Source organism: Phaeobacter inhibens DSM 16374 (assembly GCF_000473105.1).
Lineage (GTDB): Bacteria > Pseudomonadota > Alphaproteobacteria > Rhodobacterales > Rhodobacteraceae > Phaeobacter > Phaeobacter inhibens.
Map to the genome: position 1 here is coordinate 115,343 of NZ_AXBB01000005.1, position 111,345 is coordinate 226,687.

The following is a 111,345-nucleotide window of genomic DNA, read 5'->3' on the forward strand; positions in this document are numbered from 1 at the left end:
GACACGCGTCGCAGCGCTGTTGGCAGGTGACGTTGATTTCATCGCGCCCGTTCCGCCGACGGATCTGAAGCGGGTTGAGGAACACGATGGTACCACGCTGATCACCGAGCCCGGCACCCGTATCATCACGTTCCAACTGAACCAGAACCGCGTTGAAGCGTTCAAAGATGCCCGCGTTCGTAAAGCGATCGACTATGCGGTGAACAATGCCGGCATCGTGGACCGCATCATGCGTGGCTTCGGCACCGTTGGTGCACAGGCCAGCCCGGCCGGTTACCTTGGATATGATGAGAGCCTGACGCCGCGCTTTGACGTCGAGAAAGCCAAAGCACTGATGGCTGAGGCCGGTTATGCGGATGGGTTTTCCGTCACCATGATGGCGCCGAACAACCGCTATGTGAACGATGATAAAATCGCTCAGGCCGTGGCTTCGATGCTGGCGAAAATCAACATCAAGGTTGATCTGCAGACCATGCCCAAGGCGCAATATTGGCCGACATTCGACGAGCGCGCAGCGGATATGATGATGATCGGCTGGCATGCGGATACTGAAGATTCCGCTAACTTCCACCAGTTCCTGACCCATTGCCCGGATGAAACCACCGGCAACGGTCAGTACAACTCCGGCAACTACTGTAACCCGGAAGCGGATGCGCTGATGGCGGAAGCCAATGCGACAACAGACCAGACCAAACGCGGTGAATTGCTGCGCAAGCTGGAAGGCATCCTTTATGCAGACGCTGCCTTCATTCCGCTGCACTGGCAGAACCTGGCCTGGGGTGCGCGCGACGGTGTCCACGCTGAAAAAATCGTGAATGCTCTGAACTTCCCCTACTTCGGCGATCTGAAAGTCGACTGATAGGTTTCAGGCCGGGGCAGCAGGTCTGCCCCGGCTATTTCGAAATATTCCCCAGATTTTCACCACTTCTTTATGGGCATGTCCCTGCCGCCCGCCGGGCGTCAATAGCGTTGTGCCCATCAACAAGTGACTGATACAAGGTAACTTAAACATGCTCGCCTACCTCGTGAAACGCGTGTTCCAGGCCATCGCGGTGATGTTTGCCATCTCGCTGATCGGCTTTGCCATTCAGGACAACCTCGGTGACCCCCTGCGGGAGCTGGTCGGTCAGTCCGTGTCGGAAGAGGTCCGTCAGCAGCTGCGCGACGAACTGGGCCTGAACGACAGCTTTGTGACCCAATATGTCCGCTTTCTCGGCAACGCCCTACAGGGGGATCTTGGCACCAGCTACTTCTTCAAGGAACCCGCGCTGGATGTGATCCTGAAAAAGCTTCCGGCAACGCTTGAGCTGGTTATGGGGGCAACCCTGATCATTGTTGGCCTGTCCGTTCCCCTCGGCGTCTACACCGCGATCAAACCCAATACGATCCTTAGCCGCCTGATCATGGGCATCTCGATTGTCGGGATCTCCGTTCCGGTGTTCCTGACTGCGATCCTGATGATCTTCGTTTTCTCGGTAGAACTTGGCTGGTTCCCCTCCTATGGGCGTGGCGACGTTGTCCATGTCTTCGGGTACTGGGACACAAATTTTGCCACCGCTGATGGCTGGGTGCATATCCTGCTGCCCTCCGTCGCCCTGGCCTCGATCATGCTGCCGCTGTTTGTGCGCCTGATCCGGGCTGAGATGATGGAAGTTCTGCAAAGCGAATACGTGAAATATGCCCGCGCCAAGGGCATTCGCCCCTATCGCATTTATTTCATCCATGCGCTCAAAAACACGTTGCTGCCGGTGATTACTGTTGGCGGCGTTCAGATCGGAACGATGGTGGCCTATACCATCCTGACCGAGACCGTTTTCCAGTGGCCTGGCATGGGGTTCATGTTCCTGGAGGCCGTCAACCGCGTCGATACCCCGCTGATCGTGGCCTACCTCATCATCGTGGGGTTCATCTTTGTGGTCACCAATACCATCGTTGACCTGATCTACGGGCTCGTCAATCCAACTGTTAATATTGCGAGGATGGGCGCATGAGCAGCCTTAGCACAAACCAGAGCACACCATCGCGGTTCAGTCGCCTTTGGAATTCCAACATGGGTTACAGCTTTCGGCGCAACCCTGTGGCGATGGTCTCCTTTGCGGTCTTCTTGGTTATCACCATCGCTTCAATTCTGGCACCGGTTCTGGCTCCGTTTGACCCCTATGATCCTGCGCAAATTGATATCATGAACAGTGAATACCCACCGGTCTGGATCGATGGTTCGGATTCTCAGTTTGTGTTCGGCACCGATGATCAGGGACGCGATCTATGGTCCACGATCCTCTATGGGACGCGGTTGTCGCTGCTGATTGGTCTTTGCGCGGTGGCTTTGCAGGCCTTCCTTGGGATCTCTATCGGGTTGGTGGCCGGCTATGTCGGTGGACGGCTCGACAGCCTGCTGATGCGCTTTGCCGATATCCAGCTGTCGTTCTCAACATTGATGGTGGCCATCATCTTCCTTGCGGTGACGCAGGCAATGTTCGGCAGCGAGACGTTCAATCAATATGCAATCTACTTCCTTATCGCGGTGATTGGCGTCGCCGAATGGCCGCAATATGCCCGAACCGTACGCGCCACTGTTCTGGCCGAGAAAAAGAAGGAATATATCGACAGCGCCCGCGTGCTCGGCTTTGGCCCGATGCGGATCATGGTCCGTCACATTCTGCCCAATTCACTGTCACCGATTTTTGTGATCTCCACTGTACAGGTGGCCAATGCAATCATTTCCGAGGCGTCACTCAGCTTCCTGGGTCTTGGGATGCCCCCCAGCCAGCCCTCGCTCGGATCGCTGATCTCCTCGGGCTTCGACTACATCTTCTCGGGCAGTTGGTGGATTACCGCCATCCCCGGCGTGGTTCTGGTGGTCCTCGTTCTTGTCATCAACCTCTTGGGTGACTGGATGCGTGACGTGCTGAATCCGAAACTTTACAAAGGATAAGAGCGATGTCGTTGCTTTCCGTTCGCGACCTGACGGTCAAATTTGCGATGCGTGATCACACCGTCACCGCATTGAACCAGATTTCCTTCGACCTTGGCAAAGGTGAGCGCCTGGGCATCGTCGGTGAATCCGGCGCCGGTAAATCCATCACTGGGTTTTCGTTGATGAACCTGCTCAGCCGGCCGGGGTTCATCGACAGCGGTCAGATCCTGTTTGGCGACAAGGATATCGTTAAGCTGTCGGACGCCGAAATGCGCAAGATCCGCGGCAATCGCATGGCGATGATCTTTCAGGATCCGATGGTCACGCTGAACCCGGTTTTAACAATCGGCCAGCAGATGGTTGAGACTCTCAAAGCGCACCGTTCGCTGAGCAAAGCTGAGGCAGAGCAGATCGCGATCCTGAAGCTGCGCGAGGTTTATATCCCCTCACCCGAGGAACGTTTAAACCAGTATCCACATGAATTGTCTGGCGGTATGCGACAGCGGATCATCATTGCGATGGCGCTGCTGCTTGATCCCGAACTCATCATCGCGGATGAACCGACGACGGCGCTGGATGTGACCATTCAGGCGGATATCATGGAGTTGCTGCTGGAGCTGTGTCAGTCCAACAAGGTCGGTCTGATCCTGATCACCCATGACCTTGGCGTCGTCAGCCAGATGACTGAGCGAACCCTGGTGATGTATGCGGGGCGCCTGATCGAAGCCGGTCCAACCCGTGAGATTATCAACGACCCGCAGCACCCCTATACCCAGGGACTGATCAATGCGCTGCCGCAACAAACTCTGCCGGGCCAGCGACTGAAACAGATCCCCGGCAATATGCCCGGTCTGGCATCCATCCCACCGGGCTGCCCGTTCAGCCCGCGTTGCGAATATGCGGTCGACCATTGCCGCAAGGTCTTGCCGGAAACAGTCAGCTACCGTCAGGTCGAGGTCGCCTGTCACGAAGTCTCCCGCCTGCAGAATGCCAGCCTTGAGGAGGCAAGCGTATGACCACCCAGACACAAGACAGCAAACCATTGCTTGAGCTGAAGAACCTTGAGAAACGCTTTGAGCTGGACAAAGGGTTCCTGGAAACCATCAAGCTGCGCGGCGGCCGCATCACCCGGGAAAAACGCGCCGTTCATGCGGTGAACAATGTCTCGCTCAGTGCCGATCGGGGAGAGGCGTTGTGTATCGTCGGTGAATCGGGCTGCGGCAAATCTACAGTCGCCCGTCTGGTTGCGGGGTTGCTGGCGCCGAGTGGCGGCGAAATCCACTATGACGGTGAACGGATCGATGATCGCTCGCGCGGGGAGATGATGCCTCTGCGCAAGAAGATGCAGATGATCTTTCAGAACCCTTATGCTTCTCTCAACCCGCGTATGACCATTCAGCAGGCACTGGAAGAGCCAGTTCGCCACCATAATCCTTCTCTGTCGCGCGGGGAAGTTCGTGACAAGGTTTCAGAGGTGATGCGGTCCGTTGGTGTGGATCCCAGCTGGTCCAGCCGCTATCCGCATGAGTTCTCCGGCGGCCAACGCCAGCGGATTGCGATCGCCCGGGCGCTGACGGTGGATCCTGAGTTTATCATCGCGGATGAACCCATCTCGGCGTTGGACGTCTCGATTCAGGCACAGGTTCTGAACCTGATGCTGGAAGCCAAAGATCAGCGCGGGTTGACCTATTTCTTCATCACCCACGATCTGAGTGTTGTGGAGCATTTCGGCACCCGCGTTGCGGTCCTGTATCTCGGCACATTGTGCGAACTGGCCGATACCCAGACCCTGTTTGAAAACCCGAAACACCCTTACACAAAGGCTCTGCTGTCGGCAGTCCCGCAGCTGAAAGACCAGGGACAAAACCATATTCGGCTGCAAGGTGAGATCCCGACGCCGATCAACCTGCCTCAAGGTTGCCCCTTCCAAACGCGCTGTGCATTTGCGAATGCTAGATGTCGCGAGTCGCGGCCACGGCCACTGCGCCAGGCAGACGGCAGCACCGTTGCCTGCCACGCAGTCGAAGAAAATAGGCTGAACAGCTAAACACCGGAACCCCCGGCCCACTGGATGACCCCAGAACGGACCTAGGCAAGTTGGATATTATCTGGCTCAGAGATTTTGAAGCGCTGACAACGCATAAGAATTTTTCGCGCGCGGCGGAAGAACGCAATGTCAGCCAACCTGCATTCTCCAGGCGCATTCGTGCGCTGGAGGATGAGGTCGGCGTGAAGTTGATCAACAGGCAAACTTTTCCGCTGTCTTTGACGCCGGCCGGGGATGTGTTCCTGTCGCAGGCAAAAATCATCCTGCGCACATACTCCGAAACACTGGAACGCTGCCAGACTATTGATGCTGCAGGTGAAAACGTCATTCGCTTTGCGTCGTCACAGTCGCTTTACATGACACATTTCCGGGACCACATCGAACCTCTGATGGAGGCCGGCGGGCTGGATGTTGATCTCAATTCAACCAGCTGGGCGGCCGATCAATTTGTGACTGCGCTGCAGCAGCGGTATTGCGACGTCATCCTGACCTATTGGCATCCGGCAATGGACTTTCTCTCACCGTTGGAAGTCAGCAAGTGCGACTACCTTACGCTGTCAGAGGACGAATTCATCCCGGTCTCAAAAACCGATGCCGACGGCAGCCCGCTGTTTGATCTGCGCCGTGATCCCAAGCGGCAGATACCCCTTCTATCATATGGGAGTGCATCTGCACTGAGATCGGTTCTTGACCACACTCTGCGGCAGCAGATTTCGCCGCCAAATCTGCTGGTGGTGAACCAGAATTCTCTGGCCAACTCGGTCAAGGCAATGATTCTGGAAGGTTTCGGGCTGGGATGGCTACCGCGCAAACTCTGCGAAGCCGAACTCACTGAGGGCCGTCTGGCGGTTGCCGGTGGAGAAGCGTTTGTGACTCCCCTATCGGTCCGCCTTTATCGCGAGACTGAGAATAGCAAACCCACTCTGAACAGCCTGTGGCGGCGGATGGGGGACAGCGCGACGTCGATCAGCTGACGTCCATGTCGTTACTCTCTCGTTACCTCTGGTCGCCATGATGCGACCTGTCGCTCATCAGCTCGCTGATGAGCGCGAACAAGCTTAATCCAGTTGAAATTGAAAACAGGCGGAATGCAGCCAACTACCGCTTTGCGGGTGTTTAAGTTTTGACTTCGCTCAAAAGGCGCATAAAAGGTGTTCTGAGTGCGCTGACCAGGGGTGGCAGCGTGCCATTGTATAGCGGCGCTATTGTCCTTGGCGCCCTATGACATCTGAAGGGGTAACCATGGATATCAGTCAACTCAAGACCTTTGTCACCGTGGCAAGGGAAGGAAGTATCACGCGCGCGTCAGAACTACTGTTTCGCAGTCAACCTGCCGTCAGCGCCCACATCAAAACGATGGAAGACACGCTTGGCCTGACACTGTTCCAGCGCACACCGCGTGGAATGAGCGTCACCACCGATGGTCAGCGACTCTTGGTTGAAGCGCGGCAACTGTTGGACAATCACCAGAAGTTTTTGGAGGAAGCCTCTCGCTTGCGTGGCCGCTTGGCCGGTCAGCTGCGGGTGGGTGCCGGACGCAACCTGGGGTCAACCGAGGTGAGCCGTCTGCTCGCAGATCTGTCGAAGAACTTCCCGGATCTGGAAGTCGCTTTGCAACATGGCACATCCTCCAGTGTGCTGGACGATATTCGCAACGGGCGGCTGGATGCCGGCTTTTTCATCGATCCAGATGAGGCGCATACCGATCTGGAAACGCTGGAAATTTCGCATTTCAGCGTTTATCTCGCCGCTGCCCCGGATCTGGTGTCGGAACGTTCTGATCTCGATTGGGCTCGGCTTGAAACCCTGCCCTGGATCTATCCGACCTATAGTTCATGCTGCGGGCGCATCGCGGAGCGCCTATTTAAGGAAAACGGCATCCAGCCCGCCCGCATCATCAATGTTGACGACGAAACGATTACTCGGACCCTGATCGCAAGCGGTGCCGGCATCGGGCTGGTTCATGTCAGTTCTGCGGGGAGCGAGCCGGTGAGCGGCGATATCGCCCTGCTTCTTGAAGTTCGCAAATCCACACGTGTCCTGTTCGCGCATCTCGCGTCCCGTGCAAAAGACCCCATCATCAGCGCCGTACGTGATCTTCTGGATACCGAACAGATGGCTATACCGGCTTAACATCACGCCGCAATCACACACGCTGACTGCCAGCCAAGCGGTGCTATTCACCCCTGCCAGCACATCAATACAGCTCTTATTTCTCCGCCCGGGAGTTTTATAATAAACATATTGCCGATTTCATCTATGTGGGTAAAGCTCTGATAATTACTGAGAATTGATTCCTGATTTTCAGGCTACGATCTTTCCTATAATTTCAATATGGAGCGCCCAGATGGACCGCAGACTATACAGCCTGTGTGGCGAGGACGGAAAACGTCACTATTCACCACACGTATGGAAAATAATTATGGCCCTGAACCATAAAGGGCTAGAATACGACCTTATCCCTGTCTCTTTCGCAGATATCCCAAGTGTAGAAGATGGAAGCTATAGCAGCGTTCCTGTGCTACGTGATGGCAATACGGTTTTGGGAGAGAGTTTCGACATTGCCCGCTATCTCGATGAAACCTATGCTGACGCTCCGGCTCTGTTCGATGGCAAAGGGGCGGTAGCGCTGACCCGTTTCGTGGAAAGCTACTGTAAGACCGTCCTCCACCCCAGCCTCGCGACCATTGCTGTCATGGATATGCACAATCTGATGTCCCCGGCTGACCAGGTCTATTTCCGATCCGCCCGTGAACGCCGGTTTGGCATGCCACTTGAGGTTATGGCCGAAGGTGGCGAGGCCGAACGCGCGTTGCTGCCGGAAAAACTTTCGCCGATACGCGATCTGCTGGCCACCCAGGACTGGCTGTCCGGGGCGATGCCTGCCTATGCGGATTATACCCTTTTCGGTACCCTCCAGTGGTGTAACGTATGCGCGCCCAACACACTGTTTAAAAAAGACGATCTCGTTTCAAACTGGTTTGAGCGCTGCCTTGATCTTTATGATGGCGTTGGTCGGAACCCAGCCCAGTCAGACCGACACTGACAGTGGCCCTCATGGGTAGTCCCCTCTGATTATTCCGGTAAGTCGCCGTCGCGGACCTTAAAAAGCGTGACGCCGACTGTAAGATGTATCCAACTGACCAAAGCCTGTTTCGCTCCAGAGAGTGAGGCAGGCTATCTTTTGGACCTCAAACTGACGACCTTATCGTGTGAGCGACATTCCGCCCATCTATCTAGCAACACGCTGGATGCCACACGTGACTTGTAGCGCTAATTTCCGCTTTTCCACGCCATTCGTGAAATTATCACCCATTCCTCATTATACCTGAGGAACAGCATCAGTTTTTTTGAATTGTTCCGCGAAGCCTTTACCGCTTCGATGGGGTCAAGAAATTAGATTCGTTTAAAACTGTGACGTAGGGCTGGCGCAAACCTAAACAAGAACCCACCACAACAATCATGAAAATTTGTCCTTACCTTAATATCCAAATGAAATTTGGGTAAATTGATAAGGCATCGCAAATGCTCTCATATCAATACCATTTAGCGGAAAAGACAAGTGATGGATCTTCAAATCGAAAATAACGCCGACCCCGAGTATATTCCGCACCCCGAAACATTCGGCTGGGTGAAACAGGTTCATACGCTAGGCCCGGCTGGTACAAATTGTGAGCGTGCAGCCCTATCCTGGGCAATGCGACGTTGTCAGGGCGCTTCGGTAAAACTGCACCGGACGATGGAACAGGCCGCAGACAGTGTCGCTTGCCAGGATGGAGCGGTTTTGGTTGGCGTGGTGGCTTACCCGCATCTGCACTCAATCATCTACGCGCATATCCAGAAGATGAAACTGCTGGATGTGTTCATCATGAATACAGACAATATGGTCCTCGCCTCCCGCACCGGAGCGGAGCCCAAGATCTGCGCGACCCATCCTGCACCTGAAAAGCTGCTGCCGATCACGGTTGAGCGGCGCTTTGTCTCCAGCAACGTCATAGCCGCACGCGACTGTGCCGAGGGTCACGCCGACGGCTGTATCACCACGCTCTGCGCGGCCGAGAAATTCGGGCTGCCAATTCTGCGCAAATTCGGTCCCGTTCCGATGGGATTTACCATCCATGGTCCGCTGGAAAAGCGCGCCTGCCAGGACTGCACCCAGCACGCCTGAGCCTGCCCCGACAATCTACACCAACAGGAGAGACACCATGTCCAACAAAGCCTTCGAAACCCCGGTCGAAATCCGTTATCGCGATACCGATTCCATGGGCCATGTCAGCAGCCCCGTCTATTACGACTACATGCAGTCTGCCTATCTGGAATACATGCATGACCTTCTTGAGCTGCCAAAGTCCGAGAAGCTGCCCCATATCATGGTCAAAACCTCCTGCGATTACATTTCTCAGGCGTTGTATGGCGACAACCTCGTCGTTTGCAGCCGGGTGATCAGCTTCGGCGGTAAGAGCTTCGAGATGGAGCATGTGATGCATATCGACGATGACGATCGCCGCGTCGTAGCCAATGCCAAATCGGTGCATGTGATGTTCGACTACGACAAACAGGCCACCTATCCGGTGCCGGATGCCTTCAAAGAAAGCGTTGCAGCTTTTCAGGAAACCGCCTGATCCCTGTTTGCGAGGACGAAGACATGCAATTGAACTGGACAGCTGAGCAGCAGCAGACCCGCACCGCCTTTGCGGCGATTGGGAAAATGGCCGACCCGGATGAGCTGCACCTGGGGCGTCGGGCTTTTGATCAGCGCACTTGGGATTGTCTGACCGCCGCTGGTTTGTGGCGGATGATCGTGCCGCGCGAATTCGGCGGTGATGGCCGGGATTGGTGGGGCTTTACTGCCGCGTTGGAAGGTCTTGCGGCCACCTTGCGTACCCCCGGAATGTTGCTGTCGGTGATCGCGCAGGCTGGTATGGTTCGCGCATTGGACCTGTATGGCAGTGACAGTCAGAAACGCGAATATCTGGGCCGGATCCTCAATGGTGAGCTGAGTGCAACTGCAATCGCGGATCCCGACACCGGCACCGATGTGCGCGCAACATCGTCGCTGTTGACCCCTGGTCCCAATGAGACCTTCCGTTTGAGCGGCGCGAAATACAACATCGCCCATGCCCCGGTCGCCAGCTTCATTCTTGTTGTCTGTAAGCTGAGTGACCACGGGCGCGAAGGCATTTCACTCGTATTGCTTGATGCCGATAGCCCCGGTCTTACGATTGGCGCGCAGGATCGCAAGCTGGGTAATCTGGACCTACCGACTGGCCAAATGCGATTTGATGATGTGCCGCTCCACTACGGCCATCTTCTGGGCGAACCGGGGGCAGGCCTTCGGAACCTCGTGAACATCGTCTCCATGGGGCGTCTGTACTATGGTCTGGCGGCGGCTTGGCTGATTGAACCTATGCTTACTGAGGCATTTGATTTCTCCAAGAAACGGACAACGTTTGATGTCCCGATCATTGAGCATCAGTATATTCAGAAAAAGCTGACCGATATTCGCATCGGTTCCGAAAGCGCAAAGTGGGTATCCTACGGCGCTCTGCACCAGTTGCTTAGCGGTGCGCCGGAAGCCGCGATGACCTGTTCGATTTCCAAACTCGTCGGAGCCGAAACCATCGTCGAGGGTGCTATGGACCTGATGAAGCTTTACGGCAGCAAGGGCTACCACGAGGGGCAGATTACCACCTTTCTTCGGGATGCTCTGGCGTTCTGCAGCGTGGGCGGCACCGAGGAAATGCACCGCCGCAATATTTTCGGCCAGATGGCCCGGTTGCACGCTAAGGCCAAGAAAGCCACCGATCCCGCAACGGAAAAAACGCTGGAACCCGCCTAGAGCGGAGCAAACTTCAATAGACGAAGACTGGAGAGAGACGATGACCTCATCCCCCTGTGCCAAAGCTGCCGGAGCGATCGTGGCTACAGCTGCGGCGCTTACGCTGATGGCACTCCCCGCCCTTGCGATCGATAAACCCTCCGGGGAACCCGCTACACGCGCCGTGAGCAGCATTGACTGGGCGGCCGCCACATCCGCATTTCACGAGGCAAGTGCGGACGACCGGACCCTTACGGCTGCGTTTCTTGCAACCGAGCCTGACGGTTTTGATGATATGGCTATGGCTGTCATGATCCTCGGGACCAATACTGCGGCCGGTCTCCCAGCGTTTCGAGGGCAGCGAGATGCCTACACCGCCTACTACCAGTTGGAGGGCGCCCAAGTGAGTGTCATGGGGAGCCGAACGCATCTTGTAGACGTGCCCGGACTGACCTTCAAACATGAAGCCCGATCCTATGAGTCCATCGGCGACGGGGCTGATCATATGCTTAGCCGCTTTGGCGGGAGCTACACGTTGCGGATCACCTGTGATGCGCCAACCGAGGATACGCGCTGTATTAAGCCAGACTATCTTGCCGAACTGGCACACTCCCTCACGGTAGTGAAAGGAGCGGATCAATGACGCCACGCGCAACAAGCCTCTTTTGCGGCGCTCTCGCCCTCTCGGCACTGATTATCGCCGCTCCAGCAAATGCAGATGACCGCTTCAAGGCGCCCGGTGACCTGATCAAAGATACCGGTATTGGTCTCTCGATCGGGACGGTTCTCTATCCCGATATGCGTTTCCCTCTGGAAAGTGGACCAGCCTATGCGAACTCCCACGTTTATGCGCCCGGCGGGTTCAAGGGGAATGGCGGAAGCCAGTGTGACACCGTCAATTACAGCTATCCGTGGCGCGACAATTTCTGCGAGCTGCGCCGTTCAGACCTGCCGGTCTGTGCATCCGGCGGCCATCAAGGACAAGATATTCGCCCCGCAACCTGCCAGAGCGACACCCATTGGGCGGTTGCCGTAGAGGACGGCGTGATTGCACATGTAGGACGCTTTGCCCTGACCTTGCAGACGCCCTCTGGCACGCTTTATCGCTATGTTCACATGAATATGGACGATCTCGCCGTTGCCCCGCTGGACAAGGTGTCCAAAGGCGATCGCCTTGGCAAAGTGTCGAATTCCTGGATCTCGGAACTGCCGGTTCATTTGCATTTCGACGTCAAGGAAACGGTCCAGATCGGCGACGAAACGCGTTCAGTCTTTGTGCCCCCTTACAGCAGTCTGGTGACCTCCTATCGCCAGCTGACAGACTGATCTGCCTGGCGGAGGAGGGGCCCCTGACCTCCTCCGCCTTTTTTCGACAGGGGCGCATCCTCGCCGCATCAAGGAACTGCATAATGTCCGACACACTTTGGGTTTTTGCTTATGGGTCATTAATCTGGGATCCCGGGTTTGAACCAGCCGAGCAGCTGCCCGCTCAACTCAGCGGCTATCAGCGCCGGTTCTGCCTGAATTCTCTGCGCTATCGCGGCACATTTGCGCAGCCTGGCCTGGTGCTTGCATTAGACGCCGCAGAAGACGCGATCTGCAACGGCGTCGCCTTGGCGGTGCCATCCGGTCAGGAGCCAGAGGTCCTGAAAGACCTGCGCGCGCGCGAGCTGTTCAATCCCGCATACCGTGAGATCAAGACGCCGCTTGCCCTCGCGGATGGCCGCATGGTCGAGGGGCTGACCTATGTCGTCAATCGAGATCACGAGCAGTATGACAACCACAGCCTGCCCCGGCAGGCGGAGATCATCGCCCATGCAGCGGGTGAACGCGGCCCCAATTGTGACTATCTGTGGAATACGGCCGATCATCTGCGCGATCTTGGGATCGCGGATGACAACCTTGATTGGCTTTCAGCAGAGGTACGTGCGCTGCAGGCAGCACAGAATGAAGCCAATCGCCACTAAGCTGCAACGCCAGAAGGACTCAGGCGCAGCTGCCCCTCCGAGAGAAACCGGATATCATGACCCAAGGCCTCTGCCACCTTCGGGTCATGAGTAAACACGATCAGGGCCAACTCTTCCTGTGCCATAAGACGCCTGAACAGTTTGAGAATGGTATCGCGAGTATCGCTGTCCAGCGATGCCGTCGGTTCATCCGCAATGATGCAGCGCGGCCGCGACACCAAGGCACGCGCAATGGTCAGACGCTGCGCCTCGCCTCCGGACAGGTCTGCTGCGCGCCTTGACAAAAAGGCGCCCGAATGCGGCAGGTCAACTCTCTGCATCAGCCCTGCAATATCGACATCGTGGCCCGCGCGACCTATGCGGCGACACAGCCGCATCGCATCGCTCAGCACATCACGCACACTCATATGTCGCGCCATTGCCCGATGGGGATGCTGCGAGACCAAAGCCAGCTCCTGTGGGTGGCATATCCGAGGCTGGGCTTCATCGCGGGCCCGCCACAAAATACGGCCCGTCTGCAAGCGCTCGTATCCGCAGAGTAAGCGGGCCAGCGTAGACTTACCGCCGCCACTCGGGCCAAAGATCGCCAGACACCGACCTGGCCTGACGGCGGCTGAAATGTCACGCAACACCAGCGTTCCGGTCTGTTGGTGCGACAGCCTCTGGATCACCAGCCCTGACGGGCTCGTCGGCAGCGGTTCGGGCCCTGGAACCAACGGGACTATGCCCCGTTGCGCCGTAGCACGCGTGCGGTGGACCACGGCGCGCCCGCCCGGCTGCATCAGCATCTCAACCGCAGGACCGCGATCCACCAGATGTTTGTCATGCAGGATCACCATGCGATCTGCCATCTGCGCTGCCAGATCAAAATCATGGGTGATCAGCAATTGGCTGCGCTGCGCCTGCCCCGCGCTGAGTGCAGCAACCGCCAGTGCGCGATTGCCGTGATCCAGCGCAGCGGTCGGTTCGTCAAGGATCAGAACCTGCGGATCACGCGCCAAAGCCAACGCCGTCAAAACCCGCTGGATTTCGCCACCGCTAAGGGTCGCAGGATATCTATGCAGGGTGCGCTCTGGAATATTGAACCGCTTGCACAATGCCAAAGCCAGTGAGGTCCGGCGGCGGCTGTGCGGGAGCAGCTCTGCCACATGTTGAAAAACGGTCTGATGCGGGTTTAACGCGTCCGACAGGGCCTGCACGATCAGGCTCAGGTCCGTTCGCCGCAGTTTGCGCTGCTCTGCAAGCGGAGCACGCAGCATATCGACGCCCAGCACCTCCGCGCGCCCTGACCATCTGAAGCCATCCCCGTTCTGATCAGCTGTCTTCACATGACGGCCAGGCAACACTCCGAGCAATAGCCGCGCCAGCGAAGTCTTACCGCTACCGGACGCTCCCAGCAGTGCCAGTGTCTGCCCTTTGGGTACCTCAAACGAGACATCCCGAAAGATCGTGCGGGGCCCATGCCAGAGACAGAGATGATCGACCCGGATCAAAACACAGGCCCTAAAACCGCACCAGAGCGCAAGCGCCGGTCACCTAATTTCAGTGTCGTATGCAACAACAGCGACAAAAGCGCCGCCGGCGGCAACAGGAGCCACATCCACGCGCCGGTATAGAGCTGATCCATCGCCGATTGCATCATGCTTCCCCAGGTTAACAAACGTGGATCAGTCAGGCCCAGAAACCCCAGACCCGCAGACTTCAGCGCGGCCTGTCTGATATTTTGAACCATCAGTGCGCCCAAAAGCGGGCGCAGCGCTGCAAAAAGGTGCCAGCGCCAGCAATAGAACCACCCTGCCCCCATCACGCGGGCATATTGGACATTTTCGCGCAGAGCCTCTCGCCGCAACACCGCCGCCGCCACCCGCACGTCATCGCTCCAACCTGTCAGCACCAACAATAGGAACAACGCCGTGAAACCGGGACTTACCAAGGCCGCGACAAGCAGGAGAAGCAGCATGGTCGGAACAACTTGCAACACATCCACGCACCGCAACATAAGCGCAGATAAAAATGGGCCGCCAAACACCACAAGGCTTGCGGCCCCCACAGCAAGGCTCACCGTCACCACCGCAGTTGCCATGGCCAACGTCAGTGTGGTCGGCGTGGCAAGTATCAGCCCGATCAGCACATCCTGCCCAATCTCATTTGTACCCAGCCAATGCCCCAGCCCCGGCGGCGCCAGCACCGCTCTGCTGCTGTGATATTCGAGCCATCCACCCGCCCCAGCCAGCCAGATGGCCAGGCACAGCAGGATGACTGCGGCGAAAAGCAGATTCCGTCGGGATGCCAGCTGCATCTAGCCACGCCTCGCAAGATGCCCGGACAGGCCATCAACCAACCAGTTCATGAGCAGGACAACGCCTGCCATAAATACGACCGCTCCCTGCAACAGATCATAGTCCCGATCAAGGATGGCGCTGTAGATCAGATAACCAGTGCCCGGGTAGGAAAAAACGATTTCCACAAAGAACACGGCACTGACCAGCCCGGTCAACGTATCGCTTAGCCGTGACAGGCAAGCGGGTATCAGGCTGCGCCCGATATAGGCCCATCGAAGGCGCCAGGGTGAGATTCCGCGTGCCCGTGCATTCACTATGAAATCACGTTGGGCCAGATTGAGCGTTTCAGCGCGCGCTAGAAAGTAGAACCGCGCCAACTCATGCAGCGCCAACGCCAGCATTGGCAGGATCGCGTGACGCAGAACGCCCACTGCCCGTCCCAGCTGGTCCATCGCGGGAAAAAGTGGCTCTGCCCCACCAGTAGGCAGAACGGGCCACAGAATGCCAAACACAAGAAGCAGCAATACTGCCCCGGTGAATGGTGGTAGGCTTGCCAGCATGGTAACGACAGGCGTGACCCAACGATCCACAGATCCGCCCGGCAGCTGCCCGGCCTCAATCCCCGCCAGAGCGCCACCAATGAGGAAGACCGGCATAGCGCCTAGGATCAACAACCCAGTCCAGGGCAAGGCAGTCAGTAACAGCTGCAGAACTGGCGCCGCGTGGGGGATTGAGTAGCCCAGATCGCCAGCGAGCAGCCTAGACAGGTAAGCCCAGACCTGAGAGGCGATCCCACCGCCCAGCCCCATCGTCTCCTGCAATTGCTGCACCTCGCCGGTCCCAAGGCCCCGTGCGAGATCCGTTGACAGCATGACCTGCAGCGTATCGCCCGGCATCATGCGCGAGAGCATAGCGCAGAGCACAATAACAAAGCAGAAGATCAGTAGCCGCAGAACGAACCCGCCGATAAGGCCCGCAAACCTCCCAACAGCTGGTGATCCTGCGCCTGTAATCTCCGTCGGCACCGGGTGATCCAGCAACGAGGGGGAGGCATTGTCCACCGGTTCACTCCAGGAATATGGATTTGTGAAGCGCTGACGGAATGCCAATGGCCACCCCGCCCGGCATGAATGGCGCCGACAGTTTGTCATTGAATACGGTTGCCATCAGCGGGTTGACCAACATGTAGGACGGAAGGTTCTCTGCATAAAGCTGCTGAAATCTGGCCAGTATCTCCTGGCGTTCGGCCTGACTCTGAGCAACGGCCTGCGCCTTGATCAGGCCTGCCATCTTAGGGTCCGCAGGGAAACGGTCGCTGTTCCAGCCGCGCCCGAAGACCCTGCGCCGGATATTGCCCGGATCGCCCAACGTGCTGGATGAGAACAACGTCAGATCATAGTCGCCGTCAGCCACCAGACTGCGCAGCGCGGCGACCTCCATGACCCGAAGATCAACCGCAAATCCAAACGCTTCCAACTGTTCAGCGATCACTCTGGCGGGCTTCACCTCACGACCATCCGTGAGGAGCCGCAGGCGGATTTCCTCCCCCTGCGTTTGCCAGCGGCCAGCGCGGTTCTGGGTCCACCCTGCAGCCAGTAGCAGGTCGCGCGCCTGAGCCGGGTCGTAGGCGTAACCCTCCGTTGCCTCGTCACTTTGCCACTTGGAGCCGGGCTGAAAGTAGCCTGTCTCAGCAAGCTCAGCGACCCCGGGAAATGCAATTGCCAGCAACGCAGAACGATCAACGGCATAGGCAATGGCTTGGCGCAATTCTATCTTTTGAAACTGTCCACGATGATTGAAGCCCAGCCGCAACACATGGTCACTTGGCGAGGTTTCGACAGCAAAGCCAGCGTCCAAAGCCTCAGGAAGGCGATCCGGGGGGAGGTATGAAATCACGTCCACCTCTCCGGCGCTCATCGCCTGAAGGGCGGCATCTGGACCCATTTTTACAATCCAGATCTGGTCAAACCGCGGCCGCCCGAGAGGGTGATCTTCCGTCGCCTCCAACCTGTAACGTCCCTGCGCCTTGTCGTAGGCGGCCAATCGATAGGGGCCACTGCCAACTGCGGCTTCCGGCGTGGCAAATCGAAAAGGATCTTTCACGCCCTCATAGATATGCCGTGGCAGGATAGGAATTGCGGAAAACAAACCCTCGACCAAGCCGTATTCCGCGCGTTTGATATGGATGCGCAGATCATGCACCCCCTCGATCTCAATCCCGGCAAGCGCTTTGACAGATCCAAAAACATAAGGATGCTCAGCCATATAGCGCAGAGTAAAGGTGACATCATCTGCGGTGACCGGGGTTCCGTCATGCCATTTCGCATCCCGTTGCAGTTCAAGAGCGTAACTCAAACCGTCCTGAGATCGCGTCCAAGTCCGCGCCAGCCCCGGCACCGAATTGCCATCTGCATCCTGGCTGACAAGCGTATCAAAGATGTAACTGGTATAAAGATAGGCGATCCCGTTTTTGCGATGAACATAAGGCGCAAGCATGCCACGGTCGCCCTTGCTGTCAGTGATCACCAACGGCCTCTGGCGATCCGGTTCTGCCGCCATGAGCGCCTCAGCACCCAAACCAAAATACTGCGCAGCGCCAAGCGCCAGTCCGGCAGCCGCAGCATGGGCAAGGAAACGAGGGCGAATAAACCGGTGAACGAACGACATGAGCCTACTTTCTTTGTGGCTGAAGCACTGTGATTGGCTGCGCTACCAGCCGATAGTGGCTTCGGGGCGGGCATCTTCCTGTGGGACAACGGGTTTCAGATCCACAACCGGGGTGCCGTCAATGCAATCCAGCCCACTGATCGTCAGAACCCCATCGGAGTGGTTCAGCAATTGAACCGCGCTCAGGCCGATGGGGTTAGGGCGGTTTGGCGCCCGGCTGGCAAAAACCCCGCGGGCAACCTGGCTCCCACGTGCCTGCCGTATCCGCGCGGTGCGGTCGGATTTATGCAGCCAGTAGAGCACCCACAGATGCGAGGCCAATTCGATATTCTGTAGCGCGCCATGGTATTCAGGGGCCAATTCAATCCGACTGGTGGCTGGATTGCGGCGTCCAGACATCGGGCAGTCTCTGACTTCTTCAAACCCGGTGCGAACTACACCAATTGGCCTGATTTCAAACGCCTCGGTGGGCACTTTCAGAAGTTGCATCGCATCGGTCATGGTGTCTCGCAAACGGTATGTGGGAGGGAATGGGCTGGCTCACCTGTCAAAACAGGTTTGGGCGGGCCACCGTCGAACGGTTGCCCCCTGATATTGCGCAGGCCAGCCATCGTAAAATCGGAAATCCGGAGCGTTAACCTCAGAATTTCTGAGGTCTTGAGACTCATAGCATTGAAACCTGACGCTAGCGGAGGGTTTGGATTTTATGAGGCCCCGTCTCTGATAAATCGATTGGCATCAGGCCCCTAACGGGCGGCATATCGGGACCTGACCCCGGATCAGAGGACCTTCAGACGCATGACCGACCAAAGCAACTCAGCCCCGCCAACATCCGCACATCAATTGACCGGCGCAGGCCGGTCTCTGTCACAAATGCTGCGAAACAAGCGCTCCCTTTGGACAGTGGTTCTGATCCTAACCTGCGCCGGACTGTCAGCTTTCGCGACCTCAATATACCTGTCCCCCGATCTGATGGGTGTTGCCGCCCTTTCGGTTGGGGCGATTGGTCTTTGGGCAACCGGTCTTGTGCCTGAGTATTGGACGGCCTTGGCCTTTTTTCTGGTCGCCGTGATATTCAGCGTCGCAGCGCCTGAAACCATATTCTCTGGCTTTCACTCATCAACGTTTTGGCTTTTGTTCAGTGGCTTGGTCCTAGGCGCTGCCATCAAGCACACCACCCTCGACAAACGGGCTGCCGGTATACTCGCGTTGCTGCCGCTACGCAGTTACGGCGGCCTGCTGACCGGCATCGTGGTCTTTTCGGTGGCTCTGGCCTTTGTGATGCCATCGTCCATAGGGCGGATCATGATCCTGCTGCCGGTGATCTCTGCGCTGGCGGAGCGCGTCGGCTTTGGCGCTGCCTCAAATGGTCGGACCGGAATGTTGGCAGTTGCCACCTTTGGCACCTTTGCCCCGGCTTTCACCATTCTGCCGGCGAATGCGCCAAATATGATCCTCGTGGGGATGTCAGAAACCATCTACGGAATCAATATCTCCTATTTCGACTATCTCCTGCTACATTTTCCCGTGCTTGGCGTTGTGAAATCCGCAGTGCTGGTCGGGTTGGCCATGGTGATGTTTCCAGACCGCATTCCAACGCATAGCATCAAGGCAGCACCCTCCGCCGCGCCATTCAGCCGCCAGGAACGGATTTTGAGCCTCGTTTTGGCGTTGTGCCTATTGCTGTGGCTAACCGACCAGATCCATATGGTCTCCCCCGCATGGGTGGGTATGGCAGCAGCATTGATCTGCTTACTGCCAGGAGCAGATCTCACCCGCAAAGGCTGCATCAACACCGATCTCAGCTACGGAGCCCTGTTGTTTGTGGCTGGCATCATGGGCCTCGGCGCCGTCATATCTTCCGCTGGGCTTGGCGAAGCTGTAGTGGGGGCCATCACCGGAACCGTCGCCTTCGCTGTGGAGTGGCCGGTATGGAACACGTCGATTCTGATTGGGCTGTCAACGCTGGTGGCGATGATCACAAATCTACCCGGTGTGCCAGCCGTGATGACCCCACTTGCAGGCGAGTTATCTGACGCAACTGGCTTGCCGCTCGAAACGGTCTTGATGACGCAGGTCGTGGCGTTCTCCAATGTCTTCCTCCCGTTCCAGGCACCTCCATTGATCGCAGCCATTCAGGCCGGGAACCTACCCGCGGGGGCGGTAATCCGACTGTGTCTCAGCCTCTTCCTGATTAGCCTTCTGCTTTTGGCACCGCTGGATCTGCTGTGGTGGCATCTCCTTGGAATGTTCTGATCCCGTTGTTTTTACCACGACGAAGGCGCTCCAGAAGAAATACTGAGGGGCGCCTTCCGGACTTTCGATTTGTGCGAACGGCCAAAGCGTTTCTACCTGTAGCTGCACTTTTTACGGACGAGGTACTCCGATGTTGACCCTGACCCCATGGCGCCGCCAGCTGCTCTCGCACACCTGTATCACCGGTCTGGCCACCGCGCTCTTTTTTACCGCCAGCGGATCGGCTCAGGCTGAATTGGCCGCAGACTGGCAGGAAACCGCAATGCGGTTTGTTGTTGAGGAGAAATGGCCCGGCGCGCAACGCCAGCGCACGCTGGCATTGCTGCATGCTGCGATGTTTGATGCTGCGAATGCCATTGATGGCAGCTATCATGCCTATGCATATGATGGCCCCCAGCAACCCAGCGCCGATCGACGTGCTGCGGTAACGCAGGCGGCCCTGGTTGTCATGCAGACCCTTATGCCAGAGCGTGAGGCAGACCTGACTGCCGCTGCCGAAGCAATCCTGGGCGACATCACAGATGATGAGGCGCGGGAGGCAGGCGTGCAGCTCGGCGCGCTTGCCGCAGAGGCGGTGCTCGAAAAACGGGCAGCGGACGGCGCTGACTTCGCAAGCGATTTTACCCCTGGTCAGGCAGATAACGGCGTCTATCAGCCCACCTCTGAGCGGCCCATGGTTGCACCCAAAATCCGCAACATGCAGCCCTTTGCTCTTACCTCCGCCAAGCAGTTCGACGTCCCTCCGCCACCGGAGCTCAACAGTTTTCAGTTTCAGCGTGATCTGGCGGAGGTCGCAAAACTCGGCGGCGCGGTGTCGCAGAGCAATCCTGAGCTGATCGCTATCGCAAAACTTCATGCCGGGTCCGGGTCGGGAGCTTGGAACCAGATTGCACGCGACAGCAGCCGCGCCTGCGCGCTCCCACTGGTTGAGGAAGCCCGGACACTTGCACTGCTGAATATTGCTCTGACCGACGCACTGGTCGCCGGGTTCAATGCTAAATACACCTATCAGTTCTGGCGGCCGGAAACTGCGATTGCCGCCCTGGGCAAAGGCTATGACCACCCGACACTGGACAAGATAGACGGCTGGTCCCCCTTAGTCGCTGCCCCCATGCATCCGGAATATCCCTGCCAACACTGCACCAGTGGAAGCGCCGCTCAGCAGGTCATGGAAACTGTCTTTGGTGCAGATGAGTTTACCTTCAGCTTTGAGGGAAAAGACGGCTACAGCCGCAACTATCAGACCTTCGCGCAATTCGCTGAAGAGGAAGCAGAATCGCGTGTCATCGGCGGCGTACACTATCGTCGCTCAAACACGGTCGGCGACATGCTCGGCTATCAGATCGGCAGCCACATCAGCGCTGAATTTCTGACACCTGCGGACGCCGGTCCTGGCAGCGATAGCGCGGCAGCGACGGAGTGCGCGGGCGTTCTGACCTCCAAACTGTCGCAATAACACAGTCAGGATAACGTAATCCCCACAGCAGGTTGCACCTGTTGCGGGGACCTGCTGCGAATGTGCTCGCCACTAGCCAAGGAGCCAGACTATGGCGCAGCCTGTCTCTGCCCGTATAGTTCTCAGTCTGGGTCTCGGCCTGATCCTGATCAGCGGATCTGCGGCAGCACATGAACCATGGCTGCTGACGCCCCAAGAGGTTCAAACCCTGTCACAGCGCAGCGTGCCCGAGCTGTTTCGCAGCCCTGGCCTATTGCTTGTCTTCGCCCTTTTCGCAACGCTCGCCGTATTCGCAGCCGTTCTCGCGGGGCAACTCTTGCGCCCAAAGGAGGACCGGCTTTTCAGAAGCTTGAATCATCGCAGTCACGACTGGGGTCCGTTGTGCCTGCGTCTTGGTCTGGGGACAACTGTGGGCATGAATGCTATGGGCGGACTGCCCCGGCACGGCACTGAAACATGGAGCACCCCAACACTGTTTGTCCCCGATATGCAGCTGGCTCTTATCCCCGGCTGGGACTGGCTTGCGTTGCCTGCGCTGATCACATCTGTGTTGCTGGTATTGGGGCTTGGTACACGGCTGGCCGCTCTCGGCATCCTTGGTCTTGTTGCGTTTGGCAGCTGCCTGTTCTCCCTCGACTTCATCGCCTACTACGGCTTCCATTTTGCCGCGCCGGCGTTTCTGCTCCTGCATGTTGGTAGTGGCTCACTCAGCCTTGATCGCCTGCTGCCGCCAAGCCTCCCACCGCTTTTGCCCAATGCGCCTTCGTTGGTCTGGAGCTTGGTTCAAATAACCATGGGCGGAACCTTTGCAGTGATCGCTGTCTTGGTGAAATTTCTGCAACCCACCCTGCTGATCGCAATTCTGGAGCACGGGAACATATGGTTCTTCGGCCTGCCGCTATCGGTTGTTGCACTGACGATGATGGCGATTGAGCTGATGGCCGGCATTCTCCTAGCCCTTGGGCAATTGATACGGCCCATCTCGCTGTTTCTGCTCTGTGCTTTCACCTTCTTCGCAATCAGCCTGCAGGAAACGCCCCTGCTGCATGGCAATCTATATGGGGTTTTTCTATTCTTCCTGCTGCACGGCGGCGCCCCTATTGATCTGTTGCAGCGACCGCAGGCCGCCCTTTCCGAAGCCCAAAGGGCCTAGCGGGATGCTGCAAAGAGTGTTCTGCATCAGCATGCTTGCCGCGACCCCGCTCATTGCCATCTGTGCCTGCCTGCCGCAGATCAAACAGGTGGACGCCCTGCCCGCTGCACTTTTTGTCACGCTTCCGGCTCACCAACCGCAGCCAGACCTTCGGGTCAGCAGCGTCTACAACGCGGCGGATGGTTGGCGCCTGCGGATCGAGGTCGCGAATTTCGTCTTCACCGACCTTTGCGTCAGCAATGCCACCGACCTGGCCGCGGGGGCATGCCCATGTTCATCTTGGTGACAAAAAACTCGCTACTGCCTATCAGCCAAATGTCGTGCTCGGACATCTACCAACCGGGCGGCATCGCGTTACGGTGTCCCTTCGTGCACAGGATCATCGGGTTCTTGGACGGGAAAGGGGCGGGATATTCGCAGCTACGGTCATCATTGACGCACTCTGACGCAGAGTAAAACCGGCGCAGCTGCATCTGCGCCGGATAGTATCAGATCCCTATTGGCCGATATCAGCGAGCTGTGGGCAAACGATTTTGCAGAATCTGCACAACCTTCTCCGGATCGGGCAGCGAGTGATGCCCGTGCTGGATCTTCAGCAACGGATCGTAGTTCTCGCGCCAAACCGGTTCAAACACCTCATAGCCGTCTTCGCGCAGCTGGGAGACGTTGCGACGCACCGCCGGCTTTTCCCACATCGGACCGCCCATGACAGGGAACAGCAACACCGGAAAGGTCGCGGCCAGAATCACAGTGGTCAGTCGGTTTTGCGAGGATCCATGCGCTATCGCAGACAGCGTATTCGCCGTCGTAGGCAGAATGGCCAGAATATCGTGATCCGCAACAATGCGGCCCGGTTTATCGGTCGGCCAATCCTTGGGGTTATCACCGCTGATCACCCGATCCAGAAACAACGCGACCGCGTCCATATTAACGAATTTCGTTGCAGTTGGTGTAAACAGCGCGGTGAGTTCACAGTCGATCTCATTCTTGATCGCCCGAAGGTACAGCGGCAGCATCGTGGCATCCAGTGAGCCCGTAACCCCAATGAGAATACGCGGGCGCGAAGCAGTGTCAGTCATTGAAAATGTCCTGTAATCAGTTTGTTGAAATACTCTATTCAGCCGGTTGCTGAACCGGATCCTGTGCCCTGTGAGGGGTGGCTGCCGTATGCGGCGCAGCTTTATGTTCACTCACGTTGTGCTGAGGAACCGGCGGCCAACTCTTCATCACCAGGGTCAGCAGATCGAACCGAGCGACCACCGCACCACAGGCATTCAGAACGCAACAGTCCCAACGCACATCTCCAAAGGGAGCAGAGGCGCGCGGTGTGATTTCCTTGCAGGTCACGCGCACATGCAAGGAATCGCCAAAATACACCGGTGCGTGAAAACGCAAATTATCGGAGCCGATATTGGCCAGAACAGGGCCTGGCGCAGGATCAACCAGAAGCCCGTTCGCAAAGGACACCACCAATTGCCCATGCGCGACACGGTCATCAAAAAACGGGTGTGAGCGTGCTGCTTCACGGTCCATATGGGCGTAGAATACATCCCCCGTAAAATGGGCAAATTGCTCTACATCCTGTTCAGTAATCTGTCGCGTTTCAGTGATGAGCTGATCCCCAATCCGCAATGTTTCCAGAGATTTACGAAACGGGTGCCCGTTGTGCCTGGTCTCCGCCCCTTCAACCCATCGGCCCGTGAGTGCGGTCAGCAACTGCGGCGGCGCGTGTATCTCCGTGCGCATCATATAGGCGGCGACGGCATGGCGGATGTCTTCTGCGCCACAGACCTGTGCATGGTGTGTCGCAGCGAATAGCCGCGGCACTGATGGATCCGGCGACAACTCCAAGGCCTGACGTGCCATTTCACTTCCGCAAATCCGGATTTGACCTTCCGCTGATGTCAGGCAGGCCGCTGCTTCCTGTGCCAGTGGGCTATCGTTGGTAAAAACATTTGAGTAGCGCGAGCAGGGCGCCAGATTGGCAAGCGCGATCGCGTCACACAGGCTGTCGTAGGCCATAGCCGTCGCCACGGGCCCCTGAACGAAGGTATGGTGAACATCAGGGGTGTTGGCAGGCTTGGCGCAGTGCAATAGCACTGGCGACAGAAAAGCCCCGCCCGTCTCACCCGGTGTAATAATCGGTTCGGATACGAACTCTGCCACATGACGTAACTCATCCAGTGCCTTCTGCACTGTCTCAAGATGCCCGCGTGAGACCAATGCCCCCATCTGGGTGGCTGCATCATCCGGCACTCCGAGAATAGTATCCGCTAGGGTCGCGGACAGATCTGCGAGTACTTCGGCCTCGCGGTGGCGGGGCAGAAGAATACGGCGCACTGCATGACGCCGCTGGCCGGCCCTCAGGATCAATTCACTGCGGATCTCCCGCAGGAAAAACTGATATTCTTGGCTGCCCGGGGCCACGTCGCTGCCGAGGATCGCTGCAGACAGGCCCGTCTCGCAGGATTGCAGCCGCACCAGACCGGCAGCCACCGCGGGGTGCTGCCGTAATTTCTGGGCCGTACTGCGGGAGCCGGCAAAGCTGATTGCGTCTCCGGCGGACAGGTTGTCCACAAGCCCCAGAGGCGGGTTGTATATCAGTTGCAAGGCCCCGGTTGGCAGGATCTGACTGTCGTGAATCAGCTTCACCAAGCGTTCGCTCACACAGGCGGTGACTGGATCCGGGCAGACGATGCATGGCACGCCAGCGATGAGTGCGGGCGCTATTTGCTCCAGAAGCCCCGAAACCGGATTATCCAGCGCAGTAACATGCAGCGCAACACCGGACAGCGGGGCGAGGATCTGCTGGCGGCCGGTGGTGCTGCCCGGTCCGATACCATCCTCAAGGTGCAGGACTGGCGCATTGGGCAGTGACTTCAACGCCTGCCCGGCCAGAGCCGACAGGCGCGCAATACCGCCGTCCACATCCAGTTCACAGTCATGCCGCGTCGCACCAATGGTCAGGCTCTCACGATAGAGTGCAGCGCGATTGTCCTTCAAAATACGTGCAACAGCCCGCAGTTGCTGCGCACGATCCTGAAACCCCATAGCGCGCAATGCAGGCCCTCCGACCGCTCGGGCAAAGTCAACGGCCTGGATCCCGTCATCACTACCGTAAGCAAGCACAGCATTAGGTTGGTTGGTTGCCGCATCGGCAAACACCTGGGTCTGCGCGCCGCAGTGATCCCATCTTTCTGCAATCAAACTTTGAAGAAAACGGGGTCGTTTTACATGATCAGTCACTTCAAAGCCCTCTTGCTGTGCAATCGCCGGATGATGCGGTGTCCTGATAACCGGACCCCTGTTCGGCGGCCTAGTTCACCAGAAAGATCCAGTCATTCAGCTGCTAGGGTTCATGCAAAGCGTGCGTTACATCCAATCGAAACTTTGAAATCTGCGCCTCAGAATTTCTGAGGCTGACGGACGCATAGACCATCAGACATCGCTGATGCCCTACCTCAAGATTTTCGATGTGCAATTTTTGTCTGCCGCTGCGAGCTTGCCTGCGGATGGAGGGCACCCTGCGTGTCAATCCTCCCAGGTTGAACGTATCGCTCTAAGAAGGGGACAATGCCATGACCGGTGCCACCTCGTCGCAAAACCTGAGACAGGCCTCCTTTGGCGGCACTGAACACACGGCTCGGCATATCTGCGTGGCGGGTGTTTCCGGGCTTGCGGGCGCACATATCGCCCGCGCCGCCCTCGCGTTGGGATGGCGTGTCACCGGCACATTGCGGGACGCGACAGATACCTCGAAAACTGTTCCGCTCATGGCCTTGCCCGGTGCCCGCGACAGGCTCCGTCTAATATCCGCAGACACGGCCCAACCCGAAAGTTTCGCCGATGCGTTGAAGGGTAGCGATGCATTGGTCATCGCCTGCCTGCCGTCTATTCGCAGCGCCCCGGACGGGACCCCCGCAAACGATCTGGATCCGCGCGCCGGGATGGCGCATTGCATAAACCCTACAAAAACAGCCTGCCGCAACCTGATCACAGCGGCGGATCGCAACGGAATTGGCGATATCGTGCTTCTGTCGAGCACCGCTTCCACAGATCCGAACCCGCCCCCAGCGATCAAGAATGAACTGCGGCACCATTCTGACCTTGAACACCAGATTGAGCAGAAGAAGTTCATAGCGGCGCAGAAAACCGCGATGGAAATTGCCGCGACACGTCTGGCACAGGACCGTGACTTGCGTCTGGTTATTCTGCTCTCGGGCATGATCCTTGGCCCTGGGATACTGCCCTGCCATCATCAGGGTCATGTGCTGAGCCGTCTTCGCGATATGGCAGTCAATGCACGTCCGTGGCATCGCAACACGCCAAATGGGTCAATGTCGCTGATCCATCCGGCAGATTTGGCCAGGCAATGTCTGGCCGCTCTGCAAAAACCCGAAGCGGAAGGCCGCTACTTTGCCGTCACAAAAAGTTGGCAATGGTCTGATATATATCAAGAGATATCAAATTTCGCACCCGAAAACGCCTTGCCCGCAGTTGTCCCCAAGGGGACAACTGCCGTAGCCACCACTGAGTTTGATTTCACCAGACGAGACAGCCTTGCACCGCCCCGTCACGGGTTGCCCGAGATGGTTTCCGGCTTTTATCACTGGCTGGATGATTGCAACGACGCAAAGCTGGACCATCCGGAAATTGGTGCTGAACCGGCAGGCGCCGTGTCCAGATAGTAGCTTATCTGGACAGGTCGGCCTTCATTGCGGCACTTGGGAAGCAGGTTGCCTGTTGTCCGGTCGCCTCCTGCCAACGGCCGATCGAGCGGCGGGTCTTGAACCCCGCAAGCCCATCTGCGCCGCCAACATCGTAGTCGCGCCGTTCCAGTCCACGCTGCATGGCCGCCACGTCGGAACGCAGCATACTGTCCACCCGGCCCCAAGCGCCTCGAAAATCCTGCACACCAAACTGAATACGATCCCCGACATGCCCGACAAACAGCGCATAGAGATCGCTCTTGTTGTACTCTTTCAGCACATAGAAATTCGGTGTCACAAGAAATGCCGGCCCGTTGCGCCCTGCCGGCATCATCAGATAGGCCACGCCATCACGTTCATGCGCGGGAAAGGCGCGGCCAGAACCGCGGTGAATGCCTAGCGCCTCCCACTCGCGAATGCTCTGCCCTTGATCAGGTCCTTCCAGAGCACAGGATACCGAGGCGGGCACTGAAACCTCAAAGCCCCAATCGCGAGTCTTGTCCCAGCCGTGTCGCGCCAAATATCCCCCGATTGAGGCGATCGTATCCGCTTCTGAGCGCCAAATATCGGCGCGCCCATCCCCATCGCCGTCTTCGGCAAACTTGAGGAAACTGGACGGCATGAACTGCGGCTGTCCCAGCGCGCCCGCCCAACTGCTCCGCATAGCCTGTTCCGGCGCATGACCTGCCTCAGCGATCTGCAGCGCGGCAATCAATTCTTGGCGGAAATAGTCAGCGCGGCGACTCATAAACCCCTTCGTGCCCAGAACTTCAAAGACGTTGTGAGGGATCTTTACCTGACCATACCCGCTCTCGCGGCCCCAGATCGCCAGAATGATCCGTCCCGGCACGCCGGTCCTGCGTTCGGTTTGTTGCAAGGCGGACGCGTGCCGCTTAGCCATCCGGCGCCCCATCGAGGTTGCGCCATCAACGGAACCGCGGTTGAAATATCGTCCCGGCGCGCCAAATTCCGCCTGACGCTGGCGGCGGGGCAAGGTCGCTTTGCTGCCGGGCGGCACCAGATCCGGCAAGTCCCAGTTCAATCTCACTTTGGAGAAGGCCGCATCAAATGTCGGGCGCCGTACCCCGGCCGCCCGCGCCTCGGGCCAAACCTCCTGCGCCAACCACTGCTGAAACTGCCTCTCGACCTTTGCGCGATCCACAGCCCACGCAGGCCCATATGGCAACGCCAATAGGATCATCAGAAGTGATAGCAAACGAAACAACATCTCAGACACTCCATCCGGTTGATAACTGGGGCCGACGTGGCAACAAGGCATCGCCCTGCCAGTCTGATGTCATCCCGCGGAGACCGGAATTTCAAGGCTGACTTTCTTGCGCCCCATCACCACAGAGGTCCGGAAGCGACGCACATTTGAGTCCTCGAAAAACAACCGCTTGGTCAACTCTTCAAAGGCCTCCATATCCGACGCGGTGCAGATCAGACAGAAATCCGCCTCACCTGTCAGATAGTAGCACTGCTGAACCATCGGTTCGGACCCTGCCCGGCGGGTGAAGGCGTCGATCTGATCCAACCGCTCCCGTTCCAGTTCCACCATCACCACAAATGTCATTGGCATACCGACCTTGGCCGGGTCAACCAATGCAATTTCATCCGTGATTACCTTGCGTTGGCGCAGCGATTTCAGGCGCCGCTGTACGGAGGCAGCCGACAACCCCGCCTGAGCCGCCATAGCCTCAAGCCCAAGCCGCGTATTGCGTTGCAGAAGCGTTAGAAGCGTCACATCCGCCTTATCGAGTTTTTCACCCATAGAACCTCATCAGAGTGCAATATTTTTTCGCATTTAGTCTAACTTTGACCAGAACATAGCAATACTCTTGCCTAGACTGATGACATGAACAAGATCAATGTCACGCTCGACCCCGCCAAGCCCCAACAGATGCTACACGCCTGCCCTGCGTATCGTCCCTCCCCGTTGGCCTTGCATGAGGTGGCCGGCCAGCAGGTCTGGATCAAGGATGAGACCAATCGGATGGGCCTTGGGGCATTCAAGGCGATGGGCGGTGTCTATGCTGTCGCCGAGTTGTTGATGCGCGCAACCGGATTGACAGAGAATGACCTGACCAGTGACACCGGGCGGGCTGCAGCATCGAATGTGACCTTTGTCTGTGCGAGTGCTGGGAACCATGGCATGGCCGTTGCCGCCGGGGCACGGCTTTTTGGAGCGGCTTGCCGCATCCATCTCGCCGATACCGTACCTGAGGATTTTGTCCAGCGGCTGCGTGCCAAGGGCTCCGAAGTCGTCCGCTCCGGTGCGACCTATGAGGAGAGCATCGCCGCCGCCATCAAGGATGCAGAGGAAAGCGGCGCAGTTCACCTGGCCGATGGGTCCTGGCCCGGCTACACAGAGCCACCCCGTCTGGTGATGGAAGGTTACACGGTGATCGCACAGGAAATGCGCGACAGTTTCGCAAGCTCGGGCCAATGGCCGACCCATGTCTACCTGCAGGCCGGTGTCGGCGGTCTGGCTGGAGCGATGGCCTATATGATCCGTGCCAATTGGACTGTTCAGCCCGAAATCATCGTGGTTGAACCCGACGCGGCTCCTTGCCTTCAGCAGAGCGCACGCGCAGGTGAAATGGTGACGGTAGAAGGCCCGGTCTCCAATATGGGGCGTCTGGATTGCAAGACACCCTCGATGCTTGCCTACGAAATATTGTCCAAGGCAGCCGACCGATATGTGACGATCTCTGACTCAGCGGCGCTCAGAGGGGCTGAGATCTCCGCCACGCTTGGGATCGCAAGTACCCCATCCGGCGCTGCCGGGCTGACGGCTTTGGTTCAGGATCTGGAAGCAGGCACATCTCCTGACATGCGGCCACTGGTGATCCTTTCAGAAGGGGGCGTTGACGATGTCTGAGTTGGATCTCGTCGCCTTTCGGCGTGATTTACATGCACATCCGGAAACAGGTTTTGACCTCACACGTACCTCAGATGCCATTGCCACAGAACTGGAGCAGGCCGGGCTGACGGTGACCCGCGGAATTGGTGGCACTGGTCTCGTGGCTACATTGACACGGGGTGAGTCCACCGCTGGGGTTGCGTTGCGCGCCGATATGGACGCGCTGCCGATTGAGGAAGCCACCAACCTCTCCTATCGCTCACGCCATCCCGGCCAGTTTCATGGCTGCGGTCACGACGGACACAGCACCATGCTACTGGGCGCTGCACTGCGTCTGGCGCATGATCCTGACTTCAACCAGACCGTCCATTTTCTCTTTCAACCGGACGAGGAAAACGGCACTGGCGCTGCGGCGATGATTGCCGATGGGCTGTTTGATCGCTTTGATATCACCCGGATCTATGGTCTTCACAACATGCCGGGGATGCCGCTTGGCCATTTCGCGACTGAAACCGGTGCGTTCTGTGCCTTTGAGGATAATTTCGAGATCCGCATCACCGGACGAGGCGGCCATGCCTCCATGCCAGAGAAAGCGATTGATCCAATCGTGACAGGCGCTGCGATCGTCAGTCAACTGCAGACGATCACAGCGCGCTCCGTGTCAGCACGGGATCATTGCGTTGTTTCAGTCACGAATTTCGAAACCGACGGCGCGCGTAATATTCTGGCCAGCAACGTATTGATTTCCGGAGACTGTCGGGGATTTGACGCCCATGTCTCCCACACGATCGAACAGCGCATACGCGACATCGCCAGTGGCATCTGCGCCGCACAAGGTGCCAACTGCGAGGTCACCTATTCAACATCGTTCCAGCCATTGGTGAATGACGCAGACGCAACCGCATTGGCCGTTGCTGCAGCAGGGTCCGCTGGCAGCATTGATGCGCAGTACGGGCGTGTGGGATTCTCAGAGGATTTTGCAGCCTTCCTCCAGCACCGCCCGGGCGCATTTATGTTGATGGGCAATGGCACAGAAGGCGCGCATGCCATGCAACTGCATAATCCGGGTTATGATTTTAATGACGACGCCATCGACCACGGCATCGCTTACTGGTGCGCCTTGGCTCGATCAGGCTGACTTGTCGGTATGTTCGCGGGCGAACGGCAGGGTAAATTGCACCCGCATGCCATTGGAGCCATCCACCTCGGTTGTGCCTGCATATTTTCCGACCATACTGCGGATCATGCGCCAGCCGAGAGAACCGGAACGTTCAGGTCGGGCATCGCCCTCGGCCAGGCCGTGCCCGTCATCCGCGATCACAAGTTGCAATGCGTCATCCTGTTCGGTCAACTCAACCAGAATATTCCCCTGCTCACGCCCGACAAAGGCGTGCTTGTAAGCGTTCGTCAGCAGCTCACCTGTCAGAAGGCCCAGATCAATCGCCATTGAGCTTGGGATCTCAATGTCATCGCCGCGCACCGATACCGCCACTTTGAGGATCTCGGAGCTGAACGCCCCCTCGGCATTGGCGGCGACCTCCTGCAGGAAGGGCAGCGCCTGCAGATGATCAACCCGCGCAGAACGCTGCAATTGTTCGTGCACACGGATCACCGATTGAACCCGCGCCTCCAGATCCGACAGCACAGAAACGGTTTCCGGTGCCTCAGCTCCTCTTCGGCTCATCCGGATCAGCGCGCCGATCAGAGCCAGATTGTTGCCGGTCCTATGATGGACCTCCTTCATCAGAAGATCCCGTTCCGTCAACGCTTCGAGCAGCACCCGATTCTGTTCAGCAAGTTCCGCAACGGGGTCAGCATCCCGGATCTTGCTGATAGCGTCAGTCGCGGCCTGAGCGGCGGCGATCATTCCATCGCTTTTGACCGGACTCAGGAACAGAAGTTCGATCTCTGTGCCCTCCGGTCCGCTGCGTATCGCATGATGATCCGAAAGACGGGACAGCCCGCGCAACCCCAGCCCCAACCCCGGACCAGGCGCGACTCCGCCCCTACGGCCCCGCAAAATATCGTCGAGCCCATCAATCCCAGGCCCCTGATCTGTGATGATGGCCCGCATGGCCACCTTGTTGCCATGCTCCTGCAGGCTCAACCGGACCCGCCCGACACTGGCATGCTGCTGGGCATTTCGAGCCGCCTCAAGCAATGCCGTCACCGCCCGCGTCTGGGAAAACGTCCCGAACTGCAAGGCCTTGGTAATCGCCATCGCGATAAAGCGTAACCTCAGAACATCTTGTTCTGTATCAATTTTCAAAGTGATCAGGGCGGTCGACACGGGTCTACATCTCTTTCGCGATTTTAATGACAGCTAGACTGGCGTCGTCGCGACCCCTGAAATTCTCGGCCATGAGTTTTCCCGCAATCAACAGCGCCGAACGCATCAGCAGAGCGGGTTTCTCGTGGAGGTCCCGTAACGTCAGCAGACCATCGCTGTGCAGAATAACGGTATCACCGGGTTGCAGATCGACCTCATCCGAATACGGAGAAAGTGCGGGTCCTCCGAGATGGCCATCGCGGGTCGCAAATCTCTTCGTCTCGCCCAGCCGGGCGCGGATCGTCGCAATATTGCCAACGGAGGCATAGGACATGCGTCGCCCATCCGCAGCCACAGCCACACAGGCCGCGACAGCACCACGTGTATCCGCAATATCGACAGAAATATCTGCCAAGGCCGCAGCAGGGGTACGACCCGGCTTGTGCCCAAAGGCGTGCAGAACCCGTTCAGCAGCATCCGCCGCCCGGTGACCATGGCCAAGCCCATCGCAGAGGATCAGATCCAGTCTGCCATCAGGGGTCGCATTGGGTGTCACACATATCATATCCCAAGCGTCGCCACAGCGGGTTTCTCCGGGGTGGGTCACCAAAAGACCCGCGACCTCCATTGCGGTCGGCCGGTATGGGCGCAGTTGGAATTCACACGCAACAACTGTGCCCTCATCACGGTTTGAATAGATATCAAACTGATCCGACAACCGTTGCATCGCACCCAAACCCAGCCCTGCCGAGCCTTCGCTGCTGCTCCCGTCCCGCATCATTTTGTCGAGCGCATCGATCCCGGGTCCCTGATCCACGACGATCACCGCCAAACGCGGGCCACCGATGCCCGGCATTCGCTGTAACAGACAACGCCCCCGTTTGGCATATCGCAGAACATTGGTCGCCGCCTCGCTGACAACGATGGCGATTTCTTCGGTCCGGGCCTGTGAAAACCCCGCGACCTGCGCCAGCTGGCGCGCGTTGCGGCGACAGACCGAAACGTCGCTGGGGTCTGAAATGGGCAACCAATGGGTCATATCCGGGCCATCATCGTCACGCGTGTTCCTTTGCCTTCTTCGGTTTCGACCTCCAGCGCATCGCTCAGGCGTTTCGCGCCGCCCAGGCCGCGCCCCATGCTCCCTGCAGTGCTGAAACCATCGCTGAACGCAGCGTCCAGATCCGCAATCCCGGGCCCATTGTCGACACAGACCACGCTGATTGCGGACGGTTCACTGTGCATATAGATACGCGCTTCGCCTCCGCCACCATGCATCACCACATTTCTTGCAATTTCACTGACCGCAGTGACAAAGCGGGTTTTTTGAACGGTGCGCGTACCGCGCTGAGCCATTTCACGGCCAGCGATCCTGCGCACCTGAATAACATCGCGATCTCCGATCAGTGCATAAATACCGATCAGAACACCATCCGTGGGTATCATCCCCGACGTTCACCGCGCAGATCGCGCAACGCATGTGTCAGGCTGAGAGCCGTTTTACTCTCGGGCAGGTCCATGCCCAATTCCACCAGTGTCATTGCCACTGCCGGGCGCATGCCAACCACGTAGGTCTGGGCATCCAGCAGTTTTGATACGCTGGCCAACTGCGCCAGGATGCGACCAACGAAGGTATCGACAATCTCCAATGCGCTGATATCCATGACCACCGCCCGGGCCGCTTCATCCACCACACGCTCGGAGAGGGCCTCCTGCAAATCCAGAATATCAGTGTCAGAAATGTCTTCCTGGATCGCCACCAACAGAACGCCTTCGACAAAGTAAATGGCCGACGCGCTGGACATGTCAGTGATCCTTCTTCTTGGTGATTTCATAACCGACGCGGTTCAACGCATCTGCCAGACCACTGCGGATGGTAGACCGGGTTGTTACCTCGCCGACATCCACACCCAATTGCACCATCGTCTGCGCGATGGTCGGGCTGATACCGCTGATAATACACTGCGCGCCCATCAGGCGCACAGCCGCAGCCATCCGCAACATATGCTGGGCCACCTGGGTGTCTACAGTCTGCACGCCAGTCAGGTCGACGATAACCACCTCTGCCTGACGGCGCAGAATGGTTTCCAGCAGGTTTTCCATCACCTCCTGCGCGCGTGCTGAATCCATCGTACCGATCAGAGGCAGGGTCAGTACTTTGTCCCATAGCTCAACCACCGGTGTGGACAGTTCCTGCATCTGGTCACGCTGCTGTTCGATAATGCGGTCCCGTTCGGCAATAAAAACCTCTGCACAATAGACTGCAAATGCGTCGATCACCCGGCTGAAGAACCAGATTTCCTCCACCAGGTTGGTCGGGTATTTTGCCAGTTTGTCTTTGAGGCGATAGAACACTGGCGCCTTCAGCGCCAACACGAAGGAAGCCATATCGCTGGGGCTCACACCGCGTGAACTGCGTTCCTTGGTGACGTCAACCAACACGCTGCGCAAATCCACCCAAGCGTCACTGGACAAATCAAAACGATCGCCTGTCGCACCCTTTTCGATCCCAGAAATAAGCGCGCGCAACAAGCCACTGGTCTGCTCCCGCCCCTCTTTGTGACTGAAAAGATCAATCCGTTGCACACCTTCGTCGCTTTGGGTCGAAATCCAGGACGCAACAATCTCTTCGAAATCATTCTGCAAAATCGTGAGCACAGTTTCAGTGGCGGTTTCTGACATCTCTACCTCATTTGGGCTGGAGATCCGGCGTCGGGCGCGCCGGAGTGCTCTGTGGAATGATCGATTTGATAGCGCTCCGCGACCCCGACTGTAAACAGCGAGTTTTGAAATCACACATAGAGCAGTAGAAATTTTCCTTTTTTCTTGCAAGGATAGGCTACGATGGCCGTATCGCGACACTCGCTGTGCATTTCGGCTGCTCCCTTGGAAAGGTCCACGATGTCCGCATCCCAGACAGCCGCCATGATCGCCTATGACAGTTTTCTTCTGCGCTGCTGTCTCGCTGTTGCTTTGGGCCTGTTGATCGGTCTCGACCGCGAAATCAAAAAAAAGCCACTGGGCGCGCGCGCCTATATGCTGATCTGTCTTGGCTGTTGTGCGCTGACGATGCTCACTCTTAATCTTGCGGCTACTGCGCAGGAGGGAACCGCTGCCGTTGATCCATCCCGGACGATACAAGGTATCGTGGGCGGCATCGGATTTCTGGGTGCCGGGGCGATCATGTCGACTACCGAAACCGGCAAACTGCGTGGGGTTGGCAGCGGTGCAGCCATCTGGGTTGTGGGTGTGGTTGGCATTGCCGTCGGATTCGGTTTCATTGCCGAGGCCGCCTCGGTGGCCTTGCTGGCATTTCTGATCCTCACCATCGTTGATTGGGCACAACAACATAGACCGGATCTCGACAACGGCCGGGATACGTCCGACGGCGAGGATTAGTCCCAGTCCCAACGCAAATAGAGCGGCAATTCACCAGCGTTGCGACAGCAGCGATTGCATCTGCCCCTACGCGTCATATCTTGGGACGAGCAACAAGGAGCATCGCGCATGACCACCAAACCCAGCGGTCAGCACTCAGATCGTGCCCCCGGATCCGCCTCCGGGTTGAGCCGGAGCGAAGCCCGCGCCGCGCAGAACGCCCGCGATCTGGAGGACCACCTCAGCTGGCTTGATAGCATCACAGGTACTGCGCTTGGCGTTCTGGCCGTCGCCTCGGGGATCTACACGTATCTTGGCGTCTCGTCTCTGTTGGATGATACCGGCGCATTTTCGGTGATCGCAGCCTTGGCGTATTCGGTGGCCGTTTCAGTCGGGATTTTTGTGTTCTGGTCTTATATGATGCGCCTGGTACCGACCGTGCGGACAGCCGCTGCGCGCATTGGTCTTGTGCTGTCGATGGCGCTGGGATCGGTTGCGATTATCGCAATGTCGTCCTGGCTGAATGCCGCTGCCTTGGCCGGCGCTGCCGCTGTTGAACAGCATCTGGCTGTGACGGTGCAGGATTATCAGACCGCATTGGAACGCGCGGATGAAATCACCCAGAGTGGTCAGAGCCTGGCGCGGGACGTCGCACGGGTGCGACAGACCTTTGTTGACCTCTCAGAGCAGGAGGCAACCGGTCAATTATCCGGTTTCGCCGGTCAGGGCGCAGTATTCCGATTGCTGCGCCAGAAATCGGATGAGCTGGCGGCGTTGGAAACTCAGATCACCAGCCAACAACCGCTGGTGGAGGCTGCCTTTGACGAGGGTAATGTCATCCTATCGCGCATGCGGGCGCTCACTGTCGAACAAGGTCCGGTCGCCCAGCGGTCGGTCCTCTTTTCAGAAGAGGCCGTACGCCTGGCCAATGTGATCACCCAGTTGCGCCAACTGTCGGTCGCCCCACTGGTCCAAAGGGCGGCGCGCGACCTTTCCGACAGCGTCGTCACGCCAGAACTGGACGGTTCAGATGCGGCCACCCGACAAGGCCAGCAGGCCACTATCGACAGTGTTCGGCGCGTTCTGGCGCAACGCGCCGATGGGCTAGGCGCGGCGGCCAGCGCAGTGCTGAGCATGACTCCGCCACGTGATACCACCTACACTCCTGTTTCTGCTGCGGATGCTGTTATTCTCTATGCTGGCAATTTCGTGCCGTCTTGGGCAGGCGCGATTGCGATTGACCTCCTGCCGGCGGTGCTGGTGTTGATTGTCGCCATTACACAAGCGGCAATCCGCGCCGGCCGTGAAGGGGCCGCCACCGAGGACACAATGACGCTGGCGGAGCTGCGCGCCGCCGTGGCCGCCATCCGGGATATTGACACGTCTCTGGAACGCGCAGGCCCCTTCGCCGCACCCGGCAGCCAGCCGCCGGATATCGCCAGTCTGGACGATAAACGCCGTGCCGATTGATCGCGACGACCCCCAGCCGATAGCTGTCGCGCGCCGTCGAAAAAGGCCAGATACCTGGCGCGTATTGCGATGGGTATTTGCAGCGCAGCTCGGGTTTGCGGCTGTCTTGCTCGGAACGGATCTTGCAAAGCTTATTCCGCAACTGGCTTGGCCCTCTACCGCACCGGAGCTGACAGCACCGATTGGTCCTGGCGATCAGACCAGGCGATACACTCCCACACAGCTGCCAGATCGCCCGCCTGCCCCTGGCAGCCGACCATTGCCCAGCACTGAGAATATGCCCGACAGGCTGACCTTCGCCACACCTCAGTGGCAGGGCGAAACCGTGTTGACCTTGACGGGCCGGATCGCCGAGGGCGACGCGATGCGCTTTAGCGACTATCTGGAGACGCTGGAAACCCTGCCGTCACGAGCCTACCTCAACAGCCCGGGCGGCTCCGTCTCTGACGCTTTGACCATTGGTCGCGCCCTGCGCGCACGAGATATGAACACTGTGATGAGTGCCAGTGACATCTGCCTGTCCGCGTGCCCCTATATTTTGGCCGCCGGGGTCAGCAGAATTGCAGATGCAGACGCCATGATCGGCGTACATCAGCATTATTTCGGTCAGAATACCGTGCTGCCCGCCTTTGTCGCCGTAGAGCAGATCCAGCGCGGTCAGGGTGAGGTCATGAGCTATCTTCAGGAAATGGGCGTGGATCCGCTGATGATGCAACCCGCGCTGATGACCCCATCCGATGAAATCTACCTCCTGACGCCCGCCGAGCGGAGCACCTATCGCCTCACCACCACGGACGGTGATCCAGAGTAGGCGCGCTGACACCTCTCCATTATGACAGGCGAATAATCGCCAGCCAAAGCCTTGCAGCACCGCAGTGATCCGATAGGATTGTCGTGACAAAAACAAATGGCAGGCAGGCAGATGAGCATTTCACGACGCAGCTTCGGATTCGGACTGATGGCGCTTGGCCTCGGGGCCTGCAGCCAAGGGGTAACCAGGACATCGGCACCGCGCACTGTCGGCGGGTTACCGGCCGATCTGCGCCCGGTGCCAAACGCGGCCTATGATGCTTGGGTTGCCGGGTTTCGCCAACGCGCAAGCACCGCCGGGATCAACAACAGCACTCTCAATGCCGCGTTTCGTGGCGCAGGCTACCTACCGGGTGTGATCAAACGCGATCGCAATCAGACGGAGTTCAAACGCAGCCTTGAGGATTATCTCTCTATTGCCGCTTCCGACGAACGCGTCAGCAAAGGGCGCGCGGCCTATGCCCGCTATCGCGGCACTCTCAACGCGCTTGAGCAGACCTATGGTGTTGATGCCGAAATCATCACTGCAATCTGGGGTCTTGAAAGTTTTTTCGGCGAACGCCGCGGTGACGTGCCAGTCATCTCAGCCACATCGACCCTCGCTTTTGATGGCCGCCGCGGCGCCTTCTTTGAAAAGCAACTGATCGCAGCCCTTAAAATTCTGCAGAATGGCGACATTTCCGCCGCACGCATGACTGGCAGCTGGGCTGGCGCGATGGGGCATACACAGTTTATCCCTACCTCCTATCAGGCGTTTGCCGTTGATTTCACCGGCGATGGTCGTCGCGACATCTGGTCCGAAGACCCCAGCGACGCGCTGGCTTCGACCGCCGCCTATCTGGCACGCAACGGCTGGACCCGCGGGTTGCGCTGGGGTCGAGAGGTGACCGGAACAGCAGCTGTCAGTGGGACCCTTATCCAACCCCAGGCAGGCGGTCCGAAGTTTGCAGTCACAAGCAATTTCCGCGCCATCAAGCGCTATAACAACTCTGACGCCTATGCGATCGGAGTCGGTCATCTCGCGGACCGTATTGGTGGGGGCGGCCCCCTGCGCAGCAGCTTTCCGCCAGACGCAAATGGTCTGACTAAAGATGATCGTATCCTGTTGCAGAAACGCCTGACAGCGAAGGGCTTTGACACCGGCGGTGCAGATGGCGTTATCGGACCAAACAGCGAAACCGCCATCCGCGCCTATCAGCAAAGCCGTGGCCTACCTGCCACCGGAACTCCGTCACCGGCCCTGCTCCGCGAATTGGGCTAGGTACATGGGAGCGAAACGGCTGACACGTTAACTATGCGCCCCTTAAACGACCATATTAGCGGTGCATATCTATTGCACCGCTAAATCTGGCTGCGATTAGAAGATGAAGTCACCTGCATCGAGATCATTGATATCAACACCAAGCAGCGTGATCGTATTACCTAGACCATCCGCAATAATTGCGTTGCTGCCGTCCTGTGTCAGATGATTATCGCGCAAGTCACTGAGGTCAGAAATTTCTGAGACGCCCCGCAGGTCAATTTTCTCCGCATCACTGAGCGCCGCAAACCCGCGAATGGTGTCGTCGCCAAAATTACCCCGGAAAATGAAATAATCCGCCTGCGCGCCACCAACCAAACTGTCGTTACCATTTCCGCCAAACAACCTGTCGATCCCTGCTCCGCCCAGGATTGTGTCATGGCCCGAACCGCCGACCAGACGATCGTTGCCTGAACCACCATCCAAACGATCGGCCCCGCCTTCTCCATAGACCGTGTCATGGCCTTGGGCACCGATAAGGACGTCTGCCTGTCGGCCACCCTTCATGAGGTCGGAACCCCACCCCCCACGTAGCAAGTCTTCACCACTGCCGCCGAAGAGAACATCCTGACCCGATCCGCCATTGATGGTGTCATTTCCGGAACCTCCGCGAATAGTATCGTCGCCGATGTCCCCCTGCCCCGCGGCAAAAGCGTCATCTCCGTTCATCAAGCGAACGTCATCACTGCCTACGGTGCCCGCCAGTACGTCATTTCCGTCAGTACCAACCGGCGTTTCTTGGCCTGCGATATTCATGGCATCAACGACCAGCGTTCCGGTTGAAATCCCGGCAAATTCAGCCCGGAGCAAATCAAACCCTTCAGTTATGTCAGACGGTTCGATCATCGAAAGCGAATCGAGGATAGTTTGTTTTTCAGCCGCTGTAAGCTGCTCTGAAATGAATGGCGTGTTCAGCAATTCTGCAACCTGATCAACAAGGTCTTGCCAGTTGATCGACAAAATTGCCTGCTCGGCAGCGTCGATGATGGAGAGGAATTCTCCAACGGTCAGCTGTGTTACATTGCTTGCATTGAAGGCCGCGAGCAAATCGGTGTTACCACTATAGGATACCACGCCCCCGATGTATTCGAGCCACTCTTCCAGTTCCAAAATATCGTTCAATACTGCATTTGGCATTTTTACCAATCACTCCACTATCGCCAACAAAGCGCGACCCAAACCAGAAACTTCACCGTAAACCCACCATGAGTAGACGATACTTCACACGATAAGATGTTGATAAAATTTTAGTCAAGGTTCGATTGGCTGTGGGATCACTCACAGTTCCTTACACTTGCGCATTCCCTTTTTAAGGTCGTTTCGAAGGCATTGAGCACGCCCCTCAGTCGTAAGCGGGCGAATACCTCGTCTGAACAATTCGGGATTACTCTACCTATTTGGGTTGAACACAAAGCGACACAGCTCATATAGTGAACGTACGTTCATTCGCTTGGAATAGATATGACCCCCACGCCCTCACCCCGTCTGCAAGGCTTAGACCTTGCACGCTATTTCGCTTTTGTCGGAATGGTCATCGTCAATTTCAAGATCGCCATGGGTGCGGAGGGCGGCACTGGTGTTGTGGCGATTTTAAGCACCGCCCTTGAGGGGCGCGCGGCTGCATGTTTTGTCGTTCTGGCCGGGATCGGGCTTGGCCTTGCATCAAACCGGTCAACAGACAGTATCGCCGCAACGACAGTCCGGCGTGCTGCATTCCTGATGGGCCTCGGAATGGTCAACATGCTGATCTTTGATGCTGATATCCTACACTACTATGCTGTCTATTTCATGTTCGCGGCAGTCCTGCTGAGGGCGTCGACACGGCTGCTCGCTTCTCTCACAGTGATGCTAATCCTGATGTTTCCAGTGATGCTATTGATCTTCAACTACGACAGCGGCTGGGATTGGGAGCTCTATACCTATGCGGACCTCTGGACGATCAGAGGTTTTCTGCGCCACCTTCTGTTCAACGGATGGCACCCTGTTATACCTTGGCTTGCATTTCTGCTTGCCGGTATCCTCCTGTCTCGGATGCCATTGCAGAGCCGAAGATTCCAAATCGGCCTTATCCTCGCCGGCGCGGTAATTTACGCGGTGACCGAAGCAACCAGCGCAATCGCGGTTCAAAGTCTGCGTGAGATAGATCCTGAACTGGCAGACTTGGCGACAACACTGCCAATCCCGCCAATGCCATTCTACATGATCGCCGGGCTCTCCTCCGCCGGCATCGTGATCGGTGGATGCCTGTTGTTGACGCCGACGCTGCAACGGCTCGGCGTCGTGCAGGCACTGGCCCCCGCGGGCCGGCAGACCCTGACGCTTTATATTGCGCATATTCTCATCGGCATGGGTATTCTGGAAGAAATGAACATGTTGGAAGGTCAGACGCCTGAGGCTGCCGTCTCGGCAGCCCTGCTGTTCTGCATCTGCGCGACGGGATATGCGTGGACTTGGGCACGTTTTGCCAAAAACGGCCCGATCGAAATGGTCATGCGCAGGTTGGCTGGGTGATGATCCACCTTCCGCGAGGCGTTCGCGAGAGAGACCCCAGCGGAATCCCCGCCACCGGAGATAACCCTCGCTAAAATCCAGTCAGGGCTTGGCCAAAGCATCAACCAGTTCAGACTTGCACATTTCGGAACGGCCGGAAACATCGCGATCCTTCGCGCGTTGGTACAGTTCAGATTTGGATCGGGCATTCAGAGCGGCCTTACTGCCCTTGGCACGACCGTTGTCATCGGTCGATTGACGGATGGCGTTCAGCAGGTCCTCCTTGGACATCTTCGAGCGCCCGTCGATCCCCAAGTCCTGCGCCCGCTCATACAGCATATCGTAGGTCGGGCCGGTCTCCTTTATCTGCGCAACTTTGTCTTGGACGTCGTCAGGTTGATCCGAAAACTGCTCGCTCCCATCATGTGTATCGCTCTGTTTCTTCGCGGTTGAGCGCCGGTATTCGTCTTCAGTCAGAACCATCCGAACGTCCTTGGGGAGGTAGCGCTCGCCGGTGTCGCTGCTTTTGGCGCCGGATTTGGTTCCCCAATCCTCTTCACTCCATTGATTGAGATCGGTCTCTTCCTGATCGGGGCCCTTATCTGCGTAGGTCCCGCCACGTCGTTTGTACATTTGCACAGCCAGCTGGGCCTTTCGGGCGGACCATTCCCCCGGCTCACCGCCCTTATCGCTTTGCGTGATCTCTTTCTTGACCTCCTGCCAGAGCTCCGGATCATTCTTCTTGGCTGTCGTCATTGACCTCTCCTCCCGATGCCGTTGCAATCAGTAATCAACCTGGCCAAGAAAGGCGCGCGCCTCTCTCCCCACGCGGGTTTGATGAGGAACGTGCCAGCCGTCTTTCCGTTCCGCGAAATGAGCAGATCCGCATCAAGTCGAGATGAACGTAACCTGCCCGCGATCAATCTCTGCCGCCGTCAGACGGCCGGTGGCGAATGCACCGGTATCCAATGCGATCCGCCCCTCGGCGACGGTCGGCTCTTTCACGATCCAATGGCCGTGCACGACCCAGATATCATCCTCACGACGCAGGCGGCGCGTATCGGGGCGCCCCCACACCAGCGCCTGCCGAAACTGAGCTGTCAACGGCGCTTCGGGATCGGCACCTGCATGGGCCATGAAGACATTGCCAGACTGGCAACAGGCCGGCAGAGTCTCCAGCCACGTAATCATCTCGGCGCCCATCGCCGCGCGAAGTGTACGCGCAGCGCTTTCCAGGTCGGCTTCGGAGGATTGTTCCGAAACCCCACCCACACCAAAGCTCGCCAGCGTCTGCAATCCGCCATTACGCAGCCAGACCTCCGCGTTCGGGATTGGATCCGCCAGAAACTCAAGCAACATCGCCTCATGATTGCCGGTCAAGGCGGTAATATCAGGCCGTGCCATCAGTCGCTTCAACACCGCTGCACTCTGCTCTCCCCGGTCGATATAATCCCCAAGGCAGACAACAGGCAGATCAGGATCTAGTTGCGTCAGAAGTTTGGCCAGCAGGTCGTCGCAGCCATGGATATCTCCGATCACATAAAAGCGCAGCTCTGGGTTGAGAGCCACGAAATCTTGCGATTTTCCCTGAACTCCGGTAATTAACTTTTTGAACATAATCGCTGCTCCCTGGGGGCCTGACGCTGTTTCAACCGGCAAATCTGCGGGTTTAGTGTTAGGCGGGGTTGGGGGCAGTGTGAAGAAGCACCACCAAAAAAGGTGGGCACGACGAGGCTGGGTGGGAATGCGGGTACACGCAATTCTTCTGATTGGCTGTCTGAGCACGCTCAGCGGCCCGCTGGGTGCAATCCGTGCACCAGCTCAAACTCTGTCGACTTATGGAACCCCGGGATTGGTTGATATGCCAACTGCGGAGGTTCTGCCAGACGGAACGCTAGCGCTGACAACCTCGAACTTCGACAACACCAGCCGGAATACCCTGATGTTTCAGATGTTGCCGAATGTCTACGGCAGTTTTCGCTACAGTTTTTTGCGGGACTTTGATGCCGGGGTGGGCCTCAGCCGCTATGACCGCAGCTTTGACGTTCACTTTCAGCTGCGCCGGGAGACCGCAGCCGGGCCTGCCATCGCCCTTGGCCTGCGCGATTTCGGAGGCACCGGCGTTTATGCTGGCGAATACCTTGTCGCAACAAAACACGTGACACCAGATGTCACCGTCACCGGCGGGATCGGATGGGGGCGGCTGGCCGGACGCGGGGGGCAGCGCAATCCGCTGACCGCACTGAATGGGCGGTTTGATACCCGTGAAGATTCAAATGCCGGTGGCATATCGACCACAGGCCAGCTGGATTTCGGCAATTGGTTCCGGGGCGACGCTGCCCTCTTCGGTGGGCTGCGCTGGGATGTGACCCCGCAATGGTCTGTGATGGCGGAATATTCCTCCGACACCTACTCTGCAGAGGCTCAGCGCGGGCTGAGCGATGTTCGCTCCCCTTTCAATATCGGGGCATCCTATCAGTTCGACAATGGCGTGACCCTGGGCGGGTCATATCTGAATGGTTCTGCGCTTGCCCTGCAGCTGAGCTATTCGTTTGACCCGCGCCGCGCCGCAACACCCGGTGGTCAGGGCGCGGCAGCGCCCGCGCTGAAACCAGCCGAACAGGTGGCGGTGGCGAGTTGGAACCTCGCCCAGGGCGGGCCTGATGAACCACAACCTCCCCGCCTGAACGATGTGCTGAAATCCCAGCTGGAGGCAGAGGGCCTTCGGTTGATCAGTTTTGAACGCGAAGGCGCCAGCGCGCGCATCACTGTGGAGAATTTGCGCTACGGCGCGGCGGCGCAAGCGGTTGGGCGCACAACCCGCGTCATGGCCAATACTCTGCCGCGCCATTTGCAGCATTTTGAGGTGACGCTCGCTGAGAACGGGCTGCCCACAACCCGCATCAAAAGCCGGCGTAGCGACCTCTACGAACTGGAGGGTGATCTGGATGAAGCTTGGCGCAGCCTCGCCCGGACTGAGATTGAAGATGCTCCGGACCGCATCGCTGTTGATCAGGAGATAGCCGCCTTTCCCCGCTTCACCTATCGCTTTGGGCCCTATACGCAACTCTCCTTCTTTGATCCGGATGAGCCGCTGCGCTACGAGATCGGCGCGGAGCTGAAAGCCACCTACCAGCCTGCACCCGGCTGGACCTTTGCCGGTCAGTTGCGTCAGCCAGTGATTGGCAACCTTGATGCCTCGGCCCGCCCTTCGAACTCCGTCTTGCCCCGGGTCCGCTCAGACTGGGCGCGCTATGCCTCTGAATCCGACCTGCGTCTCAGCCATTTGACCGCTGACTACAGTTGGCGGCCCGGTCAGGATCTGTTTGCCCGCGTCACAGCAGGCTATCTTGAGCAGATGTTTGGCGGCATCTCAGCGGAGCTGCTCTGGTTTCCGGTTGGCAGCAGCCTCGCGCTTGGAGCGGAGCTGAATTATGCCAGACAGCGGGATTTCGATGTCCAGTTCGGGTTCCAGGACTACGACGTTATGACCGGCCATGCCTCCGTCTACTACAAAACCCGCGGCGATTATCATGTTCAGGTCGATATGGGCCGGTATCTTGCCGGCGACTGGGGCACCACGGTTACGGTTGATCGTGAGTTCAACAACGGCTTCAAAGTCGGCGCATTTGCAACGCTGACAGACGCGTCTTACGAAGAATTTGGCGAGGGTTCCTTTGACAAAGGCATTCGTGTTGAGGTGCCGGTTGCCTGGCTCACCGGAAAACCCTCCCGACGCAGTATCACACAGGTCATCCGCCCAGTTCTGCGGGATGGCGGTGCCCGCCTGAACGTACAGACACGCCTCTATGACAAGGTCCGCGACAGCCGTGGGCGGGCGCTTGCTGCACAATGGGGGCGCTACGCCAGATGATAAACGCGCGACGCCTCCACCGGATCACCCGTGCCATTGCGACCCTCGCCTACCTGAGCACTGGGGCCTGCACGAATGATGAACGCGAGATCCTGACGGCAGAGCAGTTGACACGAGGACTTTCTGAACAGACGACAGCCCGCGCCGCCATACTGGCCAACGCGGGTGCGGAGCGGATGCAGGTCCGATTTCTCAAGACCGGAAGAAGCGGTGTAATGCTGCAGGAGACCCGCCGCGCCGGACTGGTCACCTGGCTGTCTTCCGACGGGGCCAGTCTGCAAACCGATAAGGGGCTGCTGCGCGCGACCCGTGGGTTCGGGGCGGGTTTGATGGCTGTCGACCTGGAGCAATCTCATCGTCGTATTTTTGCACATGCAGAAGGCCCGGCAGAGCGATTTCACAGCTATCTGACCGGCAATGACGAGACCGAGACCCGGACTTATCACTGCGACATCAGGGATCGCGGCAACCGCACGCTGACCATTGCCGGCCAGGACATCACGACCCGCCTGATCGCCGAAAGCTGCGTCAACCCGGACCAGAGCTTTCTGAACCTCTATTGGCTACGAGCAACCGATAACAAGCTCATCCAGAGCCGCCAGTGGACCGGACCGTATCTCGGCACAATGACAACACGGCTGCAGGTGACACCATGACCCGCACCATCCCACCCCGACCGGAGGAAAGACCTTGCGCCTGATTTCCATGATCTGCTGCGCCGCCCTTGCGCTGGCAGGATGTTCAACCGTCTATCGCAGCTCTGATGTCATCCCCGGTGCAGGGGATGGCACACAGGTGCGTGTGGTGCCGCTGACTGGCGAAACCGTAACGCAAGCCAACCGGGCTGCCTACGCCCCGCAATCCCTTCCGGAGGCCTATGCCCGCACCGCCGGAACCGGCGCGGGTGTGTCTGTTCGCGGCGCGGGACGACTGCCAGAGGCGCCATCCACTCAGGAGGGCCTGCGCAATCAACGCCTTGCCCTAAAGCGTCCTCCGGCGGTTCCAGAAATGCCCTATCAGATCGGGGTTGGTGATGTCGTCATGCTGGCAACGCCCACGACACGCAACACCCTGGAAGAGCTGACCGGATTGCTGGCGGCGCAGAACAGCCGCAATGGCTATACCGTACAGGATGACGGATCGGTCAATATTCCCGATGTCGGGCGTGTGCGCATTGCGGGCCTGACGATTGAGGATGCGGAGGAATTGCTGTTCCAGAAACTGGTCGAAGCTCAGTTCGACCCGACTTTCAGCCTCGAAATCGCAGAATTCAACTCGCGCCGCGTCTCCGTTGGCGGAGCCGTTGGAAAACCCGGTGTTCTGCCGATCACCCTGACACCGCTCTACCTCAGCGAAGCGCTGGCCGCTGCGGGCAGCGTGTCCGTAGCGGATATCGACGTGAGCTCTGTCAGGATCTATCGCGACGGTGAACTCTATCAGATCCCGCTTACAGATTTCTACGCCAGCCCCGATCTACAAAACACACGCCTCATCTCCGGCGATGCCGTGTTTGTCGATACGGATTTCAATCTCAACCGCGCTGAGCGCTTCTTTGAACAACAGATACGCCTGAAGCAGACAACGATCGCTGCCCGCGCACAGGAACTGAGCGAGCTGAACACTGCGATCTCCCTGCGCCGCAGTGACTATGCAGAACAGCGCAGCACCTTTGAGGCGCGCGAGGTCCTTGGCGCGAATGACCGTGACTATGTCTATCTGACCGGCGAGGTCGATAAACAGACCCGCTATCCCCTGCCCTATGAACGCCAAGCCTCGCTGGCGGATGCGCTCTATGATGCTGGTGGTGGGATCGCGCGTGAAACCGGTGATGTTTCGCAAGTCTATGTGCTGCGCGCCTCCAGCGACCCGCGTGAATTCGGCGCGGTGACCGCCTGGCATCTGAATGCCAGCAGTGCGGCCAACCTTACACTTGCAACAAAATTCCAGTTGCGACCAGACGATGTGATCTTTGTTGCCGAAAACCCGGTCACCAAATGGGGCCGCACCCTGCGCCAGATCACGCCGTCCCTGATCACAACACCCGTCGCGGCGGCGGTAAACTGATTGGACACACGGCGAAAGGATATCTCATGCGCACGATCCTGAGCTGCGCCCTTGCCCTCCTGCTTATCGCGGGCTCCGGTCTGGCGCAGACTGCAAAGACCTCGGATGACCAATTGGACTGCGAGGATGAGCGCAACGCGGAAGAGGACGACTGTCTCTTGTTCATTGAACCGGTTGCAGGTCAATTTGCGCCAATGATAGCGCCTGCTATCGGTCTTCTGGGTCTGGCGCTGGTCGCAGGCCTCGGCTCCTCAGGCTCGACCAGCACCACAAGCACGGACTAGGGTCAGGGCCCCTAGCCGCGTCCATCTTCAAGGCTCGATCAAGGTCTCGCGCTGCACCAACCAATCTGCCGCCAACCGCAGATCTGCGCGCAGATCCTCCGTCGCACGCTCGCGCAGGTAGCGATCAGGCACCCGAAGCAGATAAGATGGATGCAAAGTGATCAAAACCGGCGTCCCGTCAACGCGGCGCTCAATCGTCCCACGCCGTTGCAGGATATCCTTGCCCGACCCAAGCAATGCCTCCGCCGCTGTCGCGCCTAGCGCAAGGATCAGCTTTGGTTGGACCAGATCCAGTTCAGCCCGGAGCCAAACCTGACAATGGTGGATCTCCGATCCGTTGGGCCGTTGATGCAGTCTCTTGCGGCCTCTGGGCATGAATTTGAAATGTTTCACCGCATTTGTGATATAGGCCGCCTCCCGCGGCAGCCCGGTCTCAGCCGCCAATTGATCAAACAGCTGCCCGGCGGGCCCCACAAATGGCCGCCCCACCAGATCCTCCTGGTCACCGGGTTGTTCGCCGACAATCATCAGATCCGCATCTGTTGGACCTTCACCGGGCACGGCCTGAGTGGCTGGACGATACAAGGGACAGCGAGTGCAGCTGTTGATCGCGGCGGGCAACTCAGCTGCCGGACCCTGCCAATAGGGGTTTGCCTCTGGCAAGCGGGCCTGCACCCGCGCAGCGCGTAACGGTGGCAAGGTTGGTGCAGCTTCCGCCATGGCGCGTGCCCGCGCCGGGGCTGTGGCGATCAACTCTGGAATGGCGGCGGCCTCCGGCATATTCTTCCAGTATTTTTTAGGCATCTCCGACTGCATGGCCTGAACCTTCAGTCGCGCCGGATTGAAGATATTGCGGAAATAGGTGATCCAGAGCTGTTCGCTGGCATCCTGCGGCAGTTCAGGCCGGGGATGGCCGGGCTCAAACCGCAACTCTCCCCCCTCAAATATCGCTGCAACATCCGGTGTCAGTATGCGCCAGTCCATATCGGCAAAGCGCCGGGCAAAGAACGTTGCTGTTGGCTCCACCGTGTGATGTGTCGGCTCGAACCACGCCGCGAAGGACCGGCGCGGCGCATCGGCATCACCCAGTTCACGAAACCGGACGAAGGCTTTCATCTTGTGTTGGCAGCGCGACACAGCTTTTTCCATCTGCCGCAGCCGGGCCAAATCCACATCACCGCGATCACTCATCAGACCACGCGCCCCCCGCAGGCGCCAGAGAAACCCATAGAGCCGGGAAAACCGGCTCGGATCACTGTGCCAGACCACCTTGTCCGCCAGGGCGACAAAGCCGCGCGGCACATGGATGTCGCCATTGGGCGGGGGTCGGGCCTGTGAGGCAAACAGATCCGGCGCCGTGCCGTCGTTGTTCCAGAGGATTGCCTCAGGCGGAATACCCTGCGCCAGAAACCCCCGCGCGGCGCAGCGCCAGGCCTCCGCTGTGCCGATCACAGGCATTTCAGCATGGTACATCAGAACAAGGCCAGCTGTTCTGGTGGCGGTGCAAACTGCGCCCGCAAATCGACGCTGTCCGTCAGCCGACCCGGTGTCCAGCCACCCGCCACGACAAAGGCCCGTGCCTTCTTCATTGAGGCCCCGATGCGCAAAAGATCTTCATATCGCAGCGACCGGTGCCGCCTGGTACTCAGGATGCGGTTCACCGTCTTCACGCCAAACCCCGGCACCCGCAACAACATCTCCCGGCTGGCACGGTTCACATCCAACGGGTACATTTCACGATGGGCCAGCGCCCAGGCTAATTTGGGGTCTATATGGAGATCCAGATTGCCATCCGGCGTCACCGAGGTGATCTCATCAAGCTGGAAATCATAAAACCGCAGTAACCAATCCGCCTGATACAAACGGTGCTCGCGCTGCAATGGCGGGGATATCAACGGCAGCTTGGCCGAGCTGTCGGGGATGGGGGAGAACGCAGAATAATAAACCCGCTTCAGTTTGTAACTGGAATAAAGCCGGGTCGACTGCCCCAGCACCATCGCATCGTTTGAGCCATCCGCCCCGATGATCATCTGCGTGGACTGCCCTGCCGGGGCAAACCGTGGCGGGCGACGGCCCGTATGGCTCCGATCCTTGGCGGCTTCCTTGCGCAAGCGCACATCACCCATTGCCTTGCGGATCTGCCCGGGGTCCTTCTCCGGCGCATGTTCGCGCACTGCCGCATCACTCGGCATCTCGACGTTGATCGACAGGCGATCCGCCAGCAGGCCTGCCTCTGCAATCAGGTCCGGGGCTGCATCCGGAATGGTCTTGAGGTGGATATAGCCGCGAAAATTCTCCTCTTGCCGCAGCTTGCGCGCGATCTGAACCATTTCCGACATCGTCGCGTCCGGGGACCGGATGATCCCTGATGACAGAAACAGACCCTCGATATAGTTGCGCCGGTAGAATTCGATGGTCAGCTTCACAACCTCGTCCACCGTAAACCGTGCGCGCGGTACATTCGAGGACACCCGATTCACACAATATGTGCAATCATAGATGCAGAAGTTGGTCATCAGGATCTTCAGCAGACTGATACAGCGCCCGTCCGGCGCATAGGCGTGGCAGATCCCCGTCCCCTCGTTTGAGCCCAACCCCTTTCCATCGCGTGAGTCGCGTTTGGTTGAGCCTGAAGACGCACAGGAGGCATCATATTTGGCAGCATCACTTAGGATGGCGAGTTTTTGATCCAGTGTCTGTCGAGTCATTTGTTCTATATATGTTCTCATCAGGTGGAAGGCAATCCGAGTTGCAACTCACCCGTCAGCCGATCCGGCAGAAGATCGGCTGCGACCTCACGTCACTGCGATTGCCGGGAACCCAAACGCCGACGCTACGTTGTGCCTGCAAGAGACAGGCAGAGGCATCCCTCTCTGCCGATAGAACGAAAGGCCAATCATGTCCGATACAGTCACAACCGTGAATCCCACCACTGGCAAGACACTCGACACCTATAACGTGCTCAGCGGCAAGGCGCTGGAAGACGCCGTGCAACGCTGCCACGATGCATTTCTGGATTGGCGGCTGACCTCGGTGGAGGATCGCGCAAACACCATCAAAGCAATTGGCGCTGCCCTGCGCGACCGCAAGGATGAGCTTGCTGAACTGATGACGAAAGAAATGGGCAAACTACTGAAGCAGAGCCACCAGGAAATCGATCTCTGCGCAGCGATCTGTGACTATAGCGCGGCCGAAGCGCCCGCTGCTTTCGCACCTGAAGAACGCGATATCGAGGGTGGCGAGAAAGGGCATATCTTCTACTCGCCCATCGGCGTTGTATATGGCATCCAGCCTTGGAACTTTCCCGCCTATCAAGTTGTCCGCTATTCGATTGCGAGCCTGATTGCTGGGAACGGCGTGCTGCTGAAACATGCCTCCAATGTGACCGGCTCGGGTCAGATGCTCCAGGAAATCTATGAGGCAGCGGGCCTCCCGAAGGGCTTGTTTCAGGCGCTGGTGATTTCCCATGATCAATCAGATACTTTGATCAGCCACGATCTGGTGCGCGGTGTTACCCTGACCGGCAGTGATGGCGCGGGCCGTAAGGTCGGTGCCAAGGCCGCAGAGGCCGTGAAGAAAACGGTTCTGGAGCTGGGGTCCAACGATGCCTACATCGTGCTGGAGGATGCCGATATCGATGCCGCCGTCCAGACCTGCGTCACTGGCCGGACCTACAACAATGGTGAGACCTGTATTGCCGCCAAGCGTTTTATCGTGGTGGATGCCATCTACAACCAGTTCCGCGACGCCTATGTCGCGGCGATGAAGCGGGTCACCCCCGGTGATCCGATGGGGGAAGATGCCGACATTGGACCGATGGCACGAAAGGATCTGCGGGACGATCTTCATCAACAAGTGAAAGACAGTCTCGAAGGTGGTGCGAAACTGCTTTGCGGTGGTGAGATGCCCGATACCGATGGGTTCTTCTACCCGGCCACCGTTCTTGAGAATGTGGCCCCCGGTCAACCGGCCTATGATGATGAGCTGTTCGGCCCAGTCGCCGCATTAATCCGCGCGCAGGATGCAGACGACGCCATGCGCATCGCCAATGACAGCCGCTTTGGCCTCGGGGGCGGCATCATGACGAAGGACACTGAGAAGGCGCTTGCCCTCGCCCGCGATTACTTCGACACCGGCATGGTATTCATCAACGGGTTTGGTCTCGCGATCCCCAATATGCCCTTTGGCGGTGTCAAAGATTCCGGTTATGGCCGGGAACACGGTGGCTTCGGCATGAAGGAATTCGTGAACGTGAAATCAGTCATGGTGATGGGCTAACCACATGAGGGCCGCCTGCCCCCAGGCGGTCCCTGGCCGCATGGCCCATCTTTGTTGAGACAGGGATCAACTTGATGAAACTGGTCTATTACACGGATGATCAGCCCGGTATTACCCGCCGCCGTCGAGGCCGCGGGTTTTCCTATTACATGCCCGACGGCAGTCATATCGGCAATGCGACGGAACGGGCCCGGCTGAATGGGTTGGGTGTCCCACCTGCATATACAGATGTCTGGTTGTGCCCATTGATCAACGGCCACCTTCAAGCCACCGGGCGCGACGCCCGCAATCGGAAACAATATCGCTATCATCCAGAATGGCAGGCGCGCCGGGCCGAACAGAAATTTGCTCATCTCGTTGCCTTCGGGGAAAGCCTACCGGCGTTGCGCCGCTGGATCGGCGACAGGCTGACCGGCACTGTGGGCGACGAAGACACCGCCATCGCAGCCGTACTCGCCCTTCTGGATCGCGGCTCTCTCAGAATTGGAAACCCCCGCTACACCGAGAAGAACGGCAGCTACGGCGCTACCACGTTGCGCCCGCGTCATGTCGTTTTTTCGGGTCAGGCGATACAGCTGACATATACGGCAAAGGGCGGCCAGACAGTGGAGAAGTCACTGCGGGGGCCTGCGCTGCAACGCATCCTCGAACGCTCACAGGATCTGGCCGGCCCCGAACTGATCTCTTGGGTCGACGACAACGATGATGTTCGTGCCGTCCGCTCGGAGCAGGTGCAGGAGGTTTTGGCCAAACTATGCGGCGATGAGGTCTCCGCCAAGACCTTGCGCACCTGGAACGGCAGCCACGCCGCATTCGCCGCCGCTCTTGATGCCCCAACCCTGACCATCACCGCGATGGCCGAGGCCGCAGCAGAACGGCTGCACAACACCCCAACCATCGCCCGTAACAGCTATATCCATCCGCAGATCATCGGATTAGCCGACCTGCCTGACCGTCAACGCGTGGCACAGCTGAGCGCGTTGCCGCAGCGACAAGTCAGCGGGCTACGTCTGGGTGAGGGCAGGTTGATCGACTTTCTGAATGCCGATTGAGCGTCACGCTCTCAGTGCGCCACCAATCCCGTCCTGCGACCGGTGAAATAAGCTCCTGGAACAGCTGCCAGATTGGCGATCACCGCAGCGCCAAGGATGCCCGCATAACCAAATATCCAAACACCTAGCCACGCCAGCGGCACGTAGATTGCGAAAATCCGCATCAAGCTCAAGCCCATCGCCCACACAGCTTTCGATCGCGCGTTCATAGCGGCGTTGGCGGTCACCAAAACACCATATCCCAGGAAGCTCCAGCTGACGATCCGCAAATATTGCGCGGTCGTGGCGGCCGCCCCCTGATCCGAGGTAAGGAGGCCAGCGATATCAGACGCAAAGAGCGTCAACACCAAGGCCATCGCCAGCCCGTATCCTATGCAGAATTGCCAGGATTGCCACACTGCCAGACGCGCCCGCATCTGCTGATCCGCCCCCCAGTTCTGCCCCACAACCGGGCCGATACCCGCCGACAGCGCCAACAATGGAACAAGGGCCACCGACTGCACACGCTGCGCAGCACCGAGCCCGGCCACGACGGTATCACCCAGCGTCGCCGCCGCTGCTGTGACCATCGCCATTCCGGCCGGGTTGATCGCATTTGAAAATGCCGCAGGCAAGCCAACGCGGATAACTTCGCGAACAGAACCGCCAATCCCATCGGTGAACACCTCCGGCGGGCGAATGACCCCGGTCCGAAGCGCGTAGCCGAAAGCCCCAATCAGCGTCAGAACTCTCGCCAGAGCGGTAGCAAGTGCAGCTCCGGCTGTCGACATCTCGGGCACCGGGCCGAGGCCGTAGATCAGGACAGGGTCCAGCGCAATATTCAGCGCGGCTGCAACCATCATGATCACCGCTGAGGTTGCGCCATCACCATGCGCCCGAAACACGGCATTCAAAAGCGCCATACCAACCAAGAACGGGAAAGACAGCGCCCAGAATGGCGCATAGGACTGCGCCTCCGCCAGCACATCATCCTTCGCCCCCATCACCGAGAACAGAGCGCCCGCACCTAGGTAGAACACCAGTGCAACCAATGTCGCAACCAATGTGCCCAACACGATAGCATGGACCGACAGCCTGTTGGTTTCAATCTCACTGTCACCGCGCCCCAGGCTTTGAGATATTGCCGCATTTGCGCCTGCGGATAGACCAATCGACAACGATGTCACCGCTGTTGTCACAGGATAGATGAAGCCTACAGCCGCAAGCGGCGCCTCCCCCAATTGACCCAAGAAATAGGCATCAGCCAGACCAACGCTCAGCACACCCAGAATGCCAAGGGACATTGGTGCAGACACCGCTGCGAGCGCACGCCAGACCGCCCCTTGCGTCAAGTTCTTCTGCGCCACGGGTATTCTCCTCAGCTGCTGTTTCGGGATGGCTGCATCACAAGGGGCAAAACGCGTGACTCCGCAGATGGTTCCAGCCCCTGTCATTTGACGCTGAGATTGTCAGCTGGTGGCGCCACAGCCCTTGCCCAAACATCTGATTGGGTTAGCTTCTTCCCGGTACTCGTTGTTTTGACACGAAGGAGCCGATCCCGTGAGCGCAAAACGCCTGCCGGAGGAGTTGCTGCATCCCCAGCCGGATGGTCTCTACTGCCCGGCCGGGGACTTTTACATCGATCCAATACGCCCGGTGCCCCGCGCGATGATCACCCATGGGCATGCCGATCATGCCCGCGCCGGTCACGGCACGGTCTGGGCCAGCCCCCAGACGCTGGATATCATGGCCATACGCTATGGTGAGGACTTCTGCGCGACTCGAATTGCCGTTGAAGGAAGTACAGAAGTTGACGGGATTGGGGCGCGGTTTACACCAGCCGGCCATGTGTTGGGATCTTGTCAGATCACTGTCGATGACAACAGCACAGCGATCACCGTTTCGGGCGATTATGCGCGTGTAGACAACCCCGCCTGCGCATCTTTTCAGCTGGCCCCCTGCGACGTATTTGTAACCGAAGCCACCTTCGGTCTGCCGGTGTTCAACCACCCCACCCCTCACTCCGAAATCGAAAAACTGCTGCGCTCTGTTGCGGCTCAACCGGAGCGCTGCCATCTTGTCGGCGCCTATGCATTAGGCAAGGCGCAGCGAGTTATTGCGCTATTGCGGCAGGCGGGCTGGGATCAGCCGATTTATATCCATGGCGCCTTGCAGCGCTTATGTGACTATCACATTGCGCAGGGGGTCGACCTGGGAGAGCTGCGTCCGGCCACCACCAAGGAAGGCAAAGCAGCATTTAAAGGACAGATCATTCTTGGCCCGCCTTCCGCCTTTGCCGCGACTTGGGCGCAGCGTTTTCCCGATCCGGTCATCTGTTTTGCCAGCGGCTGGATGCAGGTGCGCGCCCGTGCCCGGCAGCGGGGCGTCGAACTGCCGCTGATTCTCAGCGACCATGTGGATTGGCCGGATCTGACCCGCACCATCAGGGATCTCAACCCGAAACAAGTATGGGTAACTCACGGCCGTGAGGACGCGCTGGTTCGCTGGTGCGAGTTGAACCAGATCACCGGGCGCCCCTTGAGGCTTGTCGGCTATGAGGAGGAGGCAGAATAATGCAGGCCTTCGCCGAACTTTTGGAACAACTTGCCTTCACACCGTCGCGCAATGGCAAGATCGCGCATCTGACGACCGCGTTTGCCACCATCCCGGACCCCGAACGGGGCTATGCGCTTGCGGCCATCACCGGTGACCTTGCCCTGCGCAACGTAACGCCCTCGCTGCTGCGCGGTCTGGTGGCAGAGGAAACGGACCCAGAGTTGTTCCGCCTGTCCTATGATTTTGTCGGCGATCTCGCGGAAACCGTAGCCCTTATCTGGCCGCACTCAGACACGGTGATTGATCTGTCGTTAACCGACGCGGTGCATGAGTTGACCAACACCGCCAAGGCACAGCTCCCCGCACTCATCGCTCGGCGACTGTCCCAGATGACACCGACGCAGCGTTACGCCTATCTGAAACTGGCGACAGGTGGTCTGCGCGTTGGGGTCTCTGCCCGGTTGGCACGCAGCGCCTTGGCCCAATTTGGGGATGTTGATGTCACCGAGATAGAAGAGCTCTGGCACGGGCTGACGCCACCATACCTGCCCCTTTTTGCTTGGTTAGAGGGTGGCGAAAAACCCGTGAACCTTGCGGCAGCCCCCTTCCGCCCGGTCATGCTATCCATCGGCACCGATCTGGAAGGCCTCACCAGCCTCTCACCGGCAGACTTTGTCGCGGAATGGAAATGGGACGGCATCCGGGTTCAGGCCGTGAACGACAACGGGACAAGACGGCTGTATTCGCGCACCGGTGAAGATATCTCCGGGTCCTTCCCCGATGTGATCGAGGCGTTGAATTTTGACGGGGTGCTGGATGGTGAGCTGCTGGTAAAGCGCGGAGACAGCGTTGCCCCATTTGGCGATCTGCAGAAACGGCTGGGGCGCAAGAAGGTTGGAAAAGCGATGCTCGCAAGCCATCCCGCCGCGCTGCGGGTCTACGACGTGCTGTACTGGAATGGCGAAAATCTGAGACCCCGCACCCTGGCTGATCGCCAGATCCATCTGAAAACCTGCGTTTGCGATCTGCGTGATCCGCGTATTGACCTTTCCCTGCCGCTTGACTTTGAGACTTGGGAAGATCTGGCGAAACTGCGCGCGGATCCACCAAACAGCGTGATAGAAGGCGTCATGATCAAGCGCCGCGACAGCGCCTATATTGCAGGGCGCAAGCGCGGCTACTGGTTCAAATGGAAACGGGATCCGATGCTTGTGGATGCGGTCATGCTTTATGCACAGCGCGGGCATGGCAAGCGTTCAGGCTACTACTCCGATTTCACCTTTGGCGTGTGGAATGACGATCAGCTGGTGCCTGTCGGCAAGGCGTATTTCGGCTTTACCGACGCTGAGCTGAAGGAGCTGGATCGGTTTGTACGCAACAATACCATTGATCGCTTTGGTCCGGTTCGTGCGGTGAAACCTGAGCTTGTTTTGGAAGTTGCCTTCGAAGGGCTGAATGAATCATCCCGCCACAAAAGTGGTCTAGCCATGAGGTTTCCCCGTATCAATCGCATACGAACCGATAAACCAGCGTTAGAAGCAGGAACGTTGGCTGAGCTGAGAGCGTTTCTTTAACCGCATGTAAACAGAGCGTAATATTGAAATGATAGGCTCTCGAACACGCCGATAGATAATAGCGGGAATTGAAGACAATGAACAAACAGTCGTTGGCCTATGTTACCCTGGCACTTGCCATTGCCTTTGCTGCAGCGCCCTTGGTGACGGAACCCTTTACGGGCTATTCCGCCAGTCAACTGCCCTATCCTCAACCTGATCCGGTCATTCAGCCGATCGGGCCCGCGTTTTCCATCTGGATCGTTATCTATCTCTGGCTCATTGTGGGGGCAGGTTTTGGTGCCCTTCGGGCAGCGGATGGCTCAAGCTGGCATGAGATGCGTAAACCGCTGTCGATCAGCCTCGCCATCGGCGTCTGCTGGCTCTGGGTCGCGAACGCTTCGCCAATTTTGGCCACAGTCCTGATCCTTGCCATGACAATCACTGCGATCCTCGCAATGCGCCGCGCCGGTCGTCGCAAAAGGATCTGGAAACGCGGCCCGATAGGTCTGTATGCTGGGTGGCTAACAGCCGCCTCCGCCGTTTCGATCAGTATCGTTGTTCCGGGATACGGGCTGATGAATCCGCAAATTGCGGGGGTGATCTGTCTTGTGGCAGCACTGGCCGTTGCATGGGTGGTTCAATCCCGCCACCCAACGGCTTCAACCTACACGATCGCTGTCTGCTGGGCTATCGGCGGGATCGTCATCAATCAGTGGGGCAGCGACAACTGGCTGATCGTTGCTCTCGCGGGACTGGGCTGGATCGCACTAGCCCTGCGTGGATTGTCCGGCGCTGGATTGATAAATACTACTCAGTAGCATAAAATGTGGTCAGGACTCACAGCATCAGGTGCAAAATGAGTGTAAAATCTTCCATCTCCCTGACCGAAGCGCAGGATGACTTTGCCCGCGCCTTGGTTGCGGAAGGCCGCTATTCGAGCCTAAGCGCCGTGTTGCAACAGGGTCTTGAACTTCTGCGCCAAGAAACCGAGGCGCGCCGTGCCGATACCGCCGCCCTACGCGCCCTGATCGCAGAGCGGCGCGACGGGGCCTTCGTCAGTGCATCTGATGGCCGTCAACGCACAGCGGATCTTCTGGCACGGAAACGGATGCAGCATGATCTACCGGGTTGATCGTGCCGAAGCGATCGACCGCGACCTGGAGGCTATTTTCGACTTTCTCTTTGAAGCCGCCATCAGCTTTGGTGAGAACACAAAGACCGCGTTCGAGCGCGCGGCCACGCGCTTGGCCGAGATTGACGACGCGATTGATACATTGGGGCACGCGCCCCACCAGGGCACGCTGCGCACAGATATTGCACCGGGCCTGCGCAGCGTCACCAAGGGGCGTGCCATCTTCTATTTTGATCTCAACGAAGCAGACCAGCAGCTGCGCGTGCTGGCGGTGTTCTTCGGCGGACAGGACCACCAGCGCCGGATGCTGCTGCGTGCGCTTGGCCATGATGAGGCGCCACCAGAGATTTGATCAGGCCCCGATTTCATTGTGATTGGTCAGGCATTCGGAATGATCCCGCAACACCTCCAGAACGCGACATTCGGCGACTGTACCGCCAGCACAATCACAGATCATCCGCTGCAGCTCAGTCTGCAAGGCCTCCAGCCGCGCGATCCGATCCGCCACTTGCTTCAGCTGCCGTTGCGCAATGGAATCTGCGTTGGAACATGATTGACCGGGGTGATCCGCCAGATCCAACAATTCGCGAATAGCATCCAGTGGAAACCCCAATTGCCGGGCGTGGCGAATGAAGGCCAGCCTATCCAGCTCCATATGGCCATAGCGGCGTTGCCCGCCCGCAGTTCGGCCCGGTTCCGGCATCAAACCAATCTGCTCATAGTAGCGAATAGTCTGCACCTTTGTTCCGGTGCGTTTGGCCAATGTCCCAATTGTCAGCATGCTGCCTCTCCAAGCGACATAGAATCTACATAAACTGTAGATTTTAATTCGACGCCCCACAAGCCAAGGCAGACACAAAAAGGGGCCGCCGATGGCAGCCCCACGCGTCAAAGTCTTATCGCTTCAAGCAGCCGCTTCTCCCGGCCGTTTACCCAGGATGATCATACTCAGCAGATCGTCATCCGTGACATCATCAATATCAACGGTTCCGACAAGCTGGCCGTTCTTCATGACAGAAGCCCGGTCACACAGTTCCATCACCGCATTGACGTCATGGTCGATCAGGAAAATCCCGATGCCCTGCGCCTTCAGCTGCTGGATCAGCTCTGCCACCATCTGCGTTTCATGCGGACCAAGGGCTGCGGTCGGCTCGTCCATGATCAGGATCTTGGCGTTGAAATACACCGCCCGCGCAATGGCCACCGACTGGCGCTGACCACCAGAGAGAGCCGACACCGGTTCAGAGAATTTCTGAAAGTTCGGATTTAACCGGTTCATGATCTTGCGGCATTCGGCCTCCATCGCGGAGTCGTCCACCAGACCAAACGGCGTCACCAATTCGCGCCCCAGAAACAGGTTTGAGGCCGCATCCAGATTATCCGCCAGCGCCAGCGTCTGATAGATCGTCTCGATATTATGCGACCGCGCGTCCCGGGGATTGGTGATCTCAACCTTATCGCCATTGACCCGGATCTCGCCGGCATCCATCTGGTAAGCACCGGACAACACCTTGATCAGGGTGGATTTCCCGGCACCATTATGACCCAGCAGCCCGACAACCTCACCAGGGTAAAGGTCAACGCTGACGTGATCCACGGCTTTGATGCCGCCAAAGGAGATCGAGATATCCTTCATCTCGACCAGTGGGGTGGCGCCTGCGGCGCGCAGTTCTTTTGCGGTGCTCATATCCGGGCCCCCACACGTTTACGATACAGGATATCAATCCAGACGGCCGCGACCAGTACAGTGCCAACAACAATGTTCTGGAACGGCGCGTCGACGCCAACCATAGCCATACCCGATTGCAGGCTCTGCATGATCAACGCGCCAAGGATCGCGCCGTAGATCGTCCCGAAGCCACCAGACAGGGCAGTACCACCGATGACCGCCGCCGCAATGACGCGCAATTCATCCAAAGTGCCGATATCATTGGAGTGGTTCGCCAGTCGCGCCGACGCCACAACGGCGGAGAGTGCACAGAGGAACCCCATGAGAGCGAAAATCTTCACCGTCAAAAGCCGCGTGTTGATGCCAGACAGCTCAGCCGCGTCAGGATTGCCGCCGGTTGCGAAGATATACCGCCCCAGACGCGTCCGACGAGCGATGATCGTCATCACCACGGCTGTAGCAATCAGGATCAATACCGAAATCGGCAGACCATAGCCGACAACAAGCCCCTCGGGCATGGTTTCACCCTGCGCCTCCATCATCCGCTTCAGACGGCGGGCAGGGATCTGGTAGGCATTCAGGATGGCAACAAAGCCCAGAATGGACGCGGCAATGCTGCCTGCGATCACAGCTTCTGCCCAAGCGGGTTTCACTGGGAAGCCATGACCTTGCTTAGCCCGACGGCTGTTCCACAATGCGGCCAGCGCCAGAAGTGTTGCAACAATCCCGACCACCCAGCTCAGCGTGGTACCCAATGTGCCGGAGGTGCCACCAAAGACCAGAAAGGTACTGTCGAGCGGGCCAATCGTCTGACCATCGGTCAGATACCAGGCCACGTTGCGCCACACCAGAAATCCGCCCAGCGTCACGATAAAGGCCGGGATCGTCAGAAAGCCAACCATCCACCCCTGAAAGGCACCGATCAGGGTTCCGATTGCCAGGCCCACGGCCACGGTGATGATCCAGGTGGCAGGATGGTTGAGGCCAAGGCCCAACATATCTGGCAACACATCGGTCTGCACCACAGCCATCACCGCCGAGCAGGTCGCCAGCAGCGCGCCAACACTCAGGTCGATGTGGCGGGTCACGATCACAAACACCATGCCCGTGGCCATGATCGCCACCGACACTGTCTGAATGGTCAGGTTAAAGATATTGCGCGGCGTTAGGAAACGCCCATCCGTCAGGATGTTGAATCCAATGCACAAGATGACAAAGGCACCGATCATTCCCAATAGGCGGACGTCCAGTTCCAATTGCTGGAACAGGCCACGCTTGCTGTGTTCGGGGATCGGCTGAGACGTGGTTTCGGTCATATCCGAACTCCAGTGATCAGCGGTATTTAAAGGAAGGACGCGCGCCCGATCCGATCAGGACCATATTGTGGGCGCGCGCCGGTTTGAAACGCAGCAGCTGAGCGTTCTCAGCCGCAGCTTAGTTGCAGGGCGCAGGGCCGTTGGTCACGCCTTGGCATAGCGCCTCTTTGGTGATCCATCCAGCATCCACGACAACCGAAAGGTTGTCGGCGGTTACCGGAATCGGCTCCAGGAAGCGAGCCGTCAGCTCGGTGCCGGCAGGGGAGGTCCAGGCAGCGCCGCCCGCAACATCACCCATGGCAGCGCCTTCGGCCATTTCGACCGCGATGTTTGCCGCAGCCTTGCCCAGATCACGGGCGTCTTTCCAGACAGATACAGTCTGCGTCCCTTTGGCCACACGGTTGAGTGCAGCATGGTCACCATCCTGACCGGAAACCGCGATACCTTCCATGCCCTGAGCGGTCAGCGCAGCGACAACACCACCAGCGGTGCCGTCATTGGAAGCGACAACCGCATCAACCTTGTTGTCGTTGGCGGTCAGGATCTGTTCCATGTTGCGCTGTGCATTGGCCGGCAGCCAGCCATCAGTGTAGGCCTCACCAACGATTTTGATATCACCACTGTCGATTGCGGCCTGAATGATCTCTTGCTGACCACCGCGCAGGAAATCGGCGTTTGGATCGGTGGGCGAACCCTTGATCATCACGTAGTTGCCGCTCGGCTGGGCTTCCAGCACCGCGCGCGCCTGCATCCGGCCCACTTCGACGTTGTCAAAGGTCAGGTAGAACGCGCGGCCGTCTTCGATCAGGCGATCATAGGCAACAACAGGAATGCCTTCGTCAGCAGCTGCCTGCACGGCCGGACCGATGGCCTGTGCGTCTTGCGCCAGAACGATCAACGCATCGACACCCTGTGCAATCAGGCTTTCGATGTCGGACAGCTGCTTCGCCGAAGATGACTGCGCATCTGCAGACACATAGGTTGCACCTTTTGCTTCCAGTGCAGCCTTGATCGCGGCTTCGTCGGTTTTCCAGCGTTCTTCCTGAAAGTTCGACCAGCTGACGCCAACGGTCACATCTTCAGCAAGGGCCATGCTCGCAGTTGCGGCAAAAGCTAGTGCGGATACGCCACTCAAGAATTTCATTGTTTTCCTCCCTCGGGTCGTTGCGGGCGCTTGCAGCAGTCAGGTCCCCCCTCGCTACATGCCCGTCCTGATATCCCTAACATTATTTTTTTTGAAACTCAAATTAAATAATGTATCATGAGGTCGGATATCTTGTTGGTCGGCCGTTTTCTGCGATAACCCGCCCGACAATAAGGGGGAAATACGGTGGTCAAATCGGACAGGCTTTCACATTCCGGCGAGTTGCGTGAAAGCAGCCGCCTACAGGTATTTGATACCATACGCGCCGCAGGGCAGATCGCCCGAATCGATATTGCCCAGATCACCCGGATCAGCCCGGCCACTGTCACCGCAATCACCGCCGAGCTGTTGGCCGCCGGATTGATCGAGGAAGTCAGCCCTGACACGGTGCGCGGTGCGAAACGGGGCCGTCCGCGGGTTGCCCTCAAAATTCGGGGCAGTGCACATCATATCGCCGGGCTGAAGCTCTCACATCACGCCATCACAACGCTGATCACCGATTTCGAAGGCACCGAACTGATCAGCCACGAAATGCCCCTGCGGGGCGGCCAGATGTCCCCGGAATCCCTGTGCGAGAAAATTGTCGAGGCTCTGGATCAAAGCTGCGCCAAGGGTGGGCTGACCCGCACGCAGATCTCCGGCGTCGGTATCGGTATGGCCGGTGTCATGGATGCGGAGCGGAACTTCATCTATTGGTCCTCATCGCTCAATGTGCGCAACATTGACCTCGGCAGCGCGCTAAAATCGCACCTCAGCATGCCGGTGTTCATCGACAATGACGCCAATCTGGTTGCCAAGGCAGAGCATCTGTTCGGCGAGGGCGACACCCGCAGCAACTTTGTTGTTGTCACCGTCGAGCACGGGGTCGGCATGGGCATCGTTATTGATAACCAGATCTATCGCGGCGCGCGCGGCTGTGGTGCTGAGTTCGGCCATATCAAGGTGCAGCTGGAAGGCGCGCTCTGCCAATGCGGGCAACGTGGCTGTCTGGAGGCCTATGTTGGCGATTATGCCCTGCTGCGTGAGGCGAATATCACCAGTGGTGTCGAGCGGCACAAGGATCTTGCCTCGCTTTATGCAGCGGTGGCTGAGGGCGACATGATGGCGCAATCTATCCTCGACCGCGCCGGACGGATGTTTGCCATGGGGCTGGCGAACATCGTCAATATCTTTGATCCTCAGATGATTGTTCTGGCAGGCGCGCAGCTGGCCTTTGGTTATCTGTCCTCCGACAAGGTGGTCGAAGAAATGCGCCGCTGGGTGGTCCAGGTAGATGGCCCCCTGCCCGAGGTGCGCGTGCATGGCTGGGGTAACCAGATGTGGGCGAAAGGCGCCGCAGCCTATGCGATTGAAGAAGTCTCGGCTCTCACCATCAGGGAGGTTGCAAGCCATGCGGGTTAGGGTCCACCGACTTCTGGCGCCGCTGTGCCTTCTGCCGCAGATTGCACTCGCCAGCAGTTCTGAGCCGCCGATGTTCACCCCGCGCCCAATCGCCGCGCATATCTATGATGGCGGTTGGGAGCATTTCGTCGGCGGCGGTCTGGCTTCGCTGGATTGCAATGACGACAGGTTTCCCGATCTGGTGGCTGCGGGTGGCAGCAATCCGGTTCAGCTGATGATCAATCGGACCGAGACCCCCGGCGCAGCTTTGCAGTTCACCGCCGATACGCCTACAGCCTTGGCGCAAACCGGGGTCACCGGCATCTACCCGCTGGATATTGACGGTAACAAGGTTCTGGATCTCGCCGTGTTGCGCGTCGGCGCCGACCAATTGCTGCGTGGAATCGGAGACTGCCAGTTCGAACCATTTGATGATCTTGGATTTTCCAGTGGAGATCACTGGACCACCGCCTTCTCCGCCACATGGGAGAAAGGGGCTCAACTGCCCACCCTGGCCTTCGGCACCTACGTAGACCGGAGCAACCCGGATGGCCCGTTTGAGGCCTGCGATGACACGCTGCTCTATCGCCCCGAAGGGGACAGATATAGCCCCCCAATCAGGCTCACGCCCGGGTATTGCGCCCTGTCCATGCTGTTCACCAACTGGCACCGACGCGCTGACGGGCCTGCACGCGGGCGCGCCGACCTGCGCATCAGCAATGATCGGCATTACTATGTGCGCGGCGGGCAGGAACAGATGTGGAAGATGACCACGCCGCCGGAGCTGTACCAACAGGATGACGGCTGGGCACCCTACCATCTCTGGGGCATGGGGATCGCGTCGCGCGATCTCAATGGCGATGGGTTCTCTGATGTTTACCTCACCTCGATGGGGGACCAGAAGCTTCAGCTATTTGATCCGGCTGGTATCGGCCCGTCCTATCGCGATGTGACCTACAACTACGGAACCACAGCTCACCGCCCAACCAGTGGCGGTGACGGGCGACCCTCCACCGGATGGCACGCGGATTTTGGTGATGTGAACAACGACGGGCGTGACGATATCTTCGTAACCAAAGGCAATGTCGAACAGATGCCAGACGCCGCCATGCGTGATCCAAATACGCTTTTGATCCAAGGTGTTGATGGACGATTTGCGGATGCCGCCGCAGCGGCACAAATCGCCAACATGGCCCGGTCGCGTGGCGCTGTTCTGCGCGACCTCAATCTGGATGGTCGCCTTGACCTTGCCGTAATCAACCGTCGCGCCCCGATGGAGCTTCATCAGAACGCCACTCAAACCACCGGCAACTGGCTCACCCTGTCTGTCTACGGCATCGCCCCCAACACCCAGGCCATCGGAGCCTTTGTCGAGCTGGACACCGGAACCCGGATCCATACCCGCGAACTCACGGTTGGCGGAGGTCACGCAGGCGGTTCCGCCGGGGACCTGCATTTTGGTCTGGGAGAGGCTCAGGACCTGCGATTACGTGTGATCTGGCCGGATGGGGAGGCAACAGAGTGGCAGGCGGTGTCACCCAACCAGCATATTACAGTGATCCAGTAGCCCCGTCCGGGCTACCGCTCGACAGGCAGCCCGGAGGGCACGGCGTCCGGCACACCAAGCCGCCCCGCCGCCGCTGTGCTATCGGTCAGGGCCTCGAGAAAGGCGATAAGATCGGCGACCTCATCGTCACTCAACGTGACGGGCACCAGATCATTGGCGGAGGCGATGCGCTGCACCTCCGCAGGATCATCCATTGCCGCCCAATCGATTGCCCCCTGAAGTGCAGGCAAGACCGCCTGACTGCGATCATATGACATCAAAGCATCCAGCGGATTTAAGTGATGATGCACAACCGCCTCCAGCGTGGCATAGGCCCCGCTGTGCCCGTAGGGCGCCGTCAACGCCACATTCCGCAGCGAGGGTGTCCGAAACCTATACGCATCGTCGGCGTTTCCGGTCACGCGCAACCGGCCTTCATCGCGGGCATGGGCCTCAAACCGCGCGGCCTTCCCCGGTCCAAGCTGAGGCATTGCAATTGCATGAAACCCATTGTCCGTCTGTAACCAGCCGGAATGGCACTGGCTGCATCCCGCCGCGCCATAAAACGCCTCTTGCCCCCGTGCAGCGGCGGGTAGCAGCGGTTCTCCCTGCATCTGCGCACGATCAAACGGGCTGTCATCGGCCCGCCACTCAAACCGGATAAAGGCCGCAAGCATATTCCCGATATCCGTGAACTGAATGGGGGCCCCTTGGCCCAAAACGCGATCAAACCGCTGTCTGTATTCCGGAATATCCGCCACCCGACCTGCAATCAGATCCCAAGCACCACCCGGATGGCTCAACTGGCCCAGACGCACCGCACGGGACACCTCATTTTCGCCATAGTGGCCTGCCATCTCATCTGCTGAAAGCACCGGAAACATCGCCTGCGCAGACAACGCTGAGTCAAACCCGGCAACCATATCGCTCTCCAGCGGCGTACGAATACCTGATCCATAGGCCGGATCTGCCTCCAGCCTACCGTCATGAAACATGACATCCATTCCCCGCGCACCAAGGTTCCAAAGTGCAGGTGCATTGCGCGGGATGCGTTGCTCCGGCAGGTTTTCGGGATCGGCCTGTCGTTTGGGGCCAAGCCTGCTTGCCCCCTCCCCCAGCGACAGCGACACACCATCACCAGTGCCAAATCGCGGATGGTGACAGCTGGCGCAGCTGATATTGCGATTGCCTGACAGGATGGGATCGTAGAACAACAGCTGCCCCAACTCGACCTGTGCCTGATCCATCAGCGCGAAACTCGGACGGGGACCCAGATCCAAGGGCTGATGCTTGATCTCCGCGATCACCTCGTCAGCATAGGCCCAAAGGCTCAGGCTCGTGACAATAGACCCCAGAAGGCCGCTCCGACGCCAATACTCAGTCATCCCGGTCTGCCTCATTTGTTGAGAAATCCAACGACAGCCTCTGGTGATAAGGCCGCCCCGGGTGCAAAATAACGCTTGGAAAATCAGGTTGATTGACCGCATCCGGGAACCCCTGTGGCTCAATACAGACAGCGGCGAAAGGTGCAAGCTGCTGCCCTTCCTGTGCCGCCGCGCCGCTGCTCAGATGTGTTGCCGTATAGATCTGCGCCCCCGGCTGATCCGAACAAACCCGCATGGAAACTCCGTTTGGGGAAGTCAACTTCGCGATCTCCGGCATATGCCCCTCGGCACCCTTGGCAAAGATGACATGATTGTCGGTTCCACGTCGCTGTGGATCCAGCGTTGCAAACGGCTGCCCATCGGTAAAATCGAACGGGGTCCCCGCGACAGGCACAATCGCGCCTGTTGGCACCCCGTCCGGGCGCAGCCGCAGATAGGTTGATGCCGGACACTGCAAACGGTGCTCCCAAATGTCACCCATGGCACCCAGCGTGTAGTAATTGTGCTGCGCCAAGTTGATTGGTGTCGCCTGATCAACACTGGCCCTCATATCGTAGCTGACGCTGCCGCCAGACAATGCGATCCGCAGCTGGATTTCGGCGCATCCGGGATAGCCATTCTCACCATCAGCTGAGGTATATCTCAGCTCCACCGCATCATCGGCGACCTGCCGGATATCCCAGAATACCCGCCCGAGACCCGCCGTCCCTCCATGCAGCTGATTACCACCCTCATTTGCATCCAGTGCAACCCGCCGCCCCGCGAGATCAAAACCAGCACCGCCAACGCGATTGGCCACCCGACCCACAATAGCCCCCAGATAGAAAGGATCCCCGAGATAGGCGGCCATATCGCGATAGCCCAGAACCATTGGCAACCATCCATCACCGGCGCGCAGATCCAGACGTGCCGTAATTGCGCCGAAGTTGAGGATCCGAAGCCGCAGATGATCATTTTCCAGATCCAGCCATTGCAGCTGACCAGCCGCAGTCTCCGGCAGATGCGCGTGCGGCGGATATGATCCAAAAGATGACAGGCTGGCTGGCGGCATTAAAGGATATCCCTGGTTGCAGAACCCCGGCTAGTCCTGATGCGGCAATTTATTTCGATTACAAAATTAATACGATGCACCGGAGCTGTCAATTCAGCTGACACAGGCGACAGAGCAGCGGTCAGCTGAGATACCGGCGATCATGTCAGCCACGCAGATCAGTGATTGCGCTGACACCAAACCCACTTCGGACAATCAGACAACGCCCAAGCAATACTCTGTTTAAGACAAATTCTTGCCACGAATTTGAATCAAATCTTAGGAAAGGCGGATGAGATCGCAGCCACCAAGAGCAAATAGCGATCCTGTCGACATCAACGTTGGCACCGCGAGGCTGAAGATCGGGGTAAGACATGAGCGACGTTACAAATTTCGACAACCTGCGCTCCCCCGTCGGCTGCGAGCAGGCCGCTCCACGGCGCATGGGACTCTACGCCATGATCGGAAAGCGCCTACTTGATATCCTCTTGGCTCTGATACTGTTTCCCGTACTATCGCCGGTGATCGCCCTTTTGTGGATGATCAGCCGCCGCGACGGAGGTCCGGGCTTCTTCGGCCACACGCGTATCGGAAAGGATGGAACCCCGTTCACCTGTTGGAAAATCCGCACCATGATTCATGGTGCCGAGGACGTATTGGCCGAGCATTTGAAAACCGATGCCAAGGCAGCCCAGGAATGGGCGCGCGACCGAAAGCTGAGCCGCGATCCGCGGATCACCAACCTGGGCCTCTTCCTGCGCCGCAGCAGCCTGGACGAGCTGCCGCAGATCTGGAACGTGCTGCGCGGTGACATGAGCTTTGTCGGGCCACGGCCGATCGTGCGTTGCGAGTTGAGCAAATACGGATCCGCTGCGCCGATCTACCTCAGCCAGAAACCGGGAATCACTGGCCTATGGCAGGTGTCCGGGCGCAATGATGTCAGCTATGAGGATCGCGTCTCCTTTGATATTGATTATCTCGAACGCCGGACATTCAGCTTTGATATCAAACTGATCCTGTTGACGGGTTTGTCGGTGATCGGACGGACAGGACGGTAAAGACGACATTAAGCCCTATGCTGTACTGTCCAGGCGAAAGCAAAAGGGATCACGGCCCGTGTCAGCGGCGGACAGCCGCGCGACATCAGGCGCCCTAACTGCAATAGCGGGACGACCAGAATGCACGACAGCAACACAGAGGCATCAACACTGAGCCACGTATCCAGAGGCCGCGGCCGTCTGGCGCTTCTTGGGGTGTTCTGGTCATTCGTCAATATCATGGTCAGCAACGGTCTCACCGTTGTTGTTTTCCTCGTGACCTCGCTGTTGCTGGAGCCCGCCGACTTTGGGGCAGTAGCCCTTGCGACATCCATTGTGATCTGGGTGATGACATTGGTGCCGCTTCCCCTTGGCGACGCTATTATTCAACGCAGCGATCTGAGACAGGCACATCTTGACAGTGCTTTCTGGCTGACCATGGCAATTGCATTGGCCTCTATCGCGGTCTTGGTTATCTCAGCCCCGCTGATCGCCAGCTGGACCAAACTTGATGTGCTGGCGGTCATTTTGCCAGTCTTGTCGCTACGCATCCTCTTCGTATCGCTTGGAAATATCCCCGCTGCTCTAGTGAACCGGCGTATGGAATTTCGTCATATCGCCCTTCGCACAACGCTTGCCAACGGGCTTGGCGCTGCGGGTTGCCTGCTGCTCGTCCTACAGGGCTATGCCATCTGGGCTCTGATCATGGCACAGGTCATCACCGCCGTGGTTGGCTGCGTCGTCTCCTACTGGACCGCAGATTGGCGTCCTGGATTTCAACTTTCCCGCGCGGCGCTGAGAGATTTGCGCGGTTTTACCCTGTTTACCATGGGCGGGCGGATGATCGAACCGACCAAGATCAACCAGATCCTTCTGGGGATTGTTGCAGGGCCGGCTGTGCTCGGTATTTTCTTCTTCGCCCGTAGGATCTGCGAAATCCTGCAGGAGCTGACCATCGGGACCCTGCTGCCAGTCACAAGGGTCCTGTTCGCCAGCCTGCAGACCGAAAAAGAACAGCGCCGCAAGGCCTTTATCCTCAGCAGCTTTGCCGCAGCAACAGCTGCCTTTCCCCTGTTCATCGGCTTCATCATCGTGGCACCAACCGCCATCCCCTTTGTCTTTGGCAGCAAATGGCTGGCGGCAATCTACCCGCTGCAATGTTTTGCCATGCTAAGCCTGATGATGAGCATCGGCGTCATGCAGGCCTCTCTGGTTCGGTTCTCCGGTCATGCCAGCTGGTGGTTCGGCTTCGAATGTGTGGTCAGCCTTTCGGGATTTGCTGCAATTCTGCTGCTGGCACCCGAAGGCCTGAACCGGATCATGTCCGCGCTCGTAGGCATTTCCTTCCTGCTGTGGCCAATCGCGACACGCAAAACCCTGAAGATACTCGACATGTCGGCGGCAACATACATATTCGACGCCCTTCGACCTGCCCTGATATCCGTGTCCATGATGGCTATTGCCCTGTTTGCCCTACGCGAACTGGGCCCACCAATGTATGGCACGTCACAACTTTTGGCACAGTTTGCCGTGGCCATCCCCACCTATGTCATCATGATATTCCTAGTTGGGGGCGACCGGCTGCAGCAGATATTAGTCCAGTTCCGCAGCAGACGAAACAATAGCGCGCAGTGACTTAGTCCGCTCCAAGGCAGTCTACGAAAGCCGCCGCGGCGCAGGGTGAGCGCACTCTACTCAAGTGCTGCGCCGTTATCGGGGAGCGCCACCGGACCAATACGACTCTTTTTTGCCGACCGATGAAAGCGGCTGACGTTACTCAGCCGCCTCTCGCCATTGATCAAATAGCTTGTAATGCGGCGCACCCGATCCTAACAGGATGAGCGGCAACGACACTCCAAATCCGCTCGGCGTGAAAACAGAGGCTTAGCGCGTATTCGTGCCCTCTTCGCAAAAATTCAGTTCGTCGCCCGAGCCCGTGTCACTGCGTTTTGGCAGTAAGGCGACGCCCAGACCCGCCCAGAGACACCTAGACATCACTGATCCTTACCATGTGCCGCGCCCACCGAGCGCGCCTCAAAGACCTATCTGGAGACTACGGCTTTCCAAATCTGATCCGCCCGTCGCACACCACGCAGTGTAGCCGTTGCGGCCCCGACAGGCGCCCAAACCCTCGCAGTCGCCCCGTGTCAGACGCATCATTATCAGCTCGGCGCCGAGCCATCTAAGGGAACATCAATCATGAAGTAGCTTCAGGGTGAGCGAGGGCGATATACATCGTCGATTACACTATCACAAAAGGCCACCGCCCCTGACAAGGAGCGGTGACCTGTTGTCTCATCGACCTCAAAGGCGGCAAACTATTGACCGATGCGTTGTTGAAGATAGCGTGTTTTATTTTATCAAACACACCGTCTCACGCTCCTTGATCACCAGGCACCGCACTGCGACTGACTCAGCCACCGAGCGGATACGCGACCCCCCGAGGATCAGGCGGCGGCAACATAGCCACGCTGGGCCTGCACTTGCCTTGGCTGGGCGCGCTCACCAGTCTGAAACGCCGTGACCAACCGAGACAGGTTCGTTGTCTCATGATCGAGAGAACTACAAGCTGCTGCGGTTTCTTCGCACATCGCGGCGTTCTGTTGTTGTGCGGATTCCAACGTGCTCATGGCCCCGTTCAATTCAGAGATCCCTCTGGACTGCTCATCCGCCTGCTTGGCAATATCGCCAACATGTTCAGAAATGCTGCCGATGGCATTCATAATCGTGGTCAGGGAGTCGTTCGTCCGACCGACCAGATCAACACCATGAGCCACCTGCGCCTCAGACGCTGTAATCAGTTTCTTGATTTCAAGAGCGGATTCAGACGAACGCAGGGCCAGACTGCGGACTTCCGCCGCCACCACTGAGAACCCGCGCCCCGCTTCGCCCGCACGCGCGGCTTCGACGCCGGCATTCAACGCCAAGAGGTTGGTCTGGAACGCGATGTCATCAATCATACCGGTGATTCGGGTGATCTGCTCTGAGGTCGCAGCGATGGAATCCATTGCGTCCACCGTTTCGCGCGCGACGGCTGAACTGGTTGCTGCATTCTGGCTCACAGAGGTAACCAAGGCCTCGGTTTCGCGGGCGCCACTGGCGACATGTTTCACATTCTGCGTAAGCTCGCTCAGCGAGGCGGCCGTCTCTTCCAGTTGCAGCGCTGATTGCTCGGTCCGTTGAGAGAGATCATTGGTTGCAGACGCAATTTCCGTCAGCCCGGTATCGATAGAGTCAGCGGAATCATTGACCGAGGTGATCAGCTTGCTCAGTTGCTCAACCGTGTTGTTGAAATCCTGACGCAGAGCCTCGTATTGGCGCGGCATCTCATCATGGATTTTGACATCCAGCCGTCCACCGGCCAATTGCTGGAGCTGCTGTGCAAGCGTTCTGACAACCTCTTCCTGCTGCTGTTTCTCACGCAGCTGAGTTGCTTCCAGCTCCTCCTTGGAGGCAAGGCCCTGACGCAGAGTTTCGATGGAAGCTGCCATCGCTCCGATCTCATCCTTTCGCTTTGGAATATCAACAGGTTCGTGGACTTTGCCCTCGGTCAGATCCTTCATGACGCCAAGCATCTTTCCCAGAGGACGCCGGACCAGCGAACGAACCGAGAAAAAGATTGTCGCCAGGGTCAGACCCAACAGCAGCACATTGGTCATCAGCTGTTCATAGATGCTCGCCTTGACAGGGTTGACGAAGACGTGGCGCGGGACATCCAGAACCACCACCCAGGTCTTGTTCATACCATAGGCGGTAAACGGGTAGAAAAGGCGCGTAGATCCATCTGCGCGGTCGGAAACGATCTGTACTTCACCTGTCTCTATGGCAGCCTGAAAGTCCGCCACTTCCTCACCCTCAAAGGCCTGCACCAGCATCTCCGGGTCCGGATGAGACAGCCATTTGCCTCCTTGCCCCAGCAGCATCACACTGCCGCCCTCATAAACGGAGAGCCCGCGAACGAAGTCGCCCAGATTGTCGAGGACAATATCCACACCCGCAACACCCACGATCTGCCCCTGCGCATTGACCGGGACCGACACAGATGTCAGCAGCCTGTTTTCATTGGAAAGATACGGCTCCGTGATGACACTCTCACCGCTGTCGATGGGCAGGCGATACCACTCGGATGTATCATTCGGATCGACATTGAAGGTCTCGAAGTTCAACCCGCCCGCATCGGATTTGGTCCAATAAGCGGCAAAGATACCATCCGCATTGCGCCCTTCAGTTCCTGTGATGAAATCCTCGGTGGCGCCATCGGGGATTGCGGACATCCAGGAAGAAAATACAAGATCATACCGGCCTGGCACACCTTCCATGATTTTGATCAGATCCGCGGTGGTTGCTTCGCCATCTTCGATGTAGCCGGACAAGGCGCCACCAAGCGCAGATGCGGCTGAGGTTGCTTCGACCAATTGCGAAGACAGGCTCTGGGAAATGTCCGAGGCGCGCTGGGACGCGCCTTCCAGGACCCGTTCTCGAACCTGCTTGGACTCATTAAGAGCCGTGAAGATGCTGAAGCACAGCATCAACCCGGTGATAGCAACCGTAGTTGCGGCAAGAAGCTTGCCTGAAATTGTATTGAACAGAGCTGGCATTGAAATCTCCACTTGGAAGGCTCGTCGTTAACGATCTCTCCCACATCCGCCTGAACAAAGTGTTGATCCATGCTTTCAAAGCGTGTGTCCGAACAGGTTTACCCAGCAGATTTCAATCAGATTGAAGACAAATTTCCCACGGCCGTGACCACCGCCCCAACGCAATTGCGACCCTATCAGATCTCCGCAGTCACTGAAGACAGCCACCTGTGTGCAGACTCGCTCAGCAGCGGCGCAAGCCGTTGCAACACCTGTTGATGATAGCTGTTCAGCCACAGCCGTTCAGCCGCACTCAAGTCAGCAGGGATCAGCATGTCTGTCTGTATCGGTGCCCACGTCATATTGCGAAACGCCAAGAAACCATCCGCTTCTTCAATGATTTCAAAGATATTCTCAATGCGGATACCAAACCTATCAGCCTCGTAATAGCCCGGCTCAATCGACACCACCATACCAGCCGTCAGATCCACCGGGTTATATGGCTTGCCGATGCGCTGAGGATGCTCGTGAACTGACAATCGGTGCCCGATCCCGTGACCGGTGCCATGATCGTAGTCAAGGCCCAGATCCCAGAGCGGTCGTCGGCAGATCCCATCAATGTGATGCCCTTGGGTGCCGCGTGGAAACCGCAGCGTTGCAAGCGCATGGAAGGCTTTGAACACAGCCGTGTAAGCCCGGTCGTAGCCCTCGGGGCGCAGATCAAACGCAAAGCTGCGCGTGGCATCCGTGGTGCCCGTCTCATATTGGCCGCCGCTGTCCAACAGATAGGGATGTTCTGGCAGTATCGGCGCATTCCGACCATTGGTGGCTGCGTAGTGGCACATGGCAGCATTTCCCCCAGCGGCGGAGATGGTCTGGAAACTCTCGCTCAGGAAACCCGGGCGGTCCTGTCGAAAGGACAAGATTTTCTCTTCAGCTTCGCGCTCTGTCACCGGATGGCCAAGTGCGGCACGGGCCGGAACAGTTTCAGTGAGCCAGCATGAGAACTCGACCCACGCAACACCATCCTGAACATGACAGTTTTGCAGACCCGTCAGTTCCACCGGGTTCTTGATCGCTTTCGCCCGGGTCAATGCACTGGCCATCGGAACCGGTGTGGCCCCTGCCTCTGCAATGGTCTGCCGGACAGCCACAGGCGAGAAATCAGGGTCGAATAGCACCCCTACGCCCGCAACGCATCGACAGCGCAGAGTGGTCAGAAACTCTGACATCGGATAGACAGTCACGGCGGCGGGAAGATGATCCTGCACCGCCTCATTCAACTTGGTTGGATTGACGAACCAGGAAACTTCGCCGGTCCGATCCGCGATAAGAAACGATTGCGGCATCGGATTAAACGCCACATCATCTCCGCGCAAATTTAGCAGCCAGGCGATATTGTCCGGCTGGGTCTCGACCAGACATTCAGCGTCTTTCTCGTTTAGATGCGCAACCATATCTGCGCATTTTTCAGCGCAGCTTCGCCCGGACAATTGCACAGGGAATACTGTCACCTGCCCCGATGGCGGGGACGGCTGATCCTGCCAGATGGCATCCACCGGATTGTCCTTCTGCGGCTGCATCCTGGCGCCTGCCTGCGCGCAGGCCGCAGAAAACCGATCATACCAACCGGGCGGCAGGTGCATCGGGTCACACCCCACTTGCCAACCCTCCCGCGCGACCGAGGTCAGCCAGTGTTCCGGCGGTTGATCAAAGATGTGCAACCGCGAAAACAATGGGCCTGCACATTCATTGGCGACCTGCACACTGTAACGCCCATCGACAAAAACCGCGACAGTCTCCGTCGTCACAATCGCCATTCCGGCGGACCCGGTAAACCCGGTGACATAGGCCAAGCGTTCGTCATGCGGGGCGACATATTCACCCTGATGGGCATCAAACCGGGGCAGGATGAAAGCATCAAGATTGCGGGCGGCCAGTTCCAAACGTAGATCGGCGATGCGCGCCGCCGCAGGCGGGTTGCTCAGAGTGTCAGGCATTTTGGGAGATCTCTTCAGCAAGATGGCAGGCGACCTCACCGCGGTCGCCAAGGGGGCGCAAGCGCGGAACATCCCGCCTGCAGACATCAGCGGCATGAGCACAGCGCACATGAAACGGGCACCCCGGTGGTACATTCAAGGGTGAGGGCAACTCTCCCTCCAGCCGGATCGCATCGCCCGTGTCATCCGGGTCAAGCGAGGGGGCCGCACTCAGCAACGCCTGCGAATAAGGATGCGCAGGGTTTGCAAACAGGGTCTCACTGTCGCCTATTTCAACGATACGGCCCAGATAGATCACCGCCACCCGGTGCGAGACATGACGCACCAGTCGCAGGTCGTGGGCCACAAACAGGATGGTCAGATCCAGCTGCTCCTGCAATTCCAAGAGCAGGTTCACCACCTGCGCCTGAACTGAGACATCCAGCGCCGACACCAACTCATCCGCAATCAGCACCTCAGGCTCCACCGCCAGCGCGCGCGCAATTGCAATCCGCTGGCGTTGACCCCCGGAGAACTCATGCGGCAGTTTCTGAGCCGCATCGGCGGGCAGCCGGACCAACTCCAGCAGTTCCTCCACCCGCGCCGGAATTTCATCCGCTGGGCGCATTTTGTGCACGTGCAGGGCTTCGCTCAGGATTTGACCACAGGTCATACGCGGATTGAGCGAAGAATAGGGATCCTGGAACATCATCTGCACGCGCCGGTTATAGCTGCGATCACGGCGCGCACCCTCGGCAAAGATATCCTGCCCATGGTGGCGAATACTGCCACCCTGCGGCTGATAGAGACGCACAATACAGCGCGCCAACGTGGATTTTCCACATCCGGATTCACCAACGACGCCAAGAGTTTCCCCCTTCTGCAGCGCCAGGCTGACACCATTCAGCGCCCGCACTGCGCGTCCGGGTTGTTTGCGTATCACATCAACCAAGCTGCGCGGCAGCTGAAAGGTCAGGCTGAGGTCGTCAATCTCCATCACCGGATGCGTCATGCCACTTCTCCCTGAATTGCGGGAACCGGATTGAAACAGGCCGCGCGCCGCCCGGCACTGATGGTTTCCAGTGCAGGCCTCTTGCTCAGGCAGGCTTCCGTCCGCACCTCACAACGCGGTGCATAGGCGCAGCCCAGCGGCAGCATCTCAAGGCTCGGCGGTGTGCCCGGCACGGAATAGAGCGGCGTGCGCGGGGCAATATCCTGCGGCACCGAACGCATCAGCCCCGCGGTATAGGGATGCCTTGGCGCGCGCAGCACCTGCCGCACCGCCCCCTGTTCCACAATGCGCCCGGCATACATCACCGCAACGTTTTCACAGGTCTGCGCCACCACACCCAAATCATGGGTGACCAGAATAACCCCCATGTTCATCTCCTGTGACAGACGCAGGATCAGATCGAGGATCTGCGCCTGAATGGTGACATCCAGCGCGGTGGTCGGCTCATCCGCCAGCAATAGCTTTGGCTCCGCCGCCAGCGCGATGGCAATCATCACCCGCTGGCGCATGCCGCCGGAAAACTGGTGCGGATAGTCCTGCAACCGAGAGGCCGCGGCGGGGATCCCGACGTGATCCAGCATCTCAATCGCCCGGTCCCGACGCGCAGCACGGGACAGATCGGTATGTGCCTTCAGCGTCTCGGTCAGTTGCAAACCAACGGTCAACAACGGGTTGAGCGAGGTCATCGGCTCCTGAAAGATCATTGCAACCTCGCCGCCGCGCACCTGGCGCAACTGCCGATCCGACAGGCGGGAAATATCCCGCCCCTGCCAACGCACCTCACCCGTGACCTCACCCTGACGCCGGGTCAGCCCCAGGATTGACCTGAGGGTGACGCTCTTACCCGATCCGCTCTCACCAACGAGGCCAAGAACCTCCCCCTGTCGCACATCAAAGCTGACATCGCGTACCGCCGGCAGCAGCACACCGCCGCGCTTGAACGTCGTGCAGAGGTTGCGAACCTCCAGAACCGGTTGTGTCTCTTTCATGGTCATAATCTCTTTCCCCTCAACCGCGAGGCCGCAACAGATCAGCCAGCCCGTCGCCGATCAGCGAGAACCCGATCCCGGTCAGCACGATGGCGATGCCCGGCATCAGGCTGAGCCACCAAGCCGTGGTGATGAAATTGCGTCCTTCGGCAATCAAGACACCCCATTCAGCCTGCGGTGGCTGCGCCCCCAGACCGAGGTATCCCAGCGATGACCCCAGAAGGATTGCCAGCGACATATCCGTCATCCAGTAGACAATCACCGGGGTGATCGCATTGGGCAGCAGGTGGCGAAAAATAACCCGCCGGTCAGAATACCCCATGACCACCCCCGCCGAAGCATAATCATTTCCCATCTGGGTGATCACCTCGGCACGCATCAGGCGCGCGTAATACACCCAGCCAACCACAGTGATGGCGATATACATATTGATCAGTCCCGGCCCCAGAACGGCAACAACCGCGATCACCAGAACCAGAAACGGAAAGGTGATGACCGCATCCACCACCCGACCAAAGATCATGTCCGCGATACCACGATAATATCCAACCAATGCGCCAATTGTGACACCGATCAGCATCGCAAAGACCGTGGCCAGAACCGCCATCTGCATATTCACCGAATAGGCCGAGATGACCCGGCTCAAACTGTCCCGGCCCAGCATGTCTGTGCCAAAGGGATGCGCCCAGCTCGGCGGCTGCCGCACCGCGTTATAATCGATGAAGTTCGGATCATATGGGGCGAACAGGCCCGGCGCGATGGCCAGCAGCGTCGAGACTGCGATGATGGCGACACCAATCATGAAACCGGGTTTGCGCAGGGCAATCTGCCACCGGCTCTGCTGCGGGCGTGTCGCCTCGGGCGACAGGAGTGTGGCATCAGTCATGTCAGACGCATCCTCGGGTCTAGAGCGCTCTGGATCAGATCGGTCAGCAGGAATACGATCGACACCAGCACAGCAAAGGTCAGGGTCAGCCCCTGAATCAGCGGATAGTCACGGGCAAAAATCGCCTCCAGCATCAACCGGCCCACTCCCGGAACGGCAAAGACCGTCTCGGTAACCAGGGTGCCGCTCATCAAATTGCCAATGGACAGGCCCAGCAGCGTGACCGTGGAAATCAGCGCGTTCCGCAGCACGTGCCGTCCAAGGATCTGCCAGGCAGACAACCCCTTGGCGCGGGCGAATTCAACATACTCCGCATCCACCACCTCAACGATGGCCGACCGCAGGTTCCGCATGATGATCGCAGAGGTATAAAGCGCCACCGCCACCGATGGCAGAAACAGGTGATAGAGCCGCTCCACAAAGCTGTCACCATATCCGCCCACTGGGAACCAGCGCAGCTGTGCCGCCAGAAAGGTGAGCAAGATCAAACCGATATAGAAAACCGGCATCGACAGACCGACCTGAAAGACCGTTCGGATCACCGCATCTGGCCAGCGCCCCCGGTTAAGTGCAGCAACAAAAGCCAGCGGTCCCGCAATCAGCACGGACAAGGCCACCGCATAAGTGGTCAGAAACAGCGTGGTCGGCAGGCGGCTGGCAATCACATCCATCACCGGTGCGCGCATCAGGATCGAACGCCCCAGATCCCCCTGAACGGTGTTCGACAGGAATTGCCAGAACTGGATCACCAGGGGTTGGTTCAGTCCCAATCGTTCACGAATGGCAGCCAGATCGGCGTCAGACGCACGGTCCCCTGCAATGGCGATAGCCGGGTCTCCTGGCAACAGGCGTACCAGCAAAAAGATAATGATCATGACCAGAAAGAAGGTCACGGCCATCAGTGCCAGGCGCTTGAGAATATACTGAATAGTGGCCATTTCGGCATCCGTTCATCGGCGCCGCCAGCCGCGGGGCTGACGGCGCGTGGTTGTCCAAAGCGGTCGATCAGCGGTTGATCGACGCCTCCTCGAACAGGTTGTTGCCCAACGGTGTCTGCACATATCCGCTGACAGTCTCGGACAGGGCCACGGCAAACGGCGTCTCATACATGAACAGCAATGGCGCTGCCTCTGCATAGATTGATTGCATTTCGGCGTATTGGCCGGCCCGCGAGTCCGCATCCATTTCCGTCGCCGAGGCTTCGAACAGGCTGTTGAACTTCTCGTTCTCCCAGCCGGTGCCAACCGCCTTCGCCGTTGGGAAATAGCCCAGCCAGCCGGTAACCTGGCTTGGATCATTCACGTCATTGACCCAGCCATAGGTGTGGATGTCGAACTCACCCGACCGGTTTTTGGCACCACGGGTGGCATTGTCCACCTGCTCCACCTTCAGCTGGATGCCCAAAGGCGCCCACATCTGCTGCAGCGCTGCAAAGATGGTGCTGTCATCGGCGGATCCGGCCAGGGTGGTAAAGGTGATCTCAGTGCCCGCCGCCAGACCAGCCTCCGCAATCAACGCTTTTGCCTTGTCCATATCATAGCCGTAGAGCGGATCCGTTTCGGTGGCCAACTGCGTCGCCGCCGCCATCAGCGGCGAGGTCATCGGCTTGCCAGCCCCCTGCAGCACTAGGCCAATCAGCGCCTTCTTGTTGGTGGCATAGTTCAGCGCCTGGCGCACGCGCGCATCAGCCAGCGGGTTGGGCGATCCATCCGCCCGCGTCGGGCGCGTATTGATCGGCGAATAGATGATCCTGGTTGAGGGGAACAGATTCATGTCAATCTTCGGATCCGCTTCCAGCTCGGCCACGCGCGAGAACGGGATGAACTCTGCCGCGTCCATCTCGCCCGCCTGAAGCTTCAGGATTCGGGTGGCATCATCCGGAATGATTTCAAAATGCACACCGTCCAGATAGGGGAGCGGTTTTCCGTCAGCACCAGCGCGCCAGTAGTGCTCATTGGCGCAGAAATCCATCGAGGTCCCCTGTTCGAACCCACAGAGGTAAAAGGGCCCGGTGCCAACGCCAGCATCTTTTGCGGCAAAGATGGCTGCGGATTTCTCCTGATCGGTCGCGCCATCGGCGGCCTCAAACCGCGCCTTGGAGACAACGCCGGTTGTGAAGGTGGCGAGCATCGACAGGATCGTGGGGTCAGGCGCCGAAAGCGTCAGCGTGATCTCATTTCCAGTATTGGCAACTGTATCCAATGTTCCGAGAAGACCTGCCCAAGGACTTAGATCAGCATCGCGCGCTCGGTTCAGCGAAAACACCACATCTTCACCGGTGAGCGGCGTCCCGTCGGAAAACTTGATGCCCTCGCGCAAGGTAAGCGTCACGGTAGTGCCAACGTCAGACACAGCATAGCTTTCGGCGAGGCCAGGTACGACGGAATTCCCATCCTGACTGGGGCGCAACAGCGTATCAAACAGGCTGCCAACCATCCAGATATCTGGGTTCCGGTCTGCATAGATCGGATCAATCAGCGTGGAGCCATCATAGCGGGCAAAATTCAGCACGCCACCGCGATCCTGCGCCAAAGCCGGCCCGGTCAATGCTGTGGTCAGGACGGCTGCAGCCGCCACCAGTTTTCTTGTCATTTGTGAGATCCTCCCAGATCGATTCTCCGTCTCATGGGGAGGAGCATAGCGCGAGTTTTAAAATTACTAAAATTATTTTTAGCAAAACATGTCGCGAGGGGATCAGAGCCCTTATTCGGCTGATGAAAGTCTGATCCGGGCAACCAGCTCAGTGCGACGCGCTCTTCATCGGCATGGTGCTGACCCAAAGTTCGACAGCCTCTTCATCGCTCAACACAATCGAATAATGTGGTTTTGAGCAGTCATGATGGACAGTGTCCCCCGGTGACATGATATGTACCGCATCGCCCAGATGATATTCGAGCTGTCCCGAAATCAGGTAACAGAACACCTCCCCCTCATGGCACATCTTCTCCGACACGTGGCCGGGAGGTCGATGAATGATGGAAGGATAGCACAGCGCGCCGGAGAACCCCGGCCCCAGTTTTTCGTAGAGCCTCCCGTTTACGCCCAATGCGTAGGTATGCCGATTATCTTTATGAATATATTCCCGAAATTCCTCATCGACACTCAACAGCTGTTCCACGGTGGTTTGCAGAGAAGCAGCAATCGACAACAGAGACGATAGCGACGGCGTGCTGATGCCGCGCTCCACCTGTGAGATAAATCCGGGCGTCAGTTCGGTCTCCTCGGCAACCTGCACCATCGTCATTCCCATCGCTTTGCGACGGCGGCGGATGGCATGGCCCAACTGTTCAGGGTTGTCTTTCTTCCGGCTTCTTTTGTTCGTGCCTGGTTTGCGCGTGCCTGAGACGTCCATGTCGATATCCTGAAAATTACGGCGAGCCTCGCATTATACCGTCCAGAGACATCAGACTGATCATTCGGGACGGATTGCAGATAGCGAAACTGCGAGTGCCAGGAAAACGTATACTAAAATTTATTGAAGTGCTACATCAGAAATGGCCTATGATTTACCAATCCAGACGTTTTCCTTGTTTCAAACCTCAGAGAGGCCCGATGCGCAGCACAAAGACCGTACACGTGATTTCCGCTCATGCCGAGGGAGAAGTAGGGGATGTCATTGTTGGCGGCGTTGCCCCGCCGCCGGGCGCCACCCTCTGGGAACAGCGCTCTTTCATCGCAGAGGATCAGACCCTGCGAAACTTCGTGTTAAATGAACCGCGCGGTGGCGTGTTTCGACATGTGAACCTTCTCGTGCCACCGAAGCATCCGGATGCCGATATGGGCTTCATCATCATGGAACCCGAGTTCACGCCCCCGATGTCGGGATCAAATTCGATCTGCGTTGCCACCGTCCTACTGGACAGTGGCATCCTGCCGATGCAGGAGCCAGAGACCCATCTGACACTGGAGGCGCCCGGTGGCTTGGTGCGCGTACGCGCCGATTGCAGGGACGGCAAGGCGGAACGCATTTACGTTCAAAATGTCCCCAGCTTTGCCCGCGAAATAGGCGTGCCGCTGAATGTCCCAGGGATCGGAACGCTACATGTAGATACCGCCTATGGCGGCGATAGTTTTGTGGTGGTTCAGGCTGCGGATCTGGAACTTGATATCTGCGAGGCGGAAGCCAAAACGCTGGCTCAGATCGGCAGCCGCATCCTTGATGCAGCAAATGAGCAGCTGGGGTTTGCCCATCCCACCAACCCGGACTGGGCTCACATTTCTTTCTGCGCATTCTGCGGACCGCTCACGTCGACCCCAACAGGTCTGCGCAGTCGCTCAGCCGTCACCATCCAGCCGGGTAAGGTCGATCGCTCTCCAACCGGCACCGCGGTTTCAGCCCGGATGGCTCTGATGCTCGCCAAGGGGCAGATGACCGCAGATCAGGACTTCGAGGCGATTTCTCTCATCGGCTCAAGCTTCAAGGGCCGGATCGCGGCGCAGACCACTGTGGGCGATGTCGCTGCAATCGTGCCAGAGATCAGCGGCCGGGGGTGGATCACTGGCACCCACCAACACATGCTGGACCCTGACGATCCCTGGCCAACAGGCTATCGCCTCAGTGACACCTGGGGCGCCTGATGCCGATCTACTTGATCGGTCGGCCACAACAGGGCACACCCGACCAATCGCAGCCGGAAGGCAGCAAACGCAACCACCACTGATGAGGTCTCAATGGCAGCTAGGCGTGCCATCTCCCGCAATACCCTTCCCGACGTTATCGCCGCCGATCTGCGTGAACGCATCCTGAGCGGCGAACTGGCGGAAGGTGAACCGATCCGTCAGGAGGCCTTGGCCGAAGAATATGACGTGTCGCGCATGCCGGTGCGCGAGGCGCTGAAGCGCTTGGACGCCGAAGGGCTGGTGCTGTTCACAAACAATCGCGGGGCCACGGTAACCAAACACTCGCTACGCGAAATCGCGGAGATCTTTGATCTGCGCATTCTGGTCGAGGTCGATCTGTTTCGCCGCTCGATCCCCGCGATGACCACAACGGATTTCGCCCGATGCAGCCAGATCCTAGATGAGATGGACGCCTCCTATGACGCCGATGACGTCGCCACTTGGGGCGCGCTGAATCACCGCTATCACTCCGCACTTTATGCTGCGGCTGAGCGCAAACTGACCAATGAGGTGCTGCAGGGACTCAGCCTCCATTCCGACCGGTTCATCCGCATGCATCTGAGTGTGATGAAACAGCGCGAACCCGCCAAGGCAGAGCACCGCGATCTCCTGGCCCTGGCCCAAGCGCGCGATATCGATGCCGCCTGTGCCGCCCTGACCCGGCATATTTCCCGGACCAAGGAAGAGCTGCTGACATTGGTCGCCGAAAACCGCGCCTAACCCCAGTTCTGCCATCGGCCCCGAACAATGGGCGATGCGTGAATTCTGCAGGAAGCGGGTCTTCTCCTCTTGTGAGCAGACCTAAAGCCAATATATTTAGTCAGGAATTATTCAGAACGCCCGAACGCGGGTTTCAGCAGACGGATCCACCACCGATGATGCCAGTGCAGACATTGCCCCTGCCGCAAGCGCAGGCCCCTGATGACTTGCGCCAAACGCCTGTGTTCAACGAACATGAATATAGCATTCTCAACACCTTGCGTCTTGCCGCGATGGGTTGCCGAGCTGCGGCACGCACTGACCTGTTCGAGGCCTGCGCCCTGCTTTGCGTCGATGGGGAAGACGCCAGACGCACCTATATCGACACATTCGTAAAATGCCTGCCTGAAGCCCTACCCCGCCGAATCAAGTGGTTTCGCCCCGGCACCACGGAGATCTCATTCGACGAAGCCTGGGTTTTGCGCTGTCTGTCGCGGGTTGCCGCGCAGGATTATGACAGCCTCGGATTTTTGCTGAGGTCGCAAATTGACCCCGCCCGCCGCCGTTACATCGGGTTTTTACTGGGCCGTGTTTCCGAGCAATTTCCTAAGATTTAGAATCGTTCTAAAAACTCTTGATCTATGCGTCGTGTCGGGTATTATATGGCTTACAGCAAGCCAGCTTCCTGCCAGCCAGCTATTTTATTACGGAATAATGGGGAACACGATGACACAGACCGCTGCTGCACTTTCGACCGATGCAAAAACCGCAATCGCCGACGCCCTGAACCAATCCGTGGCAGAAACCGCTGTCACAACGATGCTGGCCCAGAATTTTCACTGGAACGTTAAAGGCATGGCATTCGGCCCTCTGCATGATCTGTTCCAAAAGATCTACGAAGATCACTTCCTCGGACAAGATGATCTGGCGGAGCGTGTGCGCGCACTGGACGTCCACGCCGAAGGGACCTTGGCCGGGATGCTGAAACGCTCCAAAGTGGCCGAGCATGACGGCCATGCCACAGATCAGGAAATGATCCGCATCATGATGGAAGCACAGGAGACGTTGGCCTCAACTCTCGCTGGCTGTGGTGCACTGGCCGCCGATCACGGCGACACACTGACCGAGGATCTCTGCATCGCGCGCGGTCAGACACATGAAAAATTCGCCTGGTTCCTGCGCTCACATCTTGCAGGCTAAGCCTCACCAAATCAGGTTGGGCAACACTAGATTGATCGCGGTCAGAGGATCTCCTCGGCCGCGATTTTTCGTTTCGCCAGCTTCTTGCGGTAGGCGATATCCCAATGAGTGTATTTACCCAACTGCCCCTGCTGCGAGGTTAGCATTGTGACAAAAGCCCGCCGATGGCTGTCCTTCTTCAACCCCTTGAAGAGTGACTTCTGCGCTTTGGTCATCGAGCAGCCGATACAGTGACCCTCACGTTTGAATTTACAGACATCAATACAGGGGCTGGGCGTCTTGGGCATATCTGACCTTATGCGTTACCGGGCATCTCGCACACACATGGGACGACTCCGACGCCGCTGCAACCACAAAGGCGAGTGTTTTTGTCGATTTTCATCAATTCTGCACCCAACCCTAGCGCAATCGGTCAACGGCCAACGTAACTGCCTTGCTTCTGGTGTAGGCATCCAGACCTTCCAGCCCCTTCTCTCGCCCGAACCCCGATTTTCGATTGCCACCAAACGGCAGCTCAATACCGCCCGCCCAATAGTCATTGACTGTCACCTGCCCTGCATCAACCCGCCGGGCCATACGCAGCGCGGTCGCGATATCCTTGGTATAGATACCGGCAGCCAACGCAAACTCGGTGCCATTGGCCAGTGCCAGCGCCTCGGCCTCGTCCTCAAAGACCTGAATTGCCAACACAGGGCCAAAAATCTCCTGCAGGACGGCATCATCGTTGGCTGCAAGGTCATCCAGAATGGTTGGTGCATAGAACCAGCCCTTCCCGCTCTCAACATCGGTCAAAATCTCGCCACCGGTAACAATCTCGACCCCGCGCGTCCGGGCGCGGCTCACATGATCGTCTATCTGCGCCAAATGCCGGGCGGAGTTTACCGCTCCGATATCCGGCCCGCGCAACCCGTGGCCAACCCGCAGCCTCTGCGCCCGCGCGACCAGCTTGTCGCGCACTTCTGCATGAAGACTGCGGTGGATCACCAGCCGCGAACCAGCGGAACAGATCTGCCCCGCGTTCGAGAAAATCGCCCACAATGCGCCCTCAACCACAGCGTCCACATTCGCATCACCAAAGGCAACAAGAGGGGATTTGCCCCCCAGCTCCAGCGTCAGCCCGGTCACGTTGGGGGCCACGCTCTGCATCACACCAACCCCAGTTGCCACCGAACCCGTGAAGGTGACATGCCGCACACGGGGATCGCGCACCAACGGCGCGCCCGCAGCAATTCCGGTGCCGGTCACCACGTTGACCACGCCCGCAGGCAACCCCGCCCGGATCAGAAGATCGGCAATCATCAGGGCCGTGAACGGCGTTGTCTCTGCCGGTTTAACGACCGCGGAACACCCTGCCGCCAGCGCCGGTGCAATCCCGCGAACCAAGGTCGAGGTCGGATAGTTCCACGGCACGATATGCGCGGTCACGCCCACCGGTTCACGCAGGGTGAACGCGGCATTGTCATTGCCGAGGTTCACGCTGCGGCCATCCAATTTGTCCGCAGCACCGGCGTAATACTCCAGCAACCGGGCAGACCCCGCGATATCGCCGCGCGCCTCCGCCAGCGTCTTGCCGCTATCCACGCATTCGACAACGGCCAGATGCTCCGCCTCGTGCCGCATCAGCCGGGCCGCTTCGTTCAGGATGGCGCATCGCCGCGCAGGAGATGTGGCACTCCAGATCTCAAATCCTGCTACGGCGCTGGTCACCGCATGATCGACATCAGCCGCATCGCCCGCAGCAAAGTCAGCAAAGGCAGTGCCCCGTCCGGGGTCGAAACTCTCCATCCGCCCCCCGACTAAGGGCACAACAGCGCGCCCATCAATGAAATGATCACGCGGCAGGTCGGGCAGCGCTCCGGTATCAAAATAGGCGGCAATCAATCCATCAGCGCTCATGGTGTATCCTCACTACAGGTGTATTTCGACGTGGCCAGCCACTCAGGATTGATCTCGACGCCCCACCCCGGCACCTCGCTGACCGTGGCCTGCCCGTCGCAGATCACAAACGGATCGGTGACAAAGAGATCCCGCTGCCAGGGGTAATAGTCCTCGCCCTCGATGGAGAACTCCAGATAGCGCCCGGGCAGATCAACGGCGCGCATCATATGCATCGTGAACAGCGTCACCATCGACAGGTTTGCGCAATGAGGCGTGCACGGCAGCCCGGCCGCAGCGCCAAGCTGGGCAACCTCCATGCTCCGCGTCATCCCGCCTAGATAAAGAATATCAGGCTGAATGATATCGACCGCGCGCATCTCGATCATACGGTGCCAGGTCTGCAAATCCCAATCCTGCTCACCGCCTGCAACGTCCAGATCCAGCGCACGAGTCACCTCTGCGGTCTGTTCCAGCATCCAATAGGGGCAAGGTTCCTCAAAATGCTCATATCCGTGATCCTGCAGCAGCTGCCCCACCTCGATCGCGCGTTTGGGCGAGAACCCGGAGTTGCCATCAACCAGGAGCGCCACCCCCTCCCCCAGAGCCGTGCGGATCTGGGGAATGATAGCCTCTGTCCGCCCCGGCCATTCGTCGCGATCTTCGCCACATTCGGCGCCAACCCGCACCTTGAAGGCATCAAACCCGAGATCATCACGCAGCGCTTTCAGCCGCTCCGCCTCATCCTTGGGCGTGATGTCGCGGCGCATCGACGACGCATAGGCGCGGATCGGACCCGATGATCCACCCAGCAATTCCGCAACGGGCTTTTCCGCCACCCGGCCCCGCCAATCCCAGACCGCTGTATCAAGCCCTGCCATCGCACGCCGCAAATAGGTGCCGGGATATTTGTGCTCTCGCAACGGGATCTCCGCGATCACCGCCTCCATCGCATCCATACCCCGCCCCAAAGCCCAGGGTGCCACTTGCCGATGCAGGATCTCGCAGGTCAGATCGCTGTTGTAGGTCGAAACCTGCCCCCAGCCCTGCCGCCCATCCTCAGAGGTCACCCGAACAAAGCCGACAAGTGGGCTGCAAAAGGTCTCAATACGACGTATTCGGGGACCGCTGTCCTCTTTCCCACGACCGGCCCCAACGGGGACGGCGCCGGATGCTGAATAGGGCGTGGTCATGTCGCCTCCAGAATAAGATCCGCGGCCCGATGGGCCAGCATCATGGTCGGGGCATTGGTATTGCCCGAAGTGATATTGGGAAAGACAGAGGCATCCACCACCCGAACACCGTCAAACCCATGCAGTTTCAGCTTCGGACAGACAACACTCGTGCTGGCATCTGTGCCCATCCGGCAAGTGCCGACGGGATGAAACACCGTGCCACAACGTTCGCGAAAATCAGATAGGATATCCGCATCCGCCATCTGTCGCAGGTCCGTCCCCATCGCCGCTTCGATCAGACCATCCAGCGCCGGGGTTGTGGCCAGCCGTTGACAGAGCCGCCCACCGGCAATGACCTGTGAGCGATCTTCCTCGGTTGCGAGCGAATTGGGCCGGATCAGCGGTGCTGCGCTAACATCAGCGCTACAGATATCGATCCGCCCCCGGCTTGTCGGGCGGCTCGGCTGAAAGCCGAGAATAAACCCGGCAAAGGGATCAGGCCGGATCACCTCGCGCGTGCCCTCCGGTGTTGTCGTATAGGTCACCGGGTTGAAGTAGAGTTGCTGATCAGGCCGCGTCAGCGACTGCGCGCTTCGGAAATAGCCGCCACATTGGTTCACCGACAGCGCCAGCGGCCCGCGTCGCCACAGGGCATAGTGCAGCGCCGCGCGGATCTTCCCCGTCAATGGCGACAGGACGTTATTCAATGTCGGCTCGGTGGCGCGGAAATAATAGTTGATCCCCAAGTGATCCTGCAGGTTGCCGCCAACCTGCGGCTGATCATCAACGATCGCAATTCCATGTCGCCGCAACAGCTCCGCAGGCCCAATGCCGGATTTTTGCAGCAGCCCGGGCGAGGCAACCGCGCCGGCAGAAAGAACGATCTCCCGTCCCGCCGCTATCGACATGGATTTTCCCCGCCGCCGCACCTGAACCGAAACGGCGCGGCGCCCCTCAAAGGTGATCCGTTCGACCAGCGCGTCAGTCATCAAGGTCACGTTTTTACGTTTCAACGCAGGGGTAAGAAACGCCCTTGCGGAATGCATCCGCCGTCCGCCGCTGGTATTGATCCGATAGGCCGTCGCACCTTCGCCACCCGGATTATTGATATCATCGGTTCTTGGCAGTCCCAGTTCAGCCGCCGCCGAAAAAAAATGCCGGTTCGCCGGATGGATCTGATCCGACACATCCTGCACATGCAGCGGGCCGCTCCCGCGGCGTCGTCCATCCGGCGCAACCTGAGTTTCCATCGCCTCGTAGCTCTGCCGGACGGACGTCCAGCCCCAGCCTGTGGCACCTGCAGCCTCCCAATCGTCAAAATCCTGGGGCAATCCCCGCGCATAGACCAGCGCATTGATCGCGCCCGAGCCGCCAACACCCTTGCCGCGCGGCCAATACCCTGCGCGCCCGGCGAGCGCTTCCTCGCGCACACTTTCGTATTTCCAGTTCACCGCCGGATCGAAGAAGGTCTTACCATACCCCAACGGCAGCGCAATCCAGGGAGAGCGCCCGCGCCCGCCGGCCTCCAGGATCAGCACCTTATGCCGCCCGGATCGGCTCAGACGGTCCGCCAGCACACATCCCGCAGATCCCGCACCAATAATAATGTAATCAAATCCCGTCACTTGCCTGACCGCTCGCATATCTCCTGTCGTCAGATCGTTACAAAGCATGCGACAAATCCAGAAACGAAAAATAATTCGTCAGCACCTTAAAAAAATTCGCAGCAAAGGTATTCTGACCGCATGTATCGTGATCTCCCCCCAATGACCTGGCTTCGCGCCTTTGACGCCAGCGCCCGCCACTGCAGTTTCACACAGGCTGCGGAGGAGCTCGGCCTCACCCCCTCAGCGGTCAGTTATCAGGTGCGCGGGCTAGAGGCGCAGTTGGGGCACAAGTTGTTTCACCGCGACCACAAATTGCTCAGCCTGACCCGTCTGGGACATGCCTATCTTCCAATCGTGGCCAAAGCATTTGCGGATATCGACGCCACCACCTGGAATCTCTTTGGCAACGGGGTCCAGCAGGAGGTGACGCTCCGCTGTCTTACCTCGCTGAACCTTCTGTGGCTGATGCCGCTGCTTGAGGATTACAAAACACGTTACCCTGACAGTCGGCTGCGGGTGCTGTCGTCATCGTGGAGCGAATTGTCCCAAGGGGAAGCCATCGATATCGACATTCGCTATGGCGATGGCAGCTGGCGCGATGGAGCCGTCGTACCATTAATGCAGAACAAGGTGATTGCGGTTGCCGCACCCGGCCTGCTTGGCAGCGCACCTTATCCCGATCTGCACAGGCTGCCGCTGATCGAAATGACCGGTGTCGTCGACACTTGGCGTCATTTCTTTGCGCGCCACAACCCAGAGGCCGCAATCCCTGAACCAGCCTACAAAGTCGACCAGTCGCTGATTGCCCTTGAACTTGCCGATCGGGGTCTGGGGGTCGCCTTGGTGGCCGATGTGTTTGCGCGCCCCTATCTGGACCGTGGCACGCTGCTGCGCGCCAGCCCTGTGGAGCTTTCGACCCAGCATGGGCATCATCTGGTACTGCCGTCTGATCGCAACAGCCACCGCCCGGAGGTCAGGACACTTGTAAGCTGGCTGCAATCTCAAGCCCGAAACAGTGCTGAGCTGGTTCGCGCCGCGATTGCCTCATCACCGGCGGACAGCTAGGGTCAGCGACGAGCGGATCAGATGGGCGAACCGACTCATATCCTGACAATAACGCACCCTGGGTCGGCATGCTCTCTGTTCTCGCAAATCGAACCTATCGCCATCTTCTAGCTGCCCAGATCATCGCGTTGCTGGGAACCGGGCTTGCCACGGTCGCGCTTGGCCTGCTGGCCTGGCAGATCGCTGGCGAGCAGGCAGGTGTTGTTCTTGGCACCGCACTTGCGATCAAGATGCTGGCCTATGTCGGGTTGGCGCCTATCGCCTCCGCCCTTGCAGACCAACTGCCGCGACGCGTCATGTTGGTATCGCTCGATCTTATCCGCGCCGCTGTTGCGCTCGCTTTGCCTTTCGTCACCGAGATCTGGCATATTTACGGTCTGATCTTTCTCATGCAGGCGGCCTCAGCCGGGTTCACGCCAACCTTTCAGGCCACCATTCCCGATGTGCTGCCTGATGAAACCGAATATACCCGCGCGCTATCTCTGTCACGGCTGGCCTATGATCTGGAAAGTCTGCTGTCGCCAATGCTTGCTGCAGCCCTTCTCACCGTCGTCAGTTTCCCGGTGCTGTTTACCGGAACCGTGATCGGGTTTCTTGCCTCCGCTCTGCTGGTGGTCTCGGTGCCGATCCCCTCGCCGCAGCCCAGCTCCCCACGCAGCATCTGGACCCGCACAACGCGCGGTATCCGGCTCTATTTCGCCACCCCAAGACTGCGCGGTCTGCTGGCATTGAATCTGGTGGTCGCAGCGGCCTCCTCGATGGTCATCGTCAACACCATTGTGTTGGTCAAGGGTCACTTCGCGCTCAACGAACCCCAGGTTGCCATCGCACTGGCGGCCTTTGGCGGCGGCTCAATGATGGCCGCCCTCCTGCTGCCGCGGGTGCTGGATCATATGCTGGATCGCCCGCCCATGCTGGCGGGTGGCGCGCTGTTGACCATCGGCCTGTGGATCGGCCCATGGGCCGACAGCTTTGGTCTTCTGGTGGCTCTTTGGGCCCTGCTCGGCTTTGGCTTCAGCCTGGCCCAGACCCCGACCGGCCGATTGCTGCGGCGGTCTGCCCTTCCCGAGGATCGCCCCGCCCTGTTTGCGGCCCAGTTTGCGCTCAGCCACGCCTGCTGGCTGCTGACCTATCCACTCGCCGGGCAGATCGGCGCGCGCGCCGGCTTCGACGCCACGTTTCTGCTGCTGGGGACCCTAGCAGGCGGCGGATTGCTGCTCGCCGCAAGGCTTTGGCGCGACGATGGCGGTCTCGCGCATCAGGCTGAGGCCGCTACGCATGATCACCCTGACCTGCCCGCAGATCACCCACATCTGGCCACCTACGGCCATGGGCCGAACCATCGGCACCCGGTGGTGGTCGACGATCTTCACCCGCGCACCTGACCGTGCTGATCTGCGATCCGCCGCACCGACGGCAAGGTCAGCTCCCTAAATATCCAGCGGCAGCTCCTGTGTGCTTTTCTCCGTCGAAATCACAATTGAGGTGCGGAATTTACGCACATTGCTGTCAGCAAAGAAAAACCGATGGGTGAATGCCTCGTAGCCCGCAATGTCCGGCGCCACCACAACCATGACAAAATCGGCATCCCCCGCGATGCAGTAAAAATGCAGCACCTGCGGATCAATCCGCGCCTTTCGTTTGAACGCGTCAATCTGCTCCAGCCGATCCCGTTCCAATTCCACCGAAACAATCGCGGTAACGCCTAGACCCACCTTCTGCTGATCAACCAGCGCGACTTCCTTCTGCAGGACACCTGCCTCGCGCAACCGCCGCAAGCGGCGCTGGACCGAGGCCGTGGACAGACCGCTTTTCTCAGCCATCTGCTGCACCGTTGTACGTGCGTCCCTCTGCAGCTGTGTCAGCAACATGCGATCCGCAGAATCCACATGATCATCATACATCACATTCTCCGAAATAATGATCTGAAGATATCACAATATAAGATCATGGGCCATATGGCGCATCACTCACAGGTGATAAACCCATGGAATGACACATCACACACCGCAACGACATACCGCTTCACTGACCCAAGGCGCGCTGGCAATCCTGCCACTGGCACTGGGCGCATCGCTTTATGGTTTTGCCTTTGGCGTTTTGGCAGCCCAGATCGGCTTTCCCTGGTGGGGGATCGCCACGATGAGCGGTCTGGTTCACGCAGGCTCTTCGCAGATTGTTGCGGTTGAACAATTCTCCAGCGGCTCGGCCCTTCTCGGCGCGGTGCTGGCCGGTGCCGCACTGAACCTGCGCTACATCGGGATCGTGGCCTCGCTGATACCGCTGCTGGACGGGCTGCCGCTGTGGAAAAAACTGCTGGCGATCCACATGACCGGCGATGAAAACTGGGCCCTGACGATGGCAGAGCGGGCGAAGAACCCGCAGATTGGCGCAGCTTTCCTGATCGGCTCTGGCTGCGTGATGATATCGGTCTGGACCCTGTCAACGGCCCTCGGCGCGCTGGTCGGATCAAGTTTCGGCGATCTGGAGCGCTTTGGTCTCGGCTTTGCCTTTACGGCTGCCTTCATTGCGATGGCCCGAGGCCTGTGGAAAGGAACTGGCGATCTCGCGCCTTGGACGGCAAGCTTCGTTGCCAGTTTCGCCTTGGTCGTCGCACAGGTTCCCACCGCCTACGCCATAATGATCGGTACATTGACCGGCCTTGCTGTTCTTCTCCTTAACCCGCGCAGAAAGGTACCGGCGCAATGACATTTAACGAATGGGGATTGATTCTGACCCTTGCGGCGCTGGCCTTCGGAATCCGGGTTCTTGGGCTGGTCGCAGGCAATCGGGTGCAGCAATCACGCTTTGCCCCGCTGCTGGGGCATTTGCCAGGCTTGATCGTGATCTCGCTGGTTGCGACATCCTTGGCAAACCAACCGCCCCAGACCTGGGTCGCAGCGGCCATTGCTCTCGGTATCGCGGCGCTGACAAACAATGTCATCTGGACCATGGTTGCCGGGGTTGCAGCCTATGCTGTGCTCTCCCACGCCGCATTGCTATGATGTGAAATCGCACCAGCCTCCCTTCGTAAAAACACCCGCAGCGGTATCAGCCACTGCAGGTGTCAAAAGGTCGAACGGACCGACGACGGAGATCGTCATCCGGTCATCTGCCAGTCGTCAGGATCCTCATCCCATCCATCCTGCTGGGTCTCCACAGCAGCAGCCGGTGCATTGTCCTCCGCCACGGTGAAGTTTGATACCAGCTCCGCCAGCTTGGTCGCATCACCGCGCAGCATATGGCTGGCCGCAGTGGATTCCTCCACCATCGCCGCGTTCTGCTGAGTCACCTGATCCAGCTGCGACATGCCAATATTGATCTCATGCAGACCAGTAGACTGCGAGGCAGCACCATCGGCAATCTCGGAGACCTGCTGCGAAATCTGCCCGACCTGAGCCACGATATCACTTAGCGCGGTGCCAGCCTTGCCCACCAGTTCGACACCATAATCGACCTTTTTCGAGCTTTCGCTGATCAGCGTCTTGATCTCCATCGCCGCCTCGGAGGTGCGTTGCGACAGCCCCCGCACTTCGGAAGCCACAACAGCAAAGCCGCGACCGGCATCGCCAGCACGTGCCGCTTCAACCCCCGCGTTCAGCGCCAGAAGATTGGTCTGGAACGCGATATCATCAATCACGCCAATAATCTGCGCGATATGTTTGGAGCTTTCCTCAATATCAGTCATGGCAGAGACCGCGCTGTTGACGACGCTGCCGTTCTTTACGGCTTCGCTCTTTGCATCTTGGGTGGTCGCCTCAACGGCCCGCGCACCATCGGCGGCGGATTTCACGCTGGCAGTCAGCTCATCCAATGCGGCGGCGGTTTCTTCCAGCGTCGCAGCCTGGCTTTCCGTGCGTCGCGACAGATCATCAGAAGCCTGGCTGATCTCATCCGCACCGTTGCGTATGGACGAAGCCACATCCACCATATCCACCACCGTTCTGCTCAGTGTTTCGACCGTCAGATTGAAATCGGCCTGCAGCTGCGCATAGCCTTCCGTCAGCTCTTCGGTGATCCGGGCCGAGAGATCGCCCTGGGCCAGCCGTGCCAAACCATTGCCAATAGCCGTGACTGCAGCGGTCTGCTGGGCCTGATGGGCGGCCCGCTCCTCTTCTGTGGCTTTGGACAGCGCCTCTTTTTCGACAAGACCATCGCGAAACACCGTCAGAGCCTGTGCAATCCGGTAGATTTCGTCGCTGGTCCGATCAAACCCGTTGATCGGGCTCAGATCACCATCGGCAAGCCGTTCGGTGGTGCGGCTGATCGCATTCAGCGGGCGTTGAACCAGCCAATGGGTCAGCAGCAATGCCATCACCAACAACCCGGCGGCCATCATCAGCAACCGTTCGATATTAGCGTGGGCCTCATCGACCGTCACCGCAATATCCGTGGCCATATAGGCGATTTCACCCCGGCTGCCTGAGCCCAGAAGGGACGCGCGGCTGGCAATCTGCAAGACTGCATTTGCCGTTGCATTGGCTTCCTTGGTGGCATCCGCATCCGCCGTGAGCGACGCAATGCGGAAAATCGCCAACCCCTGATCCGGCTCTGCCATAGTAATGATTTCATCGAGCTGGGTCGCAAGCCGCCCATCGTCAAACGTCTTATACTCGGCCAGGGCCGCCGCCGCTTGCTCCATTGGTTCCGCCGCAGCACGGGTCTGCGCGATGCTCTGCGCAGTCACCACATCCAGTGCGGCAACCTGAAAATTACTGATCCAGGTGTTGATCTCCAGCAGGGTATTGAGGAAGCCAACTTCGTTGGTCAGCAGCCCCTGAATGGCTTTCTTGCTGTCGTCGCTGGCATCTTCAGCCGCCAGTGTCACCTCAAACACCATATCATCGACCGCCGTCGACAGTTCCGTATCGCTGGACAGGCGTGCACTCAGCACCTCCTGACGCAGCGCATTGGACTGAAGCCGCCCGCGCGACACCGCCTTTTGCAATACAGCGGCGGCGTCCCGAATGGCAAAGATCGGCACCACACCGGGTGCCTCAACCTCCAGAATATCGATGACATCGTTCAGGCGACCATCCGACGCCTTTGCCAGATCCGTCAGGATCGACTGCATCGCGCGGTCCTCGGTTTCGCCAATCGCCAAGGCGATACCAGAGATCAGGTTGATCTCCGCCCGCGCCTGCAACAAGGATTGCAATGTGGCGAATTTGACTTCGACCAGATCAACCAATGTTGCGTCAACCGCAGACATCGTCTGTTCGCCGCCTTTGGAAAGGTTCGAATAGGCGTTATCCGCCATCTCGGCGAGGGTGGCCTGCATGGCACTGCTAAGGCCTTGAAGCTGTTCCATCATGGCGATTACCGCAGCGGCATTCTTAAACGCGACGGTGCGCGCCGCGATCGAGGCTTCCAGCGCCTCTTCAACCATAACGACATCGGGTTTGAATTCATCACGCAGCACCTGCGGCAGCTGCTCTACCGCGCCATCCAAAGCCCGGACCGCTGCGGTAACATCGCTTTTTGCGAAGTCGAGCGAGCCCGGTGTCTCCGCCAGCATGACCGCAACCATCGCGTCTTTCGTCCGGGCCGCCGCAGCGGTCATCTGACCGCTGAGTTCCAGTTCTGGAAGCTTGTCCTCGGTCAGTACATGCACATCCGCAGACACCTGCTCAAACGCTTGTGTCACAGCATATCCAATCGCCGCCGAAGTACCCGCCATCGCCAGCAGGATGAGAAACATCTTGGCGCGAATACTAGACAACGGGTTCCACCGCCGTGTCGCGCGTTTACGTGTCTGCGTGGTCATAATTAGTCCCGTAAGTCATTAAAACTACTAGGCTCTGCCCGAAAAACCGGACAGACGCAGGGTCGTCGAGGCACCGAATGTGCCTCGACCAATTGCTGCGTTAAGATTCACCACCCGCGACGACGGGCTGAAACCCACCCTCTTTGGTGATATGGGTCAGGAACACATCGTCCATGCCCTGATTGTCATCCGGGCCAAAGCGCATGGTAACACCGCCAAAGTCCACGTCGCGCAGTCCCGCCATGGCCGCGAGATAGCTGTCACGGGTCAGATCCGCGCCGGCGTCTTCCAAGGCACGGATCGCCAGACGTCCGGTCAGATACCCCTCCAGCGTCACAAAACCCGGCTCGGCGTCAGCATCGACGGCTTTCAGTGCTGCCTGATATTGCGCCACAACAGGCAGCGACTGATCCCATGGGAACGGCACAACCTGGCTGATGATGACACCCTCGCCTGCGTCACCCAATTCCTTTGCCAGGGCATCGGAGCCGACGAAAGAAATGTTCACAAAGGTCGGGTTGAACTTCAGCTTACGTGACAGCTTGATGAACTCAGCAACCGGCTTATAGGCTCCGACCATCACCACCGCATCAGGTTTTGCCTTGCGAATGGTGAGCAGCGCCTTTTTCACGGCAGTGGTATTGCGCGTATAGGTCCCTTCGGCCATCAGCGTCATGCCGCGCTTTTCCAGGGCGGCGGTCACACCGGCCAGACCAACACGGCCAAACCCGTCATCCTGATACAGAAGCGCGATCGATTTCATGTTCTGCTCATCAACCAGATGGGCAATCCAGGCCTCAGTTTCCGCGGCATATGTGGCCCGCACATTGAGGATATTCCCATGGCTGGCATCGCGCAGGAAACCTGCACCAGTGAAGGGCCCGATAAAGGGCAGCCCAGCCTCGGTCGCAATCGGCTGCGTCGCCGAAGCGGTCGGCGTGCCCACGGCCCCAATCAGGCCGATGTGCTGATTATCCGCAATCACCTGTTTGACCAGCGCCACAGACTTATCCGGTTCATAGCTGTCGTCCATGCTATCCAAAACGATGTTGCGCCCGTGAACACCGCCAGCGGCATTCGCTTCGGCGAAAGCCGCCTCCAGTCCCAGCTGCATGCCCTGACCCAGCGCCGCGGCCGGCCCGTCAAGCGCAGCAACCTGCGCAAAGCGCACCTCAGTCGAAGAGACCCCCTGCTCAGCCAGTCCAAGCGATGGCACCGCCAGAGCCAGAACCGCCGCAGTCGTTAGTTTTCTTAGCAACATCGTTTACTCCACCTTCAAATACATCGCAGCAGCCTGTCGCCTAGCCATTAACAAAGCTTCCAGCCGCAAGAAGAATGTCATGCAAAATACGCAGCGCATTTTAACGATCCTAGGAAGCCGTCGCCCCCGGCATGCATAAACCGTCGACGTCACCCGCGACCGCTGTTAGATTGATCGCGCTCTATTCCCGGTCAAAACGCAGGACCCTCCATCGTGAAGATCCCTTCATCGTGAAAATCCCTTTGTTTTTTGATGGCTACGACCTTAAGGCCTATGACTTTCCGGGTGGGCAAAACCTGTCACAGCTGCGCGAGCGCCTGCGCTATGGCTATCGGCTGATGAAGGGCGCGCAGCCCCGCACCGGGTTCTATGTTGCCTTCAAAAACCTCGCCAAAAGCCTGCAAATTCTGGACCACGACGTGGTGATAAATGACTTTGGCTTTGCGCGCAGGCACCCGGATCACCCCATAGGATTGAGTGGATACCTCCCGCCGCTGGCACGATTTGGACTGCAAAACCCCGCCATTTACGGCCCCGGCCGGGTTCCCGATCCAACAGAGCTTGCTGCGATTCGCAGCCAGCTGGACCTAAAGGTGGTGACCTACCCGTCGACCTGGCCCATCCAACTCAATCCGATTGAGACCCGCGCCCAGTTTGCGCCGATGTTCGTTGGTATCGACACGGATGCCTGGCCCGATATGTCCGGCACGCCCAAATCCATTGATGTGCTGTTTTACAACAAGGTGCGCTGGCACCGGAAAACGGCTCGTGAAACTGACCTGATCCAACCACTGCGCGATATTCTGAGCGCCCGTGGTCTCAGCTGGCGGGAGCTGGACTATGGGCACCACACCCCCGCGCAATATCGCGATCTGGTCAGCCGCAGCCGTGCGCTGTTGTTTTGCACCGAACATGAGACGCAGGGTCTTGCCTATCAGGAGGCCATGTCGGCCAATCTGCCCGTTTTTGCCTGGGATCAGGGAGAGTTGGTCGATCCCTCTCAGCGCGCTCTCGCGCAGGGGAATGTCCGTCCCAGCGCCGTCCCCTATTTTGATGAACGCTGTGGGCTGCAGTTCCAGATAGAGAATATTGAAGAGCAGTTTGATCGGTTCTGGACTGCACTGCCAAACTATCGTCCCCGCGACTACGTGTTAGACACCCTGTCCCTGCGGCGGGGAGGGGAGCGCTTCATGTCGCTTTATGCGCCGCTTTTCGACCGCGGGGCACCCGCACCGGAGCTGCACGGCTCGACCCCCGCCGAGGCCAGAAGCGCCACCACATCTGCCGGGGTTTGACGGAACACCGTCTCCGGCAGCTCGGCGATCCGCTGGCGAGCGGCGGCAATCTCCGATGGCGTCAGAGACTGTAGACATCGGATCAACGCCTCTGCGTCTGCGCTCGCCAGGGTCCAACCCTGCCCGGTCGCCTCGATCTTGTGACCGGTCTCCATCCCCGACACCGCGATGACCGGGCAGCCATGCCAGCCCGCCTCATAGATCCGATTGGGCAGCAGCAAATCCGAATTGCCACTCTGCAGGGGATCGCCCATCTGCCAGAGATCCTGCGCCCAGACGACATCGCAATTGTCGTAGCAGGCGGCAAGACCATGGGGATAGGCATAGGCCCCGTGGAAAATCACATTTCCAAGGCCAGCGATCCGGGCGTGAAAATCCGGAAGCACATGGTCGTGGATCTTACCATGAATATGCACCTCAACAGCTTGACCCATCTGTTCTGCCACACACAGTAGCAGCTCAAAACTCGGGCGACAGCGGATGGCCCCAATCCAGCCCAACCGCAGCGCATCCCCCCCGGACACCCGGTCGTTCGGCACAGGGCGCGCCATGTCCTCAGGCACAACCATCTTGTTTTCAACCAGATGCCAAGGGCCCGAATAGCTCTGAACCGGCGCAAAATACCCGGTGTAGAATCCGGGCGACGACAGCCACAGAACCTCCGCCCCCGCCATCAGGCGCCTCTCACCCCAGCGCGCCATTCTGGATTTGAGGCTTGCGCCCTCAAACAGCGAATGGATATCCAGCACCTCATAGGCGATTGGCGCGGTAGCACCGCAGCGCAGCCGCAGAGCGGCCGCCAGCGCCAGCATATCGACATTGCGCGCCACCAGCAGATCGGCCTGCTGCACCAGCGGCGCCAGCCGTGGATCACGCAATGCCGTGGCCAACGCCAGCCGCCCGCGTCGCAACAGCCCGTGTTGGCCAATTTCGCCCAGATCAATATTCTGCCAATTCACCACCGGCAGCGGTCCCTTGCGCGACGCGACCGAGATCACTTCATGCCCCAGCGCCTGAAATGACGCCAGCCGCCGCAGCTGGGCCACATCGGTCAGATCAGAGGCAAAGCAGACCAGCCGCGCCATGGCTCAGCCCTGCACCCGCTCGGACCCAGCTTCGCGATCCGCGCGGCCGCCATAGATTCTGGGTTGCGGCAGGGCACAGCATCCCGCAAGCACCCCCAGATGCAGCAATCCGCGCAACAGCCAGAAATTGCGGCGTGCTTCGGATGGTAATGCTGGCAGCGCAGCACCGGCGCAATAGACCACCTTCGCCATCGCAGCACCTGCCAGTCGTATCCGCGCCAGTGATCCGGGCGCGCCAGACGCATAGCTCTGCCCCATGCGGAACCGCCGTTTGGCCAGCCACCCAAGACGCAACCGCTCTGGGGCCACCTCTTCAAAAACCGGGGCCTCAGCACAGACCGCAAACCGCGCGCCCATATGCGACAGCGCAAAGAAATAGGCCGTATCCTCGCCGCCGCTTGTCCCGCGATCCAGATCGAACGCCTCCCCCTCCCAGGGCTGACCCGCAAATCGCATCAGCGCATTGCAGCTATGGGCCGTCTGCGGTTGCTCGGCTCCGGTCTGCATGGGCCTGCGCAACTCTGGCCAATTGCTGTGCCAGTCCTGATCCACCATCCAGCTCGGCGCATCCGTAGGGTAGCGCGCGATTGCCGGGCCTGAGATCACATCTGCACGGGTCTCCACCGCCCGGCGCATCAGCTGTTCGATCCAATCGGCAGGCACCACCTCGTCATCATCGACAAAGGCGATCCAATCGGACTGCCGTTTGCGCGCCAAGGCCAGGCACGCATTGCGCGCAACCGAGATATTGCGCGCAGGCGCATGGATGTAGCTGACCGGCCAGGAGGCTGTCGTACCCCGCACCCAACGCTCCGAGGAGGGAGCCTCATCATTGTCGGCAACAACAATATCAATCGTGTATCCCGTCGGAGCGCGCAGCGCGGCCAGGCTCTCCAGCGTCGCCACAACGCTGCGACGCCGATAGGTACACAGCAGGATTGAGATCCGCTCCATCATTCTCTCATCCTCCATCCCGCTGCTTCCGGCTTGTGTGCCCTGAGGCAGATCGAAGACCAAACCCGATCATCCTCCGCAGCAGCCCAATCGCCCAGGCCATATGCATCACCATTAGGGCCACCCCGGACCAAACCCCAATGGCTCCCAATCGAAGACACGCCACCAGCGTCACCACCAATACTGCAGCCAGATAAAGCAACGGCCAGAGCAGCGCGACTGGCCAGACAGCGGCGATCGCCAGCGCAATAACGCAAAGGACGAGATTCAGCACCGGCACCATCTGCCGCAACCGCGGTCGCATCCGATGCTTAATCAGTGTCGCAGCGCGACCGGCACCGTAGTTCTGATACTGACGCCACAGTGCCGTGGGCGTGCTGCGCATCACATAGCCAAGCCGCACATCGCCCGCCAGCCAGATCCGGCCGCCCGCAGCGCGCAACCGCCAGTCCAGCTCGGCATCCTCATTGTGGCTAAAGGCAGCATCATACCCCCCCACCTTGCGAAACCAGTTCAGATCCATCAGCGCATGATGGCCATGGTCGACATAGCCTGAGGCCCGCCCCCCGCGATGGGCTGCCCCGCCGGACCCAAACGGCGTATCGACCACCCAGGCCGCTGCCCTGCCAAAGTTGCCATTCCCCTGAGAATCCATTGCCACCACAACCGACACCGCATCCTTCGCCAGCCGAAATGCCGCGAGCAGAGCGGTTGCGTAATCCGCCGGATAAATCGCATGGGCATCACATCGCAGCAGCAGGTCAAAGCCCTCCTCGTGATTGACAACAGCGCGGTTGACCGCCGCAGACTGGAGCCGCTCCGGGTTATGCAACACATGTATCGGGCACGGCGCTGTCTCGGCAAAGCGCTGGACAATCGCAACCGTCTCATCGGTGCTGCCACCATCTGCCACCACCAGCGATGAACGTGCCGGATCGCGCAGCAATGGATCACGCAGCAGGCTCTCAAGGCAGGGCAGAATGGCCTTCGCTTCATTCAAGGTCGGGATCACAACCAGAATACGCAGATCCTTGGGCGCAGACACGGGGCTGGCGCTCGTGGCGCCCTCTTTGCCGTTCTGCCCGCTGCTGCCCATGGTGTTTGTTCCATTCCGTGTTATGGACCTGTCTAGCGGATCTGATTATGCTGCAACAGATTGATTTTTGCGCGCAGTCTAATGAACTTGGACCTGCCACCTACTTGCCACCTCTGCGGCGTCGCGCAGCGCAGGGCGGGCCGTGGGCAAACCAACAACGATGGGGTCAACCAACGTGTCCACGCCTAAGACGTCCTTTGCCGCTGATGACGGTCAGGAGGTGCTCGATCTCGGCGCCATTTTTGCAATCATCTGGCGCGGGCGCTGGGTGATCGCGGCCTGCGTGCTGATCGGTCTGATCGTTGGCATCTGGCGGGCCTATATCGTCGCAACCCCGCTTTACGGAGCCGAGGTGCAGCTGGTGCTCGACCCCCGCGATGAAAAAGTGGTGGATATCGAAAGTGTGGTCAGCAGCCTCTCCGCCACGGATGAGGTGATCCGTACAGAGGTCCATATCCTTGGCGGGCGAGAGCTGGCCGGTCAGGTTGTCGATCGGCTCAATCTGATCTCTGACCCGGAATTCAACATGATGCTGCGCGATCCCGGCTTCAATCCGGTGCAAGTGCTGAAGGACATGATCAAAGGCATCCTCGGGATGCAGGTCTATGATACATCACTCACCCCCGACCCTGCATTTGTTCGCGAGAAAGTCATCCAGACACTTCTGGCCAACACGCGGGTCGTCAATATCCCGGACACCTATATCTTTTCAATCTGGGTGCTGAGCGAGAACCCTTTCAAGGCTGCGGATATCGCCAATGCCTTTGCCGATACCTATGTCGAAAATCAGGTGGCCGTGAAACTGAATGTGACCGAACAGGCCACCGGGTGGCTGGCGGAGCGGGTGACAGAACTGCGCAGCCAGCTGGAGATGAACGAGCGCCGGGTCGCCGATATTCGCGCGCAGGCCGACGTCACCAGCCCGGCGCAGCTGATCGGTCTGGAAAACCGCCTGATTTCGCTACGCAGCGCCCTGGCCGAACGGGCCGCAGAGGTCGCAGAGCAACAGGCCGCACAGACCGAACTCACCAGCCTGCAGACAGTTGAGGAACAGCGTGTGGCTGCCCGGCGCAACGGCTACGGTGCCATTCTGGCGCGGGCAGATAATCCACAGGATGGCTGGCGGAGCGTTCTGGCACAACTCGCCCGTGACCTGCGCGAGGCCGAAGCGAAGGAACAGGCGATCCGCCGTTCCATGGCCGATCTGGAGATCACAATCGCCACCCAAAGTGATGCGCTGACCGAAGTGGTGCAGGCCGAACGGGACGCCGAAGCAAGCCGTCTGTTGTTTGAGAATTTTCAGAACCGGCTGCGTGAAACCTCGATGCAAATTGGCCTTCAGCGGGCCGACAGCCGGGTGATCTCGCGCGCGTTCCCACCCGATCGCCCTGCCCTGCCGAACAAGGGCCAGATCTTGATTCTGTCAGTCTTTCTCGGCGGATTTCTCGGTACGGTGCTGGTGGTGGTCTTGCAACTCTCCCGCGCGCGCCTGCATTCCGCGGCGCAGATCGCAGGGCTAACATCGGTGCCGGTGATCGCCGTCCTGGATCAGTTTTCACAGAAAATCCGCCCCGAACAAGCCAGCGCGCTTGGCCCTCAGACCCGCGATGGCGAGGCCATCCGCAATCTGCGCACCACGCTGCTGATGGCGCGGGGCGATGTACCGCCGCAAGTGGTTGTCTTCACCTCCGCCGAGAGCGGCGACGGCAAATCCACCCTGTCAGCGGCCATGGCGCATAACATGGCGCAGATCGGCAAATCCGTGCTGCTGGTCGACGGCGACCTGCGCCGACATTATCTCTCGGACCCGCTGGCGGATGGCAACAGCAAACCGGGGCTGTTCGACGTGCTGTCCGGGCGCTGCGATCTGGCAGAGGCGGTGCTGCCCGGCGCACTGGGACAAGCCGATATCCTACCTGCCGGCAGCGTCTCCGGCAGTGCGGCAGATCTATTAAGCCAAGGCGGCCTGACCGCGCTTTTGTCGGTGGCCCGCAGCCACTGGGATATCATCATCTTCGACACCCCACCGATTTCCGTGGTCCCCGATGCGCGGATCATCGGCCAGCACGCGGATCTGCTGATCCTTCTGGCGCAGTGGAACACCACCCGGCAGGCCGTCTTTACCGATGCGCTGCGAGAGCTGGAACAGGGGGGGCGCAGCCCCGACGGCATCGTTCTGACCAAGGTGAAAGCCGCTGCAAAACCGCTCTACGGGGCGACCAAACGGTCCCGCGACCGTTATTACCACGGGTGATGCTTAGATGCAGCTCGCCGCCCTTCTCCGCAAGGCCCGCATGGCCAGCCGCCGCAGCCTCGGCCAACCGGTCCTGAACTATCAGGTTCTGGGTGAGCGCTGTTCCGGCACCAATTTCCTTGACCAGCTGATCCAGCAGAATTTTGCAGCAGCGCGCCCGCGCTATGAGATGTGGAAACACGCGTTCCCCAACCTCATCGCGCTGCCTGCTGATGTGCTCTATGTGGTGATCTTCCGTGATCCTTTCCAATGGCTCGAAAGCATGTACGGCAAACCCTGGCACAGCGTGCCAGAGCTGCGCGATCTCTCCTTCTCCGCGTTCATCCGCGCCGAATGGCGCAGCGAAATCGACGTGCCCGCATGGTTCGATCTGCCAAAGACAAGCCCCTGCAAAGGTCAGCCGCTCAATCAGGATCTGCACCCGATCACCGGCGCGCCTTTTGCCAATCTGCTGGCCCTGCGACAGGCCAAGGCCGAGGCGCTACTGTCCTTGCCGCAGCGCGGCGCACGCGTGATCTACACCACCCATGCTGTCATCAGTCAAAACCCGGAAGAGATCATCGCCCGTATCGCCAAAGAAAGCCCGGTGCCCCGCAATACGCGACTGAAGATCCCGCAGGGGCATTATGGCTGGTCATGGTCCAATCGCGATGTGAAACCCAAGACATCAGGCCAGCTGATCACGCCGGACGACCGCGCCTGGATCACCGCTCAACTTGATCCAGCACTTGAGGCCGCGATGGGCCTGCCGCTTGGCTCTGAGCCCGCCGCTTAACGCGTTTTATACTAGGATACGGGCCTGATCAGATCCGAGGCGGCACATCCCGCCAGCGTCCCAGTGCCCGCCCGGCATAAATCCAGGCCATGGCGATCAGCATATGCCGGATCGAGTGTTCGTTATAAATTACATTGTCCGACAGCGCCGCGACCAGATTGATCAATACGTAGAACAGGTAATACCCGGAGGTCACGCTACCATCCTGTAAATACCAGCGAAAACAACGGATCACGACGGCGATCAGCAGGCCAAAGAAGGTTACCGCCCCCAGTAAGCCATTGCCCACCATCAGCTCAATATAGCTGTTGTGGAACCAATAAAGCCCTTCGTCGACATAAGCCTCAATATAGAGCCGCGCATAAGACGGCACCGACCAGAAGGCCCCAAACCCAACGCCCCCAATCGGCGCTTTGGCGATCTCTTCCAGCCCAAAAGCCCAGATCACCGTACGCCCGGTCAGAGTGCTGTCCTTGCCCAAACGCTCCAGCAGCAACCCCAGCGCGTCAACGCCCGAGATATAAATCGCGAGCGGCACCAGAAACAGCACCATCAGCGAAAACAGCAGCGCAACCCGTCGCGCTGTCCCGCCCCAGCGGCGGATCCACAGCACCGGCACATAAATCGCCAGAATGGCAAATGTCACATAGGCCCCCGCTGATTGAGCCATGCCCAGCACCGGGATCATCAACGCCGCCGCAAGCATGCCCAATATCGATAGCCGCCAGTAGAATCCCAGCGTCACCAGCCCATGCGCTGCATTCACTGTCGCCTTGGCCAGCGAATTCTTATGCATATAGATGCCCTTCAACGCTCCATTGGGATGAAACGCAGGCGACAGAAATGTCACGATGGAATTCAGATAGGACAGCGCCACGCCGGCGGCCGAGGTCAGGCTGACCACAATCATCGTATGATGCGCCGGAATAGCCGAGGCGATGCGCACCGCGATCAATGTCGTCATCGTCAACTGAAAGCTGCGATAGGCGGTGACTGGCGGGTTGACGCTCCACAGGGTGGAAGCCATCGCAATGACACAGGGCATCAGCACCGGCCAGGCCTGCCACAGGATCGCAGCACTCTGGCGCCAGTCGCGCAGATACCACAGGATCGTCAGCGCGTAGAGCGCCATCCAGCCCGGTGACTGAAACCCCAGCCGATAGACCACCCCGGTGCCCGACATCGCCGCCAAAATCAGATAGGCCATATGCAGATGGCCGCGCGTTAACCACCAGCGCCCTGCCCCGCGCCGCAGCACCGACGTCGGCCTTGGCTGCCGCTGTGCCTCCTGATGTGGCTCAACCGTCAGTGTCATCTTGCCCTGCGTTCTGCTGTTGATCTCCGCCGCTCTCCACCGCTACCCGCTCGCTGCCTGCCGATCCAGCCATAGCACATGCAGAGCACCGTGCCCGCGTCCCATTGGCAACATCAGATGCCCCTGCTGCCAGTGTCCGGACAGTCGGCACCATCCAGAGCGCCGATTGCCCCAGCGCGTCAACCGCCTCGGCCTCAACCTCCCTGCGGGAGGCCTCACAACACATCCGCGCCCAGACCGGTGCCGCAGCGGCGCTCAGATCCAGCGCGCCGTCTGCATCCATAGGCAAGGTGACACCCCCTGCCCCATCGCTGCGACCTCCAAGACGCCAGCGCTGTGGTCGCCGCCACAGGCGCGAGGCCGCGGCCTGCACTTTCAGCTCCATCCGGTTGCGCAACACCGATGCCAGCCAGGGCAGATGATCAGGGCGCATCACCGCACGCCGCAGCGCCCGTCCTAAATGACCCGCCCGCACATCCCGTGCCAGCTCCAGCTGCGCGTGCCGCCGCAGCAGCGCCTGCCGACGGACATGCGCCAGTTCAGCCAGATCCGCGCGCCCCTGTTGCTGGACCAGATTATCCAGCACACCCATCTGCGCCGTCAGATCCCGGGGCACATTGCGATAGGAGGTTGAGGCCACATGACGGCGATAGAGATAGGCTGCCATCGGCAGCACCCACATCTTCGCGCCCGCCAGCACCAGCCGCAAGTACAAGTCGTGATCCTCTCCGATCCGCAGCCGTGGATCATAACGCAGATCATTCAGAAAACATCTTTTAATCAGGGGCTTGAGATACCCAATATGGCTGATACCTTCAGGATCTACGCCACTCAGAACCAGATCTTTCAAATTGAGCATCCGAGCCACTTTCGGGGCGTGTTGACCCAATATGGTCGCGCCCCGCGCCATAGGCTGCCCGGAAAACAGGATCATATCGTCAGCGACCACATCTGCCGCCAGGTCCCCCGCCGCGTTCAGCATCATTTCCAGCCGTCGGGGGTGCTGGCTGTCGTCGCTGTCGCAAATGGCAACCCATTCCCCCCGCGCCAGCGCCAGCGCGTCATTGCGGGCGATGGCCGGACCGCCACTGTGTGACCGCCGCTGCGCCCGGATCCGCGGATCGGCGGCAACCGCCGCGCAGATCACCGCCCAACTGTCATCCTCCGAGGCGTCATCGATAATAATCAGCTCCAGATCTGTCAGCGTCTGCGCCAATACCGCCCGAATTGCCAACGGCAGATACGCCGCAGCATTGCGGCTGGCCATGATCACTGAAACCTGCGGCCGCGGGTCAGCCATCACGCTGGCCCTTGGGCGGTGGGAGATCTGTCACCACAGACCCGCGCGCCCGGATATGCACCGCCGCCGGGACCCGCCAGGCCGCCGACAATCCCGCAGCATCGTCATAGGTCAGCGTCAGCGCGCCCCGTGATGCGCGATGGCACAGATCAGCCCAAAGCGCGCTGTGGCCACCATCTGCCTCCGGCGCCGGGACCGCGATCCGCGTGCCAGCACCGTCACCCGTCAGCACAGGGTCAGCCCCATCAGGCCCGACCAGATGAACCACCTCCGCTGACGCGTCGGATGCCCGCTCAACCTCTTGGCCGCGCTTGGGACCGCGTGCCTTGGCCAGGGCCACCCGCGCCAATTGCAAGACCAGATAGGGATCCCGTAACAGCTGCCCCGCAGCAGATATCAATCGCCGTTTTTTCAAATCCTCTGCCAGCGTTTCAAATGCCAACCGCTGCTGCAAAACCCGACGCCTGTTGCTCAGAATGTACTGTATTTCAGTGTGTTGATCCAAATTTACCCGATCATACAGACCCTCCAGCGCCGCAAGCGACGCCTCGACATGTGCCCGACTGGAGCGATAGGATAAGGACTGCGGATGCCGCCGGTATAGGTAAAGCGCCTCTGGCAGCAGCCACAGACGTCCACCCTGTAGCAACAGCCGCAGATAGAGATCCTGATCCTCACCAATCGTCAGCGTTTCATCATAGCGCAGCCCACCTAGTGCCTCACGTTGGATCAAGGGCTTGATATAGCCCAGCTGCGCACCGGCCTCCCCCGGCTCCGGCACCCGCAGCATCTCCGCAGGACCGATCTGGCGCGGCATTTCCTGCGGCTCCGGCCCGAACACGCTGCGCGGCGCCGCCATCGGCTCGGTTGCAAAATGGATCATATCATCGGCCACCGCATCGGCGCCCAACGCCTGAGCCGCCAACAGAAGGCGGCGGAGCCGGTCCGGGTGCATGATATCGTCGGAATCGCAAATCGCCAGCCACGCCCCCCGCGCAACAGCCAGCGCCCGGTTGCGCGCTGCGGCCGGGCCGCTTGGCGTTTCCCACAGCAGCACCCGCACACGGGCGTCCTGCGCAGCGGCGTCTTGCAGGATCTCAACCGACCCATCGCTGGAGCCATCATCCGCCACGATCAGCTCCCAGTCATCGTAGGTCTGCGCCCGCACAGACGCCAGTGCTGCGCGCAGGTAGCGCGCGCCCTGATGATTGGCCATGATGATCGAAATCAACCGCCCCTGCCCCGCCAGTTCCTGCATAGGTCTGCCCATTCTGCCCCGAACATGTTTAGCACGCCGCCCCATAACGAGACCAGATCCGAACGCGGAACCGGCCGGATCACGGCCCAGAGGCATTTCCCGTGGCACGGTGTCATCAAACTGCTAAGACTGACGGCCAAGAGACGCCGCAGCGCAACCGCCGCCCCTTCGGAAAGATCCGCCATGACCGACATGCCCGCAGCGCCACAGCATGACCACCAGACCGATGCGAACCTGTCACGGGTCGGTCCAACCATAGTGGGGATCGGCGCGCAGAAATGTGCCTCCACCTTCATCCATGCCGCCCTTGGCGCCCATCCGGACGCCGCCGTGTCGGACCCAAAGGAACTGGATTTCTTCAGCGCCTATTTCGATCGTGGGTATCAGTGGTATTGCAGCCATTTCGTCCACGGCGCAGACAAACCGGTCAGGTTCGAGGCCTCCCCGTCGTATTTCTACGATCCGCGCTGCCCCGACCGGCTGAACGCCTTTGATCCCACGATCAGGGTTGTCTGCCTGCTGCGTGATCCGGTGGCCCGCGCCTATTCCAATCACCTGCATGAGGTGATCAAGGGGCACATTCCTCCCCTCCCCTTTCATGAAGGGCTGGCCAACAATCCAGCCTATCTGGAACAGGGGCTCTACAGCCGCCACTTGGGCCGCTGGCTGGCGGCCCTTGGCCGTGACCGTGTCCTGGTGATGCTAGCGGAGGAGATCAGCGCGGATCCCGTCACCGCAGCGCAGAGAGTCTATCGGTTCGCAGGACTGGACGACAGCCATGTCTCACCAGTGCTGCACGAACGCCGGAACGAGAGTGACCGCGCCCGCTTGCCGACCCTGCGCCGTGCCCTTCGTGCCGGGGGTGATCAGTTGCGCAAAGCAGGCTTTGAGGATGGTCTGGCACGGCTGAAATCCACCGGTCCGGTATCGGCTCTACTGCGCGCCAATAGCCAAAATATGCGCGATGTGGTGCCGCCCCTCGGGGACGACGATATCGCCAGGCTACGCGCCTATTTCGCCGATGACCTGCGCCAGCTCCCGGCATTGCTGGGGCGTGACAGCCTGCCCTGGGAGAGCTGGCGGGCCGTGGAACACTAAAGACCAATGTACATATATGTATATTGCATCTTGCTCAGAAGAGAATGGCGTCTTGCGCGATAAGCAGATCCAACGTCAGCGCCTCTGCCCTGTCATCAATCACAGCAACATTGATCCAACCATCGTCCACCTCGACCTGCAAAAGATCGCGTGTCCCACGGCCGCGTTCCCCATCCAGCCAGCGCAACTGCTCCGCACCATTAAGGTTGAACCGAGTCAGATCCAGAGTATCCCCGTGGGACAGGGTAAAATCATTGACCCGATCGGCAGGACCGCCCTGGCTGAAGACGAAGGTATCCGCGCCACCTCCGCCCCGCAGCTGATCGCGACCGATACCGCCATCCAGCACATCCTCTCCACCGCCACCGGCCAGTCGGTCCTTGCCACGACCGCCAAAAAGAAAATCATCGCCATCCTTGCCACGCAGAATATCGCGGCCCTTGTCCCCATAGAGATGATCTGCGCCGCTATTACCAACCAGTTGATCCGCGCCGGCACCGCCATGGATCAGATCTGCTCCATCGCCGCCAAACATATCCTCGGCCTGATCGGTACCCACCTGCTCGGTCGCGAAGTTGGGCGTGCCCTCCTGCTCCTGTCCCGGCAGGGACACATCGGCAATCAGGGCAACCAAAGGCGGCGCGTCCGGATCTGGTGTGCCTGCCCAAGCAGTTTGATTGTCAGACACCGCCCAGAGGTCAGCAAAGCTTTTCACCGCGCCGGAATACCACAATCCCCCCGGCATATCCGCTCCGCTCAATTCAGCAAGGACTTCACCATCCACCCGAAAAATCGCAGCCGTGCCGGTTAGCTCAATTTCGTAGGTATGCAGCCCCGCAGCCGCATCAAAGCCAAGATCGACAACCAGTGGCCCCGCGGGGCCGTCCGCCAGACGCACGCGGCTGCCGTCCTCTGCTTCCATATGAATGCTCAATTGCACCTGACGGGTATTAGCGCCGACAAATTCGAAATCGAACTCCAGCCAGCGGTCATTGCGATAGTCCTCCTGATAGAGGAACATACCGAAAACCGTACCGTCCTGCATCTGCGGCGCCTGCGCTGTCCAGCTCCA

At 58.9% G+C, this 111,345-nt stretch carries 101 protein-coding genes (1 of these 101 running past the window's edge); 53 read left to right on the top strand and 48 right to left on the bottom strand.

The annotated features are described in order from the left end of the window. From INHI_RS0102045 to INHI_RS0102110, 14 genes are all read left to right on the top strand, one after another. A protein-coding gene (locus tag INHI_RS0102045) for an ABC transporter substrate-binding protein (protein ID WP_014881735.1) crosses the window boundary here: on the top strand, positions 1-859 show its 3' portion. The gene continues 698 nt to the left of window position 1, outside the view; 859 of the gene's 1,557 nt are visible here — the last part of the coding sequence; its start codon lies beyond the left edge, outside the window; the stop codon is at positions 857-859. A gap of 151 nt (positions 860-1,010) precedes the next feature. Then, positions 1,011-1,991, top strand: a complete 981-nt coding sequence (locus tag INHI_RS0102050; protein ID WP_014881734.1) for an ABC transporter permease — start codon at positions 1,011-1,013, stop codon at positions 1,989-1,991. Then, a complete protein-coding gene (locus tag INHI_RS0102055) occupies positions 1,988-2,935 on the top strand; it encodes an ABC transporter permease (RefSeq protein ID WP_014881733.1) in 948 nt (315 codons plus the stop codon). Before INHI_RS0102050 ends, INHI_RS0102055 begins: the two co-directional genes overlap by 4 nt. A gap of 5 nt (positions 2,936-2,940) precedes the next feature. Next, on the top strand, positions 2,941-3,933 hold the full coding sequence (locus INHI_RS0102060) for an ABC transporter ATP-binding protein (RefSeq protein ID WP_014881732.1): 993 nt from the start codon (positions 2,941-2,943) through the stop codon (positions 3,931-3,933). Next, on the top strand, positions 3,930-4,964 hold the full coding sequence (locus INHI_RS0102065; RefSeq protein WP_014881731.1) for an ABC transporter ATP-binding protein: 1,035 nt from the start codon (positions 3,930-3,932) through the stop codon (positions 4,962-4,964). The genes INHI_RS0102060 and INHI_RS0102065 overlap by 4 nt, the downstream gene beginning before the upstream one ends. A gap of 50 nt (positions 4,965-5,014) precedes the next feature. Next, positions 5,015-5,938 (top strand): LysR family transcriptional regulator, encoded by a 924-nt coding sequence (locus INHI_RS0102070; RefSeq protein WP_014881730.1) that lies wholly within the window; start codon positions 5,015-5,017, stop codon positions 5,936-5,938. 268 nt (positions 5,939-6,206) lie between these two features. Next, positions 6,207-7,097: a LysR family transcriptional regulator gene (locus INHI_RS0102075; protein ID WP_027246532.1), complete on the top strand. Its 891-nt coding sequence runs from the start codon at positions 6,207-6,209 to the stop codon at positions 7,095-7,097. Positions 7,098-7,311: 214 nt separating this feature from the next. Then, positions 7,312-8,010 (top strand): glutathione S-transferase family protein, encoded by a 699-nt coding sequence (locus INHI_RS0102080; protein WP_027246533.1) that lies wholly within the window; start codon positions 7,312-7,314, stop codon positions 8,008-8,010. Positions 8,011-8,529: 519 nt separating this feature from the next. Beyond that, positions 8,530-9,132, top strand: a complete 603-nt coding sequence (locus INHI_RS20175) for a type 2 periplasmic-binding domain-containing protein (RefSeq protein ID WP_014889286.1) — start codon at positions 8,530-8,532, stop codon at positions 9,130-9,132. 37 nt (positions 9,133-9,169) lie between these two features. Further along, on the top strand, positions 9,170-9,586 hold the full coding sequence (locus tag INHI_RS0102090) for an acyl-CoA thioesterase (RefSeq protein ID WP_014881726.1): 417 nt from the start codon (positions 9,170-9,172) through the stop codon (positions 9,584-9,586). A gap of 23 nt (positions 9,587-9,609) precedes the next feature. After that, positions 9,610-10,803, top strand: a complete 1,194-nt coding sequence (locus INHI_RS0102095; RefSeq protein WP_027246534.1) for an acyl-CoA dehydrogenase family protein — start codon at positions 9,610-9,612, stop codon at positions 10,801-10,803. Between the two features lie 40 nt (positions 10,804-10,843). Beyond that, a complete protein-coding gene (locus INHI_RS0102100) occupies positions 10,844-11,425 on the top strand; it encodes a hypothetical protein (protein ID WP_014881724.1) in 582 nt (193 codons plus the stop codon). Beyond that, positions 11,422-12,108 (top strand): M23 family metallopeptidase, encoded by a 687-nt coding sequence (locus tag INHI_RS0102105; protein ID WP_027246535.1) that lies wholly within the window; start codon positions 11,422-11,424, stop codon positions 12,106-12,108. Before INHI_RS0102100 ends, INHI_RS0102105 begins: the two co-directional genes overlap by 4 nt. 83 nt (positions 12,109-12,191) lie before the next feature. Beyond that, complete coding sequence (locus INHI_RS0102110; RefSeq protein WP_027246536.1) at positions 12,192-12,749, top strand: gamma-glutamylcyclotransferase; 558 nt, start codon at positions 12,192-12,194, stop codon at positions 12,747-12,749. Here the strand turns inward: INHI_RS0102110 and INHI_RS0102115 are convergent. The 5 genes from INHI_RS0102115 to tsaA are packed head-to-tail and all read right to left on the bottom strand — an operon-like array spanning position 12,746 to position 18,187. Further along, positions 12,746-14,242 carry an ABC transporter ATP-binding protein gene (locus tag INHI_RS0102115; protein ID WP_027246537.1) on the bottom strand — a complete coding sequence of 499 codons (1,497 nt, stop codon included), beginning with the start codon at positions 14,240-14,242 and terminating at the stop codon, positions 12,746-12,748. The genes INHI_RS0102110 and INHI_RS0102115 overlap by 4 nt on opposite strands. Further along, complete coding sequence (locus INHI_RS0102120; protein WP_027246538.1) at positions 14,239-15,048, bottom strand: ABC transporter permease; 810 nt, start codon at positions 15,046-15,048, stop codon at positions 14,239-14,241. Before INHI_RS0102120 ends, INHI_RS0102115 begins: the two co-directional genes overlap by 4 nt. Then, the gene (locus INHI_RS0102125) at positions 15,049-16,092 is read right to left on the bottom strand and encodes an ABC transporter permease (protein ID WP_027246539.1); all 1,044 of its coding nucleotides are present in this window, start codon (positions 16,090-16,092) and stop codon (positions 15,049-15,051) included. Positions 16,093-16,096: 4 nt separating this feature from the next. Further along, complete coding sequence (locus INHI_RS0102130; protein WP_027246540.1) at positions 16,097-17,698, bottom strand: ABC transporter substrate-binding protein; 1,602 nt, start codon at positions 17,696-17,698, stop codon at positions 16,097-16,099. A gap of 42 nt (positions 17,699-17,740) precedes the next feature. Continuing rightward, positions 17,741-18,187, bottom strand: a complete 447-nt coding sequence (gene tsaA / locus INHI_RS0102135) for a tRNA (N6-threonylcarbamoyladenosine(37)-N6)-methyltransferase TrmO (protein WP_027246541.1) — start codon at positions 18,185-18,187, stop codon at positions 17,741-17,743. A 309-nt stretch (positions 18,188-18,496) separates the two neighbouring features. Between tsaA and INHI_RS0102140 the strand changes: the two genes are divergently transcribed. The 4 genes from INHI_RS0102140 (at position 18,497) to INHI_RS21275 (ending at position 22,849) form a co-directional block, all read left to right on the top strand. Then, positions 18,497-19,954, top strand: coding sequence for an SLC13 family permease (locus INHI_RS0102140; protein ID WP_027246542.1), 1,458 nt, complete (start codon positions 18,497-18,499; stop codon positions 19,952-19,954). Between the two features lie 130 nt (positions 19,955-20,084). Further along, positions 20,085-21,410: a vanadium-dependent haloperoxidase gene (locus tag INHI_RS0102145; protein ID WP_027246543.1), complete on the top strand. Its 1,326-nt coding sequence runs from the start codon at positions 20,085-20,087 to the stop codon at positions 21,408-21,410. A gap of 91 nt (positions 21,411-21,501) precedes the next feature. After that, positions 21,502-22,563, top strand: coding sequence for a hypothetical protein (locus tag INHI_RS0102150; RefSeq protein ID WP_027246544.1), 1,062 nt, complete (start codon positions 21,502-21,504; stop codon positions 22,561-22,563). 4 nt (positions 22,564-22,567) lie between these two features. Next, positions 22,568-22,849, top strand: a complete 282-nt coding sequence (locus tag INHI_RS21275; RefSeq protein ID WP_254656813.1) for a hypothetical protein — start codon at positions 22,568-22,570, stop codon at positions 22,847-22,849. A 223-nt stretch (positions 22,850-23,072) separates the two neighbouring features. Here the strand turns inward: INHI_RS21275 and INHI_RS0102160 are convergent, their stop codons facing one another. Together INHI_RS0102160 and paaZ are read right to left on the bottom strand one after the other, a co-directional pair. Further along, positions 23,073-23,642 (bottom strand): flavoprotein, encoded by a 570-nt coding sequence (locus tag INHI_RS0102160; RefSeq protein WP_014881712.1) that lies wholly within the window; start codon positions 23,640-23,642, stop codon positions 23,073-23,075. Between the two features lie 34 nt (positions 23,643-23,676). Then, entirely contained in the window at positions 23,677-25,809 is a 2,133-nt protein-coding gene (gene paaZ / locus INHI_RS0102165) for a phenylacetic acid degradation bifunctional protein PaaZ (protein WP_027246545.1), read from the bottom strand. A gap of 332 nt (positions 25,810-26,141) precedes the next feature. Between paaZ and INHI_RS0102170 the strand changes: the two genes are divergently transcribed. Beyond that, positions 26,142-27,251: an NAD-dependent epimerase/dehydratase family protein gene (locus tag INHI_RS0102170; RefSeq protein ID WP_027246546.1), complete on the top strand. Its 1,110-nt coding sequence runs from the start codon at positions 26,142-26,144 to the stop codon at positions 27,249-27,251. Between the two features lie 4 nt (positions 27,252-27,255). Here the strand turns inward: INHI_RS0102170 and INHI_RS0102175 are convergent, their stop codons facing one another. Together INHI_RS0102175 and INHI_RS0102180 are read right to left on the bottom strand one after the other, a co-directional pair. After that, the gene (locus INHI_RS0102175) at positions 27,256-28,500 is read right to left on the bottom strand and encodes a lytic murein transglycosylase (RefSeq protein WP_027246547.1); all 1,245 of its coding nucleotides are present in this window, start codon (positions 28,498-28,500) and stop codon (positions 27,256-27,258) included. A 69-nt stretch (positions 28,501-28,569) separates the two neighbouring features. Beyond that, entirely contained in the window at positions 28,570-29,043 is a 474-nt protein-coding gene (locus INHI_RS0102180) for an Lrp/AsnC family transcriptional regulator (RefSeq protein ID WP_014881707.1), read from the bottom strand. A gap of 84 nt (positions 29,044-29,127) precedes the next feature. Here INHI_RS0102180 and INHI_RS0102185 point away from each other — a divergent pair, with 84 nt between their 5' ends. Further along, positions 29,128-30,153, top strand: a complete 1,026-nt coding sequence (locus INHI_RS0102185; protein WP_027246548.1) for a pyridoxal-phosphate dependent enzyme — start codon at positions 29,128-29,130, stop codon at positions 30,151-30,153. Then, positions 30,146-31,273: an amidohydrolase gene (locus INHI_RS0102190; RefSeq protein WP_027246549.1), complete on the top strand. Its 1,128-nt coding sequence runs from the start codon at positions 30,146-30,148 to the stop codon at positions 31,271-31,273. The genes INHI_RS0102185 and INHI_RS0102190 overlap by 8 nt, the downstream gene beginning before the upstream one ends. Here the strand turns inward: INHI_RS0102190 and INHI_RS0102195 are convergent. Genes INHI_RS0102195 through INHI_RS0102215 form a run of 5 tightly spaced genes read right to left on the bottom strand, consistent with a single transcriptional unit; the run spans position 31,265 to position 35,083 of the window. Then, a complete protein-coding gene (locus tag INHI_RS0102195) occupies positions 31,265-32,425 on the bottom strand; it encodes a sensor histidine kinase (protein ID WP_254656814.1) in 1,161 nt (386 codons plus the stop codon). The two genes, INHI_RS0102190 and INHI_RS0102195, sit on opposite strands and share 9 nt — an antisense overlap. Before the next feature lie 4 nt (positions 32,426-32,429). After that, positions 32,430-33,443 carry an ATP-binding protein gene (locus INHI_RS0102200; RefSeq protein ID WP_027246551.1) on the bottom strand — a complete coding sequence of 338 codons (1,014 nt, stop codon included), beginning with the start codon at positions 33,441-33,443 and terminating at the stop codon, positions 32,430-32,432. Next, positions 33,440-33,847, bottom strand: a complete 408-nt coding sequence (locus INHI_RS0102205; protein ID WP_051338922.1) for an ATP-binding protein — start codon at positions 33,845-33,847, stop codon at positions 33,440-33,442. Before INHI_RS0102205 ends, INHI_RS0102200 begins: the two co-directional genes overlap by 4 nt. After that, on the bottom strand, positions 33,844-34,206 hold the full coding sequence (locus INHI_RS0102210; protein WP_014881701.1) for an STAS domain-containing protein: 363 nt from the start codon (positions 34,204-34,206) through the stop codon (positions 33,844-33,846). The genes INHI_RS0102205 and INHI_RS0102210 overlap by 4 nt, the downstream gene beginning before the upstream one ends. Before the next feature lies 1 nt (position 34,207). After that, a complete protein-coding gene (locus INHI_RS0102215) occupies positions 34,208-35,083 on the bottom strand; it encodes an STAS domain-containing protein (protein WP_014881700.1) in 876 nt (291 codons plus the stop codon). Between the two features lie 219 nt (positions 35,084-35,302). On the opposite strand from INHI_RS0102215, the gene INHI_RS0102220 reads away from it, so the two are divergent. The 4 genes from INHI_RS0102220 (at position 35,303) to INHI_RS0102235 (ending at position 39,320) form a co-directional block, all read left to right on the top strand. Then, entirely contained in the window at positions 35,303-35,800 is a 498-nt protein-coding gene (locus INHI_RS0102220) for an MgtC/SapB family protein (protein WP_254656815.1), read from the top strand. A gap of 108 nt (positions 35,801-35,908) precedes the next feature. Next, positions 35,909-37,249, top strand: a complete 1,341-nt coding sequence (locus INHI_RS0102225) for a hypothetical protein (RefSeq protein ID WP_027246553.1) — start codon at positions 35,909-35,911, stop codon at positions 37,247-37,249. A gap of 277 nt (positions 37,250-37,526) precedes the next feature. Continuing rightward, a complete protein-coding gene (locus tag INHI_RS21280; protein ID WP_254656816.1) occupies positions 37,527-38,060 on the top strand; it encodes a COG3904 family protein in 534 nt (177 codons plus the stop codon). A 111-nt stretch (positions 38,061-38,171) separates the two neighbouring features. Further along, positions 38,172-39,320 carry a lytic murein transglycosylase gene (locus INHI_RS0102235; RefSeq protein ID WP_027246555.1) on the top strand — a complete coding sequence of 383 codons (1,149 nt, stop codon included), beginning with the start codon at positions 38,172-38,174 and terminating at the stop codon, positions 39,318-39,320. A 96-nt stretch (positions 39,321-39,416) separates the two neighbouring features. Here INHI_RS0102235 and INHI_RS0102240 read toward each other — a convergent pair whose 3' ends face one another. Beyond that, positions 39,417-40,496 carry a calcium-binding protein gene (locus INHI_RS0102240; RefSeq protein WP_014881695.1) on the bottom strand — a complete coding sequence of 360 codons (1,080 nt, stop codon included), beginning with the start codon at positions 40,494-40,496 and terminating at the stop codon, positions 39,417-39,419. Between the two features lie 324 nt (positions 40,497-40,820). Between INHI_RS0102240 and INHI_RS0102245 the strand changes: the two genes are divergently transcribed. Beyond that, positions 40,821-41,870, top strand: coding sequence for a DUF418 domain-containing protein (locus INHI_RS0102245; protein ID WP_027246556.1), 1,050 nt, complete (start codon positions 40,821-40,823; stop codon positions 41,868-41,870). A gap of 81 nt (positions 41,871-41,951) precedes the next feature. On the opposite strand, the gene INHI_RS0102250 is transcribed toward INHI_RS0102245, so the two are convergent. Further along, the gene (locus tag INHI_RS0102250) at positions 41,952-42,605 is read right to left on the bottom strand and encodes a hypothetical protein (RefSeq protein ID WP_027246557.1); all 654 of its coding nucleotides are present in this window, start codon (positions 42,603-42,605) and stop codon (positions 41,952-41,954) included. A gap of 132 nt (positions 42,606-42,737) precedes the next feature. Further along, complete coding sequence (locus INHI_RS0102255; RefSeq protein ID WP_027246558.1) at positions 42,738-43,466, bottom strand: metallophosphoesterase; 729 nt, start codon at positions 43,464-43,466, stop codon at positions 42,738-42,740. A gap of 127 nt (positions 43,467-43,593) precedes the next feature. On the opposite strand from INHI_RS0102255, the gene INHI_RS0102260 reads away from it, so the two are divergent. The 4 genes from INHI_RS0102260 to INHI_RS0102275 are packed head-to-tail and all read left to right on the top strand — an operon-like array spanning position 43,594 to position 48,071. Continuing rightward, a complete protein-coding gene (locus INHI_RS0102260; RefSeq protein WP_027246559.1) occupies positions 43,594-45,723 on the top strand; it encodes a YjbH domain-containing protein in 2,130 nt (709 codons plus the stop codon). Next, positions 45,720-46,379: a YjbF family lipoprotein gene (locus tag INHI_RS0102265; protein ID WP_036766793.1), complete on the top strand. Its 660-nt coding sequence runs from the start codon at positions 45,720-45,722 to the stop codon at positions 46,377-46,379. The genes INHI_RS0102260 and INHI_RS0102265 overlap by 4 nt, the downstream gene beginning before the upstream one ends. A 34-nt stretch (positions 46,380-46,413) precedes the next feature. Further along, positions 46,414-47,787 carry a polysaccharide biosynthesis/export family protein gene (locus tag INHI_RS0102270; RefSeq protein WP_027246561.1) on the top strand — a complete coding sequence of 458 codons (1,374 nt, stop codon included), beginning with the start codon at positions 46,414-46,416 and terminating at the stop codon, positions 47,785-47,787. Between the two features lie 26 nt (positions 47,788-47,813). Then, positions 47,814-48,071, top strand: coding sequence for a hypothetical protein (locus tag INHI_RS0102275; RefSeq protein ID WP_027246562.1), 258 nt, complete (start codon positions 47,814-47,816; stop codon positions 48,069-48,071). 27 nt (positions 48,072-48,098) lie between these two features. Here INHI_RS0102275 and INHI_RS0102280 read toward each other — a convergent pair whose 3' ends face one another. Both INHI_RS0102280 and INHI_RS0102285 read right to left on the bottom strand, forming a co-directional pair. Continuing rightward, positions 48,099-49,544 (bottom strand): UdgX family uracil-DNA binding protein, encoded by a 1,446-nt coding sequence (locus INHI_RS0102280; RefSeq protein WP_027246563.1) that lies wholly within the window; start codon positions 49,542-49,544, stop codon positions 48,099-48,101. After that, positions 49,544-50,779 carry a putative DNA modification/repair radical SAM protein gene (locus INHI_RS0102285; protein WP_027246564.1) on the bottom strand — a complete coding sequence of 412 codons (1,236 nt, stop codon included), beginning with the start codon at positions 50,777-50,779 and terminating at the stop codon, positions 49,544-49,546. Before INHI_RS0102285 ends, INHI_RS0102280 begins: the two co-directional genes overlap by 1 nt. Positions 50,780-50,969: 190 nt before the next feature. Between INHI_RS0102285 and INHI_RS0102290 the strand changes: the two genes are divergently transcribed. Beyond that, a complete protein-coding gene (locus tag INHI_RS0102290) occupies positions 50,970-52,349 on the top strand; it encodes an NAD-dependent succinate-semialdehyde dehydrogenase (RefSeq protein WP_027246565.1) in 1,380 nt (459 codons plus the stop codon). 74 nt (positions 52,350-52,423) lie between these two features. Further along, a complete protein-coding gene (locus INHI_RS0102295) occupies positions 52,424-53,401 on the top strand; it encodes a DNA topoisomerase IB (RefSeq protein WP_027246566.1) in 978 nt (325 codons plus the stop codon). 11 nt (positions 53,402-53,412) lie between these two features. Here the strand turns inward: INHI_RS0102295 and INHI_RS0102300 are convergent, their stop codons facing one another. Continuing rightward, positions 53,413-54,747, bottom strand: a complete 1,335-nt coding sequence (locus tag INHI_RS0102300; protein WP_027246567.1) for an MATE family efflux transporter — start codon at positions 54,745-54,747, stop codon at positions 53,413-53,415. Positions 54,748-54,940: 193 nt separating this feature from the next. Here INHI_RS0102300 and INHI_RS0102305 point away from each other — a divergent pair, with 193 nt between their 5' ends. From INHI_RS0102305 to INHI_RS0102325, 5 genes are all read left to right on the top strand, one after another. Then, the gene (locus tag INHI_RS0102305) at positions 54,941-55,954 is read left to right on the top strand and encodes a ligase-associated DNA damage response exonuclease (RefSeq protein ID WP_027246568.1); all 1,014 of its coding nucleotides are present in this window, start codon (positions 54,941-54,943) and stop codon (positions 55,952-55,954) included. Further along, a complete protein-coding gene (locus INHI_RS0102310; protein ID WP_027246569.1) occupies positions 55,954-57,510 on the top strand; it encodes a cisplatin damage response ATP-dependent DNA ligase in 1,557 nt (518 codons plus the stop codon). Before INHI_RS0102305 ends, INHI_RS0102310 begins: the two co-directional genes overlap by 1 nt. A 143-nt stretch (positions 57,511-57,653) precedes the next feature. Beyond that, positions 57,654-58,310, top strand: a complete 657-nt coding sequence (locus INHI_RS0102315; RefSeq protein ID WP_254656823.1) for a TspO-related membrane protein — start codon at positions 57,654-57,656, stop codon at positions 58,308-58,310. Positions 58,311-58,348: 38 nt separating this feature from the next. Further along, positions 58,349-58,624, top strand: coding sequence for a type II toxin-antitoxin system ParD family antitoxin (locus INHI_RS0102320; RefSeq protein WP_014881679.1), 276 nt, complete (start codon positions 58,349-58,351; stop codon positions 58,622-58,624). Next, positions 58,608-58,976 carry a type II toxin-antitoxin system RelE/ParE family toxin gene (locus INHI_RS0102325; RefSeq protein WP_027246571.1) on the top strand — a complete coding sequence of 123 codons (369 nt, stop codon included), beginning with the start codon at positions 58,608-58,610 and terminating at the stop codon, positions 58,974-58,976. The genes INHI_RS0102320 and INHI_RS0102325 overlap by 17 nt, the downstream gene beginning before the upstream one ends. Here the strand turns inward: INHI_RS0102325 and INHI_RS0102330 are convergent, their stop codons facing one another. From INHI_RS0102330 to xylF, 4 genes are all read right to left on the bottom strand, one after another. Continuing rightward, positions 58,977-59,405: a MerR family transcriptional regulator gene (locus INHI_RS0102330; RefSeq protein WP_014881677.1), complete on the bottom strand. Its 429-nt coding sequence runs from the start codon at positions 59,403-59,405 to the stop codon at positions 58,977-58,979. It abuts the gene before it with no gap. 123 nt (positions 59,406-59,528) lie between these two features. Continuing rightward, positions 59,529-60,311 carry an ATP-binding cassette domain-containing protein gene (locus tag INHI_RS0102335; protein WP_014881676.1) on the bottom strand — a complete coding sequence of 261 codons (783 nt, stop codon included), beginning with the start codon at positions 60,309-60,311 and terminating at the stop codon, positions 59,529-59,531. After that, positions 60,308-61,609, bottom strand: a complete 1,302-nt coding sequence (locus INHI_RS0102340; RefSeq protein ID WP_027246572.1) for a sugar ABC transporter permease — start codon at positions 61,607-61,609, stop codon at positions 60,308-60,310. The genes INHI_RS0102335 and INHI_RS0102340 overlap by 4 nt, the downstream gene beginning before the upstream one ends. Positions 61,610-61,727: 118 nt before the next feature. After that, positions 61,728-62,753 (bottom strand): D-xylose ABC transporter substrate-binding protein, encoded by a 1,026-nt coding sequence (gene xylF, locus INHI_RS0102345; RefSeq protein ID WP_014889239.1) that lies wholly within the window; start codon positions 62,751-62,753, stop codon positions 61,728-61,730. A 186-nt stretch (positions 62,754-62,939) separates the two neighbouring features. Here xylF and INHI_RS0102350 point away from each other — a divergent pair, with 186 nt between their 5' ends. Continuing rightward, a complete protein-coding gene (locus tag INHI_RS0102350) occupies positions 62,940-64,154 on the top strand; it encodes an ROK family transcriptional regulator (protein ID WP_014881673.1) in 1,215 nt (404 codons plus the stop codon). Next, positions 64,144-65,700, top strand: a complete 1,557-nt coding sequence (locus tag INHI_RS0102355; RefSeq protein WP_027246573.1) for a CRTAC1 family protein — start codon at positions 64,144-64,146, stop codon at positions 65,698-65,700. Before INHI_RS0102350 ends, INHI_RS0102355 begins: the two co-directional genes overlap by 11 nt. An 11-nt stretch (positions 65,701-65,711) precedes the next feature. On the opposite strand, the gene INHI_RS0102360 is transcribed toward INHI_RS0102355, so the two are convergent. Both INHI_RS0102360 and INHI_RS0102365 read right to left on the bottom strand, forming a co-directional pair. Next, entirely contained in the window at positions 65,712-67,064 is a 1,353-nt protein-coding gene (locus tag INHI_RS0102360) for a cytochrome-c peroxidase (RefSeq protein WP_027246574.1), read from the bottom strand. Next, positions 67,057-68,115, bottom strand: a complete 1,059-nt coding sequence (locus tag INHI_RS0102365) for an aldose epimerase family protein (RefSeq protein WP_027246575.1) — start codon at positions 68,113-68,115, stop codon at positions 67,057-67,059. The genes INHI_RS0102360 and INHI_RS0102365 overlap by 8 nt, the downstream gene beginning before the upstream one ends. Positions 68,116-68,468: 353 nt before the next feature. Here INHI_RS0102365 and INHI_RS0102370 point away from each other — a divergent pair, with 353 nt between their 5' ends. Beyond that, positions 68,469-69,152 carry a sugar transferase gene (locus INHI_RS0102370; protein ID WP_027246576.1) on the top strand — a complete coding sequence of 228 codons (684 nt, stop codon included), beginning with the start codon at positions 68,469-68,471 and terminating at the stop codon, positions 69,150-69,152. A gap of 120 nt (positions 69,153-69,272) precedes the next feature. Continuing rightward, positions 69,273-70,766: an oligosaccharide flippase family protein gene (locus INHI_RS0102375; protein WP_027246577.1), complete on the top strand. Its 1,494-nt coding sequence runs from the start codon at positions 69,273-69,275 to the stop codon at positions 70,764-70,766. A gap of 812 nt (positions 70,767-71,578) precedes the next feature. Here INHI_RS0102375 and INHI_RS0102380 read toward each other — a convergent pair. The 8 genes from INHI_RS0102380 to INHI_RS0102415 form a co-directional block, all read right to left on the bottom strand. Continuing rightward, entirely contained in the window at positions 71,579-73,729 is a 2,151-nt protein-coding gene (locus tag INHI_RS0102380) for a methyl-accepting chemotaxis protein (RefSeq protein WP_027246578.1), read from the bottom strand. A gap of 176 nt (positions 73,730-73,905) precedes the next feature. Next, positions 73,906-75,708 (bottom strand): M24 family metallopeptidase, encoded by a 1,803-nt coding sequence (locus tag INHI_RS0102385; protein WP_051338923.1) that lies wholly within the window; start codon positions 75,706-75,708, stop codon positions 73,906-73,908. Further along, the gene (locus INHI_RS0102390) at positions 75,701-76,699 is read right to left on the bottom strand and encodes an ABC transporter ATP-binding protein (RefSeq protein ID WP_014881665.1); all 999 of its coding nucleotides are present in this window, start codon (positions 76,697-76,699) and stop codon (positions 75,701-75,703) included. Before INHI_RS0102390 ends, INHI_RS0102385 begins: the two co-directional genes overlap by 8 nt. After that, positions 76,696-77,694: an ABC transporter ATP-binding protein gene (locus tag INHI_RS0102395; RefSeq protein WP_027246580.1), complete on the bottom strand. Its 999-nt coding sequence runs from the start codon at positions 77,692-77,694 to the stop codon at positions 76,696-76,698. The genes INHI_RS0102390 and INHI_RS0102395 overlap by 4 nt, the downstream gene beginning before the upstream one ends. A 13-nt stretch (positions 77,695-77,707) precedes the next feature. Continuing rightward, positions 77,708-78,574 carry an ABC transporter permease gene (locus INHI_RS0102400; RefSeq protein WP_014881663.1) on the bottom strand — a complete coding sequence of 289 codons (867 nt, stop codon included), beginning with the start codon at positions 78,572-78,574 and terminating at the stop codon, positions 77,708-77,710. Then, positions 78,571-79,512: an ABC transporter permease gene (locus INHI_RS0102405; protein WP_027246581.1), complete on the bottom strand. Its 942-nt coding sequence runs from the start codon at positions 79,510-79,512 to the stop codon at positions 78,571-78,573. The genes INHI_RS0102400 and INHI_RS0102405 overlap by 4 nt, the downstream gene beginning before the upstream one ends. A gap of 67 nt (positions 79,513-79,579) precedes the next feature. Continuing rightward, on the bottom strand, positions 79,580-81,166 hold the full coding sequence (locus INHI_RS0102410; RefSeq protein WP_027246582.1) for an ABC transporter substrate-binding protein: 1,587 nt from the start codon (positions 81,164-81,166) through the stop codon (positions 79,580-79,582). A gap of 148 nt (positions 81,167-81,314) precedes the next feature. After that, positions 81,315-81,926: a helix-turn-helix domain-containing protein gene (locus INHI_RS0102415; protein WP_014881660.1), complete on the bottom strand. Its 612-nt coding sequence runs from the start codon at positions 81,924-81,926 to the stop codon at positions 81,315-81,317. 200 nt (positions 81,927-82,126) lie between these two features. Between INHI_RS0102415 and INHI_RS0102420 the strand changes: the two genes are divergently transcribed. The 4 genes from INHI_RS0102420 (at position 82,127) to INHI_RS0102435 (ending at position 85,093) form a co-directional block, all read left to right on the top strand. Next, a complete protein-coding gene (locus INHI_RS0102420; RefSeq protein ID WP_027246583.1) occupies positions 82,127-83,152 on the top strand; it encodes a trans-3-hydroxy-L-proline dehydratase in 1,026 nt (341 codons plus the stop codon). Positions 83,153-83,245: 93 nt separating this feature from the next. Continuing rightward, entirely contained in the window at positions 83,246-83,914 is a 669-nt protein-coding gene (locus tag INHI_RS0102425; RefSeq protein ID WP_014889224.1) for a GntR family transcriptional regulator, read from the top strand. Positions 83,915-84,069: 155 nt separating this feature from the next. Then, positions 84,070-84,510 (top strand): hypothetical protein, encoded by a 441-nt coding sequence (locus INHI_RS0102430; protein ID WP_027246584.1) that lies wholly within the window; start codon positions 84,070-84,072, stop codon positions 84,508-84,510. A 109-nt stretch (positions 84,511-84,619) separates the two neighbouring features. Further along, complete coding sequence (locus INHI_RS0102435) at positions 84,620-85,093, top strand: Dps family protein (protein ID WP_014881656.1); 474 nt, start codon at positions 84,620-84,622, stop codon at positions 85,091-85,093. A gap of 41 nt (positions 85,094-85,134) precedes the next feature. Here INHI_RS0102435 and INHI_RS0102440 read toward each other — a convergent pair whose 3' ends face one another. From INHI_RS0102440 to INHI_RS0102455, 4 genes are all read right to left on the bottom strand, one after another. Then, positions 85,135-85,380: a DUF1289 domain-containing protein gene (locus tag INHI_RS0102440; protein ID WP_014889221.1), complete on the bottom strand. Its 246-nt coding sequence runs from the start codon at positions 85,378-85,380 to the stop codon at positions 85,135-85,137. 112 nt (positions 85,381-85,492) lie between these two features. Further along, positions 85,493-86,989 (bottom strand): aldehyde dehydrogenase family protein, encoded by a 1,497-nt coding sequence (locus tag INHI_RS0102445; RefSeq protein WP_027246585.1) that lies wholly within the window; start codon positions 86,987-86,989, stop codon positions 85,493-85,495. Continuing rightward, a complete protein-coding gene (locus INHI_RS0102450) occupies positions 86,986-88,161 on the bottom strand; it encodes a mandelate racemase/muconate lactonizing enzyme family protein (protein ID WP_014889219.1) in 1,176 nt (391 codons plus the stop codon). Before INHI_RS0102450 ends, INHI_RS0102445 begins: the two co-directional genes overlap by 4 nt. Next, the gene (locus tag INHI_RS0102455; RefSeq protein ID WP_437435902.1) at positions 88,158-89,768 is read right to left on the bottom strand and encodes a GMC family oxidoreductase; all 1,611 of its coding nucleotides are present in this window, start codon (positions 89,766-89,768) and stop codon (positions 88,158-88,160) included. Before INHI_RS0102455 ends, INHI_RS0102450 begins: the two co-directional genes overlap by 4 nt. A gap of 141 nt (positions 89,769-89,909) precedes the next feature. Between INHI_RS0102455 and INHI_RS0102460 the strand changes: the two genes are divergently transcribed. Together INHI_RS0102460 and INHI_RS0102465 are read left to right on the top strand one after the other, a co-directional pair. Further along, positions 89,910-90,815 (top strand): LysR substrate-binding domain-containing protein, encoded by a 906-nt coding sequence (locus tag INHI_RS0102460; RefSeq protein ID WP_254656818.1) that lies wholly within the window; start codon positions 89,910-89,912, stop codon positions 90,813-90,815. 68 nt (positions 90,816-90,883) lie between these two features. After that, positions 90,884-92,200: an MFS transporter gene (locus INHI_RS0102465; RefSeq protein ID WP_027246587.1), complete on the top strand. Its 1,317-nt coding sequence runs from the start codon at positions 90,884-90,886 to the stop codon at positions 92,198-92,200. A gap of 45 nt (positions 92,201-92,245) precedes the next feature. Here INHI_RS0102465 and INHI_RS0102470 read toward each other — a convergent pair whose 3' ends face one another. Further along, complete coding sequence (locus INHI_RS0102470; protein WP_027246588.1) at positions 92,246-92,719, bottom strand: Lrp/AsnC family transcriptional regulator; 474 nt, start codon at positions 92,717-92,719, stop codon at positions 92,246-92,248. Between the two features lie 88 nt (positions 92,720-92,807). On the opposite strand from INHI_RS0102470, the gene INHI_RS0102475 reads away from it, so the two are divergent. Beyond that, positions 92,808-93,524, top strand: a complete 717-nt coding sequence (locus tag INHI_RS0102475; protein WP_014881648.1) for an AzlC family ABC transporter permease — start codon at positions 92,808-92,810, stop codon at positions 93,522-93,524. Next, on the top strand, positions 93,521-93,820 hold the full coding sequence (locus tag INHI_RS0102480) for an AzlD domain-containing protein (RefSeq protein WP_014881647.1): 300 nt from the start codon (positions 93,521-93,523) through the stop codon (positions 93,818-93,820). Before INHI_RS0102475 ends, INHI_RS0102480 begins: the two co-directional genes overlap by 4 nt. A gap of 95 nt (positions 93,821-93,915) precedes the next feature. Here INHI_RS0102480 and INHI_RS0102485 read toward each other — a convergent pair whose 3' ends face one another. Then, positions 93,916-96,582: a methyl-accepting chemotaxis protein gene (locus INHI_RS0102485; protein ID WP_027246589.1), complete on the bottom strand. Its 2,667-nt coding sequence runs from the start codon at positions 96,580-96,582 to the stop codon at positions 93,916-93,918. A gap of 100 nt (positions 96,583-96,682) precedes the next feature. Next, the gene (locus INHI_RS0102490; RefSeq protein ID WP_027246590.1) at positions 96,683-97,843 is read right to left on the bottom strand and encodes an ABC transporter substrate-binding protein; all 1,161 of its coding nucleotides are present in this window, start codon (positions 97,841-97,843) and stop codon (positions 96,683-96,685) included. Positions 97,844-98,073: 230 nt separating this feature from the next. Between INHI_RS0102490 and INHI_RS0102495 the strand changes: the two genes are divergently transcribed. Beyond that, positions 98,074-99,138 (top strand): glycosyltransferase family protein, encoded by a 1,065-nt coding sequence (locus tag INHI_RS0102495; RefSeq protein ID WP_254656819.1) that lies wholly within the window; start codon positions 98,074-98,076, stop codon positions 99,136-99,138. Here the strand turns inward: INHI_RS0102495 and INHI_RS0102500 are convergent. Genes INHI_RS0102500 through INHI_RS0102510 form a run of 3 tightly spaced genes read right to left on the bottom strand, consistent with a single transcriptional unit; the run spans position 99,042 to position 102,273 of the window. Further along, positions 99,042-100,223 carry a glycosyltransferase family protein gene (locus tag INHI_RS0102500; protein WP_027246592.1) on the bottom strand — a complete coding sequence of 394 codons (1,182 nt, stop codon included), beginning with the start codon at positions 100,221-100,223 and terminating at the stop codon, positions 99,042-99,044. The genes INHI_RS0102495 and INHI_RS0102500 overlap by 97 nt on opposite strands. 3 nt (positions 100,224-100,226) lie before the next feature. Further along, positions 100,227-101,195, bottom strand: a complete 969-nt coding sequence (locus INHI_RS0102505) for a glycosyltransferase family 2 protein (RefSeq protein ID WP_254656820.1) — start codon at positions 101,193-101,195, stop codon at positions 100,227-100,229. Next, complete coding sequence (locus INHI_RS0102510) at positions 101,185-102,273, bottom strand: glycosyltransferase family 2 protein (protein WP_027246594.1); 1,089 nt, start codon at positions 102,271-102,273, stop codon at positions 101,185-101,187. The genes INHI_RS0102505 and INHI_RS0102510 overlap by 11 nt, the downstream gene beginning before the upstream one ends. Before the next feature lie 175 nt (positions 102,274-102,448). On the opposite strand from INHI_RS0102510, the gene INHI_RS0102515 reads away from it, so the two are divergent. Continuing rightward, positions 102,449-104,527, top strand: coding sequence for a GumC family protein (locus INHI_RS0102515; RefSeq protein WP_254656821.1), 2,079 nt, complete (start codon positions 102,449-102,451; stop codon positions 104,525-104,527). Positions 104,528-104,534: 7 nt separating this feature from the next. Beyond that, positions 104,535-105,302 (top strand): hypothetical protein, encoded by a 768-nt coding sequence (locus tag INHI_RS0102520; RefSeq protein WP_027246595.1) that lies wholly within the window; start codon positions 104,535-104,537, stop codon positions 105,300-105,302. A 28-nt stretch (positions 105,303-105,330) separates the two neighbouring features. Here INHI_RS0102520 and INHI_RS0102525 read toward each other — a convergent pair whose 3' ends face one another. From INHI_RS0102525 to INHI_RS20185, 3 genes are read right to left on the bottom strand one after another with little or no spacing between them, the layout of a single operon-like run. Beyond that, positions 105,331-106,617 carry an O-antigen ligase family protein gene (locus INHI_RS0102525; RefSeq protein ID WP_014881638.1) on the bottom strand — a complete coding sequence of 429 codons (1,287 nt, stop codon included), beginning with the start codon at positions 106,615-106,617 and terminating at the stop codon, positions 105,331-105,333. Next, positions 106,601-107,917: a glycosyltransferase family 2 protein gene (locus INHI_RS0102530; RefSeq protein ID WP_027246596.1), complete on the bottom strand. Its 1,317-nt coding sequence runs from the start codon at positions 107,915-107,917 to the stop codon at positions 106,601-106,603. Before INHI_RS0102530 ends, INHI_RS0102525 begins: the two co-directional genes overlap by 17 nt. Further along, on the bottom strand, positions 107,910-109,175 hold the full coding sequence (locus INHI_RS20185) for a glycosyltransferase (RefSeq protein ID WP_254656822.1): 1,266 nt from the start codon (positions 109,173-109,175) through the stop codon (positions 107,910-107,912). The genes INHI_RS0102530 and INHI_RS20185 overlap by 8 nt, the downstream gene beginning before the upstream one ends. 183 nt (positions 109,176-109,358) lie before the next feature. Here INHI_RS20185 and INHI_RS0102540 point away from each other — a divergent pair, with 183 nt between their 5' ends. After that, positions 109,359-110,273, top strand: coding sequence for a sulfotransferase domain-containing protein (locus tag INHI_RS0102540; RefSeq protein WP_027246598.1), 915 nt, complete (start codon positions 109,359-109,361; stop codon positions 110,271-110,273). 34 nt (positions 110,274-110,307) lie between these two features. Here INHI_RS0102540 and INHI_RS20665 read toward each other — a convergent pair. Next, a partial coding sequence (locus tag INHI_RS20665; protein WP_027246599.1) for a family 16 glycosylhydrolase occupies positions 110,308-111,345 on the bottom strand: 1,038 nt, incomplete at its 5' end.

What these genes read in the sequence shown, in the direction of transcription:
- INHI_RS0102050 (WP_014881734.1), top strand. Translation starts at nt 1,011, where the DNA reads ATGCTCGCCTACCTCGTGAAACGCGTGTTCCAGGCCATCGCGGTGATG.
- INHI_RS0102055 (WP_014881733.1), top strand. Translation starts at nt 1,988, where the DNA reads ATGAGCAGCCTTAGCACAAACCAGAGCACACCATCGCGGTTCAGTCGC.
- INHI_RS0102060 (WP_014881732.1), top strand. Translation starts at nt 2,941, where the DNA reads ATGTCGTTGCTTTCCGTTCGCGACCTGACGGTCAAATTTGCGATGCGT.
- INHI_RS0102065 (WP_014881731.1), top strand. Translation starts at nt 3,930, where the DNA reads ATGACCACCCAGACACAAGACAGCAAACCATTGCTTGAGCTGAAGAAC.
- INHI_RS0102075 (WP_027246532.1), top strand. Translation starts at nt 6,207, where the DNA reads ATGGATATCAGTCAACTCAAGACCTTTGTCACCGTGGCAAGGGAAGGA.
- INHI_RS0102080 (WP_027246533.1), top strand. Translation starts at nt 7,312, where the DNA reads ATGGACCGCAGACTATACAGCCTGTGTGGCGAGGACGGAAAACGTCAC.
- INHI_RS20175 (WP_014889286.1), top strand. Translation starts at nt 8,530, where the DNA reads ATGGATCTTCAAATCGAAAATAACGCCGACCCCGAGTATATTCCGCAC.
- INHI_RS0102090 (WP_014881726.1), top strand. Translation starts at nt 9,170, where the DNA reads ATGTCCAACAAAGCCTTCGAAACCCCGGTCGAAATCCGTTATCGCGAT.
- INHI_RS0102095 (WP_027246534.1), top strand. Translation starts at nt 9,610, where the DNA reads ATGCAATTGAACTGGACAGCTGAGCAGCAGCAGACCCGCACCGCCTTT.
- INHI_RS0102100 (WP_014881724.1), top strand. Translation starts at nt 10,844, where the DNA reads ATGACCTCATCCCCCTGTGCCAAAGCTGCCGGAGCGATCGTGGCTACA.
- INHI_RS0102105 (WP_027246535.1), top strand. Translation starts at nt 11,422, where the DNA reads ATGACGCCACGCGCAACAAGCCTCTTTTGCGGCGCTCTCGCCCTCTCG.
- INHI_RS0102110 (WP_027246536.1), top strand. Translation starts at nt 12,192, where the DNA reads ATGTCCGACACACTTTGGGTTTTTGCTTATGGGTCATTAATCTGGGAT.
- INHI_RS0102120 (WP_027246538.1), bottom strand. Translation starts at nt 15,048, where the DNA reads ATGCAGCTGGCATCCCGACGGAATCTGCTTTTCGCCGCAGTCATCCTG.
- INHI_RS0102130 (WP_027246540.1), bottom strand. Translation starts at nt 17,698, where the DNA reads ATGTCGTTCGTTCACCGGTTTATTCGCCCTCGTTTCCTTGCCCATGCT.
- tsaA (WP_027246541.1), bottom strand. Translation starts at nt 18,187, where the DNA reads ATGCAACTTCTGAAAGTGCCCACCGAGGCGTTTGAAATCAGGCCAATT.
- INHI_RS0102140 (WP_027246542.1), top strand. Translation starts at nt 18,497, where the DNA reads ATGACCGACCAAAGCAACTCAGCCCCGCCAACATCCGCACATCAATTG.
- INHI_RS0102145 (WP_027246543.1), top strand. Translation starts at nt 20,085, where the DNA reads ATGTTGACCCTGACCCCATGGCGCCGCCAGCTGCTCTCGCACACCTGT.
- INHI_RS0102150 (WP_027246544.1), top strand. Translation starts at nt 21,502, where the DNA reads ATGGCGCAGCCTGTCTCTGCCCGTATAGTTCTCAGTCTGGGTCTCGGC.
- INHI_RS21275 (WP_254656813.1), top strand. Translation starts at nt 22,568, where the DNA reads ATGCTGCAAAGAGTGTTCTGCATCAGCATGCTTGCCGCGACCCCGCTC.
- INHI_RS0102160 (WP_014881712.1), bottom strand. Translation starts at nt 23,642, where the DNA reads ATGACTGACACTGCTTCGCGCCCGCGTATTCTCATTGGGGTTACGGGC.
- INHI_RS0102170 (WP_027246546.1), top strand. Translation starts at nt 26,142, where the DNA reads ATGACCGGTGCCACCTCGTCGCAAAACCTGAGACAGGCCTCCTTTGGC.
- INHI_RS0102175 (WP_027246547.1), bottom strand. Translation starts at nt 28,500, where the DNA reads ATGTTGTTTCGTTTGCTATCACTTCTGATGATCCTATTGGCGTTGCCA.
- INHI_RS0102180 (WP_014881707.1), bottom strand. Translation starts at nt 29,043, where the DNA reads ATGGGTGAAAAACTCGATAAGGCGGATGTGACGCTTCTAACGCTTCTG.
- INHI_RS0102185 (WP_027246548.1), top strand. Translation starts at nt 29,128, where the DNA reads ATGAACAAGATCAATGTCACGCTCGACCCCGCCAAGCCCCAACAGATG.
- INHI_RS0102190 (WP_027246549.1), top strand. Translation starts at nt 30,146, where the DNA reads ATGTCTGAGTTGGATCTCGTCGCCTTTCGGCGTGATTTACATGCACAT.
- INHI_RS0102200 (WP_027246551.1), bottom strand. Translation starts at nt 33,443, where the DNA reads ATGACCCATTGGTTGCCCATTTCAGACCCCAGCGACGTTTCGGTCTGT.
- INHI_RS0102205 (WP_051338922.1), bottom strand. Translation starts at nt 33,847, where the DNA reads ATGATACCCACGGATGGTGTTCTGATCGGTATTTATGCACTGATCGGA.
- INHI_RS0102210 (WP_014881701.1), bottom strand. Translation starts at nt 34,206, where the DNA reads ATGTCCAGCGCGTCGGCCATTTACTTTGTCGAAGGCGTTCTGTTGGTG.
- INHI_RS0102215 (WP_014881700.1), bottom strand. Translation starts at nt 35,083, where the DNA reads ATGTCAGAAACCGCCACTGAAACTGTGCTCACGATTTTGCAGAATGAT.
- INHI_RS0102220 (WP_254656815.1), top strand. Translation starts at nt 35,303, where the DNA reads ATGTCCGCATCCCAGACAGCCGCCATGATCGCCTATGACAGTTTTCTT.
- INHI_RS0102225 (WP_027246553.1), top strand. Translation starts at nt 35,909, where the DNA reads ATGACCACCAAACCCAGCGGTCAGCACTCAGATCGTGCCCCCGGATCC.
- INHI_RS21280 (WP_254656816.1), top strand. Translation starts at nt 37,527, where the DNA reads ATGCCCGACAGGCTGACCTTCGCCACACCTCAGTGGCAGGGCGAAACC.
- INHI_RS0102235 (WP_027246555.1), top strand. Translation starts at nt 38,172, where the DNA reads ATGAGCATTTCACGACGCAGCTTCGGATTCGGACTGATGGCGCTTGGC.
- INHI_RS0102240 (WP_014881695.1), bottom strand. Translation starts at nt 40,496, where the DNA reads ATGCCAAATGCAGTATTGAACGATATTTTGGAACTGGAAGAGTGGCTC.
- INHI_RS0102245 (WP_027246556.1), top strand. Translation starts at nt 40,821, where the DNA reads ATGACCCCCACGCCCTCACCCCGTCTGCAAGGCTTAGACCTTGCACGC.
- INHI_RS0102250 (WP_027246557.1), bottom strand. Translation starts at nt 42,605, where the DNA reads ATGACGACAGCCAAGAAGAATGATCCGGAGCTCTGGCAGGAGGTCAAG.
- INHI_RS0102255 (WP_027246558.1), bottom strand. Translation starts at nt 43,466, where the DNA reads ATGTTCAAAAAGTTAATTACCGGAGTTCAGGGAAAATCGCAAGATTTC.
- INHI_RS0102260 (WP_027246559.1), top strand. Translation starts at nt 43,594, where the DNA reads ATGCGGGTACACGCAATTCTTCTGATTGGCTGTCTGAGCACGCTCAGC.
- INHI_RS0102265 (WP_036766793.1), top strand. Translation starts at nt 45,720, where the DNA reads ATGATAAACGCGCGACGCCTCCACCGGATCACCCGTGCCATTGCGACC.
- INHI_RS0102275 (WP_027246562.1), top strand. Translation starts at nt 47,814, where the DNA reads ATGCGCACGATCCTGAGCTGCGCCCTTGCCCTCCTGCTTATCGCGGGC.
- INHI_RS0102280 (WP_027246563.1), bottom strand. Translation starts at nt 49,544, where the DNA reads ATGTACCATGCTGAAATGCCTGTGATCGGCACAGCGGAGGCCTGGCGC.
- INHI_RS0102285 (WP_027246564.1), bottom strand. Translation starts at nt 50,779, where the DNA reads ATGACTCGACAGACACTGGATCAAAAACTCGCCATCCTAAGTGATGCT.
- INHI_RS0102290 (WP_027246565.1), top strand. Translation starts at nt 50,970, where the DNA reads ATGTCCGATACAGTCACAACCGTGAATCCCACCACTGGCAAGACACTC.
- INHI_RS0102295 (WP_027246566.1), top strand. Translation starts at nt 52,424, where the DNA reads ATGAAACTGGTCTATTACACGGATGATCAGCCCGGTATTACCCGCCGC.
- INHI_RS0102310 (WP_027246569.1), top strand. Translation starts at nt 55,954, where the DNA reads ATGCAGGCCTTCGCCGAACTTTTGGAACAACTTGCCTTCACACCGTCG.
- INHI_RS0102320 (WP_014881679.1), top strand. Translation starts at nt 58,349, where the DNA reads ATGAGTGTAAAATCTTCCATCTCCCTGACCGAAGCGCAGGATGACTTT.
- INHI_RS0102325 (WP_027246571.1), top strand. Translation starts at nt 58,608, where the DNA reads ATGATCTACCGGGTTGATCGTGCCGAAGCGATCGACCGCGACCTGGAG.
- INHI_RS0102330 (WP_014881677.1), bottom strand. Translation starts at nt 59,405, where the DNA reads ATGCTGACAATTGGGACATTGGCCAAACGCACCGGAACAAAGGTGCAG.
- INHI_RS0102335 (WP_014881676.1), bottom strand. Translation starts at nt 60,311, where the DNA reads ATGAGCACCGCAAAAGAACTGCGCGCCGCAGGCGCCACCCCACTGGTC.
- INHI_RS0102340 (WP_027246572.1), bottom strand. Translation starts at nt 61,609, where the DNA reads ATGACCGAAACCACGTCTCAGCCGATCCCCGAACACAGCAAGCGTGGC.
- xylF (WP_014889239.1), bottom strand. Translation starts at nt 62,753, where the DNA reads ATGAAATTCTTGAGTGGCGTATCCGCACTAGCTTTTGCCGCAACTGCG.
- INHI_RS0102355 (WP_027246573.1), top strand. Translation starts at nt 64,144, where the DNA reads ATGCGGGTTAGGGTCCACCGACTTCTGGCGCCGCTGTGCCTTCTGCCG.
- INHI_RS0102360 (WP_027246574.1), bottom strand. Translation starts at nt 67,064, where the DNA reads ATGACTGAGTATTGGCGTCGGAGCGGCCTTCTGGGGTCTATTGTCACG.
- INHI_RS0102365 (WP_027246575.1), bottom strand. Translation starts at nt 68,115, where the DNA reads ATGCCGCCAGCCAGCCTGTCATCTTTTGGATCATATCCGCCGCACGCG.
- INHI_RS0102370 (WP_027246576.1), top strand. Translation starts at nt 68,469, where the DNA reads ATGAGCGACGTTACAAATTTCGACAACCTGCGCTCCCCCGTCGGCTGC.
- INHI_RS0102375 (WP_027246577.1), top strand. Translation starts at nt 69,273, where the DNA reads ATGCACGACAGCAACACAGAGGCATCAACACTGAGCCACGTATCCAGA.
- INHI_RS0102380 (WP_027246578.1), bottom strand. Translation starts at nt 73,729, where the DNA reads ATGCCAGCTCTGTTCAATACAATTTCAGGCAAGCTTCTTGCCGCAACT.
- INHI_RS0102385 (WP_051338923.1), bottom strand. Translation starts at nt 75,708, where the DNA reads ATGCCTGACACTCTGAGCAACCCGCCTGCGGCGGCGCGCATCGCCGAT.
- INHI_RS0102390 (WP_014881665.1), bottom strand. Translation starts at nt 76,699, where the DNA reads ATGACGCATCCGGTGATGGAGATTGACGACCTCAGCCTGACCTTTCAG.
- INHI_RS0102395 (WP_027246580.1), bottom strand. Translation starts at nt 77,694, where the DNA reads ATGACCATGAAAGAGACACAACCGGTTCTGGAGGTTCGCAACCTCTGC.
- INHI_RS0102400 (WP_014881663.1), bottom strand. Translation starts at nt 78,574, where the DNA reads ATGACTGATGCCACACTCCTGTCGCCCGAGGCGACACGCCCGCAGCAG.
- INHI_RS0102405 (WP_027246581.1), bottom strand. Translation starts at nt 79,512, where the DNA reads ATGGCCACTATTCAGTATATTCTCAAGCGCCTGGCACTGATGGCCGTG.
- INHI_RS0102410 (WP_027246582.1), bottom strand. Translation starts at nt 81,166, where the DNA reads ATGACAAGAAAACTGGTGGCGGCTGCAGCCGTCCTGACCACAGCATTG.
- INHI_RS0102415 (WP_014881660.1), bottom strand. Translation starts at nt 81,926, where the DNA reads ATGGACGTCTCAGGCACGCGCAAACCAGGCACGAACAAAAGAAGCCGG.
- INHI_RS0102420 (WP_027246583.1), top strand. Translation starts at nt 82,127, where the DNA reads ATGCGCAGCACAAAGACCGTACACGTGATTTCCGCTCATGCCGAGGGA.
- INHI_RS0102425 (WP_014889224.1), top strand. Translation starts at nt 83,246, where the DNA reads ATGGCAGCTAGGCGTGCCATCTCCCGCAATACCCTTCCCGACGTTATC.
- INHI_RS0102430 (WP_027246584.1), top strand. Translation starts at nt 84,070, where the DNA reads ATGATGCCAGTGCAGACATTGCCCCTGCCGCAAGCGCAGGCCCCTGAT.
- INHI_RS0102435 (WP_014881656.1), top strand. Translation starts at nt 84,620, where the DNA reads ATGACACAGACCGCTGCTGCACTTTCGACCGATGCAAAAACCGCAATC.
- INHI_RS0102440 (WP_014889221.1), bottom strand. Translation starts at nt 85,380, where the DNA reads ATGCCCAAGACGCCCAGCCCCTGTATTGATGTCTGTAAATTCAAACGT.
- INHI_RS0102445 (WP_027246585.1), bottom strand. Translation starts at nt 86,989, where the DNA reads ATGAGCGCTGATGGATTGATTGCCGCCTATTTTGATACCGGAGCGCTG.
- INHI_RS0102450 (WP_014889219.1), bottom strand. Translation starts at nt 88,161, where the DNA reads ATGACCACGCCCTATTCAGCATCCGGCGCCGTCCCCGTTGGGGCCGGT.
- INHI_RS0102460 (WP_254656818.1), top strand. Translation starts at nt 89,910, where the DNA reads ATGACCTGGCTTCGCGCCTTTGACGCCAGCGCCCGCCACTGCAGTTTC.
- INHI_RS0102465 (WP_027246587.1), top strand. Translation starts at nt 90,884, where the DNA reads ATGCTCTCTGTTCTCGCAAATCGAACCTATCGCCATCTTCTAGCTGCC.
- INHI_RS0102470 (WP_027246588.1), bottom strand. Translation starts at nt 92,719, where the DNA reads ATGTATGATGATCATGTGGATTCTGCGGATCGCATGTTGCTGACACAG.
- INHI_RS0102475 (WP_014881648.1), top strand. Translation starts at nt 92,808, where the DNA reads ATGACACATCACACACCGCAACGACATACCGCTTCACTGACCCAAGGC.
- INHI_RS0102480 (WP_014881647.1), top strand. Translation starts at nt 93,521, where the DNA reads ATGACATTTAACGAATGGGGATTGATTCTGACCCTTGCGGCGCTGGCC.
- INHI_RS0102485 (WP_027246589.1), bottom strand. Translation starts at nt 96,582, where the DNA reads ATGACCACGCAGACACGTAAACGCGCGACACGGCGGTGGAACCCGTTG.
- INHI_RS0102490 (WP_027246590.1), bottom strand. Translation starts at nt 97,843, where the DNA reads ATGTTGCTAAGAAAACTAACGACTGCGGCGGTTCTGGCTCTGGCGGTG.
- INHI_RS0102500 (WP_027246592.1), bottom strand. Translation starts at nt 100,223, where the DNA reads ATGGCGCGGCTGGTCTGCTTTGCCTCTGATCTGACCGATGTGGCCCAG.
- INHI_RS0102505 (WP_254656820.1), bottom strand. Translation starts at nt 101,195, where the DNA reads ATGGAGGATGAGAGAATGATGGAGCGGATCTCAATCCTGCTGTGTACC.
- INHI_RS0102510 (WP_027246594.1), bottom strand. Translation starts at nt 102,273, where the DNA reads ATGGGCAGCAGCGGGCAGAACGGCAAAGAGGGCGCCACGAGCGCCAGC.
- INHI_RS0102520 (WP_027246595.1), top strand. Translation starts at nt 104,535, where the DNA reads ATGCAGCTCGCCGCCCTTCTCCGCAAGGCCCGCATGGCCAGCCGCCGC.
- INHI_RS0102525 (WP_014881638.1), bottom strand. Translation starts at nt 106,617, where the DNA reads ATGACACTGACGGTTGAGCCACATCAGGAGGCACAGCGGCAGCCAAGG.
- INHI_RS0102530 (WP_027246596.1), bottom strand. Translation starts at nt 107,917, where the DNA reads ATGGCTGACCCGCGGCCGCAGGTTTCAGTGATCATGGCCAGCCGCAAT.
- INHI_RS20185 (WP_254656822.1), bottom strand. Translation starts at nt 109,175, where the DNA reads ATGCAGGAACTGGCGGGGCAGGGGCGGTTGATTTCGATCATCATGGCC.
- INHI_RS0102540 (WP_027246598.1), top strand. Translation starts at nt 109,359, where the DNA reads ATGACCGACATGCCCGCAGCGCCACAGCATGACCACCAGACCGATGCG.